The sequence below is a fragment of the Cryobacterium sp. TMS1-13-1 genome (assembly GCF_004403125.1).
GTDB lineage: Bacteria > Actinomycetota > Actinomycetes > Actinomycetales > Microbacteriaceae > Cryobacterium > Cryobacterium levicorallinum.
On the sequence record NZ_SOGX01000006.1, the window covers coordinates 114,392 to 229,734 of the forward strand.

At 63.7% G+C, this 115,343-nt stretch carries 96 protein-coding genes, 1 tRNA gene and 6 pseudogenes (1 of these 103 cut by a window edge); 41 read left to right on the top strand and 62 right to left on the bottom strand.

Annotation, left to right across the window (positions count from 1 at the left end; all coding sequences use genetic code 11):
• From E3T31_RS05195 to pxpA, 3 genes are all read right to left on the bottom strand, one after another.
• A protein-coding gene (locus E3T31_RS05195; RefSeq protein WP_134467790.1) for an acetyl/propionyl/methylcrotonyl-CoA carboxylase subunit alpha crosses the window boundary here: on the bottom strand, positions 1-68 show its beginning. 1,288 nt of this gene lie to the left of the window's left edge; 68 of the gene's 1,356 nt are visible here — the first part of the coding sequence; its start codon is at positions 66-68; its stop codon lies off the left edge, out of view.
• 70 nt (positions 69-138) lie between these two features.
• Positions 139-375: an acetyl-CoA carboxylase gene (locus tag E3T31_RS05200; RefSeq protein ID WP_134467791.1), complete on the bottom strand. Its 237-nt coding sequence runs from the start codon at positions 373-375 to the stop codon at positions 139-141.
• 74 nt (positions 376-449) lie between these two features.
• The gene (gene pxpA, locus E3T31_RS05205) at positions 450-1,178 is read right to left on the bottom strand and encodes a 5-oxoprolinase subunit PxpA (RefSeq protein WP_255454026.1); all 729 of its coding nucleotides are present in this window, start codon (positions 1,176-1,178) and stop codon (positions 450-452) included.
• Positions 1,179-1,285: 107 nt separating this feature from the next.
• Here pxpA and E3T31_RS05210 point away from each other — a divergent pair, with 107 nt between their 5' ends.
• Positions 1,286-2,752, top strand: a complete 1,467-nt coding sequence (locus E3T31_RS05210) for a PucR family transcriptional regulator (protein WP_134467793.1) — start codon at positions 1,286-1,288, stop codon at positions 2,750-2,752.
• Here the strand turns inward: E3T31_RS05210 and E3T31_RS05215 are convergent.
• Both E3T31_RS05215 and E3T31_RS18635 read right to left on the bottom strand, forming a co-directional pair.
• A complete protein-coding gene (locus tag E3T31_RS05215) occupies positions 2,636-3,751 on the bottom strand; it encodes a cytosine permease (RefSeq protein WP_241977663.1) in 1,116 nt (371 codons plus the stop codon). The two genes, E3T31_RS05210 and E3T31_RS05215, sit on opposite strands and share 117 nt — an antisense overlap.
• Positions 3,752-4,137: 386 nt before the next feature.
• A pseudogene (locus E3T31_RS18635) lies at positions 4,138-6,733 on the bottom strand (hydantoinase/oxoprolinase family protein); the annotation flags it as partial.
• A 44-nt stretch (positions 6,734-6,777) separates the two neighbouring features.
• On the opposite strand from E3T31_RS18635, the gene E3T31_RS05235 reads away from it, so the two are divergent.
• Positions 6,778-7,371 (top strand): CdaR family transcriptional regulator, encoded by a 594-nt coding sequence (locus E3T31_RS05235; protein ID WP_134467796.1) that lies wholly within the window; start codon positions 6,778-6,780, stop codon positions 7,369-7,371.
• 10 nt (positions 7,372-7,381) lie between these two features.
• Here the strand turns inward: E3T31_RS05235 and E3T31_RS05240 are convergent, their stop codons facing one another.
• The gene (locus E3T31_RS05240; protein ID WP_241977665.1) at positions 7,382-7,618 is read right to left on the bottom strand and encodes a cupin domain-containing protein; all 237 of its coding nucleotides are present in this window, start codon (positions 7,616-7,618) and stop codon (positions 7,382-7,384) included.
• A 230-nt stretch (positions 7,619-7,848) separates the two neighbouring features.
• Here E3T31_RS05240 and E3T31_RS05245 point away from each other — a divergent pair, with 230 nt between their 5' ends.
• Positions 7,849-8,340 (top strand): FBP domain-containing protein, encoded by a 492-nt coding sequence (locus E3T31_RS05245; protein WP_134467798.1) that lies wholly within the window; start codon positions 7,849-7,851, stop codon positions 8,338-8,340.
• Here E3T31_RS05245 and E3T31_RS05250 read toward each other — a convergent pair.
• Positions 8,337-9,605, bottom strand: coding sequence for an MFS transporter (locus tag E3T31_RS05250; protein WP_134467881.1), 1,269 nt, complete (start codon positions 9,603-9,605; stop codon positions 8,337-8,339). The genes E3T31_RS05245 and E3T31_RS05250 overlap by 4 nt on opposite strands.
• Before the next feature lie 525 nt (positions 9,606-10,130).
• Between E3T31_RS05250 and E3T31_RS05255 the strand changes: the two genes are divergently transcribed.
• Positions 10,131-12,002 (top strand): FAD-binding monooxygenase, encoded by a 1,872-nt coding sequence (locus E3T31_RS05255; protein ID WP_134467799.1) that lies wholly within the window; start codon positions 10,131-10,133, stop codon positions 12,000-12,002.
• Between the two features lie 195 nt (positions 12,003-12,197).
• On the opposite strand, the gene E3T31_RS05260 is transcribed toward E3T31_RS05255, so the two are convergent.
• The 6 genes from E3T31_RS05260 to benA are packed head-to-tail and all read right to left on the bottom strand — an operon-like array spanning position 12,198 to position 20,144.
• On the bottom strand, positions 12,198-14,921 hold the full coding sequence (locus tag E3T31_RS05260) for a LuxR family transcriptional regulator (protein WP_134467800.1): 2,724 nt from the start codon (positions 14,919-14,921) through the stop codon (positions 12,198-12,200).
• Positions 14,908-16,296, bottom strand: coding sequence for an aromatic acid/H+ symport family MFS transporter (locus tag E3T31_RS05265; RefSeq protein ID WP_134467801.1), 1,389 nt, complete (start codon positions 16,294-16,296; stop codon positions 14,908-14,910). The genes E3T31_RS05260 and E3T31_RS05265 overlap by 14 nt, the downstream gene beginning before the upstream one ends.
• Before the next feature lie 50 nt (positions 16,297-16,346).
• On the bottom strand, positions 16,347-17,141 hold the full coding sequence (locus E3T31_RS05270) for a 1,6-dihydroxycyclohexa-2,4-diene-1-carboxylate dehydrogenase (protein ID WP_134467802.1): 795 nt from the start codon (positions 17,139-17,141) through the stop codon (positions 16,347-16,349).
• The gene (gene benC, locus E3T31_RS05275) at positions 17,138-18,166 is read right to left on the bottom strand and encodes a benzoate 1,2-dioxygenase electron transfer component BenC (protein WP_134467803.1); all 1,029 of its coding nucleotides are present in this window, start codon (positions 18,164-18,166) and stop codon (positions 17,138-17,140) included. The genes E3T31_RS05270 and benC overlap by 4 nt, the downstream gene beginning before the upstream one ends.
• Positions 18,167-18,213: 47 nt before the next feature.
• Positions 18,214-18,732, bottom strand: coding sequence for a benzoate 1,2-dioxygenase small subunit (gene benB, locus E3T31_RS05280; RefSeq protein ID WP_134467804.1), 519 nt, complete (start codon positions 18,730-18,732; stop codon positions 18,214-18,216).
• The gene (gene benA / locus E3T31_RS05285) at positions 18,729-20,144 is read right to left on the bottom strand and encodes a benzoate 1,2-dioxygenase large subunit (protein WP_134467805.1); all 1,416 of its coding nucleotides are present in this window, start codon (positions 20,142-20,144) and stop codon (positions 18,729-18,731) included. Before benA ends, benB begins: the two co-directional genes overlap by 4 nt.
• Before the next feature lie 201 nt (positions 20,145-20,345).
• Between benA and E3T31_RS05290 the strand changes: the two genes are divergently transcribed.
• The 3 genes from E3T31_RS05290 (at position 20,346) to E3T31_RS05300 (ending at position 22,710) form a co-directional block, all read left to right on the top strand.
• Positions 20,346-21,452 (top strand): mandelate racemase/muconate lactonizing enzyme family protein, encoded by a 1,107-nt coding sequence (locus E3T31_RS05290; RefSeq protein WP_370304305.1) that lies wholly within the window; start codon positions 20,346-20,348, stop codon positions 21,450-21,452.
• A gap of 69 nt (positions 21,453-21,521) precedes the next feature.
• A complete protein-coding gene (catA, locus tag E3T31_RS05295) occupies positions 21,522-22,397 on the top strand; it encodes a catechol 1,2-dioxygenase (RefSeq protein ID WP_241977667.1) in 876 nt (291 codons plus the stop codon).
• A 25-nt stretch (positions 22,398-22,422) separates the two neighbouring features.
• Positions 22,423-22,710, top strand: a complete 288-nt coding sequence (locus E3T31_RS05300) for a muconolactone Delta-isomerase (protein WP_134467807.1) — start codon at positions 22,423-22,425, stop codon at positions 22,708-22,710.
• Positions 22,711-22,909: 199 nt separating this feature from the next.
• Here E3T31_RS05300 and arfB read toward each other — a convergent pair whose 3' ends face one another.
• The 11 genes from arfB to E3T31_RS05355 form a co-directional block, all read right to left on the bottom strand.
• Positions 22,910-23,332, bottom strand: coding sequence for an alternative ribosome rescue aminoacyl-tRNA hydrolase ArfB (gene arfB / locus E3T31_RS05305; RefSeq protein WP_134467808.1), 423 nt, complete (start codon positions 23,330-23,332; stop codon positions 22,910-22,912).
• A 23-nt stretch (positions 23,333-23,355) separates the two neighbouring features.
• Positions 23,356-24,123 carry an SCO1664 family protein gene (locus E3T31_RS05310; RefSeq protein ID WP_134467809.1) on the bottom strand — a complete coding sequence of 256 codons (768 nt, stop codon included), beginning with the start codon at positions 24,121-24,123 and terminating at the stop codon, positions 23,356-23,358.
• Entirely contained in the window at positions 24,123-24,662 is a 540-nt protein-coding gene (locus E3T31_RS05315; RefSeq protein ID WP_104132738.1) for a DUF3090 domain-containing protein, read from the bottom strand. Before E3T31_RS05315 ends, E3T31_RS05310 begins: the two co-directional genes overlap by 1 nt.
• 9 nt (positions 24,663-24,671) lie before the next feature.
• Positions 24,672-25,379: a histidine phosphatase family protein gene (locus tag E3T31_RS05320; RefSeq protein ID WP_134467810.1), complete on the bottom strand. Its 708-nt coding sequence runs from the start codon at positions 25,377-25,379 to the stop codon at positions 24,672-24,674.
• Positions 25,380-25,515: 136 nt separating this feature from the next.
• Entirely contained in the window at positions 25,516-26,436 is a 921-nt protein-coding gene (locus E3T31_RS05325) for a pseudouridine synthase (protein WP_134467811.1), read from the bottom strand.
• A 257-nt stretch (positions 26,437-26,693) separates the two neighbouring features.
• Complete coding sequence (locus E3T31_RS05330) at positions 26,694-26,894, bottom strand: helix-turn-helix transcriptional regulator (RefSeq protein ID WP_198416978.1); 201 nt, start codon at positions 26,892-26,894, stop codon at positions 26,694-26,696.
• Positions 26,872-27,966 carry an XRE family transcriptional regulator gene (locus E3T31_RS05335; protein ID WP_134467812.1) on the bottom strand — a complete coding sequence of 365 codons (1,095 nt, stop codon included), beginning with the start codon at positions 27,964-27,966 and terminating at the stop codon, positions 26,872-26,874. The genes E3T31_RS05330 and E3T31_RS05335 overlap by 23 nt, the downstream gene beginning before the upstream one ends.
• A 79-nt stretch (positions 27,967-28,045) precedes the next feature.
• Complete coding sequence (locus tag E3T31_RS05340) at positions 28,046-31,243, bottom strand: type I restriction endonuclease subunit R (protein WP_134467813.1); 3,198 nt, start codon at positions 31,241-31,243, stop codon at positions 28,046-28,048.
• A 58-nt stretch (positions 31,244-31,301) separates the two neighbouring features.
• A complete protein-coding gene (locus E3T31_RS05345; protein ID WP_134467814.1) occupies positions 31,302-32,258 on the bottom strand; it encodes a restriction endonuclease subunit S in 957 nt (318 codons plus the stop codon).
• Between the two features lie 266 nt (positions 32,259-32,524).
• Entirely contained in the window at positions 32,525-34,102 is a 1,578-nt protein-coding gene (locus E3T31_RS05350) for a class I SAM-dependent DNA methyltransferase (RefSeq protein ID WP_134467884.1), read from the bottom strand.
• A 38-nt stretch (positions 34,103-34,140) separates the two neighbouring features.
• Complete coding sequence (locus E3T31_RS05355; protein ID WP_134467815.1) at positions 34,141-36,141, bottom strand: hypothetical protein; 2,001 nt, start codon at positions 36,139-36,141, stop codon at positions 34,141-34,143.
• A gap of 253 nt (positions 36,142-36,394) precedes the next feature.
• Here E3T31_RS05355 and E3T31_RS05360 point away from each other — a divergent pair, with 253 nt between their 5' ends.
• The gene (locus tag E3T31_RS05360) at positions 36,395-37,456 is read left to right on the top strand and encodes a TM2 domain-containing protein (protein WP_241977669.1); all 1,062 of its coding nucleotides are present in this window, start codon (positions 36,395-36,397) and stop codon (positions 37,454-37,456) included.
• A gap of 104 nt (positions 37,457-37,560) precedes the next feature.
• On the opposite strand, the gene E3T31_RS05365 is transcribed toward E3T31_RS05360, so the two are convergent.
• Positions 37,561-38,226, bottom strand: a complete 666-nt coding sequence (locus E3T31_RS05365; protein WP_134467816.1) for an SDR family oxidoreductase — start codon at positions 38,224-38,226, stop codon at positions 37,561-37,563.
• A gap of 219 nt (positions 38,227-38,445) precedes the next feature.
• Here E3T31_RS05365 and E3T31_RS05370 point away from each other — a divergent pair, with 219 nt between their 5' ends.
• Both E3T31_RS05370 and E3T31_RS05375 read left to right on the top strand, forming a co-directional pair.
• On the top strand, positions 38,446-39,513 hold the full coding sequence (locus tag E3T31_RS05370) for an NAD(P)-dependent alcohol dehydrogenase (RefSeq protein WP_134467817.1): 1,068 nt from the start codon (positions 38,446-38,448) through the stop codon (positions 39,511-39,513).
• A 113-nt stretch (positions 39,514-39,626) separates the two neighbouring features.
• Positions 39,627-40,604, top strand: coding sequence for an aldo/keto reductase (locus E3T31_RS05375; RefSeq protein ID WP_134467818.1), 978 nt, complete (start codon positions 39,627-39,629; stop codon positions 40,602-40,604).
• 4 nt (positions 40,605-40,608) lie between these two features.
• Here the strand turns inward: E3T31_RS05375 and E3T31_RS05380 are convergent, their stop codons facing one another.
• Positions 40,609-41,487, bottom strand: coding sequence for a helix-turn-helix transcriptional regulator (locus tag E3T31_RS05380; protein WP_134467819.1), 879 nt, complete (start codon positions 41,485-41,487; stop codon positions 40,609-40,611).
• 335 nt (positions 41,488-41,822) lie between these two features.
• A complete protein-coding gene (locus tag E3T31_RS05385; protein WP_134467820.1) occupies positions 41,823-42,647 on the bottom strand; it encodes an SDR family oxidoreductase in 825 nt (274 codons plus the stop codon).
• Positions 42,648-42,835: 188 nt separating this feature from the next.
• Between E3T31_RS05385 and E3T31_RS05390 the strand changes: the two genes are divergently transcribed.
• Positions 42,836-43,567, top strand: coding sequence for an SDR family oxidoreductase (locus E3T31_RS05390; RefSeq protein WP_134467821.1), 732 nt, complete (start codon positions 42,836-42,838; stop codon positions 43,565-43,567).
• A gap of 81 nt (positions 43,568-43,648) precedes the next feature.
• On the opposite strand, the gene E3T31_RS05395 is transcribed toward E3T31_RS05390, so the two are convergent.
• Positions 43,649-44,410, bottom strand: a complete 762-nt coding sequence (locus E3T31_RS05395) for an MOSC domain-containing protein (RefSeq protein WP_134467822.1) — start codon at positions 44,408-44,410, stop codon at positions 43,649-43,651.
• A 171-nt stretch (positions 44,411-44,581) separates the two neighbouring features.
• Positions 44,582-45,265, bottom strand: a complete 684-nt coding sequence (locus tag E3T31_RS05400; RefSeq protein WP_134467823.1) for a bifunctional 2-polyprenyl-6-hydroxyphenol methylase/3-demethylubiquinol 3-O-methyltransferase UbiG — start codon at positions 45,263-45,265, stop codon at positions 44,582-44,584.
• A gap of 199 nt (positions 45,266-45,464) precedes the next feature.
• On the opposite strand from E3T31_RS05400, the gene E3T31_RS05405 reads away from it, so the two are divergent.
• The 4 genes from E3T31_RS05405 (at position 45,465) to E3T31_RS05420 (ending at position 48,621) form a co-directional block, all read left to right on the top strand.
• Positions 45,465-46,466, top strand: a complete 1,002-nt coding sequence (locus E3T31_RS05405) for an NYN domain-containing protein (RefSeq protein WP_134467824.1) — start codon at positions 45,465-45,467, stop codon at positions 46,464-46,466.
• 183 nt (positions 46,467-46,649) lie between these two features.
• Positions 46,650-47,549: a hypothetical protein gene (locus tag E3T31_RS05410; RefSeq protein ID WP_134467825.1), complete on the top strand. Its 900-nt coding sequence runs from the start codon at positions 46,650-46,652 to the stop codon at positions 47,547-47,549.
• An 85-nt stretch (positions 47,550-47,634) separates the two neighbouring features.
• Positions 47,635-48,225 (top strand): class F sortase, encoded by a 591-nt coding sequence (locus E3T31_RS05415; protein WP_206750307.1) that lies wholly within the window; start codon positions 47,635-47,637, stop codon positions 48,223-48,225.
• 322 nt (positions 48,226-48,547) lie between these two features.
• Positions 48,548-48,621, top strand: a tRNA-Pro gene (locus E3T31_RS05420).
• A 293-nt stretch (positions 48,622-48,914) separates the two neighbouring features.
• On the opposite strand, the pseudogene E3T31_RS05425 reads toward E3T31_RS05420, so the two are convergent.
• Positions 48,915-49,388 (bottom strand): annotated as a pseudogene (locus E3T31_RS05425) (helix-turn-helix domain-containing protein); the annotation flags it as partial.
• 387 nt (positions 49,389-49,775) lie between these two features.
• Entirely contained in the window at positions 49,776-50,786 is a 1,011-nt protein-coding gene (locus E3T31_RS05430; RefSeq protein WP_134467828.1) for a LacI family DNA-binding transcriptional regulator, read from the bottom strand.
• Positions 50,787-51,016: 230 nt separating this feature from the next.
• On the opposite strand from E3T31_RS05430, the gene E3T31_RS05435 reads away from it, so the two are divergent.
• The 10 genes and pseudogenes from E3T31_RS05435 to E3T31_RS05480 all read left to right on the top strand — a co-directional run bounded on the left by E3T31_RS05435 (position 51,017) and on the right by E3T31_RS05480 (position 64,084).
• Positions 51,017-52,552, top strand: a complete 1,536-nt coding sequence (locus E3T31_RS05435) for a sugar ABC transporter ATP-binding protein (protein WP_134467829.1) — start codon at positions 51,017-51,019, stop codon at positions 52,550-52,552.
• On the top strand, positions 52,549-53,592 hold the full coding sequence (locus E3T31_RS05440) for an ABC transporter permease (RefSeq protein WP_198416979.1): 1,044 nt from the start codon (positions 52,549-52,551) through the stop codon (positions 53,590-53,592). Before E3T31_RS05435 ends, E3T31_RS05440 begins: the two co-directional genes overlap by 4 nt.
• On the top strand, positions 53,585-54,712 hold the full coding sequence (locus tag E3T31_RS05445; protein ID WP_134467830.1) for an ABC transporter permease: 1,128 nt from the start codon (positions 53,585-53,587) through the stop codon (positions 54,710-54,712). The genes E3T31_RS05440 and E3T31_RS05445 overlap by 8 nt, the downstream gene beginning before the upstream one ends.
• Before the next feature lie 2 nt (positions 54,713-54,714).
• Positions 54,715-55,773, top strand: a complete 1,059-nt coding sequence (rhaS, locus tag E3T31_RS05450) for a rhamnose ABC transporter substrate-binding protein (RefSeq protein ID WP_134467831.1) — start codon at positions 54,715-54,717, stop codon at positions 55,771-55,773.
• Between the two features lie 102 nt (positions 55,774-55,875).
• Positions 55,876-57,360, top strand: coding sequence for an L-fucose/L-arabinose isomerase family protein (locus E3T31_RS05455; protein ID WP_134467832.1), 1,485 nt, complete (start codon positions 55,876-55,878; stop codon positions 57,358-57,360).
• A 106-nt stretch (positions 57,361-57,466) separates the two neighbouring features.
• Entirely contained in the window at positions 57,467-57,847 is a 381-nt protein-coding gene (locus E3T31_RS05460) for an L-rhamnose mutarotase (RefSeq protein WP_134467833.1), read from the top strand.
• The gene (rhaI, locus tag E3T31_RS05465) at positions 57,844-59,010 is read left to right on the top strand and encodes an L-rhamnose isomerase (RefSeq protein WP_166788393.1); all 1,167 of its coding nucleotides are present in this window, start codon (positions 57,844-57,846) and stop codon (positions 59,008-59,010) included. Before E3T31_RS05460 ends, rhaI begins: the two co-directional genes overlap by 4 nt.
• Before the next feature lie 115 nt (positions 59,011-59,125).
• On the top strand, positions 59,126-61,162 hold the full coding sequence (locus E3T31_RS05470; RefSeq protein WP_134467834.1) for a bifunctional aldolase/short-chain dehydrogenase: 2,037 nt from the start codon (positions 59,126-59,128) through the stop codon (positions 61,160-61,162).
• A gap of 106 nt (positions 61,163-61,268) precedes the next feature.
• On the top strand, positions 61,269-62,690 hold the full coding sequence (locus E3T31_RS05475) for a rhamnulokinase family protein (protein ID WP_134467835.1): 1,422 nt from the start codon (positions 61,269-61,271) through the stop codon (positions 62,688-62,690).
• Positions 62,691-63,489: 799 nt separating this feature from the next.
• Positions 63,490-64,084 (top strand): annotated as a pseudogene (locus E3T31_RS05480) (hypothetical protein).
• Between the two features lie 270 nt (positions 64,085-64,354).
• Here E3T31_RS05480 and E3T31_RS05485 read toward each other — a convergent pair.
• From E3T31_RS05485 to E3T31_RS05500, 4 genes are read right to left on the bottom strand one after another with little or no spacing between them, the layout of a single operon-like run.
• On the bottom strand, positions 64,355-65,611 hold the full coding sequence (locus E3T31_RS05485; RefSeq protein ID WP_134467836.1) for a Zn-dependent hydrolase: 1,257 nt from the start codon (positions 65,609-65,611) through the stop codon (positions 64,355-64,357).
• Positions 65,608-66,846, bottom strand: a complete 1,239-nt coding sequence (locus E3T31_RS05490) for an amidohydrolase (protein WP_134467837.1) — start codon at positions 66,844-66,846, stop codon at positions 65,608-65,610. Before E3T31_RS05490 ends, E3T31_RS05485 begins: the two co-directional genes overlap by 4 nt.
• Positions 66,843-67,568: a hypothetical protein gene (locus E3T31_RS05495; protein ID WP_092451418.1), complete on the bottom strand. Its 726-nt coding sequence runs from the start codon at positions 67,566-67,568 to the stop codon at positions 66,843-66,845. The genes E3T31_RS05490 and E3T31_RS05495 overlap by 4 nt, the downstream gene beginning before the upstream one ends.
• Positions 67,569-67,590: 22 nt before the next feature.
• Positions 67,591-68,346: a DUF5058 family protein gene (locus tag E3T31_RS05500; RefSeq protein ID WP_134467838.1), complete on the bottom strand. Its 756-nt coding sequence runs from the start codon at positions 68,344-68,346 to the stop codon at positions 67,591-67,593.
• Between the two features lie 39 nt (positions 68,347-68,385).
• Here E3T31_RS05500 and E3T31_RS05505 point away from each other — a divergent pair, with 39 nt between their 5' ends.
• On the top strand, positions 68,386-69,411 hold the full coding sequence (locus E3T31_RS05505; protein ID WP_370304309.1) for an Lrp/AsnC family transcriptional regulator: 1,026 nt from the start codon (positions 68,386-68,388) through the stop codon (positions 69,409-69,411).
• A 16-nt stretch (positions 69,412-69,427) separates the two neighbouring features.
• On the opposite strand, the gene E3T31_RS05510 is transcribed toward E3T31_RS05505, so the two are convergent.
• Complete coding sequence (locus E3T31_RS05510) at positions 69,428-70,855, bottom strand: amidase (RefSeq protein WP_134347047.1); 1,428 nt, start codon at positions 70,853-70,855, stop codon at positions 69,428-69,430.
• A 421-nt stretch (positions 70,856-71,276) separates the two neighbouring features.
• Complete coding sequence (locus E3T31_RS05515; protein ID WP_241977671.1) at positions 71,277-71,981, bottom strand: TetR/AcrR family transcriptional regulator; 705 nt, start codon at positions 71,979-71,981, stop codon at positions 71,277-71,279.
• Between the two features lie 255 nt (positions 71,982-72,236).
• Between E3T31_RS05515 and E3T31_RS05520 the strand changes: the two genes are divergently transcribed.
• From E3T31_RS05520 to E3T31_RS05550, 7 genes are read left to right on the top strand one after another with little or no spacing between them, the layout of a single operon-like run.
• The gene (locus E3T31_RS05520; protein WP_134467839.1) at positions 72,237-73,880 is read left to right on the top strand and encodes a class I adenylate-forming enzyme family protein; all 1,644 of its coding nucleotides are present in this window, start codon (positions 72,237-72,239) and stop codon (positions 73,878-73,880) included.
• Positions 73,877-74,659 (top strand): SDR family oxidoreductase, encoded by a 783-nt coding sequence (locus E3T31_RS05525; RefSeq protein WP_134467840.1) that lies wholly within the window; start codon positions 73,877-73,879, stop codon positions 74,657-74,659. The genes E3T31_RS05520 and E3T31_RS05525 overlap by 4 nt, the downstream gene beginning before the upstream one ends.
• 43 nt (positions 74,660-74,702) lie before the next feature.
• Positions 74,703-75,986: an acyl-CoA dehydrogenase family protein gene (locus E3T31_RS05530; protein ID WP_134467841.1), complete on the top strand. Its 1,284-nt coding sequence runs from the start codon at positions 74,703-74,705 to the stop codon at positions 75,984-75,986.
• Positions 75,986-77,086 (top strand): phosphotransferase family protein, encoded by a 1,101-nt coding sequence (locus tag E3T31_RS05535; RefSeq protein WP_198416980.1) that lies wholly within the window; start codon positions 75,986-75,988, stop codon positions 77,084-77,086. Before E3T31_RS05530 ends, E3T31_RS05535 begins: the two co-directional genes overlap by 1 nt.
• Positions 77,087-77,131: 45 nt before the next feature.
• Positions 77,132-78,316, top strand: coding sequence for a thiolase family protein (locus E3T31_RS05540; protein WP_134467843.1), 1,185 nt, complete (start codon positions 77,132-77,134; stop codon positions 78,314-78,316).
• The gene (locus E3T31_RS05545; protein WP_134467844.1) at positions 78,313-79,227 is read left to right on the top strand and encodes a 3-hydroxyacyl-CoA dehydrogenase family protein; all 915 of its coding nucleotides are present in this window, start codon (positions 78,313-78,315) and stop codon (positions 79,225-79,227) included. The genes E3T31_RS05540 and E3T31_RS05545 overlap by 4 nt, the downstream gene beginning before the upstream one ends.
• A gap of 33 nt (positions 79,228-79,260) precedes the next feature.
• Entirely contained in the window at positions 79,261-80,571 is a 1,311-nt protein-coding gene (locus tag E3T31_RS05550) for an MFS transporter (protein ID WP_134467845.1), read from the top strand.
• A 749-nt stretch (positions 80,572-81,320) separates the two neighbouring features.
• On the opposite strand, the gene E3T31_RS05555 is transcribed toward E3T31_RS05550, so the two are convergent.
• From E3T31_RS05555 to E3T31_RS05565, 4 genes and pseudogenes are all read right to left on the bottom strand, one after another.
• Entirely contained in the window at positions 81,321-81,929 is a 609-nt protein-coding gene (locus E3T31_RS05555) for a hypothetical protein (protein ID WP_134467846.1), read from the bottom strand.
• Complete coding sequence (locus E3T31_RS05560) at positions 81,916-82,485, bottom strand: RNA polymerase sigma factor (RefSeq protein ID WP_134467889.1); 570 nt, start codon at positions 82,483-82,485, stop codon at positions 81,916-81,918. The genes E3T31_RS05555 and E3T31_RS05560 overlap by 14 nt, the downstream gene beginning before the upstream one ends.
• 454 nt (positions 82,486-82,939) lie before the next feature.
• A pseudogene (locus E3T31_RS18640) lies at positions 82,940-83,092 on the bottom strand (ISL3 family transposase); the annotation flags it as partial.
• Positions 83,093-83,466: 374 nt separating this feature from the next.
• Positions 83,467-84,162, bottom strand: a complete 696-nt coding sequence (locus tag E3T31_RS05565) for a hypothetical protein (RefSeq protein ID WP_134467847.1) — start codon at positions 84,160-84,162, stop codon at positions 83,467-83,469.
• A 982-nt stretch (positions 84,163-85,144) separates the two neighbouring features.
• Between E3T31_RS05565 and E3T31_RS05570 the strand changes: the two genes are divergently transcribed.
• The 6 genes and pseudogenes from E3T31_RS05570 to E3T31_RS05595 all read left to right on the top strand — a co-directional run.
• Positions 85,145-85,588, top strand: a complete 444-nt coding sequence (locus E3T31_RS05570; RefSeq protein WP_134467848.1) for a hypothetical protein — start codon at positions 85,145-85,147, stop codon at positions 85,586-85,588.
• A 93-nt stretch (positions 85,589-85,681) separates the two neighbouring features.
• Positions 85,682-86,266 carry a DUF305 domain-containing protein gene (locus tag E3T31_RS05575; protein ID WP_134467849.1) on the top strand — a complete coding sequence of 195 codons (585 nt, stop codon included), beginning with the start codon at positions 85,682-85,684 and terminating at the stop codon, positions 86,264-86,266.
• Between the two features lie 330 nt (positions 86,267-86,596).
• Entirely contained in the window at positions 86,597-87,256 is a 660-nt protein-coding gene (locus E3T31_RS05580; RefSeq protein ID WP_166788394.1) for a M23 family metallopeptidase, read from the top strand.
• Positions 87,249-88,508 (top strand): M23 family metallopeptidase, encoded by a 1,260-nt coding sequence (locus E3T31_RS05585; protein WP_134467851.1) that lies wholly within the window; start codon positions 87,249-87,251, stop codon positions 88,506-88,508. The genes E3T31_RS05580 and E3T31_RS05585 overlap by 8 nt, the downstream gene beginning before the upstream one ends.
• 22 nt (positions 88,509-88,530) lie before the next feature.
• Positions 88,531-89,457, top strand: a complete 927-nt coding sequence (locus E3T31_RS05590) for an exo-alpha-sialidase (protein WP_134467852.1) — start codon at positions 88,531-88,533, stop codon at positions 89,455-89,457.
• Between the two features lie 17 nt (positions 89,458-89,474).
• Positions 89,475-89,567, top strand: a pseudogene (locus E3T31_RS05595) (multicopper oxidase domain-containing protein); the annotation flags it as partial.
• A gap of 157 nt (positions 89,568-89,724) precedes the next feature.
• Here the strand turns inward: E3T31_RS05595 and E3T31_RS05600 are convergent.
• Positions 89,725-90,231: an alpha/beta fold hydrolase gene (locus tag E3T31_RS05600; protein ID WP_134467853.1), complete on the bottom strand. Its 507-nt coding sequence runs from the start codon at positions 90,229-90,231 to the stop codon at positions 89,725-89,727.
• Positions 90,232-90,520: 289 nt separating this feature from the next.
• On the opposite strand from E3T31_RS05600, the gene E3T31_RS05605 reads away from it, so the two are divergent.
• Together E3T31_RS05605 and E3T31_RS05610 are read left to right on the top strand one after the other, a co-directional pair.
• Entirely contained in the window at positions 90,521-91,432 is a 912-nt protein-coding gene (locus tag E3T31_RS05605; RefSeq protein WP_134467854.1) for a DUF808 domain-containing protein, read from the top strand.
• A 148-nt stretch (positions 91,433-91,580) separates the two neighbouring features.
• Entirely contained in the window at positions 91,581-92,675 is a 1,095-nt protein-coding gene (locus tag E3T31_RS05610) for an SDR family oxidoreductase (RefSeq protein WP_134467855.1), read from the top strand.
• Between the two features lie 447 nt (positions 92,676-93,122).
• Here the strand turns inward: E3T31_RS05610 and E3T31_RS17955 are convergent, their stop codons facing one another.
• From E3T31_RS17955 to E3T31_RS17965, 20 genes and pseudogenes are all read right to left on the bottom strand, one after another.
• Positions 93,123-94,592 carry a hypothetical protein gene (locus tag E3T31_RS17955; RefSeq protein ID WP_174844846.1) on the bottom strand — a complete coding sequence of 490 codons (1,470 nt, stop codon included), beginning with the start codon at positions 94,590-94,592 and terminating at the stop codon, positions 93,123-93,125.
• 211 nt (positions 94,593-94,803) lie between these two features.
• A pseudogene (locus E3T31_RS18210) lies at positions 94,804-94,990 on the bottom strand (ribosome biogenesis GTPase Der); the annotation flags it as partial.
• Between the two features lie 235 nt (positions 94,991-95,225).
• Entirely contained in the window at positions 95,226-96,620 is a 1,395-nt protein-coding gene (locus E3T31_RS17960) for a hypothetical protein (RefSeq protein ID WP_134467856.1), read from the bottom strand.
• A gap of 230 nt (positions 96,621-96,850) precedes the next feature.
• A complete protein-coding gene (locus tag E3T31_RS18015) occupies positions 96,851-98,284 on the bottom strand; it encodes a hypothetical protein (protein WP_206750308.1) in 1,434 nt (477 codons plus the stop codon).
• A 214-nt stretch (positions 98,285-98,498) separates the two neighbouring features.
• Positions 98,499-100,010, bottom strand: coding sequence for a ribosome biogenesis GTPase Der (gene der, locus E3T31_RS05635; protein WP_134467858.1), 1,512 nt, complete (start codon positions 100,008-100,010; stop codon positions 98,499-98,501).
• Positions 100,003-100,695: a (d)CMP kinase gene (cmk, locus tag E3T31_RS05640; protein ID WP_134467859.1), complete on the bottom strand. Its 693-nt coding sequence runs from the start codon at positions 100,693-100,695 to the stop codon at positions 100,003-100,005. Before cmk ends, der begins: the two co-directional genes overlap by 8 nt.
• 3 nt (positions 100,696-100,698) lie before the next feature.
• A complete protein-coding gene (locus E3T31_RS05645; protein ID WP_134467860.1) occupies positions 100,699-101,781 on the bottom strand; it encodes a prephenate dehydrogenase in 1,083 nt (360 codons plus the stop codon).
• A 27-nt stretch (positions 101,782-101,808) separates the two neighbouring features.
• Complete coding sequence (locus E3T31_RS05650) at positions 101,809-102,618, bottom strand: pseudouridine synthase (RefSeq protein ID WP_134467890.1); 810 nt, start codon at positions 102,616-102,618, stop codon at positions 101,809-101,811.
• An 8-nt stretch (positions 102,619-102,626) separates the two neighbouring features.
• On the bottom strand, positions 102,627-103,304 hold the full coding sequence (locus E3T31_RS05655; RefSeq protein WP_134467861.1) for an SMC-Scp complex subunit ScpB: 678 nt from the start codon (positions 103,302-103,304) through the stop codon (positions 102,627-102,629).
• Positions 103,294-104,103 carry a ScpA family protein gene (locus E3T31_RS05660; protein WP_134467862.1) on the bottom strand — a complete coding sequence of 270 codons (810 nt, stop codon included), beginning with the start codon at positions 104,101-104,103 and terminating at the stop codon, positions 103,294-103,296. Before E3T31_RS05660 ends, E3T31_RS05655 begins: the two co-directional genes overlap by 11 nt.
• A complete protein-coding gene (locus E3T31_RS05665) occupies positions 104,087-104,974 on the bottom strand; it encodes a ParA family protein (RefSeq protein ID WP_233195351.1) in 888 nt (295 codons plus the stop codon). The genes E3T31_RS05660 and E3T31_RS05665 overlap by 17 nt, the downstream gene beginning before the upstream one ends.
• Before the next feature lie 167 nt (positions 104,975-105,141).
• Positions 105,142-106,086 (bottom strand): site-specific tyrosine recombinase XerD, encoded by a 945-nt coding sequence (locus E3T31_RS05670; protein WP_134467863.1) that lies wholly within the window; start codon positions 106,084-106,086, stop codon positions 105,142-105,144.
• Between the two features lie 2 nt (positions 106,087-106,088).
• A complete protein-coding gene (locus tag E3T31_RS05675; protein ID WP_134467864.1) occupies positions 106,089-106,721 on the bottom strand; it encodes an NUDIX hydrolase in 633 nt (210 codons plus the stop codon).
• Positions 106,714-108,411 (bottom strand): CTP synthase, encoded by a 1,698-nt coding sequence (locus E3T31_RS05680; RefSeq protein WP_174844851.1) that lies wholly within the window; start codon positions 108,409-108,411, stop codon positions 106,714-106,716. The genes E3T31_RS05675 and E3T31_RS05680 overlap by 8 nt, the downstream gene beginning before the upstream one ends.
• Before the next feature lie 29 nt (positions 108,412-108,440).
• Entirely contained in the window at positions 108,441-110,162 is a 1,722-nt protein-coding gene (gene recN, locus E3T31_RS05685; protein WP_134467865.1) for a DNA repair protein RecN, read from the bottom strand.
• A gap of 4 nt (positions 110,163-110,166) precedes the next feature.
• Complete coding sequence (locus E3T31_RS05690) at positions 110,167-111,087, bottom strand: NAD kinase (protein ID WP_134467866.1); 921 nt, start codon at positions 111,085-111,087, stop codon at positions 110,167-110,169.
• 4 nt (positions 111,088-111,091) lie between these two features.
• Complete coding sequence (locus tag E3T31_RS05695) at positions 111,092-111,892, bottom strand: TlyA family RNA methyltransferase (RefSeq protein ID WP_134467892.1); 801 nt, start codon at positions 111,890-111,892, stop codon at positions 111,092-111,094.
• A gap of 104 nt (positions 111,893-111,996) precedes the next feature.
• On the bottom strand, positions 111,997-112,146 hold the full coding sequence (locus E3T31_RS17685; protein ID WP_166788395.1) for a hypothetical protein: 150 nt from the start codon (positions 112,144-112,146) through the stop codon (positions 111,997-111,999).
• A 9-nt stretch (positions 112,147-112,155) separates the two neighbouring features.
• Positions 112,156-113,184 (bottom strand): HAD-IIA family hydrolase, encoded by a 1,029-nt coding sequence (locus tag E3T31_RS05700; protein ID WP_134467867.1) that lies wholly within the window; start codon positions 113,182-113,184, stop codon positions 112,156-112,158.
• Positions 113,162-114,244, bottom strand: a complete 1,083-nt coding sequence (locus E3T31_RS17965; protein WP_174844849.1) for a hypothetical protein — start codon at positions 114,242-114,244, stop codon at positions 113,162-113,164. The genes E3T31_RS05700 and E3T31_RS17965 overlap by 23 nt, the downstream gene beginning before the upstream one ends.
• Positions 114,245-115,343: the final 1,099 nt, after the last annotated feature.

Here is a 115,343-nt window from a genome sequence, read left to right on the forward strand (position 1 = left end):
ATTTCTCGAGCGGTGCGAATGATTCGAACGGCAATTTCGCCGCGATTGGCTATGAGAAGTTTCTTCATTGGCTCTTCCAGTGAGTCGAGGGAAACGTTGAACGGCGGGGAGGGTACCTGGGGTGCCACCCGGGAAGGATCAGAACGTTATGGCGATGACGTCACCGGGGTTGACGACTCCGAAGTCTTCAATTTCGAATTTTTCGAGGACACCGTCGAATTCGGCGCGAACCTCACTGAATTGCTTCATGATCTCAACGAGGCCGATGGTCTGCCCGGCCGAGACAGTGTCGCCCTCGTTGATGTACGGTTCCTTGCCCGGGCCGGGCTTGCGGTAGAAGATTCCAGGGAGGGGGGAGATGATCTGGTGGCTCATGGGTTCACTTTCGTCGAGCTTGAGTGTGTTGGGACGCCTGCCGGTGCCGCGTGGGGTAACAGCCAGCGCCGGCATTAGTTTCCGAGCGCCTCGCGCACGGCCTGGGCTACGGCCGGAGAATTCGGGGTGTCCGAATGAACACAGACGGTGCCGAAGGGAATGTCCAGGACCGTGCCGTCGTTGGCGAGGACCTTTCCGTCCTCGAGTACCCGGCGCACGCGGGTTGACGCCTTCTGCGGATCGGTATTCTCCGGGCGCCGGAGAATGATGAGGCCTCCCTCAGCGTTGTAATCGAGATCCACGTACAGTTCCCCGACGAATTCGACGCCCTCGCGCTCGGCGACGATCTGATGGGCGCTTCCGGCCAGACCGAAGATGGGAACGCCATACGACTTGGCCACTTTGGCAGCTCCCTGCATCAAAGCTTCATCCCTGGCGAGCATTCCATACAGGGAACCGTGCGGCTTGATGTGGTTGAGGGGCAGATCGTACTTGTGCAAGAAGCCGACGAGCGCGCCCACCTGATACCGAATGATTGACTCGACCTCGTCGGGCGTCAGCTTCATCTCGCGCCGACCGAACCCGACCAGGTCCGGCAGCCCCGGGTGGGCACCCACGCGCACACCGTGCTCCCGGGCGAGCGCTGCCGTGGCATCCATCGCGTCGGGGTCTCCCGAGTGAAAACCGCAGGCAACGTTCGCAACGTCGATCAGCCGCATGAGTGCCTCGTCATTGCCAAAGCTGTGGATTCCGAGGGATTCCCCCATATCGGAATTCACGGTGATGTTCGAGTTTCTGTTCACGTCGTCCATCCCTCCACGCTACGGTGCCGTGACAGCACGGCCCAGTAGGCATCTGCACTAAGCTTGCGAACAACTTTGTGCAAACTGCCGAAAGAACGGGATTCAAGATGCGCGTGGTGGACCTGCTGTTGGAACGATCCTTGCAACTGTTGCTGCAGACGCCGTCGTCGGAAACGCGTCTTGCGACGGAGCTCAGCGGATGCGCACCCACCGAACTCATGGATCCCACGCCGTTCCTGGACCCACATTCGTTGCTGCTGACCAGTGGAATCGGCATGAACTTTTCCGACGAACGCACCTGGGACGCGTTCGTTGAACGCCTCGCCGAAGTACCTGTCTCGGCCATCGTCTTCGCGACGGGAATGGCTCACCGCGCCCTGCCACCCGGCCTCATTACCGCCTGCACCGAGCATGACGTTCCCCTACTGGAGGTACCCGCGGCCGTTCCGCCGCTGCAAGTGAACCGCTTCATCGAAAGCGTCATGCAGGCTGAGCGCCTGGCCGTGGTGAACCGGGGTTGGACACTGGCCGACGAGTGTGCGCGGTTGGCCAACCAGGATGCCGAGGTCGTCACCCTGCTGGCCACGGTCTTCAACGTGATCCAATCCCCGTTGGCCGTGTACGACGCCTATGGCACGGTGATCGCCCAGTACCCGGCTCTGGCGACTTGGACGGCCGGACTCAGAACGAAGCCGGAGGTAGGGGTACTCAGCATTCCCCTGCCTATGGGGCTTAACAATCCCTGCCGCCTGGCCATCAGGGAGACGGACAGCGAGACTTCGCTGTCTTCTCTCCTGGGGCCAGTTGCTTCCATCATCGCCCTGCAGCTCAACCGATCCGTCATCGTTGATGCCAGCCGTCAGCACGAGATTAAGAATTTCGTGATCGCGTGCGAGTCGTGGGAGGAAGCGACCCATCTCGACGTGCGGCGAGCGTTTCAGGACATCGGTCTGGATGCGCGAGTGGAAACATCCGTTCTGGTGGCGGATATGAGCGGGGAGTTGGCGTCGACCTCCTGGCAGTTGCGCGTGGCGCTGCACGAGAAGTTTCAGACCGTTCGGGTCACCGAGTTCGGCGACAGACTGGTCGCTTTTGCGCAAAACCCGCGCGTGGACTTTGACAAGGTCGCCGAGCGGCTGCTGCAAATCCACGACCGGCAACCCCTCGTATTGAAGAGTCCGACGCTCAGCCTGTTTGAACTTCGGCTGTCGGTCGTGCACTCACTCCAACTCGTGCAACGGATCGAACGACCCCAGCTCGCCCCGGAGTTGGGCCTCAGCGCGATCGTCACGGCCACCGCAGGGCGCGGGGCGAAGGAATCAGCACGCAAGTTTCTGGCCCCGCTTTGGGAACACGATGCGAAACGCGCCGGCCCGCTGGTCGAAACGTTGCGGGCGTACCTCGACAATGACGCGCAGCCGTCGAAGACGTGCAGTGTCTTGTTCATTCACCGCAACTCACTCAACTATCGACTGCGCAAGATCGAGACGTTGTTGCGCCTCAATTTGGGCTCCGTCGAGGGCCAGGCCACCTGCCTCATCGCCCTTCGGCTGGTTGACCTCAGCGACAAATAGGCCGGCGTTGGAGTGCCTGATGGCAACCCACGCTGTAACGAGCACGCCCTGCCAGGCCAACGCCAGCAGGATGTACTTCACGATCGGCAGGAGCATCAGGAGAAAGATGATCACCGATGAGGTCAGTACCCACACCAGGTTGGGCAGCTTGATACGAAAGACCCGTTCGCCAAACGATTTGAGGTTTGCGGCGCCCAGGTAGTAATTGGCGGTGTTGATGCGGGTCTGGGATACGAAAACGACAATGAGGCCCAGAATGCCCATCATGGAGACGATTCCGCCGGCGATTCCCGTCTCCGAGGTCTCGAGGCCCGGGATGGTGAAGGTCAGAAAGATGCCGACGCAGGCGCTGAAACCGTAGGCGATGATGTAGAAGACCCAACCGAATCTCCAGCGCTGGTGAAACTTGATGTCCTTGCGCTTGCCGAGGGCGGCGTAGTCAATGGTGAACATCATCATGATCCAGACGCCCATGTAGGCGGCAAAGGTGGCGAGCCAGCCCGGCCCACCCATCGTCAAGGCCAGTCCCGATTCGGGCTGTTGGGTGAGCCAGGTGCTGCTGAATCCGTACTGAACGCCGGCCCACACCACGGCCGCGACGAGTCCGCCGACATAGATCGGCAGGAGCCATCCGTTGAGTTTGTCCAGGAACCGGCGAGCTCCGCCGAGGATGAGCGGCGTGGAATACGCCACCACGATGAGGTACCACATCCACATCTCGCCCCCGAAAGCGACCTGAAACGCGTAGGCGACGATGGAGCCTTCGAACACGGCGTAGTAGATCGCGACGAGGGCGAAGATGATGGTCGCGATCGCCGACCCGGCCGTGCCAAGAATGGTGCGCGAGAAGAGGGCTACCGTCGTGCGATTGTTAATGGCGTACTTGGCCAGAACGCGGTTGATCAGGCCATACGCCACGATCGTGAGAGCCAGTCCGATCAGGGAATCTTTGGTGCCGTAGGCCATGGCCAGTGCGGCACCGATGTACACAAAGAACATGGCGCTGGCGACGCCTTACCATGCCATTGAGAGCTAACCCCTGGTCATCTGGTCTTCGTCATGGCCTTCGCGGCGGAGGGCATCCGTCGCCTCAACAGTATTGTTACTGCCGGTCAAATTCACATTCACTAGGTACCTCCATTAGGGCCGGTGGCGACCGGCAAAATGTTTCGTGATTGGTGATGCACAGTGCGAGAATTCAGGTGAAACGGATGATTGAACGCCGGGGTTGTCGGGCCAAGCGAAGCCCAGCGCTGAATAACCTTCTGCAAGTATGTAAATGCCCTGTGCATCCAAACCAGTAGGCAAGTGCAATATCGATCAGGCTCTGCCTGTGCAAATGCACAACGACGGATTGTGGCGTACGGTTCTACCCCCGGCGGGAGCTAGACCGTCACGATCGGCCAGTGCGATGAGGATCGGCGCTCCATCAGTGCCCGGTGCTCCTGCGTGGTCGTGGCGAAGAGCTCCCCGGTGCCCCAGTCGAGAATGACGCCGTACCGGCGAATCACGTCGAGCATGTCGAGGTCACCGCTCACGAAACGAGCGGAGACGAGCGCGGGATCTTCCTTGAGCCACCCGATTCGGTGGGCAGCGATGTCGTGTCGCAGTGCAACGCTTGCCGCCTCGTCGACCACGTAATCGTCCAGATCGGGATCGATTGCCGTGATAACCACGCCATAGTCTTTGGCTGCCCGTCCGATGGAAACGTAGCCGTCGATGACGTCATTGAGAACCTCGGGGTAGGTACGTTCGAGCGGATCACCGTAGCCACCACCACCGGCCGACGGCCGCACGAAGGAGTCCCCCGATTGCACCGGAACCGAGGAGAAGTTGGAACCGAGAAAGCGTTCTCCCTCGGTGCCCTTGTTCAGCCAGACTCCGTGCGGAATGGACGGAAGGCCGCCTTCGATCCCCCAGGTGATGGACCGCGCGCGGTCACAGCAATAGCTCATGACCGCGTTCTGTGCGTCGGTGAGCATCCCGCCCTTCTCGCTGCCCACGCCGCCCCGAAAGCGCCCCGGACCGCTGGAGTCCATGCCGATCTAATGCATGGAGGTCAGCACCGGCGAGAGCCGTTCCTGGCCCTCGACCGGCTGCACGGCCAGGCCAGCGCCAAAGGCCGGTGCCGTAGCGCCGCTGCCGTCCTTGCTCGCACGGCCGCCCCAGCCGCCGGCCATCCAGTCGTACCACATGAAGTACAGACTCTCCTCTGACCGGCCGTCCTTGCCGCCGACGAGCAGGTAGTCCAGGTTGAAGGCGCAGGCCATCGCTCGTTCCGGCATGATCTTGGACCAAATCTCGAAGATGCCGTTCATGAGCTTCTCGTATGGTCCGGAACAGAAGCCGGTGACGGCGTTCGGCCAGCCGGCGTTGACGACGGTTCCCTCCGTGCCGATGTCAGCGGTGACCGCGGCGTAAAACCCAGAGTTCAGCGGAACATCCGGAAAGACGGTCTTGGTGCCGGCGTAGATTGCCGAGTATGTCGTGCCGTAGCCGGAGTTCAGGAACGTGGCCACGACCGGCGCCGATCCGGCCAAATCCTAGTGGATGCCGGTGCCGTCGAGGGTCAGCTTGATCTTGATCGGTACGAGCCCTTCGTCCTTGCCCGGGTCGTTGTCCCTGTAGTCGGTGGTTTCCCAGACGCCGTGCGGAAGGCCTTCCAACCGTAGTCGAACGGTGTGTTCGACATAGTCCTGGGTTTCCTGCATCGCGTGCTGCACGGTTGCCTGTGAATATCGGTCGACGAGACGCAGAACTTCGCGCTCACACATGGCCGTGGCTTCGGCCAGGGCATCCGGCCCCGATCCGATGCTGACCGACAACGAACGCCACTGGCCCAGGTAGCGCATGGAGATTTGCCGCTGCAGCAGTGCGTTCTCGTCTGCGACGCATTCCTGGCGCAACCGTGCCATCGCCTCTGACTCCAACGAGGTGTACATGCCCTCAAGCGCTTCGGTGTCGGCATCGGCCGCAATTCCGGTGAACATGCTCGACAAATCGTGACGAATGTCCACGAGCAGACTGCCCAGAGCGGATGCTACGCCCGGGTTCGGCGGGATAATGACCGTTGGTATGTTCAGTTCACGGGCCACCTCGGCCCCGTGCAGCGCGCCGGCGCCGCCAAAGGCCACGAGTACGAAATCGCGGGGGTCGTGCCCTCTGCGGATGGAGACCAGTCGGACGGCGTCAGCCATGTTGGCGTTGGCCACCTGGATCACCGCGTGTGCGGCTTCAGCGATCGGCATATTGAGCGGATCGCTGATGAACTTCTTGATCGCCTAGGTCGCGAGCGCCTTGTTCAAATTCTTCGCCTCCCGCGAGCGAGGCGCCCAGGCGGTTCAGCACGACGTTGGCGTCGGAGTTCGTCGGCTGGTCGCCGCCGGTGTCGCAGCACGCGGGACCTGGATCGGCGCCGGCGGACTGCGGCCCGTTCCGAAGGGATCCGGCGATGTCGATGTAGGCGAGCGAGCCACCACCAGCCCCAATCGTCAGCACATCGATGCTCGGGAAAATGATTGGGTGGCCGTACTCGACCTGCCATTCCTTGGTGATGCGCAGTTCACCGCCGCTGACCAACGCGATGTCCGTTGACGTTCCTCCCATGTCGAGGCCGACGGCGTTTTCGTAGCCACACTGCTGGGCCACATGCTTGGCCGCGATAGCACCCGCAGCGATCCCCGACGAGGCCAGGCGCACCGGGAAGCGTTCGACCATGCGGGGGGTCATCGACCCTCCGCCCGAGTGCAGCACCAGAAGGTCTCCCTTGTACCCGCCGGCCTTGAGCTGATCGGACAGCCAATTGACGTAGCCCGACACGAGCGGGGCGAGAACGGCATTGGCCACTGTCGTGTTGAACCGATCATGCTCGAAGATTTCCAGAAGAATTTCGGCCGACGTCGACACCGTCGCATTGGGCAGTTCTTCCTCAAGTATTTCCCGCATGCGGATTTCGTTCTGCGGGTTCGCGTAGGAATTCATGAGCCGCGAAGCATCTCATCGAGGGCCTACTGCAGGAAGCGGCTTTGGGCGGCCTGGGGCTGCTGCTCGATGAGAACGGCGGCGGGTCCCGCACGATGGCCAGCATCCATGCGTTGGTTGCAGACTCCGCCGTTGTGGCCGATTGGCTCACCCTGGCCGGGACCGAACTCGTCGTCGGCACGTCGGAGCCGTTCAGCGAACTGGCCAGTACCCCGATGGCGTTTCGCGAGGCCGAGACGGCCCTGGAAATAGCACGGCGGCGCACGACGCAGGCGGGCCGGCACCGCGGGGCCCAGCGCACCGTGGTGCGGTTGGACGAGGTTGACCTGGCCAGCTGGCTACTGGCGAGACGCGAGGCGCCGCAGCTGGAAGACAAATTGCGCAAATTTGTCGCGACCCTCAACCTCGACGACGACCTGATCGAAGCCCTGATCGTGTATCTGGCGTTGGATCAGGATGTTGGGAGAAGCGCCCGGCATCTGTATGTTCATGCCAATACGGTTCGGTATCGGCTGCGCAAATGCGAGGAGTTGCTGGGAACCCCGATGAGCAGCACCGCCACGATCGCGAATCTGTACCTGGCTTTTCAGGATGACGTGCTGGCGCTGCAAGACCAGATTGAATTTCTAGCCCGGTAAGGCCAGGGAGCTAGGCGAGTTTTTCGACCTCGACGAATTCGATGGTGCGGGTCCCCCGGTTCTCGACGGTGTGTTCGGCGCCGGAGGGGCGTGTGTAGCTCTGGCCATTGCGAATTTCAGCGACAATTTCCGAACCGTCGGCGTTGATCACGTGCATTGTTTCAGTGACGAGGGGCACCACGGCATACTCGTAATCATGAACGTGCATGGGAATGGCATCTCCCGGTTCAATCGTCCATTTGGTCACGCGAAAAATCCCATTGTCGATTTGAGTCTCGCTGGTCGCCAACTTTTTCCTTCGCTCTCTTCACCGATATGACAGTGATCATACTCACCCATCGAAAAATGACGCGGCAAGTGGCAGTCAGGCGCCGCGCGATCGACGCGGGAATTGCGAATCTGAGGGAGGGCGACCGCACGCGTAGTTTGGAGAACGCATACAGTGCTCCAACGCACCCAGACAGACAAGGCTCCCCCATGCTCCAGCTCACCGAAACGGATATCCGGGCGGCGTTCATCAATGCGTCCCTGAGTGAGCGCAAGGCCGTGACCCTGCCGTCGAACGTGGCCACGCTCGCCGGGGCCAAGCTCGACTATCTAGGCTGGCGTGACCCGAAGATTCCGGGCCTCGGTTATGTCATCGCGCAGCTCGATGAGGGCCCGGTCGGGCTGCTGTTGTGCGAACGCAAGGGCAAGATGGTCACCCGGCCGCAGTGCTCGTGGTGCATTGACGTGCAGCTGCCCAACGACGTTGCGTTCTTCAGCACCAAACGCGCCGGGCAGGCCGGGCGAAACGGCGACACGATCGGCATTCTCGCCTGCTCCAACTTCGAGTGTTCTTCGAACGTGCGTAAGCTCCCCTCGGTCGCCTACATCGGCTTCGACGTTGAGGCGGCACGCCAGAAGCGCATCGGCGCCCTGGGCGAGCACCTGCGCAGCTTTCTGCGGGACGTGCGCGACGGGAGCTAAGCGCCGGCGGGCGGCGCAGCATCCGCTTGGATGGTGCGGGCGTCAGCTGGATCCTGCTGGCGGCGGCTGGCCAGAAGGAACGGCAGACCGATGAGCTCGACGACGGCGCCGATCACAAGCGAGGTGCCGTAGCCCTGCAGGTCGGCCGCGCGACCGAGGGCCGGCTGGATGAACACGCCACCGAGGCTGCCGAACAGCGAGTCGAACGACAGCACGGTTGCGCGCTGTTTCGACGGGATCATGTCGTTGAGGTAGGCCTGCCGTACCGGCCCGGCGACGGCGAACACGAAGCCCCAGACGACCAATAGCAAGACGGCCAGCCAGAACAGGCTGTTCAGGCCGAGCGCCACGAGCGTGCCGATACTGATAATTCCCGCCACCAACACCATGCTGGTGCGTTTTCTAAACAGTGAGCGGATGCGCGGCGCCAGCAGTCCGCCGCACACCTGCGCCAGGGACAGCACGGCCGCGGCCAGCCCGGCAATGGAGTACGCGGTCGGGTCGCCGTACAGCTCGAGTAGATAGGGCTGCAGCGCGTAGAACGCATAGATTCCAACCCCGCCGGCGAAGGGCGCCGAAAAGATCACGTAGCGCACCGAGCGCTTTTTCAGGCCGTGCTCGATCGATTGGGTCAGCACGTTGCGGGTCGCTTTCAGCGGGCCGGCGGAGCGATCCGGGGTGAAGCCGAGGTCTTTCATAACGATGTACGCGAAGACGAACATCAGCATGAGCACCCCGGCGCGCACCAGGAACGGCACCCCGAGGTCAGTGACCTGAGCGATCACCCCGCCGAGTACTGAGCCGGTGAACATGGCAATTCCGGTGACGATGAGGCCACGGCCGAACACGGCTTCGAGGCTGCCGGTGTAGCCGGTCGCGGCCAGGGCATCGACCAGCCAGGCTTCGACGGCGCCGGAGAAGAAGGTGAAGCCGAGTCCGAGCAGCACCGACACGATCGCCCACCAGACGAATGGCGCGTGCCAGAGCCAGAGCATCCAGTACAGCCCGGTCGTGACCGCCAGTGTGACGGTGCCGAGCAGATAGGACGCCTTACGCCCGACGGTGTCGGCGACTACCCCGGTCGGAATCTCGAAGATCACCATGCCCACGGTGAAGAACGCGTTGGCGGCGAAGGCCTCGAAGTTCGACAGTCCAGCGTCGAGCAGAAACAGGGTGTTGATGCCCCAGATGAACGACGCCGCGAGCGTGTTCCCAAGCATCAGGGTCAGGTAGACGCGCTGCACCCGCCGAGCCGCCGGGTTCACGACCCGCACCCAACGCTGCATGTATGCACAGAGTAATCATCGACCTACGAAGAGCGGATGGCTAGCCAGCTATTCGTTGCAGGCCCCTGGTCACAATATCGGGCGCGCGATCTGGCTTGGACGCGTCTACCATGGCAGGCGTGCACCAGCCCGTGTGTCCTTTCTAACGGCGAGCCAGCACCATTACTTCCCATCTGCCGCAACCAATTATTTGACGGATGCCCGGAAGCTCGAGTTTGACGTCGGTTTAGCGCCGCGGCACCGAGTCGCGAATGATGAGTAGCGCCCACCACTCGCGCCTGGCTCAAGGTCGGTTGACCGTGGTGGCGCGCGTTCTACCAGACTCAGGCGCTTGTGGGATGCTCGGCCAGATACGCCGCCGGCCCCTGTGGATCACCCAATGTCGTATATGATTCAGAAAACGATAATAGAACACGGTGTTCTATTATAGAACGGTGACTGATCGCCGTGCGAGACCACACCGAGGAACCACACCTAGGAACCACACAGAGAAGTGAGGAAGCCGTGCAGTTTCACCACCACGGATACGTGTCCACCGATCCCCGCGTTCAGGACGCCGCCGGGGTCGGCATCGATCGCCCCGACGAACTTCCCGACACCGTCGACGTTCTCATCGTCGGCACGGGCCCGGCCGGCATGATCACGGCCGCCCAGCTCTCCCAGTTTCCCGACATCACGACCCGCATCGTCGAACGCCGCGGCGACCGCCTGGCGATCGGGCAGGCCGACGGCATCCAGGCCCGCAGCGTCGAAACCTTTCAGGCCTTCGGTTTCGCCGAACGCATCATCGCCGAGGCCTACCGCATCACCGAGATGGCGTTCTGGAAGCCCGACCCCACCAACCCGGCCAACATCATCCGCACCGCCCGCGCCATCGACGACCCGACCGGCATCAGCGAGTTTCCGCACCTCATCGTCAATCAGGCCCGCGTCCTGGATTATTTCGCCGAGGTGATGGCCAATGCGCCCACCCGCATGACCCCGGATTTTGGTTTCGAATTTCACAGCCTCGTGAACACGAATGAGGGCGAGCACCCCGTCACGGTGACGCTCGTGCACACCACCGGCGCCCACAAGGGCCAGGAACGCATCGTGCACGCCAAATACGTCGTCGGCGCCGACGGTGCCCGCAGCGCTGTGCGCGACTCGATCGGCTGCACCCTCGCCGGTGACGCGGCCTTCCACGCCTGGGGCGTCATGGACGTTCTCGCCGTCACCGATTTTCCCGACATTCGCACCAAGTGCGCCATCCAGTCCGGGACCGGCGGAAGCATCCTGCACATTCCGCGCGAGGGCGGCTACCTGTTTCGCATGTACGTCGACCTCGGCGAAGTCGCTCCCGACGACAATGGCGCGGTGCGCCAGACCTCGATGGAGCAGATCATCGCGAAGGCGAACGCCATTCTGCACCCGTACACCCTCGACGTGAAAAACGTCGCCTGGCACAGCGTGTACGAGGTTGCTCACCGGCTCACCGACCGCTTCGACGATGTGCTGCCGGCGGAGATCGGCATCCGCTCGCCGCGTGTTTTCATTCTCGGTGACGCCTGCCACACGCACAGCGCCAAGGCCGGCCAGGGCATGAACGTCTCGATGCAGGACGGCTTCAACCTGGGCTGGAAGCTCGCCTACGTGCTCGACGGGCGCAGCCCCGACAGCCTGCTCGGCACCTACTCGGCCGAACGCCAGGTCATCGCCAAGAACCTGATCGACTTCGACAAGGAGTGGTCGTCACTCATGGCCGCCAAGCCGGAAGACCTCAAGGTGCCACTCGAGGAGTTCTACACGCAGACGGCGGAGTTTCCGGCCGGCTTCATGACCCAGTATCCGCCGTCGATACTGATCGGCGAGGCGACCCACCAGTCGCTCGCGACCGGGTTCCCGATCGGTAAGCGCTTCAAATCGGCCCCGGTGGTGCGGGTCGGTGACGCCAACCCGATCGAACTCGGCCACCACCACCGCGCCGACGGCCGCTGGCGCGTCTACGCGTTTGCCGACGCCGCATCCGTTGAACTGGCCACCTGGGCAGAGTGGATGCGCACCTCTCCCGACTCGCCGCTGCTCGCCCACACCCCGGCCAGGAGCGACATCGACAGCATCTTCGACGTCAAGGTGGTCTACCAGCAGGCCCACGTCGAGGTCGATATCAGCCGGGTCTCCGAGGTATTCCTGCCTAAAACCGGCCCGTTCGGGTTGATCGACTACGAGAAGCTTTACGCCACCGACCCCAAGCACGACATCTTCTCCCTGCGCGGAATCAGCCGCGACGGTGCCATCGTGGTCGTGCGACCCGACCAGTACGTCGCGAACGTGCTGCCGCTGACGGCGACCGACGAGCTCGCGACGTATTTTCGGCAGATGCTGCTCGTGCGGTAGCCGCTTCAAGCGGATGCCGACCGGTCAAGTGGCACCGTCCCGGAAGGCCGTTGCTTTCTCGGCGAGCGGATGCCGGTGGGCCGCCGCCCCTAATCGGCCGACGGCCGCGGCGGTCGCGGGCAGTTCACCGTGCGGCGGGCGAAGAACTCTGGCCGGTGGCTGCGAAATATACGCACCACGCGACCGGGATGCTGACTAGTCTGCAGCCCCCTCACCAAACCGGGCCGCCAGTTCACTTCGTGAGCTGATGCTCATCTTCGAGTAGATGTTCGTGAGATGGTACTGCACCGTCTTTCCGGTGACGTTGAGTTCGGCAGCCGTCTGTTTGTTGGTCTTGCCACTCGCGACCAGGCCTGTCACGGCCTGTTCCTGTGCGGTAAGCGCCGCAAGGTCGCCCCCCTCCCGCCGTGCCACGTTCAGCCCGCCAGCGAGCAGCTCCCGATCGCACCTTCGTACATACGGTATCGCCCCCAGCGAGGAAAATATGTCGCGCGCTGTGCTGAGCTGCGGCGCGGCGTCGCGGCGTTTGCCGGCGCGACGCAGGGACTGACCATAGGCGAAGTGCACTCGCGCCCGGAGAAAGGGCATGGGTAGGCCTTCGAGGGCGACCAGACCCTGTTCGAAAACGCCCCTGGCCTCCTCGATCTCGTCCTTGGCGCTCAAGATTCGGCCACGAACATAAGCGAGCCGGGCAATGGTGGAACGGTGGCGGCGCTTGTCGGCAAGTCGTTCAAGTGGGCGAAGAAAATCCCCGGCTTCGTCCACTCGATTCACCATCACAAGCGCGTTCGCATAGACGTCCTGCCACGGCCAGAAGCCCGGCTCGTCGATTCCGTGGGATCGGTCGAGCCTCAGCATTGGAGTGAGGGCCCGAATGACGCCGTCGTAATCGGCCTGAATTTCGGCCACCTGAGCAACCGCCAGACACGAGGGTATTTGCATCACCGGGTAGTCCTCGGCCGTTGCGGCCGCCAACCGCCGGTGAGCGGATGCCCGTTCCAGGTCGCCTCGCAGGGCGAATACCTGGGAAGCTGTCCAGTGCAGAAGCGGGCGAGTGAGATCGATGTGCGAGCTCTCCTGGTCAATGCTCGCGCGCGCAACGGTTCGCAGAGCATCGTCCCAACTGCCCAGCGTGAACTCGGCCCGCGCCTTCCATGCCTGCGCCCAGAGGGAAATACGCAGCGAACCATAGTTGTAGGCCGTGGGTACGGCGATGGTGAGCTCGTCTCGCGCCAGCTCGGGCTCATCCATGGCCAGTTGCAGCCAGCCCTTACCGAGCCGCATCCGTTGCGACTGGGCCCCCACAGCGTTACCGACGGTCATCTGGTGATAGAACGCGGTCGCTTCGGCGGTCTTGCCCAAGGCTGCCAGTCCGAGGCCAATCATGGCGCGTGATTCGACCGCCGCCGGGATATCTTCCTCCACGAGGTTGGTCGAACGTTGCGCCCACTCCACCAAATCCGGACCGTGCCATTTTGCGAGGGAATGCAGCACGAGTCGTTGTGCGACCGTCGCCGTGGTGCTCGCATCGGCCTGCGGGTCGCACTGATCCCAGGCTTCAACCAACAGTCGTTCGGCCTGCACCTGGCGCCCGCGCAGTACAGCCAGGTACCCCTGAACCGAGTCTCGAAGGGGTCCACGGCTGAAACTTTCGATTTCGTCGATATAGCTCAGCGCCCGCGGCACATCACCGGCGCCGACCAGGGCATCGATGCCGCATAGGAGGCGTCTTTCCCGCTCCGCCCTCGTCGGCCAGAGACGGGCCGCCTGCAGAAAATTCTCAGCCGCCGGTTCCCAAGCCCCCACCTCCGTTTGACTTACCGCGAACTGTTCGATTTCGGCAGCGAGCGCAGCATCAGGCACCGCCGTCGATGCCGCTCGATGCGTCAGCCGGTCTCCGTGACCCGGGACAAGTCGGGAAGCGGCCCGATGCAGCGCTGTACGACGTACCGGGCCAAGGGATTCGTATACCGCCGCGCGCATAAGAGCGCTCGAGAATGAGATGCGAAAAAAGGTATCGTCGCCAGAGGTCTTGAGAAACCCCGCCGTGCGGGCCTGATCCAAAGCCTCCATCGGCACCCGCGTCCCTGCCAGGGCGACCGCCGAGGCAAAGACCGCATCTACGCCGAGCACGGCTGCAGCCTCGACGAGGGCACGAGCATCGGCGCTGGCACGCGTGAGCCGCTCCAGCGTCTCCCCGGCGAATTGCCGCGGCGCCGGGAGCACATGCTGCCATTCGGACCAGAACCGTGGCGGGTGTTCGGTCAGCAGCTGCAGAATATGACGCGGATTTCCAGCCGTGTGCAGGCCCAGCCGGTGGGCCGTTGACGTGGGCAGGTCGATCCGGCCCGAAGCCAGGGCCAACCGTTGGATATCAGCGGTGTCCAGCGGGCCGAGTATCGTCTGCGTGCATCCCGATAGCTGCACCAGCCGCGTAGTTACGGGCGACAACGGATGCCCAACCTCGACCGTGAGGATTATCAGCACTCGATCGCGCCGCAGTCGCCTCACCAGGTAGAGAAGTGCCTGCACGGATTCGTCATCGGCATAGTCGACATCGTCGACGAAGAGAACGACGTCCCGGTCTTCCGCGCAGGTGCCCAGAGCGGAGAGCACGGCTTCACCGGCCGTATCGGGTGTCGAAGCCGCCTCCCCCTCGCTCCACGCCCTTCCCCCCAACAGTTGGTCAAGAATGCCCCAGGGGATGTTCTGCTCCCAGGAAACACCGCTTGCCCGGAAGAGCGATGCCCCGCTCTGGCGGATGAACTCGTCAACCAGGGCCGACCGGCCACTCCCACGCGGTCCCGTCATTACGGCCAGGGGTACACGTGCGTCGTCGGCCGACCTCAGGAGTCGTGCGAGCTGCGCGAGCTCGGTGCTCCGACCAAAGATCCGAGGTACAACATCATCGTCGTTCATTACCCTGAAGCGTAACCGACGCCGATACGGCCGGGACCAGCTGCGGTTCTGGCACCGTCGATTCTTCGGCGTCAACGTGGCGGGGAACAAAGGCCGTCACGAGCGCACCGAAGAGAGCGACGCCGGCGAAGACGAAGAATGCCACCTGGCTCGCGGCTCCCGCGGCGATCAGAAAACCGCCCAGGAGCGGGCCGAAAATGCCACCCAGGCGTCCGAATCCCGCGCACCACGCCACTCCCGCGGCTCGAACCGGTGTCGTGTAGTAGTTCGAAACGAAGCCGTAAATGAGAACCTGCGTGCCGAGGGTGCCGACCCCCGCAACGGCCACGGCGCTGAGCAACACCCCGAGCGGCAGGTGCAGCGTGATCAGGATCAACGACAGGGTGGCCAGACCGAACGTGGACGATACGATCCGCCGGGGGCCGAACCTGTCAGCCGCACGGGATGCGACGAGCCCACCAATGACGGCGCCGGCGTTGAGCGTCACAAGAAAGAGGAGTGAGTAGTTCTTGCCATAGCCGTACTGCAGCATAATCTCAGGCAGCCAGGTGTTCAGTCCATAGGTGAGCAGCAGCCCGGAGAAGCTCATGAGGCCGAGCAAGACCGTGGGAAGGAGAAAACGCTTGCTGGCCAGGCCTGGGAAGCCAGAACGCTGACCGACATGGTCCGACGGCACCGCTGCCATGGTGACGCCATCGGCCAGCATGGGGATCCCGGTTCGGGCCGAGAGGACCTCAGCTTCGAATATGCGGCCGCGGGAATATAGCCATTTGGGTGACTCGGGAAGTTTGACCAGGGCAATGGGCAAGAGAACCGCTATGGGAAGCGCACCAATCAGAAACATACCGCGCCAACCGATGGAATCGGAGAGCATCATGGCCAACAGGGAGGCGATTAGTGCCCCTGCGGGAACGCCGGAGTAGACGAGCGCGTTGTAAAAGTTGCGACGACCGGCGGGAGCGAATTCCGCGATCATGGCGCCGGCCGTGGCGATGAGCGCCCCCACGCCGATCCCGGTGAGAAAGCGCATCAGTCCGAACGCCGTGACGCTCGTGGTCATGGCGGTGGCTGCCATGCCGATCGAGAACCACACAATGTTGATGAGCATGATCTTGCGGCGGCCGAAGTAATCTCCGACCGCCCCGGCGGCTAAGGCGCCCACCATGACACCCATGAGCGCGTAGCTGCCGAGCAGACCAGCCTGCACGGGATCCAGTGCGCCGATCTGACTGGGATCGCGAAGAAGTGTCGAGACCACGGTTCCATATACGACCAGGTCGTAGCCGTCGAAGATGAGCGCGAACGCGGTAATGGCCACGACCCAGCGGAGCGTTTTTCGCTGGCGGGCGTCGGTCGAGTCGTCAATGCTTTTCATGGTGCAACTCCTTTGTCACAGGGATGAATGTACGGGTGGAAAAATGCGCGTCAGCCTAGGTCTCCGCCGGCAACGGGAAGCACCATGCCGGTGAGATACGAGGCCTCGTCGGAGGCGAGGAAGACGATGGGAGCTGTCTGCTCGTCGAGTGTGCCGTAGCGCTTCAGCAGCGTCGAGTCGATGGTCTGGTCCACAATCTCCTGATACCAGGCGATCTCGCGCTCGCCATCTGGGGAGGGGCCGCGCTGCACCAGACGGGCGGGGGCATCGGTTCCGCCGGGTGCCGTTGCCACGACTCGAATACCGTACCGAGCCGTCTCCATGGCCAGTGCAGCGGTGATGGCGCCTACGCCCCCCTTGGCTGCGGCATAGGGAACCCGATTGATGCCACGGGTGGCAACGGAGGCAACATTCACAATCACGCCGGCCTGTTGTTCGATGAGATACGGCAAGACCGCGCGGCAGGCCCAGAGCGTCGGGAACAGCGAACGTTGGATTTCCTTTTGGATCTCCTCTGGACCGTAGTGTTCGAAGGGTCGGGCCCAGATCGTGCCGCCGACGTTGTTGATCAAAACGTCGATGCGACCGCGCCAGGACTGTGCGGCGGCCATCGCCGACAACGTGTCGTCGTACCGCTCGAGATCGCCGATGACGCTGAGCGCCTCGCCGCCGGAGCCGCGAATCTGGCGAGCGACCTCGTGCACCAGTTCGGCACGGTCGATCAGCACAACGAGGCCGGACTCCGCGGCGACCCTCCGCGCCACGGCCAGCCCGATGCCCTGAGCAGCACCGGTGACGACCACGATCTTGCCGGCGAACCGGCCCGGGTGCATCCACTCCGTCATCGAACACCCTGAGCCACGGGTGCCACGAGAGCGAATTTCTCATAGTAAAAGTGTGCCGGCTCGATGTCACGTTCTCGAAGATGGCCTCGTACCGCTTCCACCATGGCTGGCGGCCCGCACAGGTAGACGTCGACATCCCCGCCGTTGATGTGCTCGGGGCCGACCAAACTGGTGACGTACCCCTTATTAATGGCGGTGCTGGCGGCATCCGCTACGCAGTGGTCAAAGGTGAACTGCGGGATGCGATCGGAATAGAACTGGAGCCGGTCAAGTTCCACGAGGTCGGCGTCCGTGCTCACACCATAAATCAGATGCACCGGATGCTGCAGCTCAAGCCGTGTCATGGACTCGAGCATCGACAGAATCGGTGCCAGGCCGGTGCCACCGGCCATGAGCAGGGCTGGCCGCTTCGCCTCCCGCAGAAAGAAGCTTCCCATCGGCCCGGTGACCTGGAGCCGGTCACCTACGCACGCCGTATCCCGCAGGTAACTCGACATGAGGCCGTCATCTGTAATGCGGATTAGGAAGGTGGCGGTCGCCGCCGTCGGTCCCGAACTGAACGAGTAGGAGCGAGTCTGGTCGGTACCGGGAACGCCGACATTCACGTATTGGCCGGGAAGAAAAGCGAGAGAATCCCGGTCGTCGAGTTCGAGCGAGAAGCCGTAGGTGCCCGGGGAAATCCGCCGGATGTCGGTGAGTGTCGTGTCGAAGGCAATGGCCTGGGTCTTGGCGAGGTCCGATGTGGTGGCGATCTGCAGCACGAGGTCGCTCTGGGGCGTCATCTGGCACGGCAGACAATAGCCTGCCGTCGCTTCATCATCGGTGAGGGCATCCTCGATGTAATCTCCGCCGTCGTACGACCCCGATTCGCACAGGGACTTGCAGGTGCCACAGGCACCGTCTCGGCAATCCAGCGGGATATTGATGCGGGCTCGGTAGGACGCGTCGGCGACGGTCTCTCGGGGTCCACATTTCACGAAACGGGTGACCCCGTCCTCGAAGCTCAATGCAACCTGATACGTCATTTCAACTCAATTCCCTTGGGCGATGGTGCCGGGTCAGATGTGGTCGGTCAGATGTGGTAAATATCCACGACGTGGTGGATGTAGTCGTTCTTCAGCACGACTTTCTTCTTGAGGATGACCGGCTGGGTACCCGAGAAATCGATGGTGTAGAACGAGGTTCCGAAGTACTGGTCGATGTTCTGGTATCGGTAGTACAACGTGAGCCAGTTGAACCGCACGTCAACCAGATCTCCGCGCTGCTCGACGACCTCGACATTGCTGACGTTGTGGCCGGTGCGCGGTTCGGGCAGGCTGGTCGCGCTCGAGCGGTCCGTTTTGATGCGAAACACCCGGTCCTCGATGCCACCGCGGTTCGCGTAGTAGATCAGCGAGATCTCGCGCTGCGGGTCGTCCACCAGCGTGTCGTCGTCGGCCCAGGCCGGCATCCAGAATTCAGAATTGGGGTGGTAGCAGTCGATCCACCGTTCGAATTCCCGGTCGTCCAGGAATCGGGCCTCGCGATAGAGAAACTGCTGAATCGCTTCGATCGTGATGACGCTCTCGCGGGTGTCGAGTGTGATGGTCATTTGCTCTGGTTCTCACTGTCGCATGTCACTGTGGTGCCGGTCTTGCGCACCGATGTGCGCTGCCGGGTCGATTCCGTGTCAAGGGCATCCCGCATGGTCTCCAACCAGTACCCGTGCTGGATGGGGTACAGCCCCTCGTCTTCGGTGCGCGCACCACTCGAGATAGGTTTGAGCTCGATCTTGTCGGCATTCTCGTCTGGGCCGGTGATCTGGTGGGCGGTGCCACGACTCAGGTCATTCCATTTGGCGGCCGTGGCCCGGTAGGTCTTCTGGCAGGACCGGAATTCTTCGAGGTCGTCAGGGGTCGCCATGCCGGAGGCGTTGAAGAAATCTTCATATTGACGGATGCGCTTTGCCCGGTTCGAGTCGCTCTCACCCTTGGGTGCTATGCAGTAGATCGTGACCTCGGTCTTGTCGACGGCGATAGGACGCAAATGACGGATCTGGGATCCGAACTGGTCCATCAGGTACACATTGGGGTACAGGCACAGATTGCGGGAGATGTTGATCATCCAGTCAGCTCTGGCCTCGCCGAATCGCTCAACCAGTTCGTCTCGTCGATCGAACAGCGGTCGGTTGCTCGGGTCGAGCCACTCCGTCCAGAGCAGAAGGTGGCCGTGCTCGAAAGAGTAGTAGCCACCCTTCTGCTTGTCCCAGCCGCCGGCATCCATTGCCTTGGTTTCATTGAGCGACTCGCCGCTCGTGCGCCTAGCGGTTGTGGCCGCATAGTTCCAATGAGTGGCGGTGACGTGGTAACCGTCGGCGCCGTTTTCGGCCTGTAGCTTCCAGTTGCCGTCGTAGGTATAGGTGGACGCGCCACGCAGAACTTCGAGGCCATCGGGAGACTGGTCCACGATCATGTCGATGATCTTGGTGGATTCGCCGAGGTGCTCTTCGAGAGACTTGACATCGGCGTTGAGACTGCCGAAGAGGAAGCCACGGTAGCTTTCGAATCGCGCGACCTTGGTGAGGTCGTGGGAACCATCCTGGTTGAACTGGTCGGGGTAGCCGGCGTCGCGGGAGTCCTTCACTTTGAGCAGCTTGCCGGAGTTGTTGAAGGTCCACCCGTGGAACGGGCAGGTGAAGGTTGTGCGGTTGTCGGTTTTGCGACGACAGAGCATGGCACCACGGTGGCTGCAGGCATTGATCAGCGCGTTGAGCTCGCCTTGCTTATTGCGTGAGATCACGATGGGCTGGCGCCCGATATTGGTCGTGAAGTAGTCGCCGACATTCGGGATCTGGCTTTCGTGGGCGAGGTAGATCCAATTGCCCTCGAAGATGTGCGTCATCTCGAGCTCGAAGATTTGCTCGTCGGTGAAAACACTCCGCTTCACCCGATGGATCCCGTTCTCCGCATCCTCGACCAGTGCATCGTCGAGGAAGGTTGAGATGTTAGCTCGCGCGTCAGTCATTGCCGCTCCAATCAGGTGTGGGCTGCGTTGCCCGGGGCCAACCGACACTGGATGGCCGAAAATTTGTTGTAATGACGACCATTCCAGCGCGCGGAACGAGTCGCACTAGACATTTGCCTAGGGTCACTCTGGGGGGTCTGTTGGCACCGGCCGAAGGGTGAATAACGTGATGGCAGGCGCCACCGCCACTAATCGAGGTTCATGTTGAAGATCACCAGAATCGAAGCGATCCCCTTCGCCATTCCGTACAACAAACCGCTGCGTTTCGCCAGCGGCGAGGTACGGGTGGCGTCGCACATCCTGGTGCGCGTACACACCGAGGACGGCCTGGTCGGCGTCGCCGAAGCGCCCCCGCGCCCCTTCACCTATGGGGAAACGCAGGAATCCATCGCGACGATCATCGAGAAGACGTTCGCGCCAGAGCTGGTGGGGATTTCCTGCCTCAGCCGCGAACGCATCCACGCGGTCATGAACCGTACGATCGGCAATCCCACGGCGAAGTCGGCCGTCGACATGGCCGTCTGGGACGTGATCGGAAAGTCGCTCAATCTGCCGGTGACCACGCTGCTGGGTGGCTACACCGACCGAATGCGCGTCTCGCACATGCTGGGATTCTGCCAGCCGGAGATGATGGTGGCCGAGGCCGAGCGGATGCGCGACAGCTACGGCATCACCACCTTCAAGGTGAAGGTGGGCCGCCGGCCGTTCCGGCTCGACGTTGACGTGTGCCGGGCCCTGCGTGCGGGGCTCGGCGACGACGTCGAGCTGTACATCGATGGCAACCGCGGCTGGACGGCGTCGGAGTCCCTGCGGGCCCTCGCCGCAATGAGCGATCTCGACCTCACTTTGGCCGAGGAGCTCTGCCCGGCCGACGACGTATTGGGGCGCAAATGGCTGACCGAGCGCAGCCCCATCCCGGTGGTGGCCGACGAGAGCGCCACCACACCCGGCGAGGTCACCCGTGAGCTGCTGAGCGGGGCATCCACTGCCATTAGCATCAAGACGGCCCGCACCGGCTTTACCTACTCGCAGCGAGTGCTCTACCAGTGCGAAGGCCTCGGGGTTGAAGTCATCATGGGCAACCAGATCGACGGCCAGATCGGCACGATGTGCACTGCCGTCTTTGGTTCCGCCTTCAAGGCCACGACGATGCGGCCGGGCGAACTGTCGAACTTTCTGGACATGTCGGATGACCTCCTCACAGAGCCCCTCAAGATTTCGGACGGCGTCCTTGCCGTTCGCAACGTACCTGGACTGGGGATCGACGTCGATCCCCAGAAACTGGCGAAATATCGCCAGGACCAGTGACGAGAAACATAAACATTCCCTGCCTCGGCACGACGTCGTCTGAGGCACGAACACGAGATGGAGTCCACCATGACCGCACAGACCACAGCCGAGAGCCGCACCGAATTCGACGCCAAAGCCGCCGAGTCGGGCCAGCAGGCCACCGATCGTTATTTTGAGAATCACCGGGTTGATGTTGCCGTGAGCAAAGAACGCGTGAACGTGCTGGCTGCAGAGGTTATCAATGGGGTGGCCGACACCATTCGTCGGCACAAGGTGACCTACGACGAGTTCCAGGCGGTGAAGGGCTGGCTCATCCAAGTGGGCCTCGACGGTGAGTGGCCGTTGTTCATGGACGTGTGGGTTGAGCACGCGGTCGAAGAGGTTGCGACTGAAAACCGGAAGGGCAATAAGGGTGCCATCGAGGGCCCGTACTACGTGGTCAATGCCCCAGAACTGGCAACCCCCGCAACGCTTCCGATGCGCGACAACGAGCCGGGTACCCCGCTGCTCTTCCAGGGAACGATCACGAGCGTCGACGGCGCCCCTCTGCCCGGTGCCAGAGTAGAAATCTGGCACGCCGACAGCCTCGGCTACTACTCGCAGTACAGCCCCGGCCTGCCGAAATGGAACCTGCGTGGCACCGTCGTGGCCGACGAGTCCGGGCGGTTTCAGATCAACACCATCGAGCCGGCTCCCTACCAGATTCCCACCGATGGCGCCTGCGGCAAGCTCATCGCTGTGGCGGGGTGGCACGCCTGGCGCCCTGCTCACCTGCACCTTAAGGTCTCGGCTCCGGGACAGCAGCTGCTCACCGCACAGCTCTATTTCATTGGAGATGCACACCTGACCGACGACATCGCGTCGGCCGTGAAACCGGAGCTCGTACTGACCCCGACGGCCGTGGCGGGTGGACACGGCGAAGAAGTGACCTACGACTTCGTGCTCGACCCGCTCGACGCCTAACCGACTATCGCTGGAGGACAAGCAAATGCTCTATGCCGTCACGATGACCGTCAGCATTCCCCCGGGCCAGGATCCAGCAGTGACGGCCGACACCCTCGCCAGGGAAAAGAGCTACTCCCAAGACCTGCAGCGCACGGGGGAATGGGCGCATATCTGGCGCACCGTGGGGCACTACTCCAATCTGAGTATTTTCGATGTGGCAAGCAATGAGCGCCTGCACGAGATCTTGTGGGGGCTGCCGCTCTTTCCGTTTATGGAGGTCGACGTGGCGCCGCTTTGCGTGCATCCGTCGAGCATCAACCGGGCGGGATAGTTGTGGTCTTCCTCAGGCGGTAGTTCTCTCGCCCCAGCGGTGGCACCCCAGGGTCAGCATGGTACATGGTTCAACAAACGATAATAGAACACGGCGTTCGTTTATAGAACACAGCTGATAGTGCTGCACCGATGCTTCAGGCATTCGGCTTCGCCGAGCGCAGTCGCCGCTGCGAGCGGATGCCGCCGCGTCGCCGCCCCTACTCGGCCGCGGGACGCTGGCGGTTCTGTTTCGTGGCTGAGCGCTGCTGTTTAACGGCGAGGTGCCGCCGCCCCGAGCCCTTGGTGGGTTTGGTGGCGCGGCGGGCGGGCGGCTCAGCCGCCAGCCCGGCGCTCACCAGATCGCCGAGTTTGCGCAGCGCGATCTCGCGATTGCGCAGCTGGGAACGCTGCTCGCTCGCGGCGATGGTGACCACCCCGGAAACGAGACGGTGCCCGAGGCGGGTGAGCAGCAGCATCCGCTCATCATCGGAGAGAACCGTCGACTCGGCGACGTTCCAGGACAGCTCGACCCGGCTGTCTGAGGTGTTGACGTGCTGGCCGCCGGGCCCGGACGAACGCGAAAAACGCCAGCCGAGTTCGCGCTCGGGAATGATCAGCGCCGGCGATACCTCAAGATCCATGCATCAAGCGTGGCACAGATGGCTCAGAACAGGGGCCAGGGCACCGCGGGCATGTCGCCGCTCGGGGCGGGGAACTCCCCCTCGGACCGCAACCGACCGCAGCGTTCGGCGAGCGCGGCGACTTCTTCGGTACTGAGAAGGCCAGCAAGGGTCGCGCCCAGCGCACCATTCAGGTCGGCCTGCACCCGGTCGATGCCCTCGAGTTCCTCGTCGGTGAGCGTGTCGCCGAGCCAGCCCCACAGCACGGTGCGCAGCTTGTGCTCGATATGAAAGGTGAGCCCATGGTCGACGCCGTGCCGGTGACCGTCGGGCATGGCGAGAATGTGGTCGCCCTTGCGATCGGCATTGTTCACGACGATGTCGAACACGGCCATGCGGCGTAGCGCCACGCTGTCTTCGTGGATGAGGGTGACCATCCGTTCGTGCTCGTCTCGCCCGTCGAGAACGTGTCGCCACCCGGTTGCCGGCACGGCGTCGGAGGCCACGAGATCGACGGCGGCCTGCGCGGGGTCAGACTCCTGCCACAACTGCACCATGCCTTCGCCCATCGGGCCCTCGCGCAGCCAGGTGCGCGGCACGACGTTCCAGCCGAAGACCTGCGAGACCAAGTAGGCCGCCACCTCGCGATTGGCCAGGTGGCCGCCCGGAAAATCCCACAGCGGATGTTCCCCCGCCACCGGTTTGTAGACGACCACCGCGCCGTCGATGCTCCCCAGGAACGTTGCATTCGAGGCCGTCGTGATGCGGCCGGTGAGCTTCAGCTCACCGTTGATCAGGTCGGGAATCGGCATCAGGCTTCGGGCAGGGTGCAGGTGTGCCCGTCGGCGTCGACAGGGTAACCGCAGAGGGGGCACATGGGCCTGCCGGCGCCGACGACCTCGCGCGTGCGTTTCGCGAATGCTCGCGCCGTGCCGACGGGGATGCGCACCAGCATCATTTCAGCCACGTCTGCCGGATCGAGCAATTCCTCGTCATCGTCGGTGATCGGGTAGGCCTCGATCACGACCTGCACCGTCGACGGGTCCCAGCCCAGACTCATCGCCCCGGTGCGAAATTCCTCGGCGACGGGCTGTTCGAGCGGGTCGTTGTCGACGAGCTCGATGGGGGTCGTGGTCGGAATGCTGAAGGGATTGCCCTCTAAAGTGATCAACTGGTCGAGGATCTCGTCGATCTTTTCGCCGAGAAGCGCCGACTGCTGTTTCTCCAGCGCGATGCTCACGATGCGGGTGCCGCTGCGCACCTGCAAGTAAAATGTGCGCGACCCGGGCAGGCCGACGGTGCCGACGACTACCCGGTCGGGCCAGTCGAACTCATGGACGATTGTGGGCATGTGAATATTTTACCCGTTCGAGGTGCGCGCTGGCTGATGACCGGCCCCACCGCCGACCGGCGCATCCGTTGAGTGGATGCTGCCAGCCAGCCAGGACAGATCGCCGCCGTCGGTGTTGGTCGCGTGCACGCTCGGCCTTTTGGGGCCGTATTGCACGATCGATACCGACGCGGGCCCGACGTTGATACGTTGGAACAGGTCGAGGTGCATGCCGAGCGCGTCAGCCAAAATGGACTTGATAACGTCGCCGTGGCTGACCGCGACCCACACAGCACCGGGCCCGTGCTGCGCCTCGAAGGCGGCGTCGTGGCGTCGAATCGCGGCCACCGACCGCGCCTGCATCGCCGCCATCGACTCGCCGCCGGGAAAAACCACGGCTGAGGGTTGCGTCTGCACCACCGACCAGAGGTCTTCTGTGGCCAGGTCGCTGATGGTCCGGCCCTGCCACTGGCCGTAATCACACTCCGTGAGATAGTCGTCAATCGGCATGACCGGGGAACCACTCTGGTGGTCGAGAATGAGCTGCGCGGTCTGCTGGCAGCGTTCCAGGGGGCTGGAGACCACGGCGACCAGGGGCACCACCGCGAGGCGTTTTCCGGTCAGCGCCGCCTGGTCCTGCCCGATCTGGTCGAGTCGCACGCCGGCGGCCCGCCCGGCGAGTATTCCGGCGGTGTTTGCGGTGGTGCGGCCGTGCCGCACGAGAATGACTGTGGCCATGGGTCTAGCCTAGGCATCCGTTTGGCGAGCTTTGGACGCGCACCATCAAGGCTCGCGGCACGTGTTGGGGAAGTCCGCGCTGGTTTGAACACGTGTCAGCTTCTCAATCGCGTGTCGCGACGCACGACACCCAGGCTCAGCCGACCTCACTGCGCAACGGGAGCGTTCGCACGCTGGCAAACTGCCGCAGGCGACCGTCGATCGGGTCGGTGAAGCGCACCTCGTTCGCCAGCAGCTGCAGGGGGTGGCTGAAATCGTCGATCGCGATCTCTCGCACGACCGGATAGATCGGGTCCTCAGTGATCGGAATCCCAAGGCCGAGCATGTGCATGCGCAATTGGTGGGTGCGGCCGGTGCGCGGCGTCAGTCTGTAGACGCCCTGGCCGTCGATCACCGAGTCGAGTTCGATCAACGACTCAGCGTTGGCCGGCGCGTCCGGCAGTACCTCGGCCTGCCACTGACCACGGCGGGTCGTGAGGTGGTTGCGCACCGTCACGGGCAGGTCGAGGCCCGGCAGCAGCGGCGCCAGCGCCCAATAGGTCTTGACGACCTCCTGGCGTTGGAACATCGACTGATACGCCCCGCGCCATCGCCGTTCGGTTGCCAGCACCACCAGCCCCGACGTCACCCGATCCAGCCGATGCAGCGGCGAGAGCTCCGGAAGCCCGAGTTCGGCGCGCAGCCGCACCACCACGCTCTGCACGACGTGGCGCCCGCGGGGAATGGTCGAGAGAAAAGCGGGCTTGTCGATCACGACGATGCGATCGTCGCGATAGATCAGGTGGATGCGCCCCGGAACGAATGTCTCCGCGGCCAGATCGCGGTGGAACCAGACAAAGGTGTTCGGCCGGTATGGGTCGAGACCGGCCACCGCGGTGCCCGACTCGTAGACCAAACGCCCCTGAGCCAGAAAGCCGGCTACGTCCACGAACTCCGATAGGCGCTCATCCAGCCAGGCGCCCATCGTGTCCCACAGCGGATGCTGCACCCGTTCCGGGGTGCAGACCCACGCGGCCTCGAGGCCGTGACGTTGCGGAAGTGGCGAGCGCGGCGGCATCCACTGATCGTACGTCTCGTCACCCTGTCACCGTGCGACGTACCTTCGGGATTTTTCGTTGACATCATCGCGAGAGTTTAATAGCGTTCCTTTCGCGGCACCACATCTCGAATATAACGCCCCATCAGCACATACTCAGGCAACCCACATAGGAGAAAAACTCCGAAATTCGCAACCCCTTCAAGCCGTCGTTCCTTTGGCCTTCCGAGCGAACTGGCCGACATGCTTGCCCTCGAGGTAGGCATCAAGTCCGCTCGTCATCGAACACCTGGAACGGGGATAGCCGAGGGTTCGATGTCCAGGGCGCGCAGCACTCGACGAATCGCAGCGATGCTCTCGACCGGTTTGCCGCGCTCGATGGCCGACAGCACGACCAGTTCCACTCCGGCGGCCGCAGCAAGGTCGGCACGGGTCAGGCCGCGAATCGCGCGCTCATCACTGACACTTCGCCGGGACAAATCCGAATGCCGTCGCCATCGTATCCAGGTTGATTTGAGCCTCCACTTCGTCGGAAGCTTCGTCGACCTCAACACCCAACATCCACGCCAGGGAACGCCGTGTTGTTTCAAATTTCTCGTGCGCGACAAGGATTCTGACAGGAAACCGTCGGCGGCCGGCGGCAACCCACCGCTGACTAATCGGGTCGTCGAAGACCCCGACGTCCATTGGTGGATACTTGCGAATCAGCTGCCCGGTGCGCAGCGTCACCTCGGGACGATCAATTTTGAGACTTTCCAAGCGCACGCCGAGCGCCCCGATCGAAACACCGCTCCCCCAGAGAAACTTTGCTAGCTCTGGACCGCGAGTGGCGGACCAGTCGATCTTTCGCATTTCCTCCTCGGGCAGCAGCAGTTGCGCCGCGAATGCATTCGCCGCCGACTCGTCCGATATCGAAGCTGGCTCGTCAATCGGCGTGAACTCCGCTCGAGAAATGTGCCCAAGCTCATGAGCTATTGTCCAATTCTGTCGACCCCAGAAGTTCTCAGTCGGGACAACAATGACAGTTGCGTTCGGCAACTGCATCGAATAGCCGGCGGCGTCGGGCATGGCTAGTTTGACGACGTCGATGCCGAAAACGCGCTCAACGGCTTCCGCAAAGTGAAGTGTCGAATCCGAGCCAAATGCGTCGAGCAGCATCTCGCGGGCCTCGGATGGATCGGTCGGGACCGCGCGCCGAGCCAGGGGCTGCAGGTCGTCTACTGCCTGGCGGAACACCAGAGCAACATCGTCCAGAATTGTTCGCTCTCCCGCCGCCGCTCGTGACAGTTGGTAGCCGTTAATCTGCGAAAAGTTGTGGCGGGCAGCGATACGGATCGAAAATGGGTCTTCCCCCGTCAGTATCCAGTCGACCGACATCCGAAGTTCCCGTGCCAAGCTCACGAGCTCGTCACCCGTGAGTCCACGTGTTTCATTGAGCGCACGCGACAGAGCGCTCGGCGCCATCCCGATGCGCCTCGCGAGTTCCTTCTGAGACGTGCCGGGCGCCATCTGCTCCAGGCACGTCAGAACGCGGTCTCGAAGGGTTTCCATCTCCCCAGACTCCCCCTCGTTGCGAAAATCACATCGGTCGGTGTGCTCTGGTTTGCAGACCGCGAGAAGGTCGCCGGTATTAGCGCTCCGCCGCAAACCGCAGCGCCATCGACTCCATTTGCTCCATCACCAATTTGATCGCGGCGGGCTGCTGGTCAGGCGGGTAGCCGTTCACAACGAGCAACCGCTTGATCGACGAGCGCAGCTTGGCACGCACATCGTCGCGCACGGTCCAGTCGGTGCGCACGTCGCGGCGCATCACCTGCACCAGCCCGCGCGCGATGTCGGCCAGCTTTCCCTCACCCTGCAGATCTACGGCGGACTCGTTCTGCGCCACCGCGTCATAGAACGCCAGCTCATCACTGGTCAGCGCCGGCGTGAAGTGCATACCACGCTGCGACTCGGCCGCGACCTCCCGCGACATCTCCACGAGCGCGGCAATGACCTCGGCCGAGGTCAGCTGCTGGTTGGTGTACTTGTTCATCAGCTCGGTGATGCGCTCTGAAAACGCGCGCTGCCGCACCATATTGTTGCGAGTGGATGCGACAGCCTCCTCGGTCAGCAACTTGCGCAACGCTTCAATCGCCAAATGCGGGTTGCGCGCCTGCTGCGTCTTCGCCACGAACTCCGGCGTCAGATCGCTCAGCGACGGCTTCGGCATGCCAGCGGCTTCGTAGATGTCGAGCACCTCACCCGATGACGTCGCGGACGCGATCAGCTCCCCCAGCAACCGCTGGATCTCCTCGGGGATTGGCTCGTTGCGGGACTGCCGATCATTGGCATCGCCCTTGGCCATCCACACCCGAATCTCCTCGTAGATCTGCACCTCGGGACGCAGCGCCGCCAGGTTCTGCGACCCCGAGCACAAGGCCCAGGCCCGTGAGAGCTGCCCGGAATACCGGCGGTATTTCACGCCGAGGGTCTCTTCACCCTCGACGATCTGGTTGCCCGGCGTGCCGGGGGCCCGCAGATAGTTCACGGCACCGGTCACCGAATTCAGGTACGCCTTCGGTCCAGCCTTATGCAGCACGGCTTTCCAGTCGTACCCGGCCAGGATGCCGCGCAGGGTCTCGACGAGCGTCTCGGTGAGGGCGACCACCTCGTCGATGTTGCGGCCGATCGGCTTGCCGGTCTGGTCATCCGCTGTGTATTCGGCGAGCGCCTTGGCCAGGTTCTCGGCGAGCGGCGCGTAGGCCACGAGCAATCCGTCTTCCTTGCCGCGAAACGTGCGATTCACCCGCGCGAGGGTCTGCATGAGCAGCGCGCCCTTCAGCGGTCGGTCGAGGTAGAGCGTGTGAAGCGGCGGCGAGTCGAAGCCGGTGAGCATCATGTCTTTCACGATCACGAGCTCGAGCGGGTCGTCGACGTTCTTCAACCGCGCCTTGATCACATCGTTCTGCGAGGTGCGCCGCACGTGCTTTGAAACCGGCGGCTGGTCCGTCGCAACCCCGGAATACACCACCTTGATGATGCCCTGGTCGAGCGCCGCCGAGTGCCAGTCGGGCCGCAAAGCGATGATCGCCTCATACAGTAGCGCGCAAATCTCGCGGGTACCGCCGACGATCATGGCCTTGCCCGGCGCCGCGATGAACTTCTGCATGCGGCTGCGCCGATTCTCCCAGTGCGCGACGATGTCCTCCGCAAGCGCGGCGATACGCTCGGGAGCGCCATAGACCGCGTTGACCACGGCCACACTCTGCTCGATGCGCGCCCGCTCGGTCTCGTCGAGCCCCTGGGTGGCGTCGTCGGCCGCGTCGTCGAGCATCTCTTGCGTGACATCCGCTGCGAGGGACACCTTGATCAGCCGGGGCTCGAAGTACACCGGTACGGTCGCGCCGTCCTCGACCGCGCGAGAGAGGTCGTAGACGTCGATGTAGTCGCCGAACACGTCTTGCGTGTTGCGATCGTCGAACGAGATGGGCGTGCCGGTGAACGCGATCAGCGTTGCGTGCGGCAGGGCATCGCGCAGGTGGCGGGCATACCCGTCGAGGTCGTCGTAGTGGCTGCGATGCGCCTCATCGACGATCACGATGATATTGCGCCGGTCCGACAGAAGCGGATGCTCCATCCCGGCATCCTTCTCGGCCTTGCTGATTCCGAATTTCTGCAGTGTGGTGAAGAAGATGCCGCCGGTGTTGCGCTCGCGCAGCTTCTGCCGCAGGTCGGAACGCCGGAGGATCTGCTCCGGCTTGCCCGGCAGCAGCAGGCTGCGATCGAACGAGCTGAACAGCTGCCCGTCGAGCTCCTTGCGATCGGTGATCACGACCACGGTGGGGTTCTTTAGCTTGGGATGTAGCGTTACCAGGTTGGTGTAGAACTCCATCTCCATGGACTTGCCCGACCCCTGCGTGTGCCAGACCACCCCCGCCTTGCCGTTGCTGGCGACGGCCTGCACGGTGCTCGCGACCGCCTTGTTCACCGCGAAGAACTGGTGCGGCTTGGCGATGCGCTTGGTGAGGCCGTCATCGCCCTCATCGAAAGCGGTGAAATAGGTGAGCAGCTGCAGAAAGTTGTGCTGGTTGTAGAGGCCGGCCAGCGCGGTGTCGAGTCCGGTGACCGCGTCGCCGTCGACCGTGGTCGTGCCCGGCGGAACCGGCCTGCCGTCGTCGTCGACGTTCCAGGGTGAAAAGTGGTTGAGCGGGGTGAATGGCGTGCCGTACGAAGCCGATTGCCCGTCGGAGGCGAGCGTGAACACGCAGAACCGAAACGCCAGCGGAAACTCGCGCAGGTAGGTCTGCAGCTGGGCGTGCGCGGCCGACACGGTGGCCCGCTCGCTGCCGGCCTTCTTCAGCTCGATGATGCTCACCGGCATGCCGTTGCAATACAGCACAATGTCGAAGCGGCGCTTCACGTCAGGCTTCACGAGCTTGACCTGGTTCACGGCCAGCCAGTCGTTCTGCGCCGGGTCAGAACTGATCAAGCGGATGCGGGGACTCACCTCGGCCCCGCTGGCATCGAGGTAGCTGAACGGAAACCCATGCACGAAGTACTCGTGCATGCGCTGGTTCTCGGTGATCGCGTCCATCGATTTGGGCGACGTCAGCTCGGCGAGCGCCTGCCGCAGGTACTCCACCGGAACGCTCGGGTTGAGGTTGCGCAGCGCCTCGAGCAGCCGAGGACGGATGAGCAGCTCACTCCACGACTCACGCTCCCCCGTTCCCGGCGCGATCTTCTCACCAGCCAGCGGCCGCCAGCCGAGCGGCTCGCCCAGCTGGTCGAGCGCGAAGTTCTCCCACGCCGCTTCGGAGAGCCCCACTGGTGGATTCGTGATCGTCATTGCCTATCCCCTCAATACTTTGACGCTGGTGAAAGCTAGTTGCGCAGTGCGTCGGGCATCAGAGCACGCCCGCGAGCGACCTCTCGGCGTCTTTGACGCGCAGCTGGCCCGACATTAGCTGTGGGAGGAGGGCGTCGCGGGTCGCGGCGAGCGTGTCATTCTCGGCCAGATAGGCATTCTGAGTGCTTGAGATTTGATGCAATTGCTCGCCAAGCTGGTCTTGGATTTCGCGATTGGGAAGGAGAATTCGAAGTTTGCCGAGGTCGACCCGTGAGAGCTCCGTTTGGCCCGTGCTGCCCTCCCCCAACTCTTCGATTGCCGACTGCATCCTTAAGAGGCCGTAGCCAGCCGTGATCGGGTTTGTCAGGTTGGCGTCAAACCGGACAATCGAGATGTGTGAATCCGTTGTAACGCGTTCTATGCGGGTCCAACGAGCAACGCGTCCCAGCGTTCCTTGACCGGTCGAATTCACCAGAACGTCATTGACCACGAGAACCTTGTCCTCCCGCACTCTTGAATCCACCGTCCGACGCGAGGGGGCAAGTAAGACTCTTTGATCGCGCACGCACTTTTGATTCAAGATCTTCGTCGTCCCGGCCGCCTCATCCGAGTATGACGGAGTGATCCCCCGCGAAATGAGAGTGGTCACGGTGGTCAGCGATGTTTCGACAGAACCACTCTCGAGTGCCCGCTCAAACAACGATCTGGAAATATCCGCAGATGCAGTGGCGATCCGAGTGTTCGTGGAAATTTTATCGTCAAGAGCGCCGAGTACTTCAGCAATGGCGGTCTGCTCACTGCGATCAATATTTGGAAGAGTATATTTCTTTCGAAAGACCTCAAACTGAAAGTTAGAGATACCCGTGGACTGATTCTGAAACTCCCACGTACCTCCAGCGGCGTAGAGGTCTTGGAGTGCGTAGTAGACAAACTCAGGAGAACATTTCGTTTCGTCGACGCGTATGAGCCTGCAGAAACTTGCCGGAATCAGAATGGCCGAGGCATTCTCGATCATCTCTGCAGTAATTAAGACCGTCCGCCCAGTTGGTCGACTTGAAGTCCCGCCGGAGGTCTCGAGAACGATATCTCCGGGGCGTAAAGCGCGGCTCAACACCTTTGAAGACGGTTCGTACCGGAGCGGTAAATTCGACAAATTGCGCAAATGGACTTGAGGAAAGTCGGCCCCACGAATAACTAGAACTGGGAGGTCGCCGCTGTCACTTGTCGCCGAACCCCAACCACCCCCGATGGTGTGATGGATGACGCTATCAATATGAACTGTCACGAGAGGCGCCCCAATTGCTCGCGCACGACCGCCGCCAGGCGCTCGGACTCGTCGAACTCGGCGAACAGCTCGGCACTCAGCCGGGCGATCTTCTCCTCGATCGGCTCGGCATCTTCCTCGGCCTCAGCCGCGCCGACAAAACGTCCCGGCGTCAACGCATAGTCTGCGGCTTTGATCTCGGCGAGCGACGCGGAGTAGGCGAAGCCGGGCTCGTCTGCGTAGACGAGCGAAGCATCCGCTGCGGAGGGCGTTCCGCGCCAAGCGTGGTAGGTGCCGGTGATTTTGGCGATGTCCTCGTCGGTGAGGGCGCGCTCGGCCCGGTCGACCATGGTGCCGAGATTGCGGGCGTCGATGAAGAGCACCTGGCCGGTGCGGTCGATCGAGCCCTTCTCCCCCGCGGTCTTGTCTTTGGCGAAGAACCAGGTGCAGACCGGAATTGTGGTACTTCGAAAGAGGTTTGTGGGTAGGGCGACCATGCACGTGACGAGATCGGCCTCCACGAGTTGGGCGCGAATCTCACCCTCGCCGCCCGAGTTGGACGACATCGACCCGTTGGCCATGACGACACCGGCGCTGCCGCCGGGGTTGAGCTTGGAGATGATGTGCTGAATCCAGGCGTAGTTGGCATTACCGGCGGGCGGCACGCCGTAACGCCAACGGGGATCCTGCTCGTTGCGCGCCCAGTCCTTGATATTGAAGGGCGGGTTGGCGAGGATGTAATCGGCCTGCATGTCGGGGTGCTGGTCGCGGGCGAAGGTGTCGCCCCAGCGGCTGGCGAGGTTGCCGTTGAGTCCGTGGATGGCGAGGTTCATCTTGGCCATGCGCCAGGTGCGCTCGTTGAGCTCTTGGCCGAAGACCGAGAGCTCGGAGCCCTCCTTGTGGTGGTTCTCGAGAAACTTCTCGGCCTGCACGAACATACCGCCCGAGCCGCAGCACGGGTCGTAGACACGGCCGCGGGTGGGCTCGAGCATCTCGACCAGCACGCGCACAACGCCGGCGGGGGTGTAGAACTCGCCGCCGCGCTTGCCCTCAGCCTTGGCGAACTTCTCCAGAAAGTACTCGTAGACCTCGCCGAGCAGGTCGCGGGCCTTGGTCGACCCTTCGCCGGTGAACCGGGCGGAGTTGAACAGGTCGAGCAGCTCACCGAGACGGCGCTGGTCGACGCCATCACGGTTGTAGATGCGCGGCAGCGTGGCCGCGAGGGTGGGATTGGCCACCATGATGAGGTCCATGGCCTCGTCGATCAGCTGACCCACCTGCTTGAACGGCTCGCCGACCGCGCCGGCGATGCCCTTGGCGTTTTCGGCGATGTAGGTCCAGCGTGCGGTGGCTGGCACCCAGAACACCCTACGGCCGGTGTATTCATCGACGTCGTCGATGAGCTGGCCGATCTGGTCGTCGTCGAGGCCGTCGGCGGCGAGCTCGGTGCGAATCTGCTCACGCCGCTCGTCGAAGGAGTCACTGACGTACTTGAGAAACACCAGGCCGAGAATGACGTCTTTGTACTGCGAGGCGTCCATGGATCCGCGCAGCTTGTCGGCGGCCTTCCACAGCGTGTCCTTCAGTTCTTTCATGGTCGACGGCAGTGCGGCGGCTTTGGTCTTCGGTGCCACTAGGTGGTTCCTTTCGAGAGTGCGCCAGAAGCGATGGTGATGGTGCCGGCGGTGACGCCGGCCATGAGCAAATCGGTGAGCTCGTCGAGCTGCCCGAGCCGATCAAGCGCAAGCTTCTGTTCCCACCGTAGCGAGGTGAGAGCGTCGGCGAGCGCCGCGCGTTGGTTCAGGGCAACCTGACGCACCGGCCAGGCGCGCCAACGGCGATGCCCGGCCGGCATTGACTGGATGTCGGCGGCGAGTACCGCATCGAGCAGACCATTCGGGTCGGCTTGCTCGATGCGAAGAATGCGGGCGGGAAAGAGCACAACGGAGGTGCCTTCCGTGTCGACCAGGGCGGCCGGCCGGGGCGAGGTGGCGAACACCACGTCGCCCGGCTCGGTGACGCGGCCGGCGGGGTAGGCGGCCGCGAATCTCAGTCGGTCGATGCGCCGGCGGCCGAGCGCTGTTGTGCCCGCGACTTCGGCCGGTCCTATTAAGCGGATGCCGGCGGCATCCGTTGCCCCCTCGATCACATCGTCGGCGGCGATGCGATTGCCCGGAATATAGTGCAGGTGCCCGGCGGTGAGGAGCTCGTGCACGGTCGAGGAGACAGCCTTGTCGCTGGCGGGTTCAACCACCAGGTCGGCGTCGAGCAAGGCTGCCAGCCGGTCAATGGTCACGGCGAGCGCCGCTGCCGGCTGATCGGCGGCCGAGGGAACCGTGTGCACTCCGGCCACGAGTGGCCGGCGACTGGCGAGCAGGCTGCGGGTGAGCACGAGTCGGGCAAAGCGAAAGGCGTGGGCGCGCACGGTGCTCTGGCTGCCGAGTGACGCGGCGAGGTCGCTGACGAGGTCGTCGATGGCGGCGTCACCCAGCGGCGTCGCAACGAGGTCGGCGACCATGGCGTAGCGATCGGCAAGGGCGACCCCGGCGTGGGCGGCACCGAGCACCCAGAGCGCCTGCAACTGCTGCGGTTTGCGGGTCAGCAGCCCGGCGGGCAGACGCACGATGGCGCGCACTCGGCCGGAACGCAATAGAGACGAGCGCAGCTCGTCGGCTTCGCGGCTGAGGCCGGTGTCGCTGAGCACCGCTGACGGAGCCAGAACCACGGCCAGCTGCTCATCGGTCATCTGCAGCACGATCTGCTCGATGTTCGAGAGAATCTGCACCGGCGTCATGGTCGGCCGAGCCGCCGAGGGGTATTGCGCGACGTGCACGGCGGCGCCGGTCACGCTGAAGGCACCGGAGGGCAGAATCTGCAGCTCGGTGCGCACGATACCGTGCACCATCAGGCGGCGGCGTTGCAGCCGGGCGGTGGGGCCGGCGACGTTCGCGGTCTTCACCGGCCACTCGCCCTGGTGGATGGCGATGAGTAGATCGCTCGCGCTGCCCGTGGGGTCGACGAGCACAGAATCAGCGGGCTGAGTGAGTCGCAGCGCGGTGACGGTCTCGGCCATGAGGTCAAGGGCGGCACGGCTGAGTGTGAGGTCGCCCTCGTCGGCGAGGTTGCGCTTGAACCGGTCGGTGAGCATCCGTTCGAAGGCGGGCACCGGACCAAACGCGGCCTCGACCAGGGCGTCGACGTAGGCGGCCAGGGTGGGCAGGGTATCGCCGAGGGCTTCGATCTCGCGTAACAGCAGGTCGTCGTCGGGGTCGTGCTCATCGGCCAGGTCGACCAGTTCGGCGGCGGTGAGGGTGCTGAGCGCGTGATCGCACGCCGCGCGCAGGGTGAGCAGAGCCGTGACGCCACGGAAGGTTTGTTCGTCGTGCGCGTCGGATACAGCGTAGGCGGCGGCATCCGCTGCGGCGTCACGGTTGTTGCCGCGGCCGGTTGCGCTGAGCCAGCTGCCCACCTGGTCGGCGTTGAAGAGGTCGACGCCGCGCTGTCGGCTGACCGGCGTGGGAAAGGGTGTGTTGGTGGCTGCGGAGCGGCTGCGCCAGACGGAGACGACCGGGCGTTGCACGTGGGCGAGACCGGCGATGTCGGACATGGTCATCAGCAGTGCGGTGTCAGTCATTGCGTTCCTTTCTCGTGGGTTCAGGTTAGGGCAGATTCATGACATTGATGTTGCTTTGCTGATAACCCCTGTTATCGGTGTTCTCTGCGTACTAAACGTGGCGCTGCAATAACTTGTTCCTGTGCCCGCCGCAGTCGGCCGGCACCAGCAGGTGAGGATCGGCCGTTGTCATTGGGGGGAATGGCCGCTCCTCACTTGCCCCTCCCAAGCACCATCACCAGCACAGGCACCATCACCAGCAAAGGACGTCAGAATGACTACCAGCCAGCGCCCCGCTCCGACCGGCGTACCGACCACCCAGCAGGAACAATTTCTGCTTCCCGCTCCCCCGATTCAGGCGGTCACCATGCCCAACCCGCCCATCTCGCAGAAATCGTTTATGGCCACCTGGCTGTTTTCTTGGCTGCTCGGCATCTTCGCCGTTGACCGTTTCTACCTCGGCAAGAGCGGTACCGGCCTCTTGAAGCTGGTGACCTTCGGCGGGTTGGGGATCTGGTGGCTCGTCGACCTCATCCTCGTGCTGGTCGGTGCCCAGCGCGACAAGCACGGCCTCACACTCGCCGGCTACGGCCAGTTCAAGAAGGTCGCCTGGATTGTCACCGGCGCGGTGACCGTGCTGTCGATGATCGTGTCCGGTATCAACGCGGGTAATGGACCGAGTGAGAGTCCGGCCGCTGTGGCGCCGGCCGCCGCAGTCGCCGATGCGGCGGACGAGCCGGTCGTTGACGAGCCGGTCGTTGAAGCGGCGCCCGTCGACACCGTGCAGTCCTGGGCCGACGACGCCTTCGGCACGTTCGAGGTCGTCTCGCAGACCGGCTTCGGCGATAACCTCGTCACCCTGCCCGCCGGTGCCACCGCGGGGATCGTCACCGCGACCCACGACGGGAGCAGTAATTTCTCGATTTCCGTTCTCGACGCTGCGAATGCATCCACTGGGCAGCTGCTCGTGAATACGATTGGCGCCTACAACGGCACGACCGAGTACGGCTTCAGTTCTTTCGGTGAGGACGCGACGCTGCAGATCACCGCCGATGGCAACTGGAGTCTGACCATCGCGCCGATCTCTGCGGCACCCGGGCTCGCGGCATCCGGTGCCGGCGACGGCGTGTTTCTCTACGACGGCTCAACCGGCAAGCTCACGGCGACCCACGACGGCTCGAGCAACTTTGCCATCATCGAGGAAACCGACGAGCTCTTCAGCATGGGGCTGCTCGTGAACGAGATCGGGCCCTACTCGGGAACCGTGCCGCTTGGCTCCGGCCCATCGGCCATCGTCGTCAGCGCCGACGGCAACTGGACGCTGCTGGCCGAATAGCTGACGGCCGTCGCGTGGCACGTGTTTGAGAAGTTGGCACTGGTTTGAACACGTGCCGGCTTCTCAAACACGTGCCGCGGTCGTTTACGTCAAACTGACCCAGATCAGTCGGCGCTAATCTGTAGGCGGAACTGGTCGCGCTTGATGTGCAGGTTCCAGAGGTGCTCGGCCAGTTTTGCCGGGTCCTTCTCGGGGTGGCCAGCAATGATTCCACCGCCGATGATGAGTTGGGAAACCTGGATGCCCTCCTCGCCAAGAACCTCATTGAGTAGCTGCGCGTACGCGGCCTGTCCGGCAAAGGCAATCGACGTACCGGTCAGGCTACGCACCGGAGTCACGGCCGTTCCGCCGTTAACGAACAGGATGGTGCCCCGGTTCTTGCCCAGAAAACGCATGCCGGGAACGACCTGGTGCACGGCCGCGACGGGGCCGTAGACGGAGAATTCGATCGGTCCAACGAGATCAGCGGGTGTCGTTTCGAGCACGGGACGCATGAAGTCCTTCTGCGGCAGGGGGCTGTACTGCAGCACCTCGATCGCGCCGAGGGTCTCCGCAACCTGCTCAAGCGCTCGCGTGATCGACGACTGGTCCCGCACGTCGGCGACAAAACCCTTCGCTGTAATTCCTTCTGTGACCAGTTCGTCCGCCAGAGCATCCACTCGCCCCTGGTTGCGCGAGATCAACGCAACGGTAAATCCTTCTGCTCCAAAACGACGCGCTACTGCTGCCCCGAGTCCTGTACCTGCACCGATGATTGCGATAGTTGTCATGCGGGTTGCAAGACCCGTCGATGGCGAGATATTCCCGGCCGGTGCACGGTGAAGGCGTCGCGAAAGCGGATGCCCTGGGTAGGTCAGACAGTGCCATGCTGCGGCCTCGACGGTGTCGGTGGAATCACGTAACGTTGTACGAGCGGATGTCACCGTCGACACGTGCCACGGCACGGGGTTTCCTCGCATCTCATCATCGGCACTGAAAGACTTTTTTTTATGACGACCACCGTTCCTGCACTCGCCGCCCCCGCGGCCAACCAGCCCCTCGTTCGCACCACGATCGAGTTGCGCACCCCCGGCGCTCACGACGTGGCGATCGACATCAAGTTCGCCGGCATCTGCCACTCCGACATCCACCAGGCTCGCGACGAGTGGGACACGGGACTGTTCCCGATGGTTCCCGGCCACGAGATCGCCGGCATCGTCTCGGCCGTCGGCAGCGGCGTCACCCGCTACCAGGTGGGCGACCGCGTCGGCGTTGGCTGCTTCGTCGATTCCTGCCGCGAGTGCGCCAACTGCCTCGCCGGCGAGGAGCAGTACTGCCTGAAAGGCGAGGTCGGCACGTACAACGACCGCAACCACGACGGCACCCCCACCAACGGTGGTTACAGCACCGCGATCGTCGTCGACGAGAACTACGTGCTCGGCATCCCCGATGGCATCGAGCTCTCCGAGGCCGCTCCCCTGCTCTGCGCCGGCATCACGCTCTACTCCCCCCTCACGAACTGGAAGGCCGGCCCCGGCAAGAAGGTCGCCATCCTCGGCATGGGCGGCCTCGGACACATGGGTGTGAAGATCGCCCACGCGCTCGGCGCCGAGGTCACCGTGCTCAGCCAGACCCTGAGCAAGAAGGAAGACGGCCTGCGTTTCGGCGCAGATCACTACTACGCCACCAGTGACCCGACCACCTTCACCGAGCTCGAGAACCACTTCGACCTCATCGTGAACACCGTCGCCGCGAACCTCGACCTGGAGGGCTACCTGAAGCTGCTCGCCCTCGATGGCACGCTCGTGCACGTCGGAATCCCCACCGAGCCTGACAGCGTGAAGATGTTCTGGCTCGCCGCCCAGCGTCGCTCCATCGCCGCCTCCAAGATCGGCGGCATCCGCCAGACCCAGGAAATGCTCGACTTCTGTGCCGCCCACAAAATCGGCGCCGACATTGAGATCATCTCGGTCGATCAGGTGAACGAAGCCTACGAGCGTGTTATCCGCAGCGACGTGCGCTACCGTTTTGTTATCGACGTGGCCACGTTTGCGAACGAGACCCGCGTCGACGCGTAGGCGCCCCGACCAGCGCGGCATCAGCCTCGCCGGTCGATAAAAAACCCAGGCACGAACCGCCCCGGGCCGCAGATTTCAACGTGGTCCGGGGCATCCGTCATTAAAGGAGTCCCATGAAGTACGTCAAGCTCGGGACCACCGGTTTGGATGTTTCAGCGCTCGCCCTCGGATGCATGAGCTATGGCGAGCCGGAGCGCGGAAACCACGCCTGGACGCTGACCGAGGCGACCAGTCGCCCCTTCATTCGGCAAGCCGTTGAGTCGGGCATCAACTTCTTCGACACCGCAAATGCTTACTCGGCCGGGTCGAGCGAGGAAATCCTCGGGCGCGCCCTCGCGGAGTATGCCAGCCGCGACGAGATCGTTGTGGCCACCAAGGTCTATTCGCCGGTCGGTGAAGGTCCCAACCAGCGCGGCCTGTCACGCAAGGCGGTGCTGCAGGAGATCGACAACAGCCTGCGTCGCCTCAACCTCGACTACGTGGACCTCTATATTGTGCACCGCTTCGACCCCTTCACTCCCCTCGAGGAGACGCTTGAAGCCCTGCACGACGTGGTGCGCTCGGGTAAGGCGCGCTACCTGGGCGCCTCCTCAATGTTTGCCTGGCAGTTTGCGAAAGCCCTGCGCCTGCAGTACGTCAACGGCTGGACGCCGTTCGTGTCAATGCAGAGCCAGTACAACCTGATCAGCCGAGAGGAGGAGCGTGAAATGTTCCCCCTCGCCGCCGACGCTGGCATCGGTCTCACCCCGTGGAGCCCCCTCGCGCGTGGAAAGCTGACCCGCGACTGGGACCAGACGACCGCCCGCACCGAAACGGATCTGATCAGCCAGGCCTTGTATGCCCAGGCAGAGGTCGGCGATCGCGCCGTTGCTTCCGTCGTCGCTGACATTGCGGCTGAACGCGGAGTACCGCGGGCTCAGGTAGCCCTGGCCTGGGTATCGGGTAACCCTGCTGTGACGGCGCCGATCGTTGGCGCCACGAAGCCGCAGCACCTCGACGATGCGATCGCCTCGCTCGATCTCCAGCTCAGCGCCGACGAGCGGGCGCGCCTTGAGGCATCGTACGTTCCACGTCTGCCCGAAGGGTTCTAAAGCATCAGCGACTGGACTCGAGCGCGGGGGCATCCGTCTGATCTGTGCGCCAGGAGGCCAGGATGCGCAGCGCGTCGCTTGAGGAGGACGCCGGCTGGGTGCTGTAGACGAAGAGTTGCTGGTCTGGTTCACCCGGAACCGGGAAGGTCTCGTAGTCCACGTCCACCCGGCCGACGATCGGGTGCTCGAAGCGCTTCACGCCGAACGTGCACTCCCACACGCGGTGCTGGCTCCACCAGGCGCGAAATTCGCCGCTCTTGACGGACAACTCACCGATCAGTTCGTTGAGGGCCCGGTCGTTGGGGTGGGACCGCGCGTCATGACGGAGCATAGCCGCCACATCGCACGCCACAATCTCCCAGTCCAGGTACAGCGTGCGCGCTGACGGGTCGAGGAATGTCCATCGGGCCATGCTGCGCCCCAGCCCCGAGTCCTTCGTGAAGTCCTTGAGCAGCAGCTTGGCGAGGTCGTTCATGGCCAGCACATCCATGCCAACGCCAAGCACGAATGCCGGCTGCGTGGTGAAAGAGTCCATGATGGTGCGCACCGACGTCCGCACTGTGTGGGTGCGCCGCCGCTGCTGGATGCGGCCGCCGGTCGAGGCGGATAACAGCGAGAACAGGTAGCTGCGCTCCGCCTCATTCAGGTGCAGCACCCCGGCGAGCGCGTTGACAACGGCATCGGATGCCTGCGTCACCCGGCCTTGTTCCATGCGCGCGTAGTAGTCAACGCTCACGCCGGCCAACCCGGCTACTTCGTCACGGCGCAGTCCGGGTACCCGCCGGGCGGACGCGTGAGGGTTTACCGGAACGCCGACGTCGGCTGGCGTGAGTCGGGCCCGGGCCGAGCGCAGAAAATCAGCAAGGGTATCTTTGTCGTCCATCCCTCCAGTATCTCAAACCGACGCACGTCGAAGTTGAGCTATAGCCCGACTGGTGACTTCGACTCGGTGCGCGGGGCGGCTGCTCATTCTCGAGGCGCAGTCGGGTGATCCGGTCCATGCCCACCGCCATGATCGCTCTCATCCCGGGCTGGGCAACCGGCGGCGCGCACTCTATCGACTCCCGACTCGCTCCCCTTCCACCGACAGGGAACGACGGCAGAAGCGCGGTTGCTGGATAGTTCCGGTACAGCGAGTACAGCTTCTGGTGGCAGAACGTGGCTATCGACCTGACGACAGACACCGGCTCGCTGGTATAGCCCGCAGGTCTCTGACCCCTAGCCCTGGGCTTCGATAGATAAAGCGTTCCATTTTTCCCAGGTGGCCAGTCGTGACGCGTAATCCGCCTTCGCCATTGCCAACGGGGCCGCCCCGAAGAAGATGCGCAGGGGCGGCTCGTCGGCGTCCACAATCTTCAATAGAACGGCTCCAGATGCGACCGGGTCGCCCGAAACACTCACGCGCGACTTGCGGGCGGTATCGGCGAGTTCCTTCACCCCGTCATAATCCGACAGCGCGTTCGCGTGAACTCCGGATGACCCGCCCCAGTCGGTCGAGAATCCGCCAGGCTCGATCAGGGTCACCTTGATGCCGAAAGGGGCGACCTCCTGCGCGAGGGATTGAGAGAATCCCTCCAGCGCCCATTTCGACGCCGCATAGAGGCCTGTTCCCATAAACGCGCTGATCCCAGCGATGGACGATACTTGCAGGATGTGGCCATTTTTCTGCGCCCGCATGTGGGGAAGGGCCGCCTGAGTAACCCAAAGGGCCCCGAAAAAGTTCGTCTCAATCTGGGCGCGAGCCTCGGCATCGCTGACCTCTTCGATCATGCCGAATAGTCCATAGCCCGCGTTATTGATCACGACGTCGAGACGCCCAAAATGTGCGTGAGCAGCATCGACTGCTGCGGTCGCCGCGGCGTGGTCCGTGACGTCAAGAGCCAGGGAAAGGATCAGGTCGCCGTATTTATCTGTGAGATCGGTGAGAGCATCGATGTCTCGGGCGGTTGCGGCTACCTTGTCACCTCGATCGAGCGCGGCAATTGCCCACTCCCGACCGAAACCACGGGACGTTCCGGTGATGAACCATACTTTTTCAGACATAACAAATTTCCATTTCTCGGGCGGATGAACCGGCCGGTGTCATCAACTGTATAATTGGTATTCGCGCAAGTCTGGGTTCTCCAGCGTCTGTCGGGTGTAAAGCTGCACAGTGTCTTCTGTTTCCACCACCTGATGGATCAGCGCCGGGTCGCCTTTCTTGCCTCCTCACGAACAAGAGAGCCAGACACATGAAAATGCAGGATCTGACCGCAAAAATCGCTGTTATCACGGGTGCCTCGAGCGGAATTGGAGCAGCCGCAGCGCGTCTTCTCGTCGAAGAGGGTGCACACGTCATCCTGGTCGCCCGGCGCGTGGAACGGTTGCAGGAGCTGGCCGCCGAACTCGGAGACTCCGCCACGGTTATGCAGCTCGATGTCGCGGATGCCGCCGCAGTCACATCAATGTTCGCCACGATCAAGAGCCGTTTCGGTGGGGTGGATCTGCTCTTCAACAACGCCGGCCTGGGCATCAATTCGCCATTTGAGAGCAGCGACCCCGCTGACTGGAAGTCAATGATCGATGCAAACCTGTATGGCGTGCTGAACTGCACCCAGGCGGCTATCCCCCTCATGCGCGGTCGGGCCGGCGCAATGATCTGCTCCGTTTCGAGCGTCGGTGGCCGCTACGGCGCAGCCACCTGGTCGGTCTACAGCGCGACGAAGTATGCCGTCGTCGGTTTTCACGATGCCCTGCGCAAAGAACTTGGCGAGGAGGGAATCCGCGTCTCAGTTCTCGAACCGGGCGCTGTTTGGACCGAGTTCGGCGAGAACGTCAGCGATGCGCTCCTGACCCGCCGCACCCAGCTGGAAGCGATGCAGTCCGAAGACGTAGCCCAGGCCCTCGTCTTCGCTTTTGCGCAGCCGGCCAATGTGCTCATCCAGGAGATTCTCATGCGCCCGGTCAAGCAGATCGCTCCCTGACCTGCCGCCGCTTGGCGGCCGGCACCGACCAGACCCGTCGCTGCCCACCACGGGCAGAGTCAATGTACGCCCGGCCTTTCGTCAGCTCTCGGGGAGAACCCGCACCTGGTCGCCGCAGCCGACAATCCCCGGGCGAATGACCTGGGCGTAGACGCCGAATGGAATGTCGCTTCCGCTCAGTCGGTAGCGGGCGAGGGTCTTCAGCAGGTTGGTGCCGGAAGCGCCGGTGTCGGGCTCCAGGTCGATGACCGCGCAGCGCGGGATACCGGCGCCCACGAGCAGGCGCGCTCTCCCCAGGTCCATTTCACGGCCAGCCCAGGAATCTTCCACGTGTGCAGCCGCGTCGCCCGTGTCAATTGTGAACGTCGCTCGAAACTGGCGAGCGTCAACGGTCGCGGCCGCCTCATCGGCGAGTCGACGAAGCGAACTCGTCGTCACGATGGTGATGGAGTCGCCATAGACCAGGCCTCCCGGGGCGTTGATCTGTGCCAAAGCCACATCCTTCCCGAGCAAACGAGAAAACGCCCGGGCCCACGGCCCGCCGACCACGTGCATGCAAACGGCGCGACCCCAATAGTCGAGTGTGAGATTCTGACCGTTCAACTCGGGTGTCGCGGCGACCTGCCGCCCGCCGAGGCCAACCGACAGCACGCCGTCATCCCATCGGGCTCTGCAGGTGAGCAGTAACGGATGCTCGACGGTCTTCAACACACGACCGTCTGCGAGGTCGACGACCGCGAACAGTCGGTCCCCGGCCGGGCCGTGTACTTCAAGCAGCACGTTTTCGCGCGTCGTGTGACGGCCGCCCTTAAGCACCGACAGGCCAATGTCGCGAATCTGCATAATAGTGATCACCCTATAGGCAGACCGCTCGCAGCCCGGGTCTCCCGGCACGAGGTCAAGAAGGTTAGACAGCTGCCAGCTTCTCTAGCGCACACCGCGAGCGCTGCGCGAGGTACAATGACCCTTGCGGCAGCGGAGCGCCGGTTACAATAACGGTCTGAATGCGGCCGGTCAGCGCAGGCGCCGGGCTCGCAGGACAACGTCGTGGGTGTGATGCGACCCGGCGCCGGTCGCTACATGGCGTGGCCGGGTCTCGTCGACCTTAATCTGCCAGCTGTCATCCAGCAGGGTAGCAACCTGGGCCGGGCCCACGTAGTCGTCGGCATGAAAACCGTGGGCCGCGGCCTCCTCCGCCGTCGGAGCGGGGTGATGCACGAAGAGCAGCACACCATTGGGGGCGACCGCTGCAAGCAGCGCGCGCTCGGCAACGTTCTCGTCGGTGCGCAACAGCGCTGGGTACTGCGCAGAGACGAGATCAAAGGACGCCTGCGGTAGTGCCGCCTCGACCAGGCCGGCGTGGAGCCAGTTCACCGTCACTCCGCGAACGTCGGCCTCAGCGGCCGCGCGGTCGAGCGCCACCCGCGACACGTCCAGCGCGGTGACGCGCCACCCGTGTTCCGCCAGATAGAGGGCATCCGCTCCCTCGCCGCACCCGACGTCCAGAGCGCGCCCGGCCGGTAAATCCTGCATCTCGGTCAGGAGTGTCCCGTTCGGATGCCCGCTCCACAGCTGTGCCATGTCGGCGTAGCGCGCGTTCCAGAACTCCTCCTCCGCGCCGGGATCGCGAGGGGCGCGACTAGCGGATGCCGCCTCCGCGTGGGCGTGATCGGGTGAAGTGTCGTTCGTGTGCTCCATGGTTCAGGCCTCCGACTTTGACGGGTGCACGACAAATTCTGATGTCCCCGGGGGCGATCATGACCAGGTACACATGACGCCCGCCGCAGTCGATTGCGGGTGCAAGTTACCACCCGAGTTGCCCTGCCCCCGCCGCTCGGCGCAGACTGGAGGCACCGGATCGCAACTGAGTCTTCCGCCTGTGGCTAAGGAGCTCACTATGACTGAACCGAACGATGCGCGCGTCGGCCTCTACATCGACTTCGACAACATCGTCATCTCGCGCTATCAGCAGCTGCACGGGCGCAATGCCTTTCAGCGCGACGGCATCCGTGATTTCAACAAGTCTTCAGCGGATGCCGACCCCGAGATCGCCGCACGGCTCGCCGCCGCGACCGTTGACTTCAACGCCATCATCGACTTTGCCGCATCTTTTGGCACCCTGGTCGTCAATCGTGCCTACGCCGACTGGTCGGTGCCGGTCAATGCCAGTTACCAGCGCCAGCTCATGTCTCGAGCGGTGGACCTGACGCAGCTGTTCACTACGACCACCCGCGGAACCAAGAACGGTGCCGACATCCGTTTGGCCGTCGACGTGGTCGAAGACCTCTTTCGACTGCCCGACCTGACCCACGTGATCATCATCGCCGGCGACTCCGATTACATCGCCCTCGCCCAGAAGTCGAAGCGGCTGGGTCGGTTTGTGGTGGGCATCGGCGTTGCGGGCTCGACGAGTACATCACTTGCGGCTGCGTGCGATGAGTTCGAGGACTACGACTCGCTGCCCGGAATCGGCAAAGCCACCGCGACAGCTGTGGAGAGGCCCAAGTCCAGCAGACGGGCGCCCGAACCCGCCGAAATTGCACCCGACCCGACCCCCATCGAGGCCCGCAAGTTCACCACGATTCCCATGTTCTCGCACACCGATGACGCACAATTCGACGAGCCCGAAGCCGAAGACATCGACCCGCAGACCCTGGCCACCGAGCTCCTCGTGCGTGCGCTGCAGATCGGTCACGCCAAGGGCGACGACGACGAATGGCTTAACACGGGCACCGTCAAGAACCAGATGCGCCGCATGGACCCGTCCTTCAACGAGAAGCCGCTCGGCTTTCGTTCCTTCACCGATTTTCTCTCGTCGCGCAGCGACCTGGCCGAGCTGAAAGAGGATGGCCCGCAGCGGCTGATCCGGCTGCGTCCCGACGCAGAAATTAGGCGCTAAGCCTAGTTCTCAGCGATCGTCAAGTTGGCACGCAAGGGCATCGACCGTCATTTGGGATTCGAGAGCCAGCCGAAATCTCTGGGCGGTCGCTTCCGGAGGGTCAACCGCAATGAGCACTGCGCTCGCACTCAATTTCATTCCATCAGATGGCGTGTTATTCTCTGAACCTATGTGAGGAGCGCTTTGAGTACAGCTATTTTTATTCCCGGTCCCGCCAACGCAACTCGTCTCGGTAAGTCGTTCACGAGAGTTGTCGTGCTCGCTGCGGTGGCACTCCTTGCCGTTTTTGGCTTGACGTTCGCTCCTTCCGGTTCGTCCGCATCAGCCGCGCAGACAATCACCCAGTGCAACAACGTTGCGAACACCGGCGGTTTGGGTCTGAATTGTGATGTCATCGTCGTTAATAATCTCGATGTCAGCACCGGAGTGGCCAGTTCAACGGTGACCGTCAAGGAATGTCACGCGGCTGCGAACACTGCTCCCACCTGCACAACCGCGACCACGTCGTACGACTCGCTCACCACATCGGTGAACCAGTGCAACGATGCAGCGAATGGCGGAGGGTCCAGCGTCGTCTGCAACGTGATGGTGACGAATAACGTGACCGGGTCGACATCCACTGACGTGACCGATGCGACGGTCAATCAATGCAACGGATCCGGTGCGGAAGGCACCGGGCCGACTTTGAATTGCGACCCGTTCCCCGCCAGCACCACCGGCGCCACCATAACGCAGTGCAACGGATCAACCAACGGCGGCGGCGCCTCCGACCGGGTCACCTGCACGGTGACTCCGTCCACGACCAGCGCGCTTCTGCCGGTGTCGATCAACCAGTGCAACGGCACGGCCAACGGCGGTGGATCCGTCGTCACCTGCGCCGCCTCGCTGACCAACATCACTCTCGCCTCGGCGACGACACCAACACCGATCGCGAAAAACACTTTGCACGATTCCAAGACCGACGGGTTCGTTCCCGCCACCGATGACGGCGGCTCGCCTCTCCTTCTCGGGGTCGGGGCACTGCTGCTGGCCGCGCTGGTAGCTGCAGCCATCGGTGCACGCCGCATCAGTGCCCGTCACTAAAAAAGCGCTGCTCGTCGGCGCGGGCGCGCTCGTTTGCGCGATGTCGGTCGGGTGGTTGTTTCTCCATCCGACCGGCTCGAAGTCGATGCCGACCTCCACTATCGCAGCGACGGCCACGCCGACGCCGAAGATTCACCGGGCGGTACCGGCGACGCCCGCTCCGCCCGCGGCGGTACCTGCGGCTGAGGTCACGATCACCGCTGCAGCGCCGCTGCGACTTCGAGTACCCTCCATCGCCCTCGATGGTGCCGTTTCGGAATACACGCAGGCCATGATCGACGCAAACGACGGCTTCGATCCGCCCGAACTCACCACCATCGCCTGGGACACGACCATTGCCGGCGGGACCGCCGGCACAGACTCGACCAACACCGTCTACCTGTATGGGCATTCTGCGGTCGAATCCGCAGTTTTCAATGACCTCAAGGACATGGCACCTGGTGCCGTCGCGAGCATTGACACGGCGAACGGCAGGCTGTGTTACGTCGAGCAGAAGGCGCTTCAGCTGAACAAATCGGAGTACAAGAACAACGACGAGCTCACCAACGCCATCCCCAACCGCCTGGTGCTCGTTAGCTGCTACCGCCCTGTTGACTACAATCCAAACGAGGCGACTGTGCAGAACATCGCTGTCGTCATGCAGTTGGACCAGGCGCAGACCAACGCTGGCTGTTAAACCCGGTCAGGTGGGGAACAAGCCGGCCGCCGACATCCGCTCATTGGGATGAGCGGTCGGGGCGGGCCGAGCGCGGGATCACGATCCATACCGCAATGACGGCTAAACGGGTTGCATCGCCGGCAATCAGGCCAGCTTGCAGCGTTGACGACCGCCGTCGACAGTGAGCTTGGGTCATGTCCCGATGCTACGCCGACCGGCAACGTGGCGACGGCATTAGCTGGTGTGGCGGCGGCGTGTTCATAGGCCCACTTAGAAAGCGGTAAGCTCTTACAGTTGTCTTCCGCAGGTTTTGCTCGTTGAAATCGCATTGTGGAAGCAGCGGGCTGTGGCGCAGCTTGGTAGCGCACTTGACTGGGGGTCAAGGGGTCGCAGGTTCGAATCCTGTCAGCCCGACAGAACGAAAAAGTCCTGGTAAATCGCAAGATTTGTCAGGACTTTTTGGTGTGCATTTGATTTGCCGATTGACTTGCCCATTTCTCGGGCGTGACGTAACACTGAGCCTCAATCCGACAGCCGCCACACTGAATCGCCCGGCGGCTGCCCTGCGCCAGAAAAATACACTGGCGAGAGACGACGGATGAGAGTACCCGAAACGATCGTCGTCAACAATATTTGTACGTTCGCCGGCCGGGGCGCGGTTGTGAAGTTGCCGGTCCTGCCTCATTGCGCGTGCCACGCCGCGCAGTGATCCGGTTCAGGTCCGCGAACTGATCGACCTGCTTCTCGGTATCAGCCCAGACCCGGGTAATGATCGCCCCGACGGCGCGCCACGCGATGCGCATCAACACAGTGATCGCCGTCTTGGAAGTCTGCGTGGCCAACCACGCGATCTGGTCGTCAAAGAACAGCGTGTGCCCGGTTTGATGCCGAGCCCACGGGACGGCAGTGACGGTGACGCCGTGCTCACCACAACTCACCCGCGGTGCCGCGGCTTCTAACTGGATTCGCACCAAGCCAGCGTCCAGCGACCGCCAGTGGCAGCGACCGTCACCAGCGTCGTAGAGGGGGCAGCGTTTTTGGCAGGACCCACAGCGGTTCCGCATCGAAGCCGTTGGTCGCACCGGCGCGACCAGAATGCCGGTGTCCACGTCGAGATTGACCGCTTCGACGATGGTCTTGTCGACTCCGAGAAGAGTTCGCCATAGTGTTGAGTTTTGCACGCCGTTTTCTCGTCCCTGTGTTTCTTGCCTTTGTCAGTTAGAAACCTAGACGGAGAGCGGCGTGCACTCGTTAAGGCGCTCGGAAACTACCCACGGTTACGTCAAGAGAGCCCAAATCTCTGGTGCTCTCTCCAGTCCAATTGGGGACCTGTACCTAGCCACGGACATGGCGATTCTAAAGAGCCGATTTAATCGCAGAGCCCCGTGTGCTCGCACGCACAAAGATGCCAGGCGCAAGCACGACGGTCCGATGCTTTTTGCGAGCTTAGAGCTCGTGTTTGCTCAAGTCGGCAGCAGAGAAATCGCACGTCGCAAGGAGTATCCCTACGTTTTTCGAGGTCCTTCCGCTCCAATATTGGGCATAACGATTCCGCCCCGATGCAGACCTCAAGCCCCGGTGGACTCGCGAACGACCAGTTCGGGCTGAAACACGATATGTTCGTGCTCAAACGTGTCGCCGACCTCGGCCTCGCGCAGCAGCAGGTCGACTGCGGTGTAGCCGATCAGCACGCTCGGCTGACGGATCGACGACAGCGGCACCACGGCCGCAGCGGCGAAAGCGATATCGTCGTAGCCGATCAGGGCAATATCGCGCGGCACGTGCAGCTCGCCGCGCATGTTGAGCGCCTGCAGCACACCGATGGCGAGCAGATCGTTGGCGGCAAAGATGGCATCGGGGCGGTCACCGGGTGCCCGCTCCAGCACCAGCTCGCCGGCGGCACGGCCGGCCAGCACCGAGAGGGCATCGGTTTCGATGACTTCCAGAGACACCGACGGATGTTTAGCAACGGCTTCCCGCGCACCCTCCAGCCGATCGACCACCTGCCGAATGCTGATTGGTCCGCCAACGAAAGCGATACGAGTCTTGCCGATGGACACCAGGTGATGCGCAGCGAGGCGCCCGCCCGCAACGTCGTCGACGGCGACGGAGGAAAAGCTACGGTCCTCCGTCTGGCGATCGACCAATACGGTCGGTGTACCGCGAGCGCGCAATCGGGTGAGTCGGTCGCCGACGTCACCAAGCGGTGAGATCAATACCCCGTGCACGCGCTGTTCCTCGAACAGGTCGAGGTAAGCGTCCTCACGGGCGAGACTGTCGTCGGTGTTGCCGAGTAGAACTGCGAGCCCCTCTTCGGCCGCTCGATCTTCGGCACCACGGGCGACATCGGTGAAGAATGGGTTCGCGACGTCGAGCACGATGAGCCCTAGGCTGCGGCTCCGACCGGCCCGCAACTGACGGGCGGCGTCGTTGCGAACGAAGCCGAGGTCGGCAATGGCAGCTTGAACTCGCGCGACCGTGCCCGGCGACACTTTTTCGGGTCGGTTCAACACGTTCGACACCGTACCCACCGATACGCCGGCGGCGGCGGCGACGTCGTTGACGCTGATCGATGCCACGCTGACTCCCTTTTCGCTGGGACGCCTCCGGCGGCCCAGCCCTCAGCCTATTGGCCATAGGCGCCCACAATGAATCGAATCAACACAGGTGGCCGGGTTTCATGTCAATTGGGAAACGATGATGGAAAGTGCTGTTGACGATCAGGTGGCCGCCACCCTAGTATTCACTGAGTAGCCGAAATGAAACGATTCATTCAGGCATTTCCTCGACGCGGAGGCACGACCTCGAAATGATCAACAGTCCCGAACCGACCATCGGACGGTCGATTACACCGCTCCTGTCATTGCGCGGGGCGGCCAAAGCATTCGGCCCGGTCATCGCCCTCGCCGACGGCGTGGTCGAGATACTCCCCGGTGAGATTCACGCCTTGGTCGGCGAGAACGGAGCGGGCAAGTCCACCCTGGTCAAGATTCTGGCGGGGCTTTACAGCCTGGACGCCGGCGAATTTCTGGTTCAGGGGAAGCCGGTGACCTTTCGCACTGTGGCCGACAGCAAGGCTGCCGGCATCTCCGTTATCTATCAGGAGCCGACGCTCTTTCCTGATCTCACAGTCGCGGAAAACATCTTTATCGGGCGACAGCCCAAGAACGCACTCGGCCTGATCAACCGGTCGGCAATGCGCAAAGAGGCTCGTGCCCTGTTCGAGCAACTCGGCGTGCGCATCGATCCGGACCGCGTCGCCGAAGGACTCTCGATCGCGGACCAACAGATCATCGAGATCGCCAAAGCGATCTCCCTCGATGCGAACGTGCTAATCATGGACGAACCGACGGCGGCACTCTCCGGCCTCGAGGTGGAACGACTCTTTCAAGTCGCACGGGCCCTGCGCGCGAACGGCGCGGGCATTCTGTTCATCTCGCACCGGTTCGACGAGGTATTCGCGCTGTGCGACCGCATCACGGTCATGCGCGATGGCGAATACATCACGACCCACCAAACCAACGAGGTGACCTCGCCCCAGATCGTGCGTGAGATGGTCGGTCGGGACATTGGCGCCCTATTCCCCAAGGTGGTCGCCGAGGTCGGAGAGACCGTGCTGAAAGTGTCTGACCTTTCGCGCACCGGAGTCTTTGCTGATATCAGCTTCGAGGTCAAGGCCGGCGAGATCGTGGCACTGGCCGGCCTGGTGGGTGCCGGTCGCACGGAGGTGGCTCGCGCCATTTTCGGTATCGACCCCTACGATCACGGCTCAGTAGAACTGCACGGCGTTCTCGTCAAACCGAACAACCCGCAGGCGGCGATCGACGCCGGCATGGGTTTTGTTCCCGAGGACCGCCGGAAGCAGGGACTCGTCATGGACCTCTCGGTGGCACGCAACGCCGCCCTCACGCTGCGCAACCGCCTGTCGCGTTTCGGCCTCATCAACGCTGCAACCGAGCGCCGCGCGGCGGAGGATTGGACGACCCGCCTGCAGGTGAAGACGAGGTCCCAGGAGTACAAGGTCTCCACCCTTTCCGGCGGCAACCAGCAGAAGGTCGTGTTGGCCAAATGGCTGGCCACCGAGCCGACGTTCCTCATCGTCGACGAACCCACGCGTGGCATCGATGTCGGCACCAAGAGTGAAGTGCACCGTCTACTGTCAGATCTCGCCGGGCGAGGCATTGCCATCCTGATGATTTCCAGCGAACTGCCCGAAGTCCTGGGCATGGCCGACCGAGTACTGGTCATGCACGAGGGTCGTCTCACCGCCCAACTCGACCGAGCGGATGCGACAGCCGAGTCGATCATGCACGCGGCAACCGCAAAACTGGAGCGCTCACTATGACCATCGGTACCTCGCCACCCGACACGGCCGGCAACGCGATGCGGCGCACCTCGAGCGGACTGGCCTCCGTGCTGCGCCTCCGGGAGCTTCCGGTCACGCTGGCCCTCATCGCCCTGGTCGCCCTGACCTATCTGGCTAATCCGCTCTTCCTCGGCCAGCAGGGCATGAAAGACCTGCTTCTGAACGCGACGATCGTCATCATCCTCGCCGTCGGGCAGGCGATGGTCATCATCACCCGCAACGTCGACTTGTCGGTGGGGTCGATCCTCGGCATCGTTGCCTTCAGCACCGGAACCCTGTTCGTGGCCGTTCCGGGTATTCCGATCGTGCTGATTTTTCTCGCGGGAATGGCTCTCGGTGCCCTGCTCGGCAGTGTCAACGGTTTTCTCGTCACCGTCGCCAAAGTACCGTCGCTCGTCATCACCCTCGGTACCCTGTACATTTACCGCGGTCTCAACAATGCGTGGGCCGGTGGTACGCAATACTTCGCCGGAGACCGGCCCGACAGCTTCGGCGCCCTGTCCGTCGACACCATCGCCGGCTTTCCCCTGATCACCCTGATCGCAATCGTCGTCGTCATCATCGTCGCAATTTTCATGGCGTCCACGCGACCCGGTCGTGATTTGTACGCCATCGGCTCCGACCCGGAAGCGGCCAAACTGTTCGGTATCCCGGTCACTCGCCGCGTGCTCCTCGCCTTTCTCAGCAACGGCGTATTAGCCGGTCTCGCCGGCGTGCTCTACGCCAGCCGGTTCAACTCGGTTGGAGCGACGACCGGAACCGGCCTCGAATTCGACATCATCGCCGCTGCCGTCGTCGGCGGCGTTGCGATCTTCGGCGGCAGCGGCACCGTTGTCGGAGCCGCCATCGGCGCGCTGCTGCTGACCACCATCACAAGCGCCCTGACCGCTATTCGTGTCGACAAATTCTGGCAGCAGGCCATTGTCGGCCTGCTCATCCTGGCCGCGATAGTCATTGATCGAATCGCGCGCATTCGAACAGCGAAGAATCTCCGACACAGTGAGGCACGCGATGTCTAATCCCCCGACCGAACTGCTCCCGACCGCGACGAACAAATCCGGAACCCGCTCGGCCGGGGCACCGACCGCCCGCGGTCGCACCGGAATCGCCCGCATTCTGCTTGGCCGCGACACGGTCATGATCTACGCGCTCGTCGTGTTCATCATCTACGCCGCGCTGTTCATTCCGCGGTTCTACAGTCCTGTCTCGACCGGCTTTCTACTCCTGGACGTAATTCCAGCCCTGCTGATCGCCCTACCGATGACGCTCATCATCATCACCGGCGAGATCGACCTTTCAGTGGCTAGCATCGCCGGTCTCACAAGCGCACTGATGGGGGTACTTTGGGCAGCTGGCTTCGATATCGGCCTTGTGCTCATCATCAGCCTGCTCGCCGGAGTGCTCGCCGGGGCTTTCAACGGTCTGCTCGTAGCGGTTCTCGGGCTGCCCTCCCTCGCTGTGACCATCGGCACCTTAGCGCTGTTTCGCGGCCTGGCGCTCGTCGTCATCGGCGACAACGCGGTGGCCAATTTTCCGCCGGCACTCACGAGCTTCTTCACCTCTAAATTGGGCGGCACCGGAATACCGACGGTCATGATCGGCGTGGTTCTGGTCGCGATCATCTTCGGCGTGGTGCTGCACCTCACTCCTTTTGGTCGTGGCCTGTTCGCCCTCGGGTGCAGCAAGGAAGCGGCCATCTTCGTGGGCATCAAGGTGGTGCGGGCCAAGTTCTGGCTTTATGTCGCGTCTGGCTCCGTCTCGGCCCTGGCCGGAATCTATTGGACCCTGCGCTATTCTAGCGCCCGCAGCGACAACGCCAGCGGCCTCGAACTCACGGTGATCGCTGCCGTGCTGCTCGGCGGAGTCTCCATCTTCGGCGGCAAGGGATCGATCCCCGGTGCCATCGCCGGAGTACTGCTGATCGGAACGATCAACTTCACGTTACGGCTGGGCCGCACCTCCGACGTGGTGCTCATCATCGTTACCGGTACCCTGCTCATCGCCTCCGTGGTGGCCCCCAGCATTATCGACGGCATCACGAAATGGCTACATACCCGGCGACACCGCCGCACTCTTCCCCAGGCATCGGCCTCGGGAGCAACCCGCGCCACAGCATCCGGCGTTCAGGAAGGGAAATGACCATGCAGTTTATTCGCCACACCAAGACGAGGCGCACTCGCCGCTTCCTCACCCTCGCAGCAGTCGCCGCGTCCGTTGCCCTCGTCGCGAGCGGCTGCGCCGCAGGCAATGATGCCGGAACCGGCACCGCCGCCGAGGGAGATCTCAGCATCACCTTCATTCCCAAGCAGCTCAACAACCCGTACACCGACGTCGTTCTCGGCGGCGGAAAGGACGGCGCGACCGCCGCCGGCTTCGCCGCGACCGAGATCGTCGGCCCGCTCGAAGCGAGTGCGAGCAGCCAGGTGTCGTTCATCAATGCTGAAACCCAAGCCGGAACCAGCGTCATCGTGATCGCTGCCAACGACCCGGATGCCGTCGGTCCGGCCCTCGAGGAAGCCCGCGCCGCCGGCGCCAAGATCGTGGCGTTCGACTCGGACACCAATCCGGACTACCGTGACGTGTTCATCAGCCAAGTCGTCGCCAAGGACGTCGCACTGATTCAGATCGAGCTACTCGCCGAGCAGATCGGCGGATCGGGAGAAATCGCGATTCTCTCGGCCACGGCCAATGCGACCAACCAGAACGAGTGGATCAAGTTCATCGAGGAGGAGCTCGCTTCCAACCCGGAGTACGCGGAAATCTCCCTCGTTGCCAAGGTCTACGGTGATGACGACGACACCAAGTCGTTCCAGGAGGCTCAGGGTCTGCTGCAGGCCTACCCGAACCTCAAGGGCATCATCTCACCGACCACGGTCGGCATCGCGGCCACGGCACGCTATCTCTCCACCTCGAACTACAAGGGCACCGTCGCGTTGACCGGGCTCGGGCTACCCAATGAAATGCGCCCGTTCGTCAAGGACGGCACCGTCACCGCGTTCGCCCTCTGGGACCCGGCACAGCTCGGTTACGTCGCCGCGTTCGCCGGCAAGGCTCTCGCCGACGGAACCATCACCGGAGCCGAGGGCGACACCTTCAAAGCCGGCGACCTCGGTGAGCGCGAGGTGGGTGCCGACGGGATCGTCATCGTCGGCCCGCCGACCACGTTCAACGCCGACAACATTGATGACTACGACTTCTAAGTAGTCCTCGCAGGCAGCGGATGCTGTGGGACGGATGCTGCGGCATCCGTTCCACAGCCCTCGACCGCCCAACTTCACGAATTTCAGAGGCAGGAGTGCTACATGACGAACACGACGACGTCGAACGCCGCTACGGTGACCGGTGGGCGCGCCCTGCCGACCGGCCTACTCGAGCCCAAAACACGTCGCAGCACCCGAATCGGCCTGGTCTCCGGCGGACTTGGCGCCTACTGGCCGCAATTCCCCGACCTTCTCCCCCTGTTACAGAACTCCGCGCGGTATGTCACCGATCGGTTCAAGGCTCTCGACGCCGACGTGATCGATGCCGGATTCATCTCCGACGCCCAAGATGCTAAGATGGCCGCCGAGAAGTTGCGGGTCGCGGACTGCGACCTCATCGTGGTCTTTCTTGCCACCTACCTCACCTCGTCGATGGTGCTGCCGATTGCTCAGAAGTCGCACACCCCGGTGCTGGTCATCGATCTGCAGCCGACCGAAGCGATGGACCATGCCACCTTCGATACCGGCCAGTGGCTCGCGTACTGCGGCCAATGTCCTGTTCCCGAGGTCGCCAACGTATTTCGGCGGGCCGGGATTCCGTTTCGTTCGGTATCGGGATACCTGCGGCAGGAGCGCGCCTGGGATCGCATTATTCAATGGGTGCACGCGGCCGGTGTCCGAGCGACGCTGCGCACTGCCCGCCACGGTCTCATGGGTCACGTCTACCCCGGCATGCTCGATGTCTCGACCGATCTCACCAGCGTTTCGACCACGTTCGGCTCCCACGTCGAGGTGCTCGAGTTCGACGATCTGCGTGTGCGGGTCGACGAGGTGACGGATGCCGCGGTGCGGGAACGCATGCACCTCGCGTCGCAACTGTTTCAGGTCGACGATTCGGTCCAACAGGAGGACTTCGCCTGGGGCGCCAAGGTTTCGGTCGGGCTGGACCGGTTGGTGGCAGACTTCGACCTCGATTCGGTCGCCTACTACCATCGAGGCCTGGCCGGCGAACAGCACGAACGGCTCGGCGCCGGCATGATTCTTGGATCGTCGCTGCTCACCGCCCGCGGAATTCCGATGGCGGGTGAATACGAGCTGCGCACCTCGATCGCGATGCTGGCCAGCCAAGCCATCGGAGCCGGCGGGTCATTTACCGAAATTCAGGCGCTCAACTTCTTCGACAATGTCGTGGAGATGGGGCACGACGGACCCGCCCACCTCGCCGTGAGCGCACGGGAGCCCCTACTGCGCGGGCTCGGCGTCTACCACGGCAAACGCGGCTGGGGCGTGTCGGTAGAGTTCGATGTGCAGCCCGGACCGGTAACGACCTTCGGTGTCGGACAAAACCCCGATGGGCGCTACGTCTTCGTTACCTCGGAGGGCACGGTCGTGCCCGGTCCGCTGCTCGCGATCGGCAACACGACCTCCCGTGTCGACTTCGGCGGCGATCCGGGTCGCTGGGTTGACGAGTGGAGCCAAACCGGCATCGGCCACCACTGGGCACTTAGCCTCGGCCACCGGGCCGCCGACATCAAGGCTGCCGCGAGCCTGCTGGGAATCGAGCACCGCCATGTCGCGCTCGTCTAGCGCCTGAACCGCGCGCCGGAAGCGGGCTCCGCTCGATCCGGTCTTGCCATCCGGCATCTTACGCTCCATTATTGAAACGATTCATTTACTCCTGGAGGAGTCACCGATGACGAACACCGCCGCACGCCGCGTGTGCTTTGCGTTACAGGTCAAGCCGGAACGCATCGACGAGTATCGCAAGCGCCACGCGGCAGTCTGGCCCGAAATGCTCCGGGCGCTCAAAACCACCGGCTGGAAGAACTACTCGCTGTTTCTTCGGCAGGACGGACTACTGATCGGCTATTTCGAAACGGCGGATCTGGCATCCGCTCAGGCTGGCATGGCGGCAACCGCCGTCAACGCGCGCTGGCAGGCCGAGATGAGTGAATTTTTCGTCGCACTCAACGGCTCCCCCGACACCGGGTTTCAGCAAGTGACCGAAGTCTTTCACCTCGAAGACCAGCTCGACGCCCTCACCACAACCGTTACAGAAAGAAGTACCTCGTGACCATCAGTGCTGCCGTAATCACCCAACTCGAGGCGCAGGCCATCGAGCTGCCCTCCTGGGCGTTCGGTAATTCCGGAACCAGGTTCAAGGTGTTCGGAACGCCCGGTACCCCGCGCACCATCCAGGAGAAGATCTGCGACGCGGCGCAGGTCAATGCATACACCGGCCTGGCGCCAAAGGTGGCGCTGCACATTCCCTGGGACAAGGTCGACGATTACGCCGCCCTGCGCGCGTTCGCGGCCGACCAGGGTCTCGTGCTCGGCACCGTCAACTCGAACACGTTTCAGGACGATGCCTACAAGTTCGGCAGCCTGACCCACACCGACGCGGCGACACGACAGAAGGCCATCGACCACCACTTCGAGTGCATCGAGATTATGCACCAGACCGGCGGGACCGACCTTAAGATCTGGCTCGCCGACGGCACCAACTACCCCGGCCAGGGCGATATTCGCGGCCGCCAGGACCGCCTCGCCGAGTCCCTCGCCGCCATCTACGCCCGCCTCGGCGATGAGCACCGGCTTGTGCTCGAGTACAAATTCTTCGAGCCCGCTTTCTACCACACCGACGTTCCTGACTGGGGAACCAGCTACGCGCAGGTCGCCGCGCTCGGCGATAAGGCCAGCGTCTGCCTCGACACCGGTCACCACGCTCCCGGCACCAACATCGAATTCATCGTCGCCCAGCTGCTGCGCCTCGGCAAGCTCGGCTCCTTCGACTTCAACTCGCGGTTCTACGCCGACGACGACCTCATCGTCGGCGCGGCCGACCCGTTCCAGCTGTTCCGCATTCTGTACGAGGTCATTCGGGGCGGCGGCTACGGCCCGGAGTCGACGGTGGCGTTCATGCTCGACCAATGCCACAACGTAGAAGACAAGATTCCCGGGCAGATTCGCTCAGTGCTGAACGTGCAGGAGATGACCGCCCGCGCGCTGCTCGTCGACCGGGACGCGCTCACCCTCGCGCAGAACAGCGGCGACGTGCTCGGCGCCAACGGCATTCTGATGGACGCCTTCTACACCGACGTGCGCCCCGGCCTCGCTGCCTGGCGGGAGAGCCGGGGACTGGCCGGCGACCCGATTACCGCCTACGCCGCCTCCGCCTACCAGGCGAAAATCGCCGCCGAACGGGTCGGCGGCAGCCAGGCCGGCTGGGGCGCGTAGCCCGCCCCGGTCTCCGGGCAATAGTTGCGGCTGTCTGCACGAGCAACAGTTGCCGGCAGCTGCAGGATCTACCCGACCGTTTCGCATCCGTTTGACCGTAGTTAGGAAGAATGCCATGACCAACCCCCACGCAGCAGCACTGATCGCCCGGTCGAATCGCCTCGGCGCCGATCCAAAGAACACGAACTACGCCGGCGGCAACACCTCGGCCAAGGGCACGGAGACCGACCCGGTCACCGGTAAGGCCGTGGAACTGTTGTGGGTGAAAGGCTCCGGCGGAGACCTCGGCACGCTCACCGAGAAGGGACTCGCGGTACTCCGCCTGGACCGGCTGCTGGCGCTGAAGAACGTCTACCCCGGCCTCGACCGTGAAGACGAGATGGTCGCCGCGTTCGACTACACCCTGCACGGCAAGGGCGGCGCTGCGCCGTCGATCGACACCGCCATGCACGCCCTCGTCGACGCGGCGCACGTCGACCACCTGCACCCCGACAGCGGCATCGCCATTGCGACCTCCGCCGACGGCGAAGCGCTCACGCAGACGATCTTCGGCGACAGAGTGGCCTGGGTCGACTGGCGTCGCCCCGGCTTTCAGCTCGGACTCGACATTTCCGCGATCAAGGAGGCCAATCCGCAGGCCGTCGGCTGCATTCTCGGCGGTCACGGCATCACGGCCTGGGGAGACACGAGCGAGGCTACCGAGGCGAACTCGCTCTGGATCATCGACACCGCCGCCTCTTATATAGAGGAGCACTCGCGGCCGGAGCCGTTCGGGCCGCTACTCGACGGATTTTCCGCGTTGGAGCCGGCCGAGCGCCGCTCGCGCGCTGCCGCTCTCGCGCCGACGATTCGCGGGCTGGTCTCCACCGACACCCCCAAGGTCGGGCACTTCACCGATGCCCCCGAGGTGCTCGACTTTCTCGCCCGCGCCGAGCACCCGCGGCTGGCCGCCCTCGGAACCAGCTGCCCGGACCATTTCCTCCGCACCAAAGTTAAGCCGATGCTGCTGGACCTGCCGAGCGGGGCATCCGTTGAAGAATCGCTCGCTCGCCTGGTGACCCTGCACGAGGAATATCGCGCAGATTATCAGGCCTACTACGACCGCAACAAGACGGCCGAGTCACCCGCGATTCGCGGCGCCGACCCGCTCGTCGTGCTTATTCCCGGCGTTGGCATGTTCAGCTATGGCGCGAACATGCAAACCGCCCGCGTCGCGAGCGAGTTCTACATCAACGCCATCAATGTGATGCGGGGCGCAGAGGGACTCTCCAGCTACGCCCCGATCAATGAGGCCGAGAAGTTCCGCATCGAGTACTGGGCGCTCGAAGAAGCCAAATTGCAGCGGATGCCCGCCGCCAAGCCGCTCGCCACCCGCGTCGCGCTCGTCACCGGCGCTTCCTCCGGCATCGGCAAGGCTATCGCCACCCGCCTGGCCGCCGAGGGCGCCTGCGTCGTCATCGCCGACCTCGACCTGGCCAAGGCGCGGGCCGTGGCCGCCGAGATCGGCAGCACGGACGTCGCCATCGGCGTGCAGGCCAACGTCACCGACGAAGAGCAGGTGCAGGCCGGCGTCGACGCCGCCGTACTCGCCTTCGGCGGGCTCGACCTGGTTGTGAACAATGCTGGGCTATCGCTGTCGAAGTCGCTGCTCGAGACCACCGTCGCCGACTGGGACCTGCAGCACAATGTGATGGCCAAGGGCTCCTTTCTGGTGTCGCGCGCGGCGGCCCGGGTACTGATCGACCAGAAGCTCGGCGGTGACATCATCTACATCTCCTCGAAGAACTCGGTCTTCGCCGGCCCAAACAACATCGCCTACTCGGCGACGAAGGCCGACCAAGCCCACCAAGTGCGGCTGCTCGCGGCCGAGCTCGGTGAATACGGCGTGAAGGTCAACGGCATCAACCCCGACGGCGTCGTGCGCGGCTCGGGCATCTTCGCCGGCGGCTGGGGCGCCAAGCGCGCCGCGGTATACGGTGTCGACGAGCAGGACCTCGGCAAGTACTACGCCCAGCGCACGCTGCTCAAGCGTGAGGTGCTGCCGGAGAACGTCGCCAACGCCGTGTTCGTGCTTTGCACGAGCGACCTGAGCCACACAACCGGGCTGCATATTCCCGTCGACGCCGGTGTGGCCGCCGCGTTCTTGCGCTGATGGAAATGGCCATGTTCGCCGGGAACTGCGCCCGATATAAACAAGAGCGGTCGTTCTGCAAGGCAATCATGTTCCTTGCGACCGCTCTCGGTAAGGAACGTGGCGCATGAACGCCGGCACGGTCGCGGCGATTGACCTCGGCGCGTCAAGCGGGCGGGTCATTCTCGGTCATGTCGGACACAACGAACTGAACATCCGCTCGGTGGCGAGGTTCGTGAACACCCCTGTGCGCACGATCGACGGGCTGCACTGGAGCATTCTCGACCTTTATCGCGGCGCCGTCAGCGGCCTGCGTTCGGCCGTACGCGATGAACCAGAGTTGCTCGGTGTAGCCGTGGATTCATGGGCGGTCGACTACGCGCTGCTGCGCGGGCAGCGGATGCTCGGCAACCCATTTCACTACCGCGACACCCGCACCGCGGCAGGGGTGACCACCGTGCATGCGATCGCCCCACCGACTGAGCTCTACGGACGCAACGGCTTGCAATTCCTCCCCTTTAATACGCTGTACCAGCTGGCCGCCGACCAACTCGACGGCGCGGTCGACGACGCCGATTCGATGCTTCTTATTCCAGATTTGATCACGTATTGGCTGAGCGGTGAGAAGATCGCGGAGCGCACGAACGCCTCGACGACGGGGCTGGTCGATGTTGCGGGCGGAGAATGGGACGACGAGCTGATCGACCGGCTCGGGCTGCCGCGCGGGCTGTTTCCGCGGTTGGTCGATGCGGGAAACCGGGTGGGTTCGGTGCTTCCCGAGGTACTGGCCGAGATCGGAACCGGCCACAGCATCGACGTGATGACCGTCGGGTCGCACGATACGGCATCCGCTGTGGTGGCTGTGCCGATGATCTCGGGTAATGCCGCCTATATTTCGTCGGGGACCTGGTCGCTCGTCGGTGTTGAACTAGCCGGACCGGTGCTCACCGAGACGAGCCGGGCGGCGAATTTCACCAACGAGGGCGGTGTCGACGAACGGGTGCGCTACCTGCGCAACGTCATGGGTTTGTGGTTGCTGAGCGAATCGCTGCGCACCTGGGAGCTGGCCGGGCAGACCTTCGATCTGCCCGGCCTGCTGGCCCAGGCCAGCGCGTGGAGGGGGCCGGTCATCGTGTTCGATGTGGATGATCCGCGCTTTCTCCCGCCGGGCGACATGCCGAGCCGCATTCGCGACTATTGCCGGGAGCACGACTTGCGCGAGCCGGCGACGCCCGTCGAGCTCGTGCGCAGCATCGTCGAAAGCCTCGCGGATGCCTACGCGCACACGCTGCGGGTCGCCGCCGAACTCTCGGGAACCAGCATCGACACCGTGCACATCGTCGGCGGCGGCTCTCAAAACGAACTGCTTTGCCAGCTCACCGCCGATCGCACGGGGCTGCCCGTGCTGGCCGGTCCGGTTGAGGCGACGGCGATTGGCAACGTGTTGGTGCAGGCGCGCGCGCAGGGCCTGGTCACCGGAAGCCTCGAAAGCCTGCGCGCCCTCGTCGCCCGGGCGTTCGCGCCGAGGCGCTACGTCCCGCGCGCCTGAAAAACACACGCTACGGACACGAATTGGTACACGATCTGAGAGCCTGGGCAGTCCGCCGACTCCAAGAGGCCAGACAACGTTGTGCAACGCTAGCGGCCATCATTAACCCACCTGAATCAACCGTGACCGACCGAACATAGACGCGTACACTCGGAAGCAGTGAACCACCCGGTTCCCTGCAAACACAAGGGAATCCACGAGTTCCCGAGACTTTCGTTGACACCCAGAACCGCCCTGATTCTGCAAGGGGTCGCGTGTTCGAATCACGTCAGCCCGACAGAACGAAAAAGTCCTGGTAGATCGCAAGATTTGCCAGGACTTTTTGGTGTCCATTTGATTTGCCGGTTGACTTGCCCATTTCTCGGGCGTGACGTAACACTGAGCCTCAATCCGACATCGACAGTCCGACAACCGACACGCTGAATCGACCGGCGCCTGCCCTGCGCCAGAAAAATCTATTTGCGAGAGACAACGGGTGAGAGTACCCGAAACGATCGTCGTAAACGATACCCGTACGGTCGCCCGCCGGGTGCGGTTGTGAAGCTGCCAGTCCTGCCTCACTGCGCGTGCCACGCCGCGCGCACTGAGCCTCGGCCCCGCGCGCTGGCGTGAGGATCAACCAGGGACAACCTATCGTCGCCAAGAAGATCGGCCACGACCTAGCACGTACGAACTACGAAGTTGACCGAGCCCAGCGCTCAGTTCCCAGCGCCGAACCAGGTGTCGCACAGAATGCCATTGCCCGCGAGGTGGAAGCTGCTCGCGCCGGCGCATCCGTCCTCGGGTTGTGAGATCGGCGATGGCAGAGTCCTTGGTCCAGTGGGCGTCTGGCGATCACGATGAGTCGCTCGGACAGAATTCATTGGACGACCTCGACGGGCCGCTCACCGCGGAGCCGCCGCATCCGATCAATTAAAACCTCCTCAGCGCCGACGAAGCCGAGGCCGAAAGGATCGAACTCAACCGCTGGGTGAACTGGCTGCGGCGCACCTACGGGCTGCCGGCATCCGTCGTGCCGCCGTTCTGGCATCGGCACCCCGAACTCGTCTCGGAACTCTCCGCACTGCACCTGCACTGGCTCGGCGCCTACGACCCCGATCAGCACGGCTCGGCCCCGTTCGGATGGCATCGTGACTTCGCGGATGCCCGCCAGTGGTTTCGCGACTGGGTGGACGCGGCTGGAGCGTGATCGGCCGACGCGCCAGACGGCTTGGCCGGCCGAACCGCCTGCGAAGGCAGTCGATGACGACGTCAGCGACCGCGACGAGAACGTGGCGCGGAGGCGGGATTCCGAGGCTGCGTTCTATACTTGCGGGAAATATCAATGGTCACCGGAATGCCTAACCAAACGTGATGGCGAATCGTGGCTTGCCCCTCGGTATCTAATCATGTGACTCCCCGCAATGTCACGAACATGTATGGTCGGCTAGCATTCTGATCGGTCCTGCGTAGGCACGTTCCAGCGAAAAACATCATCTCGAAAAGAGGCATCACCCATTTCTTCTCCGGAACGCGTGAATCCTGTTTGACTGCCTTTTTTTATTGAACCGCGGAAATGTACTCCTGGGGTGCGTCGCGCTGGGTCAGCTCGAGAACCACATGTTGGCCTATAGAATCCCGGGAGCACTTCTCGCTGGCCACCTTGAAGGCGCGGGGCGGGACCGTCAGTCGCGGGCGAGGCTCAGCAGGGTGTCGAGCAGCACATTCGCGCCGTTCTCCACGTCGATCCACGCAGTGTTCTCCTCGGGGCAGTGGCTGCGTCCGTCGATACTCGGCACGAAGATCATGCCCGTCGGCGCCAGCTGAGCCATGTTTTGCGAGTCATGGCCAGCCCCGGACGGCAGCGAGCTGTACAACAACTCACGCGCGGCGGCCGCGGCCTCGATGGTCGCCTGAATGCTGGCGTCGAGCCGAACCGGCGGGATCGTGACCTCAAAATCGAACTCCACTTGCACCCCGTAGCGCAGCGCAATCTCCCGGGCCACATCCACGATGGTCGTTTGCAGGGCGTCAACCAGATCCGTCTCCGCTTCCCGAAAATCCACCGTAACCCGGGCCAGCCCTGGGATCACGTTGGCGCTTCCCGGCTCGACCGTCACGATTCCCGAGGTGACGACGGCACGCTCGCTAACGCTTGAGGCCACTTCGGGCAACGCCACGAGCAGCGCGCCGGCGGCAGTGAGGGCGTCGCGGCGCTGGTTCATCGGGGTGGTGCCGGCATGGTCGGCCCGGCCTCGGAACGACACCACACCGCCGCCGAGCGCCACGATGCCGGTGACCACGCCGATGTCGTGCCCGAGCTGCTCGAGCGTCGGTCCCTGCTCGATGTGCAACTCCACCGTGGCGTGCAGCGTAGCGGGGTCCAGCTTGGTCGCCGTGGCCGCATCGAGGTCTCCGCCGGTGGCCGCGAAGGTGTCAGCGAACCGGTCGCCGTCTCGACCGGTGAGCGACTCCAGCTCGGTGCGGGAAAATCCTCGTGCGAGTGCGCTCGACCCGAACAGATGGGCGTAGTTGCCCTCCTCGTCGGTGAACATGACCGCCCGCACCGGCCGGTCTAGGGCTGGGCGTTCCTCTTGAATGCGGCGCAGGCATTCCAGCGCGGCGAGCACACCGAGCGCCCCGTCGAATGCGCCCCCGTTTGGCACGGTGTCGATGTGCGACCCGGACCACACAGCGGGCTGGGCCGCAGTCCGGGCATCGTAGTCGGGCGATACGACGATGTTCCCGATGCCGTCCACTTCCGCCCTGAGACCGGCTTCGGCGCAGCGCCCGAGCAGCCATGCGCGAGCCTTGCCATCCGCTGCCGAGAAGGAAGTGCGATCCAGGCCGCCGCCCGGCCCGCATCCGATGCTGCCGAGTGCTTTGAGGTCAGCGACCAGTCGGGGTCCGTTGACCGAGAGTCGGGCTGTTGCGGTGCTCATGCGGTGCCGCCCGGCGTGCCGACCCGCGACAGTATGGCGGTGAGGGCGGCGGTGAGCCCGGCTGCCAAGGCCGGCTCGGAGTCGGGGGCGAAATGTGGGGAGTGGTTGCCGGCGACGGATTCGGTTGCGTCGATGGTTTGCTGGGAATAGCCGCCGAACATCCAATACACCGAGGGTACGCCGATGGCCTCGGCAAGCAGTCCGAAGTCCTCACTTCCCATCACTGGCGGAACCTCTTTTACGCCGTTCGCTCCGAGGGCGCCGCTGAGCGCAGCAATCAGTTGTTGGGTTGCCGCCGGGTCGTTGTAGCAGCGGGGGAATGTGGAGAGCACCTCGATCATCGGATCGGGGGCTCCGGATGCTTGTGCTTCGGCCGCGATGATGCGGCGCAGCGAATCCAGTACGCGGGTCCGCACTTCGACGTCAAAAGTGCGCACGTTTACAGTGAACTCGGCAGTGGCGGGGATGATGTTTTCCTTGAGTCCGCCGTGGAAGGTGCCGACCGTGACCACAGCGGCCTTCATCGGGTGCACCTCTCGCGACACGACGGTCTGTAGACGCACGACCATGTGAGCGCCGATCACGATCGGGTCGATCGACTGATCGGGCTGGGAGCCGTGGGCCTGACGGCCGTGCACGGTCACCTTCCAGGAATCAGCCATCGCCATCGCCACGCCGCTGCTGATGTCCACGGTGCCAGCGAGGCCGGGCCATACGTGCTGGCCGAAGACGATCTCGGGGCGGGGGGCGCGGTCCCACAGCCCGTCGGCGAGCATGGCTACCGCTCCCGCCCCGGTCTCTTCCCCGGGTTGGAAGATGAACACCACGGTGCCTGCCCAAGCGGACGGGTGGGTGACGAGGTGCTCGGCCAGTGTCAACGCGACTGTCATGTGAGTGTCGTGGCCACACCCGTGCATCGCAGGCACGTCGGTGCCGTCGGCCAGGGTGCCGCGGGCGGTGCTCGCGTAGTCGAGTTCGGTCTCTTCCTGGATAGGCAGGCCGTCGATGTCGGCGCGGTAGGCGACCGTGGGACCGGCGCCGTTGCGCAGGATACCGACGACGCCGGTCCCGCCGCAGCGGAAGGTCTCGAGCCCGAGATCATCAAGGCGCCGGGTGAGGAACGCACAGGTCTCGGTCTCCTGCATGGACAGTTCCGGATGCGCGTGCAGGTGCCGGTACAGCTCCTGCATCGTGCGGGTCGTGGTGTCATCAGTCGGAAGTAGGGTCACGGTCATGAGATCTCTTTCGTGGAGTCGGAACGGGGCTTGCTGCGAAGGAACCAGGCCAGCACGGCGGTGGTGACGACGGTAATTCCGGTGGCGAGGTTTGCGACGCTGGGGACGGCGGGCACGAGCACGAAGAAGACGAACGCGGCTGTGCCGATGGCGATAAGCGTGACGCGAGGTTGTTTCAATGACACCACGAGCTGCACGATGACCCCGCCGATGATGCTGGGGAAGATGTACAGGCGCGCGACGTCGGTGACGTCGGCTGGCACGATGTTGACCAGCCAGGAGCCGAATAGACCGACGAACACCAGCATGAAGAACACGTGCACCATCGCGGCGCCGCAGATGGCCATCAGGGCTGAGAATTCGCCGCGCTTGGTGCCAGCCTTAGCGCCGATGGCCGCTTGGGCGACCAGTGCAGAGGGGAGCAGCTTGTTGGCGATGTTGCCGATCATGAACGCCTGGTACATTGCCGCGGGACCAAGGATCGGGTAGTAGGTGATCGGTTCGACCACCCACAGCACCGAGAACACGGCGGCAACGGCGAGGAACGCGATCCAGACCTGTGTCTGCGTGATGCCAAGGTCGGCGAAAAGCACCAGGTAGAGCGGCGCGGCGAGTGACATGACCAGTGCGGCGATCATGGTGGACCGACCCCAGCGGCTCGTTGTGCGGTCGAAGGTCGCCAAATCGGCGGACGGCGTGGTGATCACTGTTGTGGAGGACATGCTGGCCTTTCTCGATGTTGGTTCAGGCGACCGGTGCGAGGCCGGTGGTGTGGGCGGTGTATGCGACGATGAGGCCGATCACGATGGAGAAGCCGAGCCCCCATTCGCGTAGCCAGCCCAAGTTGAAGCGGCGTGCCAGGAACAGGCAGGCGCCCATCACCGCGGCCGAGGTGACAACGGTCAGGATGTGCACGGGGGTTTTGCCGAGCTCGCCGATGCCGAGGCTCGCGAACGCTCCGAGGAGCGCGGCAGCGGGGATGATGGCCATCAGGGTGGGGTTCACGCTGCGCAGCCGAGAGTCGCCGCGTTTAAGCAGCGGGGTCAACACCAGGGTGGCGATCATCCACATGGCGCCGGAGAGGCTCATCGCCATAAATGCGACGGCGAACACGCTCTGGGTGTAGCTCGCGTCGCCAAGGGCTGCTCCCATGGTACTGGCGGCAATACTGGCCGAAGCAGTCTCGGTGGCAGCCGACCCGACCAGACCGACGCGCACCAGCACAGCCGGGGTTCCGAACAGGCTGAGCAGGGCCACACTGACGAGCACTACCGCCAGGGAGGGGCCAATTGCGGCCACGGCGCCGGCGCGGAACGAGGTTTTCAGTTCGGCCGAGCTGATGCCGGCCGCCGGCGCGGCGATCCGGGCCGCATGTATGTACACGACCGTTTGCAGGATGATGGCGGCGAACACGCCGACAGCCAAAATCCACAGGATTGGCAGGTTGGCAATGGCAAGGATGTCGGTTGAGTCAGGGTCACCGGGTAGGGACGTAATCATAAGTGCTCCAGTGCTGGAATGCGGGTGGGGCAGTGAGTGATGATAAGTTCGGCGCTAAGGAAATCCTTGTATTTTCAAGGAACGGCGTACGAGCAAGGATGGATTGTGCGGCTACTGGATCCCTTGGAGCGGCGGATTGCGGCCGCGCTGCAGTTCGACGGGCGCAGCTCTTGGAGCCAAATCGCCGTCGTGCTCGGCGAACCGGAGCGCACTGTCGCCCGCCGGGGCAGTGAACTGATCGAAGCCCGGCTGGTGCAGGTGGCCGGACTCCGCCCACAATCCACCTCGGTGATCATCCGCGTTCAGACCGCGCCGGGCACCACGCGCGCGACCGCGAACGCACTGGCGCAGCGTCGCGATTCGACCTTCTCGTACACGATGACCGGCGGCGTGGACTGTGTCGTCGAAGTGCTGACCGAGGCCGAGCTGATGCCGGCACTGCTCACGGACGAGATCCCCGGTACGGTCGGTTTGGTGCGCGCAGTCAGCTACCCCGTGATGCGCTACTTCCGCACCATCCGCGGCTGGCAGCCTGACTTGCTGACGGAGGTCGAAGCTGATGCCCTGCGGGCCGGTGTAACGACGGACACGTGGAGTCTGCAGGAGCCGCAGCGGCTGAGCCGGGTCGACAACGAGATCGTGGAGGCGCTTTGCCGAGACGGGCGGGTGTCCTGCGAACGGTTGGCCCGCCTGACTGGGGTGTCCAACGCTACGGCCCGCCGCCGCACGGAATGGCTGCTGCAGAACAACCATGTTTACATTCGGGCGGTCGTTGAACCGGCGAGTGTCGGCCTTCCCGTCGAAGCGTTTTTGTGGATCCGCAGCGACCCGAAGAACGTCGAGGCGGTCGGGCGAGAGCTCGCGGCCTCGCCGCTGGTGAGGTACGCAGCCGCGGTCGCCGGCGACTACCAGATCGTAGCGAATGTCACGGCGAAGGACCAAGCTGCCCTCTATGCCTGCGTGACGTCCGCGCCTTGGGTTGCTCACACCAAATCGATTGATGTCAGTCTGCTGCTCGAGGCTTTCAAACGAGGCGGACGAGTGCTGCAGCCCGCGCGAATTTGAACGTCGACGACGCATCTCAGCTACCTATGTCGCGCAGATCGGGAGCCTGCCACGCATAGCGGGTGGCCTGTTCGAAGCTGTACCCCACCTGCAGCAGCTCGACATCCTGCCCGTGGTCCATGACCAGCTGTAATCCGACCGGCAGACCGGACTCGCTGAAGCCCGCTGGCACGCAAAGCGCGGGAAGCCCGGTCGCAGAAACGACGCAGGCGGAACGCATCCACTCAAGGTAGTTCTCAAACGGCACGCCGTCGATCTCGGTCGGATACCGCAGGGCGGCATCGAAGGGAAGCAGCTGGGCGGCCGGACTCGCGAAAACGTCGTAGCGGGCGAAGAAGATACGAGTCTTTTGCGCTAACCGGGTGCGGGCCAGCGCGGCCGAGACGACGTCGGCTCCGTTCAGAGCAAGGCCGCGCTCCACATTCCAGCGCACCTCGGGTTTAATCTTGTCGCCGTGCCGGGCCACAAGATCGCCGTAGGACAAGGCAAAGTCGAACGCGCGCACTGTGCTGAACACCTCATCGGCGTCACGCAGATCAGGGGCCGCCTGCTCCACTGTCGCACCGAGGTCTTCGAACACCTGCAGCTGCTGATGCAGCACGCGCAGCACCTCTTTCTGCACCGGAATTCCCAGACCGAAATCGTCGGACCAGCCGATGACGAGCCCTGTGAGATCGCGCTGCAGCGGCTCAAGAAACCGGCGTGCCGGCACCGGGTTGAAATACGGTGTAGCGGCGTCTGGTCCCGCAATCACCGACATAGCCAGGGCAATATCGGTCACTTCCCGGGCCAAGGGACCGCTGCGAGAGAGCCAGCTCCAGGCGTTACGGCTCGGCTGCAGGGGGACCACGCCGAGCGACGGCCGGAATCCCACCACGTTGCAAAAAGAGGCGGGAATGCGCAGCGAGCCGCCCATGTCGCTGCCGTCGCTAATGGCCTGGATGCGTGCGGCCAGAGCTGCGGCGGCCCCTCCGCTACTGCCGCCCGCGCTGAGAGAGGGGTCATACGGGTTGGTGGTCGTTCCGAAGACCTCGTTGAAGGTGTGCGACCCGGCCGCGAACTCCGGCACGTTGGATTTACCGGTGGTGACGACACCGGCGGCCTTGAACCGCTCGATGATCAGATCGTCGTGATCGGGCACGTGGTCAGCGAACACTGGTGACCCGAAGGTCGTGCGCAGGCCGGCGGTGGAATGCGTGTCCTTATGCGTGATCGGAACGCCGTGCAGTGGAGGCAGATCGTCGCCGCTCAGGGTGCGGGTGTCGGCGGCCACCGCAAGGTCGCGGGCCGCTTCACGATCTTGGGTGACGATGGCGTTGATGCGAGGGTTCACCCGGTCGATCTGGGCGAGGTGCGCGTCGAGGGCTTCGTTGGCCGAGATCTCGCGTCGGCGAATGGCTAGAGCGAGCGCGGATGCTGACAACTCGGTGATCTGGTCGCTCACGGTTCATCTCCTGCTTGGGCGGTAGACCGGATGTCTCCGGTGGGTAGAAGTCTCGTGGTCGGCAGGCGCGACAGTGAGCGGAGGCCCGTGAAAACGTCCGTTTGAATGGTTATAGCCACGATTTTGGCCGATTTCGTCTTGGAGGGGCGGCTTGTGAAAAAAGTGAAATATGCGGCGGTTGCGGTCATTTTCACTGGATGCAGGTGGCTAGCCGGGTTCGTAGGGCACCAAAGAAACCCTGACAGTAGGGACCTTTGGGAATGACGTATCGCTCAGAGTCGCATTCATCGCCTTGGTGCCTGCACGGTGTCGAGAAACCACACAGCGGGACGTGACCCGAATCCTCGAACCTAAGGGCAGTCTGGCCGCTCCGTGCAGCGGCCAGACGAGATAGCCAAAATTCACTGGTCGCTGCTCACGGTCAGCCGCGGTCCGGCCTGCCTCGCGCATCTGTTCGTAAAGGCGTGGGCGCCGTGAGGACACTCCGTCTTTGAGAGCCTGAGCCAACCCCTAAAGTCATTCGAGCGATGTTGGCATATCTGATGGCCAGCTCTTCGGGCGAAAGCTCACCGTCATGGCGGTACCACTGCGCAATACCGGTACACATAGTCACGATGGCTCGGCTGGTGTCTTTGGGGTGCTCAGCGTCAAAGATCCCCTCCCGCATACCCTGATTGATGATGTTGTCCACCATCTGCTGCTGCTTATCGCGGGATTTGATGTGCGCCGTTCGCGACTCGCCTTCCAGACTTCGGATCTCACTAGCAGCGATGAAGGCGAGCTCACTGCGGTGAGCGTGAAAGAGCGCCAGACATTCGATCAGCAGGCGAAACTGTTCCTCCACTGAGGAACCTGCCTCCGCTATAGCGTCTTCGCTCCTGACCAATAAATCCTCCATCGCAAACTGTACGATCGCCACCAGCAGCGCCTGCTTGGAGGCGTAGTGGTGATATAGGCCCGGTACGGAGAGCTTGGCCCGAGCGGCCACAGTGCGAATTGTCGTGCCGTGATAGCCGTGCTCCACAAAACTATCCAAAGCGGCTTGGAGCAGGGGTGGCAGAATATTTTCAGAATATTTGCGCCACACGCACGCATCCCCGACTCTTTTCGCAGTCTCAACTTTCACGAATACTCCTTCACCTGTAAACGCCTGCTTGCTATTGTCTGCCTTGACAGATGATGGCGTCTACTCCAGACTAACTCCTACCGAGCGATCGCTCGGTAGGAGTTAGTAAGTCAATTTCGGCGAAGATGCCGGAGGGGGGCGGCTGTCGTGACTCGTTCAACTGTGACCAACCGTTGTGAGATCGGCTCTTCGGTAGAGAGTCGTTTTGGGATCAACGCCGTAGAGGATTCTCAGACCGCACCAGACGTTCTTAGCATGGATGTACGTGCAGAGATGCGGTACGAGTCCACCGTAGAGGCGTGGAAGGCCCGCGTCGCCGCCAATCCGGATCGCGTCGCAATTCGCTATTTCGATGGCAGGATGACTGCCGCCGAAGTCGACCGTGCCTCCGACGCTCTCGCTATCGCGCTCAAGGCCCGCGGCACAATTCGCGGTGCCCGGGTAGGTATCTACCTCCAGAACACGCCCCATTATGCGCTCGCCCTGCTGGCCCTCTGGAAATTGGGGGCGACGGCACTATTGCTGAACCCCATGTACAAACGTAGAGAGCTGCGCCGTCTCGTTGACGACTCGGGTGCCATCGGTGTTATTTGTGCCGATACGGCTGTGTCGGAAACTCGTCAAACGCTTGCCGGAGGCACCGCTTGCTGGCTCATCAGTACCTCTGCACGTGACTTTCAGACGCGGAACGATCCGCGCAGCTGTGACATGACAACACGCCCGGCAGCTTCGGCTGACGGGGACGTCGCGGCTCTGATTCGCGAATTCGACGGCTTGCGACCCCCTGACATTGAGCTGAACCGCGACGACGTGGCGCTCTTGACCTATACCTCTGGAACGACCGGGCCGCCTAAGGGCGCCATGAACACCCACGAAAACGTCCTGGCCGTCGCCACGACGTTTGGCCGCTTTGCACGGCTGGCCCCCGGTGACGTCGTCATGGCCGTGGCCCCACTATTTCATATCACTGGCGCCGTAATTAACGCTGCGATCTCGCTGTTCACCGACACAACCTTGGTTTTTACGGGCCGCTTTGACCCCAATGTCGTGTTGGAGGCCTTCGCCGAACATAGGGTCAGCTTTACCATCGGCTCGATTACTGTGTTCAACGCGATTTTGGCGCTTCCGCATGCCAGCGCCAGCCATTTTGCCGCCGTCAAGACTCTGTATTCCGGCGGGGCGCCAATCCCGCCGGCCACCGTGGAACGCTTCAAAAAACGCTTCGGCGTCTACATCCACAATGCCTATGGATTAACCGAAAGCACGTCCGGTGTAATTGCCGTCCCGCCCTGTGCCGAGGCGCCGGTCGACGCCTCCAGCGGCACTCTTTCCATCGGCATTCCGCTACCACACGTTGTAGCCAGAGTCATCGACCAGAACGGTCAACCCGTTCCGCCGGGTACCCAGGGCGAGCTGGAATTATCTGGACCCCAAATTATCCCGGGTTACTGGAATAATCCGGACGCTACCACCCACGCAATGCCCGGAGGCAGGTTTCGCACCGGCGACGTGGCCATCATCGACACCCAAGGCTGGGTTTATCTGGTCGACCGGCTTAAAGACCAGATCAACGTCTCCGGGTATAAGGTCTGGCCCCGCGAGGTCGAGGACACGCTATACGAACATCCCGCAGTCCATGAGGCCGCTGTGATCGGCCAGTCGGATGAGTACCGCGGCGAAACCGTCGTCGCTTTCGTGTCCCTGAAATCAGGTGCATCGGCCACTCCAGCAGAACTCATCGCATTCACCAAAGAGCGCCTCGCAGCTTACAAGTACCCCCGCATCGTGCACATCATCGACGACCTACCCAAGACACAGACCGGAAAAATTCGCCGCCAGGCGCTCCGTGATGAAAACACGGCAGCCCAGGGCGTACCGTCCCAGAAGGACAAATTATGAGCGAGCACCCCGTCCAAGCGCACCGCCTTGAGGGCAAGACGGCCATCGTCACGGGTGCCAGTCGCGGTATCGGACTGGCCATCGCCTTGCGGCTGGTGGCGGAGGGCGCCCAGGTCTGTATCACCGCCCGTAACGCCGAGGCGTTAGACGATGCGGCCGCCCAGTTCCCGAAAGGATCCGTGATCGCGCTTGCCGGCAAAGCCCACGATCCGGACCACCGCCTCGAGGTTCTCAATGCCGTCGCCGAAACCTTCGGCCAGCTGGACATCCTCGTCAACAATGCGGGCATCAACCCCGTCTACGGATCGGTGATGGATCTAGATCTGTCCGCCGCGCGCAAAATTACCGAGGTGAACGTCTTCGGTACCCTGGCCTGGATTCAGGATGCCTACCACCACGCTGCCCTGGATTTCGCCGGCCGCGGCGGCACCGTGATTAACGTGTCTTCGGTCACCGGGCAGACACCGGCACCCGGCATCGGTTTCTATGGCGTGACCAAGGCGGCCATCGCGCATCTGACCCGCACTCTCGCCGTCGAAATGGGGCCGAAGATACGAGTGAACGCGGTTGCACCGGCGGTTGTCAAGACGCAATTCGCCCAGGCCCTGTACGAAGGTAAGGAGGCAGAAGTCGCCGCGAGATATCCTCTGGGCCGTCTCGGCAATCCAGAGGATGTCGCCGCCACCGTTGCTTTTCTCGCGTCCTCAGATTCGGCCTGGATCACCGGTCAGGTCATCAACCTTGACGGCGGCCTGCTTGCGGCCGGCGGCACCGCTTAACATCCCCACTCATCGGCCCCCACCCGCGAAAGGAAATAGAACAATGAGCACCGAGTCACTGCCCGTCGACATCGAAGATTTGCGAATCCGCACCCGCGAATTCATCCGCAGCACGGTCATTCCCGCCGAGCCGAGGCCGGGCGAGCGCCTGGGCCAGGCCACCCGGGACCGGCTACAAGCGGCGGCGAAGGCCGCCAATGTCTTTGCCCCGCACGTCCCTAAGGAATTCGGCGGCCAGGGCGTCCCCATTCAGCACTGGTCCGCAATCTTTCAAGAGGCCGGATATTCCCCGATCGGCCCGTCCGCGCTCAACTGCATGGCGCCGGACGAAGGCAATATGCACATGCTAAATCTGATCGCTACGGAGGCGCAGAAACAGCGATACCTTGTACCCCTGGCCGCCGGCACGTCGCGGTCCTGCTTCGGAATGACCGAGCCGCACCCTGGTGCCGGTTCAGATCCGGCCGCCCTGCTCACCGTGGCGACAAAGGTCGACGGTGGATGGTCCATTAATGGTCACAAACGATTCACAAGCGGCGCCGACGGCGCAGCCTTCTGCATCGTGATGGCCCGCACCGAGGCCGTCGGAGACGCCCCGACCGGTGCCACCATGTTCCTGGTCGATCTCGACAACCAAGGCATCCGGCTCGGCGAAAGCATCCACACCATGGACCGTGCCATAGCTGGCGGTCATCCCCACATTTATCTCGATGACTGCTTTGTGGCGGATGACGCGGTACTGGGGGCCGTCGGACTCGGCTTCAGATATGCCCAAGTGCGCCTCGGCCCCGCCCGGCTCACGCACTGCATGCGCTGGCTTGGCCTGGCGCGGCGCTCGCTGGACATCGCCCTCGACCGGATCGAGCGCCGTGAGCTGTTCGGCTCTCCGATGAAGAACCTGGGCCTTGCCCAGGAATTGATTGCCCAATCGGTGATCGATATTGAAACCTCTGACGCCATCATCACTAAGACCGCCGCGCTGCTCGACACGGATCCACGGGCCGGATCCGCGATGTCCTCCATTGCCAAGGTGCACTGCTCGGAAGCGATCTTCCGGGTGGTCGACCGCGCCATCCAGCTCTGCGGTGGCGACGGCGTTTCCGACGCGCTTCCCTTGGCCGCGTACCTGAACGAGGTTCGTCCGTTTCGAATTTACGACGGCGCTAACGAGACCCATAAATGGGCCATCTCCCGGCGCGCCTCGGCGATGCGGAAGCGGGCCGTCGATGCGGGCGAGCCGTACCTGGCCGATGTGCACGGCTTTACTACGGACCGTGGTAATTTGCACGCCGCTAATCTCAACACCGAGCTGGCAGGAATCCACTGATGCGAACCGCTCCCGACGGCGTCGAAGTCGTCACCAGCCGCGCCGATGCGACGCGGCTGGGCTCGCCGCCGCTTCTCATTCTCGACGCCGTCGAAGAGTTCATGGATGCCAAGGGGCTCGGTGCCGGACCGCTGTCCTGGAGCCGGATTGGCGATGGGCAGTCCAATGTCACTTATCGTCTCCAGCGTGGCGGCCAGGTGTTTGTGTTGCGCCGCGGCCCGCGTCCGCCCCTGCCGCGATCCACCCATGACATGGTCCGTGAGGCCCGGATCCAACAGCTGGTCAGAAAGCAAGGAGTGCCGGTTCCGGAAATCCTCGCCGTCTGCGACGACGAGTCGGTTCTCGGTGTTCCCTTTTACATTATGTCCTTCCTGGGCGGCACCATCATCACCGATCGAATCCCCGGGTACCTCGGCACCATGGTGCAGCGCGAGGCGACCAGCGCCGCCGTTGTCGACGCCCTGGTGCAGCTCCACCAGGTGGATGTTTCCGCCGGCGAACTGGCCGCGTTCGGGCGCCCGGAAGGCTACCTGAAGCGGCAGGTTCAGCGCTTTTCCGCCCTGTGGGAGGTGAACACCACCCGGAATCTGCCCGAGGTCGCCAGCATCGGCGGCTGGCTGGAGCGCAATATTCCCACCAGTCAGGCCGCCACCGTGATCCACGGTGACTTCCGGGTCGGCAACCTGATGTTCGAGCCCTCGTCCCCGGCACGCGTGATGGCCATCCTGGACTGGGAAATGGCCACGGTGGGTGACCCGCTGGCGGATCTTGGCTATCTCACGGCAACGTATTCGGAACCCGGCAGTTTTCTGACACCGCTCGAGTTGACCAGTGTGACCCGCGAACCCGGGTATCTCACCCGCGATCAGCTCATTGCGCGGTACCGCGAGCGGATGCACGTGGATCTGGATGCGCTGCCCTGGTACCAGACGCTGGCACTGTGGAAGGCATCCATCTTCTGCGAAGCCATTTACACCCGCTGGCTCAAGGGTGAACGACCGGGCGATACCGGCTTCGGTCCCTCGCTGGAAGCAGGCATTCCGAGGTTGCTGGACGGAGCCCGGCAGTTTGCCGGCGCCGGCTCTACCGTCGCGTTCTGAACCCATTCACGCCAAGCACATTCACGTCATAGAAGCGAGATCGCAGTGTCAGAGCAGAAAATAGTCATCGTCGACGGAGCCAGAACGCCCGTTGGGAAATACGGCGGGGCCCTGGCGGCCGTACCGGCACACGAGCTGGGGGCCATTGCCGCAGTCGCGGCAATTGAGCGGAGCGGCATTACCACGGACGACATCGACGAGGTCATCATGGGCTGCGTCGGCCAGGCCGGTGCGGATGCCTACAACGCCCGCCGCGTCGCTCTGGCAGCCGGCGTGCCCGAGCGTACCCCCGCCTTTACCGTGAATAGGCTCTGCGGCAGCGGTCTGCAGGCCATCTGGTCGGCTGCGCAGCAGCTGCGCTGGGGCGGAGCCGAGTTCATCCTGGCCGGCGGCGATGAATCGATGTCTCGGATGCCCTTCCTGGATTACAACGCCCGCGGCAATGCCCGGCTGGGGGACCGCACCCAAGTCGACGGCACACTGGCCATGCTCACCGACCCGTTCAGCGAAAAACACATGGGTGTCACGGCCGAAAACGTGGCAAAAAAATACGGGGTGTCTCGTCGGGAGCAGGATGAGTTTGCCTGGGAGAGCCAACGCAGAGCGGGCACCGCGGAAGCTCAGGCGGCTTTTCTAGAGGAAATCACGCCGGTTCTGGTGCCCGGGAAGCAGCCAGTGACGGTGACCGTCGATGAGGCACCGCGCCCGGACACCACCCTCGAGACCCTTCAGGGGCTGCGCCCGGCGTTCCAGACGGGGGGCAGCGTGACCGCTGGCAACTCATCGGGAATCAACGATGGCGGCGCGGCCGTGATTCTGACGAAGGAGAGAACGGCCCGCGATCGCGGACTCGGCGGCCTGGCCACCCTGGAATACGTCGCGACGGCGGGAATCGATCCGGCGCTGATGGGCTACGCGCCCGCCCTGGCGCTGCGGAAACTTTTTGACGAAACAGGGCTCAGCCCGGCAGACATTGGGATCGTCGAGCTCAACGAAGCCTTTGCCGCCCAGTCCGTCGCCGTCATCCGCGACCTGAAGCTTGATCCGGAGAAAACCAACCCCTACGGCGGGGCCATCGCCCTGGGCCACCCGATTGGAGCGACCGGCGCCATCCTCACCATTCGTGCCGCCCGGCATTTGCAGCGCAGCGGCACGGAATATGGCATCGTCACGCTGTGCATCGGCGGAGGCCAGGCACTGGCCGCTCTGATCAGGAGGTACGACGTATGAATACCGGAATAGTGAGCGTTGAAACGGTCGGTGTTGTCGGCTCGGGTGCCATGGGCCGCGGAATCGCCGAAAGCTGCCTCCGCGCGGGCAGGACAGTGCTGCTGCACGATACTTCAACGGATGCGCTGCGGGCTGCCCGAACGCACATTGAGGCGGCGCTACAACGTTCGGTCGACAAGCATCAGAGCAGCGGTCAGGACACCGAGTCCTGGTTGTCCGCACTGCACACGGTGGAGGACCTGTCACAATTCGCGGTGTGTGACCTGGCCATCGAGGCCGTGCCGGAAATCCTCGAGATTAAGCTTTCCGTGCTGGGACGGCTGGAGAAATGCGTTCCTGTCGAGACCATCATTGCCACCAACACTTCCTCGATTCCCATTACCAAACTCGCCGGAGCCCTGACCCGGAGGGGTAGGTTCCTTGGGCTGCATTTCTTCAATCCAGTTCCCAGGATGAACCTCGTGGAGGTCATCCCGACCGTCCTGACCGACCCCCACACCGTGACGGCCGTCGAACATTTTGTGCGCGCGAGCCTGCACAAAACACCGCTGACCATTGATGACAGACCGGGTTTCGCGGTCAACGGGCTCTTGATCCCCTACCTGCTCTCGGCGGCTCGCATGCTGGACGCCGGCTATGCCTCCGCGAAAGACATTGACGACGGTATGAAACTCGGTTGTGGGCATCCCATCGGGCCGCTGGAGCTGTCGGATTTCATTGGTCTTGACGTGGTCTGCGACGTGGCCGACTCCATTTATGCCGAGTCCAGAGACCCGGCCACCATCGTTCCGAACAACCTACGTCGACTGGTCGAGGCCGGACAGCTCGGACGAAAGACCGGGGCCGGATTCTACCCGCACGACAAAGTGTCCGACCTGCGACCCATCGACATCCTGCTTGGGGCGCACTGACGTGAATACCTTAAGGCAAAGGAGCCTTTTCTGATGACCCAGATCGACGAGACCAACAACGATACGGCCAGACCAACCAGCGGCGTGACCGAACGGTCGAAGCGGCGGGATCTAATCGCCAGCACTCTCGGCAACGTTCTCGAATGGTATGAGTGGAGCGCCTACGCGGTCTTTGCGCCGTTCATCGCCGCTGCCATGTTCAATCCCGACGATCCCATCTCCGGACTCCTCTCGACCCTGGGAGTATTCGCCGTCGGCTTCCTGATGCGACCACTCGGCGGCATCGTCTTCGGCATGGTCGCCGACCGGCGCGGGCGCAAATTCGTCCTGGTCACCACAATGCTCATGATGGCTGGCGGAAGTCTGGCCATGGCTCTGATGCCGACGTATCAGAATGCCGGCGCCTGGGCGTCACTCCTGCTGCTCATGGTCAGGGTCATCCAGGGGTTTGCTCACGGCGGAGAAACCGCGACCGCCTATACCTACGTGGCGGAAATTGCGCCTCGGCGGCATCGCGGACTCTGGGGCAGTGCCGTGTTCATCGCCATCTTCGGCGGATCTGTACTCGCCTACGGTGTCGCCGGCGGTGTGACCAGTATTATGCCCGACGACAGTGTGGCCGCGTGGGGATGGCGCATCCCGTTCATCCTCGGTGCTTTCCTCGCCCTGGCTGCTCTCTATATGCGACGCAACATGGGCGAAAGTGAAGTCTTCGACGAGCACACGGCCGGCACCGAAAAGCCGGCACCGCTCCCAAAGGCCCAGGTTACGCGCGCAATCGTGCTGATGATCGCCATGACCTCCGGGGTGACAGCCGCTCACTACACCTGGACCTCGTACGCCTCCACCTACGCGATCACCCAGAAAGGCATGGACTCGGGCACCGCCTTCTGGATGACCCTGCTGGCCCAGTTGATCGCTCTGGCAACCCTGCCGCTCTGGGGATGGATTTCCGACCGAGTCGGACGGCGCCCGATGATGCTGATCTTCGCCGTTCTTATGATCGCGCTGTCCGTCCCCCTGACCGCCATGATTGGTTCTGCGGGGTGGACGCTCCTGCTCGCCTCGGCGATCGCCCTGGTGATCGTCGCTATCCCCGGCGCTTTGCTCTCGGCGATCCTCTCCGAGAATTTTCCGACCAGAATCCGCACCAGGGCCATCGGATTCGCCTATTCCATTTCGGTGGCCGTGTTCGGCGGCACCGCCCCCTATCTAAACGCTCTCTTCAACTCCCTAGATATTGGCTGGCTGTCCAGTGTCTATATCGTCATTCTCTGCGCGTGTACCGGTGTGGCCTGTTTCATCATGAAGGAAACCAAGGGCATCGATTTAAAGGACGCCTAAAATGGGCGGTCGGCGGCGCGGCGCAGTGTCCCACCGTCGACACTTTCTCTAACGGCCACAGTAATTTCCCGCCCCGAGAAGATCGATTTTCGGCTCATTTATTTAGCCGTGAACGACGCCGGTTACTTTATTTCGAAGTCACGTCTTTCGCGCCACTTCGCATCAGCTTTTCACATTTATCCTGGCTGAATGCCCACTATTAACCCACCTAAATCAACCGTGGCCGACCCAACCTGAACGCGTACACTCAGATCAAGCGAACCGCCCGGTTCCCTGCAAATTCAAGGGAATCCGCGAGTTTCGAAGACATTCGGTCGAGTTCAGAATCGCCTCCGATTCTGCAAGGGGTCGCAGGTTCGAATCCTGTCAGCCCGACCAAAGGGCCGTTCGTAAAACGGCCCGGTCGGAACAAAAAGAAATCGCTCCTGAGGATTCTCAGGAGCGATCTCTTTTATGAGGGGATGCTGCGCGATCGTCCGCCAGTTATTTGAGGCGGTGGGCTGCCGGGCCGGTGATTCTGGGTCAGACACGCCTCACTTGCCGGCGAGAGAATGAAAAATGTAGCCTCCATTGTCGTCCTTTGTCAGCGCCGCAACTCCAACGACCAGCCGCTGTGCCCAGTTACACTCCGCCGGATTAGTGGTGGTTCTGGGGAACGTCACAGCGGTCGCACTGACCGCCGTGACGTTCCGATATGAGATGGGACGATTCCACGCACTGTTCCCGCCAGCCGCTCTCGCGGGCCTAGATCAGCCAGGGAACGCTGCGTCGTAGACCGCGCGAAGCTCGGCACTGTCGGCCCCGGTCACGCCGCATCCCGTGATCGTTCCATCGACTGCGCCGACGAGGTAGCTCTGGCCGACCGCGAAGGGCACACCCGAGAAGTCGGAGGTCATCGCGTCGACCTGCGCCACCTCCACGCGATCGGCGACCTCGCCGACAAAGCGCTCCGTGACCTCCAGCACAACGGTGTTGCCCTGGATCTGCAGCACCGTCGCGGCGAACGCCTGCTCCTGCGCCGCGACGGTCGCCGGCTCGAGCACGAGGCAGCTACCGCTCGCGAGACCTCCACCCATTGGAGGCTGCAGCGCCTCGATGGTGGGTTCCGGACTACCGAGAACGAGGGGCACGACGATAGCGGCGGCGATGGCGAGGCCCGCGGCGACGCCGGCCACCGGCATCCACCGCCGGAACGCGCGTCGCGGCGTCTCGGGGGTGACAGCCGGGGTGGTAACGGACTGGTCGGTCATGATCTGCTCCATTCTGTGGTCGAGCCACGTCGGCGAGGCAGGGGGCAGCGCGCGGGCCGGATCGGCGGCGCGCAGCTGATCGCGCAGCGCACGGTCATCGTCGTGCATCTTCGCTCCCTTCGTCGTAAGGTACATGTCCGGTCGGGTGGCCCGATTTCAGTAGCTCCTGCTTGCGGCGCGCCTTCGCGCGGTGCAGCCGGATCGCCGCTGCGTTCGCGCTGACGCCGAGCACAACGGCAATCTGCGGGCTCGTCAACTCGTCCCACGCCCACAGCCGCAGGATCTCGGCATCGTCTCGACGCAGGCCGGCGAGGGCTGCGGTCACGCGGGCTGCCACGGCAGTGCCTTCATCGACGGTGGATGCTGCCGGGTTCTCGTCCGCAACGGCCGGCGGCGGGTCGATCGCGATGATGCGGCCGATGAGACGGGTGCGGCGACGCTCGGCGCGTTGGGCGTTGCTGAGGCACTGTCGAGCGACGACGATCGCCCAAGGGAGGGCATCGTCGGGCACCTCGTCAAGGCGGCGCCAGCACACGAGCAGCGTGTCGCCGATCACATCGTCGGCCGTCGCGGCGTCGGTGCGGCGGTGCAGGTAGCGGCGCACAGGGTCGCCGACGAGCGCGACGAGGTTGCGCATCCGCTTTTCGCGCTGGGTGTCGGTCACAACTCTCATACTGAGGCATGTCCGGCAGAGGCGCGAGGATTTCATGCGAGGCAATCTCGCACCGTTTCACCCCGTCGGTTCCCGGCCTGGGCCACATCTATGCCCCTCTACGTGGGCCTTGCGGCCGGGAAAGGCCTGGATGCTCGATGCGGTGTCGACGGCCGCATCATCGAGAATCTGCTGCCACCGCTCAATGACAATCCGTGCACAGCGAGGTGATTATTGGCGGTTCATGAGGGCGTGCAGGGCTGCGCTGCGGTCATCCGAATACCCGCGAAGCGGTGCGTGCTGATTTCTGCGAACTGGAGAAAAATCGCGCGCCGTGCGGAGGAAAATCATTCCCCGATTCCCCCGCGATCCGCGCCCTGCTGGGTTTCCCGAACGGCCCACCAAAAGTCCCGGTAGACCGCAAGATTTACCGGGACTTTTCGGGCTCTTCTGACTCTTCCGTGGGTTAATTCCGGCAGGGAAGTGCCGGTTTGTGCCCGCCGAGGCTGAGCATGGCGAGGGCGATGCGGGTCATGAGACGGATCTTGGTGTTCATAGATTCGCGGCCATTGGAGAGGCAGATCGAGCTCAGCCGATGGGACAACTGACTGCGGCGCACCTACCGGCTACCGGCATCCATTGTGCCAATGGTGCTCTTTACTAGTTCGTCGGGGATTGTCTTCTGACCCCGCGTTGGCACAGAGACTGCCAACAGCGGGGAGGGCAGCTTCGGAGGCTTGTACAGCGGCGCAGTCTGGATAGTAGGGGACGTCGTGGCTGGCGCAATTTGGAGCGAACGCCAACGAACGCGACCGCATCCGACGGAGGCTTTCTCTCCGCGGCGACCCAGGTGAACCACACCGACCCCCGCTTGAGCGCGCTCGAGCCGGCCTCGGAAAGTTGACACAGTGTCGAAGGATGAAGCCCAGGACCGTGCGGCACTCTGCGCGCCCGCACGGCGCCTGGACCTCAGCCTTCACCGGACGTTCACAGCTAGTGCAGGACTCCGCAGGCAGCCGGGTCGGTTGCCTCGGCGGGGAGGGTGGGGTCCAGCTCGCTTACACCCTCGGGATCGCTGACGTTGTACGTTCCGTTGCCGTCGTGGTCGATTCCGTGGATCACGACAACACCTTCACCGTCACGGATGGCCTCGGCAATCTGCGCGGCGGTGCCGAGCCCTTCGGCTCCCGGGTAACCGGTTCCGGCCACGTCTGTAAATCTGATGTTGGTCCGGAGGTAGTTATAGGAGCCGTTTTTCGAGACGGGGAACCGCGAAACATCCAGAAAACTGGCCGGCGTAGTGTCTCCGCTGGTGTTGAGGGACACCACAACGGGTCCGTACGCCGGAACACCCTCGACGGTGTTCAGTCGTCCGTCGGCGTTGCTGTCCAACGCGAGCGTGGGACACTCATTCATGGCCTGTTCGCCGTAGTGGATGTGCTGTGCGTGGGGAGCATCGGGCGTCAAACCCCGCGCGCGAATTCCGATCGCCCGAATTGTCTCCCCGCGAACGACGGCGTACGCGCTACCCGACGCTCCGGAGTCGTTCAACTCCGTGAGGTGGGCAGTCAGCACCACGTTGCCGCGCACCGATTTCGGGACATGCGCTGACGCCGGCGCGGCGCCCAACGACAGGGCGATTAGCGCAGCTGCACTCGCGCCCAGCACCAGTTTAATGTTCTTCTTCACGTTTCACTCCTTTGTGACCTCGCCCATCGGGACGATCCCGAGGGTTAGATGAGACAACGTCAGTTCGTAGCTCTCGGCCAATTGGATTGGCATCACTCGCACGCACGCACGTCTGCGGCGAAGGGTATCCGCAAATCGAGATTCCTGACAGTGGTCGTTGCCGACTTTGTCCGCAGCTTACGAATGTCCTTTTCATCGTCATGGTGGTCTGGCGAACCGATCGATGAGACCGTCGTTGTGCGAGACCTGGTGGAATACAGTTCTGAAAGATTGGACTTCTGCTCGCCTGATCGTCTTCCACTGCCGAAATCGCTGGGGCGGACGACGGGATGCGCAGCCGCATCATACGACCGGCACCCCGGACATTGACGGCCGTCAGCCGGCTTCTTCGCACGCGCTCAAGGTGCTCCTGCATAAAATACTGAACCAGCGTTGCGACGGGCGCACGCGGTATCCCCAATAAGCTCTCGCGCTATCTCCACTTCAGCGAGCGCTCCGCCCTGAGCACACATGGCGTCGTTACTGGTCAGGGCCACGTCGAATTCTCCCTGCGGAAGGAGTGCCCGTTCGAGTGGATCATGCAGGTGATAGTGCGCGGCCAGCCCTGAATAGTCATTCAGCGCGGTGTTATGCAAGGAATGATCGTGGTGCCACACAGCGCGAGCCGGTCGAAAATTGGGGCAACGACAGTCCTAACGAAAGCCCGGATTAGTCACGTCACTCGCATAGCCATCAAATTGTGGAAGGGATGCCGAACCGTGGAAGTGGGTGGATGTGTCAAGCAGATCCCCGCCAATGCGACACTCCGGGAACGCATGGCGCGGAATCTGAAGACGAAGAAGGCCGTACTGCTTCCTCGTAGGTGGTGTGCAGGTCATTGTCATCTCCCGCTGGCATTCAGGATTCACAGCGTGCCGTGGGGTATTCTGCGAGGGAAGACATTGGCAGTTCAATCTTGGCTGTAGGTAAAGAAGTAGGTGAAATGACACTGGATCGCGCGGCACAACGGTTCTTTGCACCCGTCTCTTTGTCGCCTTTCGTCGCCTTGCTCGCTCTCGCCGCGCTGCTTTTCGCCGTTTTCGCCATTCATTCCGAGGCCACCGGGCATGCCATGCATACGCCGCCCGCTGCTTCATCGACTGTGTCTGAGCAACAATCTTCGGTGATGGGAATGGGTGCTGTCATGGCTGCTCCCGTCGTTGCTGCGATCTCGTCCGGGAGCCTGGACGGGATGCTCGATTGCGCCCTGCTCGCGATGACTTGTGTTCTGCTCCTCACGCTCGTCGCCCTGGTGTTCCTGACTCGGCTTCCGGCCACCTATCGGCGCCTGCTCGACGCCGGCAGCATCCTCCTGAACTCCTGGCGCACCATCGACCTACCGGTTCAGCGACCCAGCCTCACTCTTCTCTCCATCTGTCGCGTTTAGACCGTGATGTAGTTCCGAGCCAGCACGTGGCTTCGGAGCTTGGCCGTGCTTGCGGCCACTCGGTTTCTACTGCCTACAACGAATGGATGAACAATGTTTAAACCACGAACTTTTCTGTATGCTGCTGTGGCCCTCGCGACCACTCTCACCCTCAGCTCATGCGCTGGTGGCAATCCCGCCACCGATTCAGCAGCCCCCTCCGCCAGCCAAACCACAGCGGCGTTCAATTCCGCCGACGTGACCTTTGCGCAGATGATGATCCCCCATCACGAGCAGGCCGTTCAAATGAGCGATGACCTCCTTGCCAAGGACGGTATTGATGAAAGCGTGATCGACCTCGCTACGGAGATCAAGGCCGCTCAGGAACCGGAGATCACGCAGCTGAAAGACTGGTTGACGGCATGGGGCGAGGATGAAAACGGCATGTCGGGCATGGGCGGCGGCTCTGACGGGATGATGTCCGACGACGACATGATGGCGCTGCAGGATACCTCTGGGGTAGAGGCCAGCACCCTGTTCCTGGAACAAATGACGGTGCATCATGAGGGTGCTGTCGCGATGGCGCAGCTCGAAATTGATGATGGGGAGAATGCGGATGCGCAGGCGATGGCCGCCAACATCGTCAAGACGCAGACGGCCGAAATCGACGAGATGGCCGCGCTCCTCGCCTCGCTCTAGAGCGGCACGTCCGGCGGGTCCTTCTCTGGAGGACCCGCCGGTGGAACCCACCGTTCGTTTTCTGAATGACCTGCAAGGACACAAGTATGCATTGCCGTCAAATTCTTTCTCTGCTGCGCGTCGCGGGGGCGGTACTACGTGGATAACACCGGTCACGTCGCCACAGCGCCCCGCCTTCCCGGCGCCATTCCACCAATGTCACGACGCGATTTGCGCGCCATGGAGAGCATGCTGCGCACGGGTCGCTCGGACCCCTCGAAAACTGCGCCAGCGGCGAAAGTTGTACCCCGTTCGATCTCGCTGCGCCAGCGAGCTGCGGCCGGAAGCGCCATGGCGATGATCGCGCTCTTCGCAATAAGCACGTCCCTGCCCGCGCTGGCGGTCAACACAGAATCACAGCAAGCCGCTGCTGCGAGCGCCGCCCCGGCGGACGAGCTACAAAGCCTCAGCGCAGAAGGGACGGCATCCGTTCTCATTGAACGCGACGGATACACCATCACGGAAGCACCCGAACCGGCCTCGTACACCGAAGTCGCCAGCAATGGGAAATGGGCCAGCTTAAGTCCGGGCCAGCTCAGCGACCAAGGCTGGGCTCTACCAGTTCTGGGCCGAATATCGAGCCCCTTCGGTTCTCGCCCGAACAAACCCGTTGATGGTGTCGGCGACTTCCACAACGGAACCGACATAGCCGCACCCTGCGGCCAGCCCGTCTTCGCGGCCACCGGAGGCAAAGTTGTCACCTCGGGCTATCAGGGTTCCTATGGCAACTGGATTCTCATCGACCACGGCAACGGCGTCGAGACGGGATATGCCCACAACAGTCAGCTCCTCGTCGACGCCGGTCAACTGGTCGTGGCCGGTGAAATCATCGCCGTAGTGGGATCAACAGGTGCATCCAGCGGCTGCCACGTGCACTTCGAAACCCGCGTCGACGGTGAACGCATCGACGCGGAAATATTCATGAGCACCCGAGGGGTGTCACTTGACTAGGCGCGGGGCTGGCGCTCGGTTCGCTCTCGTAGCAGTAACGGTTCTGTTGCTCCTCGGGATCGCGGTGCCGGCCGGCGCAGCCGAGTACCCGAGCTGGTCCGATGTGGAAACCGCGCGCTCGTCCGAAGCTGGTAAACAAGCGCAGGTCACGGAGTTGACCGGGCTGATCGCAGGCCTCACCGCCGAAGTGGATGCTGCGCGTGCCGAAGCATCTCGTCGCGCGGCCACCTACGAGGCCGCGCAAAACGCATTCGACGATGCGACCTTGCGAGCAACGAATTTGCGGGACCAGGCCGACGCGGCTTCGGCCGCCGCCGCCATTTCGGGCGAACAGGCCGGCCGGCTGGCGGCCATGCTCGCTCGGTCGGGAAACAGCGACCTGTCGTTGTCGCTGTTTTTAGACGGGCCTAGCGCCAGCGACCTTTTGAATCAGCTTGGCTCCATGAGCAAGCTGACCGAGCGGATGAGCGTGGTCTATGAGTCCGCCGCCGCTGATGCAAACTCCGCCAGATCGCTCACGGATCAGGCCCAGGTCGCACAGCAGACGCTCGGCGCGCTAGCCGAGACGGCTGAAACCGCGTTGGCCGACGCGATGGCCGCGAGCATCCGGGTGGAGACGGCACTGGCCGACCAGCAGGAAATTGCCGCAACCCTACAGGCGCAGCTAGCAGTTCTGACCGAGGATCGCGCAGCGACGGAAGCCGACTACGCTGCGGGCGAAGAAATCCGACGGGCAGCCGAAGCTGCCGCCGCGAAAGCGCGCGCGGCCCAGGCTGCTGCGGCCGCCGCTTCGGCGGCCGCCGCCGCGAGCAGGCCTGCGGGCGGCAGCAGCACGCCCAACGGACAGGGCTGGACCTTGCCCGTGTCAGGCTGGATTAGCTCAGCGTATGGGGCTCGACCCAATAAACCGGTGGCGGGAGTCGGTGCGTTCCACTATGGAACCGACATAGCCGCGGGCTGCGGGCAGAACGTGTCGGCAGCATCAGCTGGAACAGTCAGCTACGCCGGCTGGCTGGGCTCCTACGGCAACTGGGTCCTCATCGACCACGGTGACGGTACCCAAACCGGTTACGCGCACAACAGCTCTCTGCTCGTGAGCACCGGGCAACAGGTTTCCGCAGGCGCCACCATCGCTCTCGTGGGAACGACGGGTGCGTCCAGCGGCTGTCACGTGCACTTTGAAACACGCGTCAATGGTGCCCGCGTCAATCCACAACCCTTCATGAGCACTCGCGGAGTCACTCTTGGTTAAATTCGACCGATCACAATGCCGAATGCCGGCCCTATCGGTATCGCTCGTCGGCCTCATCATCCTTACGGGGTGTTCCGCCAATAATCTGGATTCGACGCCCAGCACCAACTCGACGGCGAACGCTGTCGAGCACGTGCATGGCCTCGGCGCCGATCCCCTGACCGGAGACACCTACGCGGCCACCCACCAGGGGGTGTGGCTCATCCCGACCGGCATGCTGCCCGACACTTATCTGGCCGGAGCGCCGCGAGCCGACACGACCCAGCCGATACAGATCGCCGGCCTTGCGCAGGACACGATGGGTTTCACCGTGGCCGCGCCCGGGCAGTTGTTGGCGTCTGGTCACCCAGATCCGAGCGAACCCAGCGACCTGGCGCTCCCCAACCTGGGGCTCATCTCCAGCACCGACGGCGCCTCGTCTTGGACGGTGCTATCGCTGGCGGGCAAGACTGATTTTCACGATCTGGATGCCGTCCCCCTCGACGACGGCACCCTGCGCGTCTACGGGTACGACGCGGGCGCCGGGAACATTTCGGTCAGTGACGACTCCGGCCTCACCTGGACAGCGGCAGCGAACCTTGCACTCCGCGACCTGAGCGCGGATCCGTCTCAGGCCGAACGGCTCTACGCCACGACCGCCGAAGGCGTCATGCTGAGCACCGACGTGGGTCGCACCTTCAGCGCGATGCCTGGCGCCCCCGTGCTGCTCCTGCTGGACACCGTCGACGCCAACGATGGCGGAGGATTGGTCGGTCTGGATCCCAGCGGCGCAGTTTGGCGCCTGGACGCCGAGACGTGGACGCAAACCGGAACGACCGGACGTGCCCCCGAAGCGTTCGCCGTCGTCGGCGGCTCCTCGCCCTGGATCCTCGTCGCAGACGTCACCGGCATCGCCGCCAGCGACGACTTCGGTAAGACCTGGACCGCGCTGGTATCGCTGTCCAGTTAGCATGCGCAGCACCATGCGCATTCGACGTTTTCAACGGACGAACCGTCTGCCACTGCCACATCCTCGACCATGAGGACGCCGGAATGATGGGCGTCATTCAAGCGCTGTGATCACCAGTGGGCGTCTTGCCGAAGGCGGGGGCCGAAACGGAGGTTGCTGCAATGTGTCGAAGGGCCCGCCACTGATCAGCGACGGACCCTCTTTGAGTCGGCTACTTCGCGAGGAACGCGAGCACGTGCCGGTTCCACTCGGCCTTGTGCGAAACGGTCACTCCGTGCGGAGGAACTCGTGCAGGAATGCCGGTCGATCTGCGCTCAGGCCGTCGTGGAACCACTCGGCCAGGGCGGCGTCGACACCGCCATCAGGGTTGTCCTCCGACTTCCATAGGTACGGGGTCACCGCGCTGGCGAAGACGAGTTTCGCCACGCGGTCGGTGCCGTAGGTACTGACGTAACGGGCGAGCTCGCCGCCGCCCATCGAGAATCCGATGAGGGTAACATCCCGCAGGTCCAGGGTATCGAGAACGGTCTTTAGGTCGGCGGCGAACGTGTCGTAGTCGTACCCGTTCCACGGCTGGGATGACTGGCCGAACCCGCGGCGGTCATAGGTGATCACCCGGTAGCCGGCGTCAACCAGTGCGGGCACCTGGCCCTCCCAGGATCTGCCGCTGAGGGGCCAGCCGTGAATCAGCATGACGGGTTTGCCGGCGCCGACGTCTTCGTAGTGCAGTTCGATGTCGGAATCGTTCGACGCAGGAACGGTGATGACAGGCATTTTTTCTCCATAAACTCGGAATGGTGCCTTGACCGTATTCGGGACGGCGGATCGGCGTAATCGCGTTTTGCTGGGAGAAAGCTGAGTCTTGCAAGACGTCACTCTGGCATGTACCGCCGGGGCAGCCCAGTGTCGCGGATCGGCGACGATCTGAAAGGTCGCGGAAACAGCATCCGTATTTTAAGAGCGGATGCCGAATTGCCGCGGCTCGCACCCACATCCCCCCACGGTATTCTGGACCTCATCGCCGGTGCCCTTCACATGGGCGCCCCCAACCAAGGAGAACCAAATGTCGGTCGGCCTGCTTGCCGTCGTCGATGACATACTCACCGCCGCACTCAAAGCGAGCGCGAAGTCTGCCGGTGTCGTCATCGACGACGCAGCCGTCACCCCGCAATATGTTCAGGGGCTGTCGCCGGCGCGCGAGCTGCACGTCGTCTGGCGCATCGCCCTCGGCAGTCTGTTCAACAAGTTCGTCATCATCCCGCTCGCGTTGCTCCTGTCCGCGTTCGCGCCCTGGGTGTTGCCCTGGCTGCTCATCCTCGGCGGCACTTACCTGTGTTTCGAGGGCGCGGAGAAAGTCACCGAATGGTTCGGCGCGCATCACGCCACCGACGAGACCGAATCACGGGATGAGCGCAAACTCATTTTCGGCGCCATTCGCACCGACCTCATCCTCAGCACCGAGATCATGCTGATCGCGCTGGCCAGCCTCGACCCCGATTTTGGCATCTGGATGACGCTCGGCGCCTTGGTGGTGATCGGCCTCGGCATGACCGTGCTCGTCTACGGCGCGGTCGCGCTCTTAGTCAAGATCGACGACATCGGCCTGTCACTGATGAAAAACCCCGCACGGCGGGTGCGACGCACCGGCGCGCGCATCGTGGCCTCCATGCCCGCTGCGTTCCGAATGATCGGAATCATCGGTACGGTCGCAATGCTGTGGGTTGGCGGCCATTTGGTGATCGTCAACCTCGCCGAGACTTTCTGGCACGGCCCCTATGACGTCTTGCACACCGTCACGCAGGCCATCGAATCTGCCGGCGCCATCGTCGTCTGGGTCACCGACACCGCGATGTCGGCCGTGTTCGGCCTGATCCTCGGCCTGATCATCGTCGGGATCGTGTTCAAAATATCGGGCATGCTCAAGCGAAACAGGACAGACGTCGTCGCGGAGGAACACCCAGCGCCGCGTGTCTAGTTGACGCGTCGACGTAGTTGCCTGCCTCACCTCAGAAACGGATGCCCGCCGGCGGCGGTCGTGGCCCCGCCGGCCCGGCAACGTCGTCCCCAAACTGGGCTGCCATGGCGTGAGGAATACCTCCCACACCACGCGGTTACACAAAATAATGACTATTTCACCCGAGCTCCACACCCGCACCGCCCTCGTCGTCGGAGCTTCCGGCATCACCGGATCCGCCGTCGTCGACCAGCTCTCCGCCCAGGGCTGGCAGGTTCTCGCCCTGGCCCGCCGCAGCGGCCGCGACCTACCCGGGGTGCGCTGGATCCAGGCGGACCTGCGCTCCGCCGCCGACCTGAAGCGCGCACTGGCCGACGAGAACCCCGAACAGGTCTTCTTCACCGCCTGGTCACGTCAGGACACCGAGGAACTCAACATCGAGGTGAACGCCGGCATGGTGCGGGACCTCCTCGCCGCACTCGCCCACGCGCCGGTGCGCCACGTCGCCCTCGTCACCGGGCTCAAGCACTACCTCGGCCCGTTCGAGGCCTACGGACAGGGCAATATGCCCGACACCCCCTTTCATGAAGACGAACCGCGCCTCAATGTGGCGAACTTCTACTACGCGCAGGAAGACGAGCTGTTCGCGGCATCCGCTCGCCAAGGGTTTACCTGGTCGGTGCACCGCTCGCACACCGTGATCGGCCATGCCGTCGGCAACCTCATGAACATGGGACTCACCCTCGCCGCGCAGGCGTCCCTGTGCAAGCACCTCAGCATTCCCTTTGTGTTCCCCGGCAGCGAGACCCAGTGGAACGGCGTCACCGACATGACCGACGCGACCATCCTCGCCGAGCAGATGGTGTGGGCCGCGACAACGGATGCCGGGGCAAACGAAGCATTCAATGTCGTCAACGGCGATGTCTTTCGCTGGCGCGCGATGTGGCCGAAGATCGCCGCCTACTTTGACGTCGATCCGGAAGGTTTCGTGAACGAGCCGCGTCCCCTCGAGGTGCAGATGGCCGGCATGGAGCCGGTCTGGGTCGACGTCGCCACCGCACACGGCCTCGTCGAGTCCGATCTGGGGCGCATCGCGTCCTGGTGGCACACCGACGCCGACCTCGGCCGCACCATCGAAGTGTTCACCGACATCACCAAGAGCCGCCTCGCAGGCTTCACCCCGCACCACCGCACGATCGACTCCTTCACGTCCCTATTCGACCGCTATCGTGCCGAGAAGCTCATACCTGGCTCCGCAGCCTGACCTCTCGCGGGGAATAGAATGCATCCGTTTGGGCGGTCACTTGCTTTGTGGTGCGGGTCGGGGACCGGCGGCGCGGAATTGGCGGTGCACTGGAGCGTGGGGCCGTGGAGCAGGCACGATCACTGGGGGCCCGCGTGCTCGAAGGCTACCCGGTGGATGTGACGACGAAGGCCACGGTGTCGGCGGCAGAGCTCTACCAAGGGTCACTCTCGCGGTTCGAGGCGGCCGGGTTCGAGGTGGTGTCGCGTTTGTCAGCGGGGCGCACAGTAGTGCGGCTTGCCTGCGGTGATCGGGCGGGACCAGGACCGGGTCCGCCGCGGCGCGGCGCCTGACTCGGCGCGCTGGACATGCAAAAAAGCGGGCCCCGCGTGCTGCGCACGTGGGGCCCGCCTGGTTTCCTGCAAGAGAATTCTTGGTGGGAGCTAGCCGGGTGGGGAATACTGCGGCCTAGGCACCCTTGCGGATGGTGACGGCGGTGCCGTCGGTGAAGAAGTTGCGAGCATCGTCGATGGTGGTCGCGGTCGACGAGATAATGCCGCAGTTGAAGTTGTCGGTGTCACGGCCGAACGTGTTGTCCTTGATGACGGTGCCGACCAGGGGGCCGTAGGTCTTCTGGGCGATGTTCACCGTGCAGTGTCCGCCGTCGGCGTAGTTGTTGGTGAAGCTGAAGTTGGAGACCTTTCCACGGTCCTGCGTGACCTGCACGGCGGCGCTGTAGCTGCCGGTGAGGCGGTTGCCGTCGATTTTGATGTTGTTGCCGACCTGAACCTGGATGCCGTCATCGTGGCTGGGCGTTCCACCGTGGTTCGGGTCCTGCGCGTAGTGTGCGTGGTCATGGATCCAGGAGTTCTGCACGGTCACATTGCTGCCGGTGATGTGGACACCGTCGATCACGTTGTGAATGTTCAGACGGGTCGCGGTGAAGTTATAGCCGTAGATCCCGTGGTTATCGTTCGACATGACGGTGGGAAAAATTTCGGTGTCGGTCACGACCAGGTTACTGAAGCCACCCAGGTTGTTGATGAGCACGCCGGGCTTGTCGGCACGACCACGAATGATCGAGTTCTTAATGGTGACGTTGGCGGCGCTGATCTTGACCAGACCGCGAATGTCAAGGCCGTTGAGCACTGTGCCGGGGGTGGTGACGTTGATGTCACCGGTGACGACCTTGAGCACTGTGCCGGCCGGAACGCCGGTGTTCGTCGCGATCGGCGTACCACTGGTGGGTGGGGTCACGACCGGCGCTGGAGTAGGAGTAGGAGTCGGAGTAGGAGTCGGCTCCGGAGTCGGAGTCGGAGTCGGAGTCGGAGTAGGAGTAGGCGTCGGCTCCGGAGTAGGAGTAGGAGTCGGCTCCGGAGTCGGAGTAGGAGCCGGCTCCGGAGTAGGAGTCGGCTCCGGAGTAGGAGCCGGTGGCGTGCTCGTTGCGACGCGCTCAAAACCGGCCACGGCCAAGTTCAGAGTGACGTCGGCGATGCTGCTGGACGCGGTGACCGTTCCATCCGTCTTCTTCGTCACGGGAACGGTAATGGTCTTGACCGCGCTGGTTCCCGGACGCACGGTAAACGAGTACGTTTTCGTGTCCTCCGGACCGACCGCAATTTTCACCTGAGTTCGGGCCGCGACGTCAGACGTGAAGAACGTCACATCGACGGATTTCAAGCCGGACGGCACTGTTCCCAACTTGGTGGTCATGCTCCGTCCAGCCGGGATGATAATCGAGGTGCTGGTCGTCTCAGCACCGCTGCTGGCGGCAGTGGCCGGAACAGCAGCGAGGCCGGAGATCGCGATTGCGGAAACCGCGAGTGTTGCGAGAATGGTCAATCGTGTGGTCTTGCGCGGGCTGCTATTGGCGACAGCCCGGGTGGTTTGAATTGGATTCTGATCGAGGTGGGACTTGCGGATGTTTCTAAATGCCATTGGCTAGTTCCGTATATTCCGGGTCATGCACAAGTTCGGGACGTGCAGGTGATCGGCCGTAGGGGGCCACAATGTACCTAATGAGCATTACCCACTACTGATGGGCACGCAAATCGAGTCGACACCTGTGCGCCGCATCCGGCGGGCGGTCGCACCACCAAAAAGAGGCCGGACCTGCAATAACAGGATCGACCGCTTCGAGTCTGCGAGTTTAGCATTTGCGCTTCTCGCGCCTGCTGAGGTTGATTGGCCTTCCTTCGAAGCCGTAGATCTGGCGCAGGCGAGGCTGAATGTAGCGAAGGTAGCCCAGGTCGAGAAACCTGGGTGGTGAACCCCACGAACGTCGGCGGGCGGCTCGCGGCTGGGGTGCCGAACAGGATGCGCCGCTGTTTGCCGCCCGGGGTATTCTTCATCTCTGTCTCGATGATGTCGAGCCCCTCGCGGTGCGAGCTCGACCGACGGAATGGGGCGTTGTCGAGATCGAGTCACGGGTGCGCATAGCGGTGTCGGGGGCAGATGCGCGTGGCCGGCACACACAATAAGGCGGGCCCCGCGTGCTGCGCATGTGGGGCCCGCCTGGTTTCCTGCAAGAGAATTCTTGGTGGGAGCTAGCCGGGTGGGGAATACTGCGGCCTAGGCACCCTTGCGGATGGTGACGGCGGTGCCGTCGGTGAAGAAGTTGCGAGCGTGGTCGATGATGGTCGTGGTCGACGAGATAATGCCGCAGTTGAAGTTGTCGGTGTCACGGCCGAACGTGTTGTCCTTGATGACGGTGCCGACCAGGGGGCCGTAGGTCTTCTGGGCGATGTTCACCGTGCAGTGTCCGCCGTCGGCGTAGTTGTTGGTGAAGCTGAAGTTGGAGACCTTTCCGCGGTCCTGCGTGACCTGCACGGCGGCGCTGTAAGCGCCCGTCAGACGGTTGCCGTTGACCTTGATGTTGTTGCCGACCTGAACCTGGATGCCGTCGTCGTGGCTGGGCGTTCCACCGTGGTTCGGGTCCTGCGCGTAGTGTGCGTGGTCGTGGATCCAGGAGTTCTGCACGGTCACGTTGCTGCCGGTGATGTGGATGCCGTCGATCACGTTGTGAATGTTCAGGCGGGTCGCGGTGAGGTTATAGCCGTAGATCCCGTGGTTATTGTTCGACATGACGGTGGGAAAAATTTCGGTGTCGGTCACGACCAGGTTACTGAAGCCACCCAGGTTGTTGATGAGCACGCCGGGCTTGTCGGCACGACCACGAATGATCGAGTTCTTGATCGTGACGTTGGCGGCGCTGATCTTGACCAGACCGCGAATATCGAGGCCGTTGAGCACGGTACCGGGGACGGTGACGTTGACGTCACCATTGACGACCTTGAGCACGGTACCGGCGGGAACACCGGTATTTGTGCCATTGAGCATAGTACCGGTGGGCACCGCGGTCGGAGCGAGTGCCGGAGCGGGTGCAGGAGCGGGTGCAGGAGCGGGTGCAGGGGCCGGGGCGGGTGCGGGGGCCGGGGCGGGTGCAGGAGCGGGTGCAGGGGCGGGTGCAGGGGCCGGGGCGGGTGCAGGGGCCGGGGCGGGTGCGGGTGCCGGAGCCGGGGTCGGTGCCGGAACGACCTTCTTGGTGTAGCCGACGACGGTCATCTCGACCTTGACGTTGGCGTCGCTGCTGGCGACGACAATGGTTCCGTCTGACTTGCTGGTGACCGGAACCGTGTAGGTGCGCTCGGGGCCATCGCCGACCGGAGCGGTGAAGTAGTAGCGCTGCGTGTACTCCGGGCCGACCAGAACCTTGATGTCTGTGCGGGCGGCAGCGGTGGTGTCGAACATGACGTCAACGGAAGCGGCGTCGGCCGGAATGGTGCCGAGGTCGCTCGAGACCTTGCTACCGGCCGGCACGGCGACCGTGACGGTGTTGACGGCGGCGCTGGCCGGCACAACGGCGAGGCCGCTGAACGCGACGGCGAAGGCGCCGGCCGCGGCGATGAGGGCGAGGCGGCGAGAAGGTCGAGGGGTAAAACGCGAAGCGAAAGCAGTGGAGGACATGGTTCACATTTCGTCTAGTGCACAGAATCGGGAGGTGCGAGTGAGGGGCTGTAGGAGGCCTTGGTGAGTAAGATGAGCATTACCCACAATGGGCAATGTCACAAGCGATCACATGACTTTCTCAGGTTCACCCCCGTTCAGGGGTAGACGATTTGCAAAATTTGGACAGAAAAAAGCGGCCGGACCTGCGTTAACAGGTCCGGCCGCATCCGTTCAAGAATTTTTGAGAATTACCCCTTGGAAATTTTCACCGGGCTGCCGTCGGTGAAGTAGTTACGAGCGAAATCGATCTTCGTCGAGGTCTGCGCGATGACAGCACAATTATTCAGGCTGGTGTCGCGGCCGAACTCGTTGTCGGTGATCGTCGTACCCTGGAGAGGCCCATAGTCCTTCTCGGCGATATTCACGGTGCAGTGCCCGCCGTCAGCGTAGTTGTCCGTGTACGAGAAGTTGGCGACCCGTCCACGGTCCTGCGTGATCTGCACCGCGGCACTGTACGCATCGGTCAGACGATTGCCGGTGACGCTGATATTGATGCCGACCTGGATTTGGATAGAGTCATCATGACTCGGCGTACCGCCGTGATTCGGGTCGTTCCGGTAGTGCAGGTTGTCGTGGATCCAGCTGTCCTTGATCACGACGTTGCTGCCGGTGACGTGGATTCCGTCGATGACATTGTTGATGTCCACCCGGGTCGCGGTGAAGTTGTAGCCGTAGATGCCCATGGCGTCGGGCGACGCGATGGAGGGGCGCAGCTCGGTATCGACAATGACGAGGTTGCTGAAGCCGCCGAGGTTATTGATCAGCGCCCCGATGCCGTTCAATTCGCGACCACGGATGATGGAGTTCTTAATGGTGACGTTCGCGGCCTCAATTTTGACCAGACCACGAATGTCGAGGCCATCGAGCACTGTGCCGGCCTTGGTGACAGTGATGTCATCGTTGTGCACGGTGAGCGCGGTACCGGCAGGAACGCCGGTGTTGGACTCACCGGGCATACCGCCACGCGACGGGGTGGGCTCGGGCGTCGGAGTCGGAGTGGGAGTCGGCTCGGGGGCCGGGGTGGGCTCGGGAGCCGGCGTGGGCGACGGCTTCGGAGCTGGTGCCAGCACGGGACTGGGCGTGGGCGCGCGATCAGCCTCGCCGCGTTCGAAGCCGACGAGGGCGAGATTCAGCGACACCGTCGAGACGCTACTGCTCGCGGTGATCGTGCCGTCGGTCTTATCCGTCACGGGAACCGTGATGGTGGCCGTAGCGCTCGTGCCGGTCGGAGCGGTGAATGAATAGGTTTGGGTGTTCTCGGGGCCGACAGAAATTTCGACCTGGGTGGGCACTCCATCGTTCGATGTGGAGTATTCCACCTCGATGGAGCTCAGGCCGCTAGGTACATTGCCCAATCGGGTGGTGACACTTTCGCCGGCCGGGACAACGATGGACGGGGTCATCGGGTCGGCAGCGCTCCGGTCGGCACCGCTTCGGTCGGAGCCGCCTACTTCGGCGATAGCCGGAACAGCCGCGAGCCCCGAGAGGGCGATCGTCGAGGCGGCGAGTGCCGCCCAAACAGCCAATCGTCGAGCCCGGGGCGAGCTACTTTCGGCGAGGTGTTGAGGGGCACGGGTTGAGTTGTGGTCGATTTTGGACGTGCGGGCTTCTTTATATGCCATGGGCTCGTTATGTATATTCCGGGTCGCGCACAAGTTCGGTACGTGCAGGTGGTCGGCTGTAGGGAGCCATTAGGGTAATACCTGAGCTTGGCTCAGAATATCCGAAGACACAAATCGACCCGTAATATTCCACCTTCATAACGATGCCCGCCGGATACGAAAAAATGCGGCCGGACCTGCGTAAACAGGCCCGGCCGCATCCGTTCAAAAGAAGTTAGCGTTTGCGCTTCTCGCGCACGCGCATGCTGAGGTTGATCGGGCTTCCCTCGAAGCCGTAGATCTCGCGCAGGCGACGCTGAATGTAGCGACGGTAGCCCGGGTCGAGGAACCCGGTGGTGAAGACCACGAACGTCGGCGGGCGGCTCGAGGCCTGGGTGCCGAACAGAATGCGGGGCTGCTTGCCGCTGCGCACGGGGTGCGGGTGGGCGGCGGCCAGCTCGGCCAGGAAGGCGTTGAACTTGCCGGTGGCGATGCGGGTGTCCCAGGATTCGAGCGCGAGCTCGAGGGCCGGAACCAGCTTCTCCATGTGGCGACCGGTCTTGGCGGAGATGTTCACGCGGGGGGCCCACGCCACGTGGGCCAGGTCCTGCTCGATTTCACGTTCGAGGTAGCGGCGACGGTCGTCGTCGATCTGGTCCCACTTATTGAAGGCGAGCACGAGCGCACGGCCCGACTCGATCACGAGGTCGATGACGCGCACGTCCTGCTCGCTGATGACCTCGGTCACGTCGAGCAGCACGACGGCAACCTCGGCCTTTTCGAGGGCGGCGCTGGTGCGCAGCGAGGCGTAGAAGTCGGCGCCCTGCGAGAGGTGAACACGGCGACGGATGCCGGCAGTATCGACGAAACGCCACACCTTACCGCCGAGTTCAACCTGCTCGTCCACCGGGTCACGGGTTGTGCCGGCGAGCTCGTTGACAACAACGCGCTCCTCCCCCACCACCTTGTTGAGCAGGCTGGACTTTCCGACGTTCGGGCGGCCGAGGATGGCCACGCGGCGCGGGCCGCCGACCTCCTGCTTGGCAACGTTGGAGATTTCGGGCAGAACGAGCAGGATCGCATCGAGCAGGTCGGCAACACCACGACCGTGCAGGGCGGAAACCGGCCAGGGCTGGCCGAGGCCGAGCGACCACAGGCTGGCCGCTTCGGGTTCCTGGCGCACGTCGTCGACCTTGTTGGCGATCAGGAAGACCGGCTTGCCGCTCTTGCGCAGCATGCGCACGACGGCCTCATCGGTCGAGGTCGGGCCCACGTTGGAGTCGACGACGAACATGACGAGGTCGGACAGGTCGATGGCGATCTCGGCCTGAGCGGCGACGGAAGCGTCGATACCCTTGGCGTCTGGCTCCCAGCCGCCGGTGTCGACGAGGCTGAACTTGCGTTCGTTCCAATCGCCCTTGTACGCAACGCGGTCACGCGTGACCCCGGGGGTGTCCTCCACAACGGCCTCACGGCGGCCGAGAATGCGGTTGACCAACGCCGACTTGCCCACGTTCGGGCGGCCGACGATAGCGATCACTGGAACGGCGGGAAGGTACTGGATGGCGTCGGGGTCGTCGGTGACGGCCTCCAGTACGTCGAGGTCTTCCTCGTCGAGGTCGTAGTTGTCGAGGTCCGTGCGCAGCGCGGCGGAACGCCGGGTGGCGAGTTCCTCATCGAGGTTGGCGAGTCGTTCCGCCAGCTCGGTGTCGAGCGCTGAGCTCGTGTCGTCGTATTCGTTACTCATTCAAAGCCCGCTTCGTGCGTGTGTGTATGACGTCGATGACCGCTTCAATGGTCTGCTCGAAGTCGAGATGGGTGGAGTCGACGGTTATCACACCGTCTGCGGCGCTCATGAAATCGACAACCTGTGAGTCAGCGCGATCTCGCGATCGCAGCTGTTCTGCCACGGTTTCAGCCGACTGGGTCGTTATTTCCGCAGAGCGTCTAGCCATTCTAGCCTCCTCGGATGCCGTGAGTAGAATGCGCACCTCCGCCTCGGGGGCCACGATGGTCGTAATGTCGCGTCCTTCGACCACGACACCGGGCCGATCCACGTTCGCGGCCAGGCTGCGAAAGAGCTCGGTGAGCGCAGCCCGCACCTCGGGAACGCGGGCGACAGCGCTCACCGCTGCACTGACTTCTGGCGAGCGGATGGCGTCGGTCACGTCGGTCTCCCCCACCGTCACGAAATACTCGTCGGGGTCGGTACCGATCGAGTAGTCGAAGTCTTTCAGGATCGCGGTGACGGCATCCGCTTGGCTGCTGTCGGTGTTGCGGTCGAGAACCAGCCAGGCCAGCGCCCGGTAAGCGGCGCCGGTGTCGAGGTAGGCGAAGCCGAGGCGGCGTGCGGCAGCACGGCTCACACTCGACTTGCCGCTGCCGGCCGGTCCGTCGATGGCGACGAGGGTGGGGAGGGCGTGACGTGCCATGCGTTAACCAGCAATCCGCCAGCCGCGGGCGGCCAGCTCTTCGGTGAGGCGAGTGACGGCCTCGGGCAGTACGGAGATTTCGGCGAGGCCGATTTGGGCGCCCGGCGAGTGTTCCAAGCGTAAGTCTTCGAGGTTAACTCCGAGGTCGCCGATGTCGTTGAGCAGGCGGGCGATCTGGCCCGGCTGGTCGTTGACCATGACCACCATCGAGGAGAAACGCCGGTCCTGGCCGTGTTTTCCGGGCAGTCGGGCCACTCCGGCGTTGCCCCCGCCGAGTTCTTCAGCGATCTGACGCTGCGCTCCCGGCTTGGCGGGGTCTTCTAGTGCATCGATGAACCGGTCGAGGTCGTCGCGGTAGGCCAGCAGCACATCGCGCACCGGGCCGGCATTGGCGCCGAGAATCTGCACCCACAAATCGGGGTCGCTCGCTGCGACGCGGGTCACGTCGCGCAGCCCCTGACCGGCGAGGTTCAGCGAGGAGTGCGCGGCACCGGTGAGGCGGCGGGCCATCAGGGTCGAGATGACCTGCGGGACGTGCGAGACCAGGGCGACGCCGAGATCATGTTCCTCGGGCGTCATCTCGACCAAAATAGCGCCGAGGTCGAGGATGAGGTCGTCAATGGCTCCCGCCTGCTGGTAGCTGATCGCGTCGTGTGCGGCAACGACCCAGGGGCGGCCGATGAACAGGTCGGCGCGGCCGGAGAGCGGGCCACCCTTCTCCCGACCGGCCAGCGGATGCGATCCGATGTAGCGGCTGATATCGGCGCCACGCTCGCGCAGCTCGGCCAGTGGGGCAAGCTTGACGCTTGCGACATCCGTCACGATCGCGCCGGGGTACGCCTCGAGTTCGCGGGCGACGATGTCGGCGGTGACGTCGGGCGGCACGCAGACCACGATCAGCTGCGGCTCGTCGTCTGGCTGGGCGGCCCGGCCGGCGCCGTAATCGATCGCGATGCGCAGGTTGGTCGGCGAGGCATCGCTAAGAATCGTTTCGATCTTGCGGTTACGCAGGCCGAGGCCGACGCTGGTTCCGAGCAGGCCGACGCCGACGATGCGCACCGGGCCGACGAGGCGGCTTTCAGCCATGGAGTTCAGTCCTTAGTTCGCGCGGAGTTAGTTAGCATCAGGGCGAGCGCTCGGCGCCTGGCGGGACACTGTGAGCAGCTGGCCCAGTTCTTCGCGGGTGAGTTCCCGCACGGCGCCCTGCTGCAGGGTTCCGAGGTTCAACGGCCCGAACTGGCGACGCACCAGATCGACCACGGGGTGACCGACGGCGTCGAGCATCCGTCGCACGATGCGGTTACGGCCGGAGTGCAGGGTCAGCTCGACCATGCTGTAGCCGCCGCCGGGAGGGCTCGTCAGAATGCGGGCCTTGTCGGCGTGAATGGGGCCGTCGTCGAGTTCGATGCCGCTCTGCAGCTGGCCGATGGTCTGCGGCGAGACGCGGCCCTCCACCTTGGCGATGTAGGTCTTGGAGACACCGAAGGAGGGGTGGGCGAGCACGTGGGCGAGGTCGCCGTCATTGGTAAGAATGAGCAGGCCGCTGGTCTGGGCATCGAGCCGGCCCACGTTGAACAGGCGTTCATCGAATTGGTCGGTGAACTCGCGCAGGTCGGGGCGGCCGCTCTCGTCCTGCATCGAGGAGACGACGCCGACCGGCTTGTTGAGCATGAGGTACCGGCGGGTGGTGTCGAGCTGCACGGCCACGTTGTCGACGGCGACCTGGTCGGTTTCAGGGTGCACGCGGCGACCGAGCTCGGTGACAACCTTGCCGTTCACCCGCACGCGACCGGAGGTGATGAGATCTTCGGAGACGCGGCGGCTGGCTACGCCGGCCGAGGCCAGTACCTTCTGCAGGCGGACGCCGTCGGCGGCGGCCTCCGGGTTGAAGTTGGGGTCGCGGGGCGTCTGGTCCTGGGGGATGTTGTCGGTCAAAGCAGATCCTCGAATCCGTCGGTTCCGCCGTCAAGCAACGGCGATAGGTGGGGTAACTCGTCGAGCGAGTTGATTCCGAGCTGGGTAAGCAGCAAGTCTGTGGTGGCGTAGTTGATCGCGCCGGTTTCACTGTCGGTGAATGCCTCGGTGACCAGGCCGCGCCCGAGCAGGGTGCGCACGACGGAGTCGACGTTGACCGCCCGAATGCTCGCAACCTGGCCGCGGCTGATCGGCTGCTTGTAGGCGATCACGGCGAGCGTCTCGAGGGCCGCCTGGCTGAGCCGGCTGGGATTCTGCGTGAGCACGAAGTCGGTCACGAGTTCGTCGTGGGTGGCGCGCACGTAGATGCGCCAGCCGCCGGCGACCTCGCGCAGCTCAAAGCCGCGACGCACCGTTTGGGTACCGTCGGCGTTGCGCAGGCCGTCGAAATCGGCGACCAGCCGGGCAACGGATGCCGCCACCGCGGCGATGGGCCGCCCGACGGCGGTCGCGAGGTGTACGAGCCCCTGCGGTTCGTCAGCGACCATGAGCACGGCTTCGAGCTGGCGGTCGAGGGAGTGGAATGCGGCGTTCTGGTTTTGGTCTTTTTCGCTGGCGGCCGGTGAAGCGGATGCTGCAGCATCCGTTTGCGGCGTGCGTGACCGGGTGTCGGTGGTCTGGTTTTCAATTGTCATAGTCGGCTCCGAGCGAGGCGAGGTTTTCGTCGGTCCAGGACTGGGTGCTCCAGCGCAGGGTGAGCTCACCGAGGGGCTCGATTTGGTCAAAGGAGACGGCACCATGGCGGTACAGCTCGAGCACCGCGAGAAAGCGGGCGATAATGACGCCCTTCTCGTCGGTGCCGGCGATGAGCGCACGAAACGAGACCGGCTCCCCCTGCTGCAGCATGGCGACGACGTAGGCGGCCTGCTCGCGGATGCTCACGAGCGGCGCGTGCAGGTGGTCGAGGCCCACACTGGGCAGCTCGCGCGGGGCGAGGGCGACGGCTGCCAGCGCGGCGAAGTCGGCGAGGGAGAGCGTCCAGACCAGCTCCGGGGTCTTCTGGCGGTACTTCTCTTCGAGGCGCACCGAGCGCACGTGTCGGCGGGTCTCGATCTCGAGCTGCTCGCTGAACCAGGTCGCAGCCTCCTTGAAGGCGCGGTACTGCAGCAAGCGGGCGAACAGCAGGTCGCGGGCTTCGAGCAGGGCGACGTCTTCGGCGTCGACGAGTTCGCCCTGCGGAAGCAGTCCGGCCACCTTGAGATCCAGCAGTGTCGCGGCGACGACCAGAAATTCGGTGGCCTGGTCGAGTTCTTCCGCCGCGTCAAGGCCGCGCAGATAGGAGATGAATTCGTCGGTGACCTGGCTGAGCGAGATCTCGGTGATGTCGAGTTCGTGCCGGGTGATCAGTTTCAACAGCAGGTCGAACGGACCCTCGAAAACGCCGAGGGCGACCGAAAACGCGGGCTTCTCGGCCGCGCTAGGCGACTGCGCCACGGTGGATCAATTCGCGGGCCACCTGCAGGTAGGCCTTGGCAGCCGCGTGCTCTGGCGCGAAGTCGGTGATGGGTACCCCGGCCACGCTCGCGTCGGGAAATTTGACGGTGCGGCCGATGACGGTTTCGAGCACACTGTGACCGAAGGCGTCGACGACTCGCTCGAGTACCTCGCGAGAGTGCAGGGTGCGGGAGTCGTACATGGTGGCGAGAATTCCGTCGAGTTCGATCGCCGGATTGAGGCGGTCGCGCACCTTGTCGATGGTTTCGATGAGCAGGGCGACACCGCGCAGGGCGAAGAATTCGCACTCCAGCGGAATCAGCACGCCGTGGCTTGCGGTGAGCGCGTTCACGGTGAGAATGCCGAGCGACGGCTGGCAGTCGATGAGAATGACGTCGTAGTCGCCGGACACCTTGCGCAGCACGCGGGACAGAATCTGCTCACGGGCGACCTCGTTGACCAGGTGCACCTCGGCGGCAGAGAGATCGATGTTGGCCGGGATGACGTCGAGTCCCTCGACCGAGGTCGGCTGAATAGCGTCTTTCGGGTCGACCTTGCCGTTGAGCAGCAGGTCGTAGATGGTGGTGACGTCGTGCGTGGGCACGCCGAGGCCGGCCGAGAGGGCGCCCTGCGGGTCGAAGTCAATCGCGAGCACTCGGCGGCCGTAGCGGGCCAGGGCGGCACCGAGGTTGATGGTTGTCGTGGTCTTGCCGACGCCACCCTTCTGGTTGCACAGGGAGATGATGCGGGCCGGACCGTGGCTTTTCAGCGGCTCCGGTTCGGCGAATTCGTGTTTTTCGCGTCCCGTCGGGCCCACCGGTATCTCGTCGAAACCGGGAAGCGAAATCCGCTCGCTCAACTTACGCGTCACTGGCCCGCCCTTGATTTGTCCTGCACCCATCACTTGGTCGATTCTAGCGATTAGATCGCCCGGTCTTCGCAAGGATCGCCGCGCACCCCCTGCCACTGCTCGCGAGAGCGCAAAAAGTGCCCATTTGGACTCGCCATACGGGCACTTTTTGCGCTCTCGCGCAATTATCAGCGGGCTCTCGGGTGGGAGAGGGTGTACATGTCGCGCAGGGTGTCCGCCGTCACCAGGGTGTAGATCTGGGTGGTGGCGACCGAGGAATGGCCGAGCAGTTCTTGCACGACGCGCACGTCGGCGCCGCCGGCGAGCAGGTGCGTCGCAAAGGAATGCCGCAGGGTGTGCGGGGATACGGGCACGGTCAGTCCGGCGCGTTCGGCAGCCGCGCGAATGATGAGCCAGGCGTTTTGCCGACTCACTCGCTGCCCGCGCAGCCCGAGAAACAGTGCCGGCGTCGACCGTCCGCGCGCCGACAACATCGGCCGTGCCCGAACCAGGTAGTCGGAGACGGCGGCGCGGGCGAAGCTGCCGACCGGAACGATGCGCTGCTTGTCGCCCTTGCCGGTGAGCCGCACGGAGTCGAAGTCTTCGAGGCGCACGTCGTCGACGTTGAGGTCGACCACCTCGCTCACCCGCGCGCCGGTCGCGTAGAGCAGTTCGAGCAGGGCCTTGTCGCGCAGGCGCTGCACATCGTCGCCGTCGGTCGCCGCGAGCAGCGCGGCCACCTGCTCGATCGAGATGGCCTTGGGCAGGCGCAGGGCGAGTTTGGGCGGCTTACTGTCGTGCGCGACATCCGTTTCGACCAGGCCCTCACCGAGCAGAAACCGGTGGAATCCACGCACGGTCGAGAGGATGCGCGCGATCGACGCGGCGGTCAGCGGCGACTCCGGACGCAGGCCGAGGTATTGCACAAATGCCGACACGTGGTGCGGGGTGATGGCACGCAGGTTCGTGATCGGGCGCGGCGGGGCGTCGGCGAGGTCCGCAACGGGCTGGCCGGCCAGCCACGCCGTGTACAGCCCGAGGTCACGGCGGTAAGCAGCGACGGTGTTCGCGGCGAGACCGCGCTCGACCGCCACGTGCCGCAGATACCCATCTACCGCCGTGGCGATCGTCATGCCTAGGCTGTGACGTGCCGGTTGAGTGGATGCCGCGGCCACGGCAGGTCGGCCGGCGCGAGCGTGCTCCACCCGCGTGACTTGGCCACGTGCGCGGCCAGAATACCCACGATCAGGATCGGGTTCTCGACCCGCCGCGCCAGTACGGCGTCGACGCAGTCGTCGAGGGACACCCAGCGCAACTCGATATCGGCTTCTTCTTCGGTGCGTGCGAAGGCGGGAACCGCCGAGACGCCGCGCGCCAGGTAGACCCGGATGGCTTCATTGCTGCCGCCGGGCGAGGTGTAGAACTCGGTGAGCAGCGCCCAGGCCGTGGCGACGACATCCGCTTCCTCGGCGAGCTCGCGCTGGGCACCGATCAGGGCATGTTCGCCGCTTACGTCGAGCAGCCCGGCTGGCAGCTCCCAGCCGCGCAGGCCGGTCGGGTGCCGGTACTGCTTGATCAGCAATACCCGGTCGTGCTCGTCGAGGGCGAGCACGGCCACCGCGCCGGGGTGGTCGAGGTATTCGCGGGTGATGCTCGCGCCGTTGCACTCGAAGCTGTCGCGGCGCACGTTCCAGATGGCGCCGTCGAAGACGACCTCGCTCGCGGTCACCGTGACCGGAGCCACGTCATCCTGCAGTGGTTCAGGCACTGAGCTCTTCCTTCACCTCGAACAACCGGCTGGCCTGCTGGCGGTCGAGGGCTGCGGCGACCAGGCCGCGAAACAGCGGATGCGCGTGGTTCGGCCTGGACCGCAGCTCCGGGTGAGCCTGGGTTCCGACGTAGAACGGGTGCTCGTCGCGCTTGAGCTCGACGTATTCGACCAGGTGGCGGTCCGGACTGGTTCCGGAGAACCACAGGCCGGCCAGGGCGATCTGGTCACGGAAGGCGTTGTTGACCTCGTAGCGGTGGCGGTGACGTTCGGAAGCCTCATTGGCGCCGTACAGCTCGGCGACGAGGGATCCCTCGGCGAGCGTTGCCGGGTAGAGGCCGAGGCGCATGGTGCCACCGAGGTCGCCGCCGGCGATGATTTCGACCTGTTCTTCCATGGTCGCGATGACCGGAAACTCTGTTTCCGGGTCGAACTCGCTGGAGGAGGCGCCGGGCAGGTCGGCCTTGTTGCGGGCGTATTCGATGACCATGCACTGCAGGCCGAGGCACAGTCCGAGCACCGGGATGCCGTTTTCGCGGGCGAATTTGAGGGCGCCGAGCTTGCCCTCGATCCCGCGAATGCCGAAGCCGCCGGGCACGCAAATGCCGTCAAGTTCGCCGAGCAGACGCGCGGCTCCCTCGTCGGTCTCGCAGTCGTCGGAGCCGATCCAGACGATTTTGACCCTGGTCTGGTTGGCGAACCCGCCGGCTCGCAGCGCCTCGGTGACCGAGAGGTAGGCATCCGGCAGGTCGATGTACTTGCCGACCAGGCCGATGGTGACCTCGTGCTTGGGGTGGCGCACGGCTTCGAGCAGGTTCTCCCAGCCGGTCCAGTCGACGCCGTCAGCGACGAGGCCGAGGGCGTTGACGATGTACTTGTCGAGGCCCTGGTCGTGCAACATGGTGGGGATCTCGTAGATCGACGCGACGTCGACGGCGTTGACCACGGCGTCTTCGTCAACGTCGCACATGAGCGCAATTTTGCGCTTGTTCGCCTCGGAGACGGGCCGGTCGCTGCGCAGCACGAGGGCGTCCGGCTGAATTCCAATGGAACGCAGTGTCGCGACGGAGTGCTGGGTGGGCTTGGTCTTCTGCTCGCCGGCCGCGCCGAGGAACGGAACGAGCGAGACATGCACGAAGAAGACGTTGCCGCGGCCGAGTTCGTGGCGCACCTGACGAGCAGCCTCGAGGAACGGCTGGGACTCGATGTCACCGACGGTGCCGCCGACCTCGGTGATGATGACGTCGGGGCGCACCTCATCGCTCGCCTGCAGGCGCATGCGGCGTTTGATCTCGTCGGTGATGTGCGGGATGACCTGCACGGTGTCGCCGAGGTACTCGCCACGGCGTTCCTTGGCGATCACCTGCGAGTAGATCTGCCCGGTCGTCACGTTGGCCGACTGGCCGAGGTTGATGTCAAGAAAACGTTCGTAGTGCCCGATATCGAGGTCGGTCTCCGCGCCGTCGTCGGTCACGAAGACCTCGCCGTGCTGGAACGGGTTCATCGTTCCCGGGTCGACGTTGAGATACGGGTCGAGCTTCTGCATGACGACCCGCAGGCCGCGTGCCGTGAGTAGGTTTCCGAGGCTGGCCGCCGTCAAGCCCTTACCGAGCGAGGAGACCACACCCCCGGTCACGAAGATGTGCTTGGTTGTGCCGTTTGACCTGCTCGGTCCTGATCTGTCCGCAATTATATTTTCCACCACGGGCTTCAATGCTATCACCTGATTTTTGTCGCTGGCTGGGACGGGGTGGACTGGGCGAGGTCGAGCAGTTCTCTGGCGTGTTCGAGGCCGCTCTTCGAGTCGGGCAGACCCGACAGCAGGCGGGCCATTTCGGCGGCCCGATCCTCGCCGCGCAACTGGCGCACGCTCGAGGCGGTGACGGATCCGTCGCTGTCCTTGACCACGCTGAGGTGGTTCACGGCGAACGCGGCGACCTGGGCGAGGTGGGTGACCACGATCACCTGGGCGGTTTCGGCCAGGCGAGCCAGTCGCCGTCCGATTTCAATCGCGGCGGCACCGCCGACGCCAGCGTCGATCTCGTCGAAGACGAAGGTGGGCACCGGGTCGGTCGCGTTGATGACGACCTCGATCGCGAGCATGACCCGAGACAGTTCGCCACCGGATGCCCCGCGTGCGAGCGATCGCGGCTCGGCCCCGGCGTGGGGCTGCAGCAGTAGGCGCACGAGGTCGCAGCCGGTGACGGTGAATTCGCTCCCCGGTTCGACCAGCACGTGGAGGACGGCGTCCGGCATTGCCAGTGCGCCGAGCTCGGCGGTGACCAGGGCACCGAGACGCACGGCTGCCGCTGCACGGAGCGCGGTGAGGACGGTGGCGAGATCGGTGACCAGCAGATGGTCGGAATCCGTTTCAGCGGTGAGGGTTTCGATGCGGTCGGAGTCGGAGTCGAGCTCGAGCAGACGGGTGCTGCCGGTGCCTCGAAATTCGATGGCCTCGTCGAGGCCGCCGGTGTATTTACGGGCGAGGATGCTCAGTTCGGCGCGGCGTTCCTGCACGATTTCGAGTTCGCGGGCACCGTCGGCGTCGAGGCCGGCGAGGTAGCTGGAGAGTTCGGCGGCGATATCCGCGACGACGAAACCGACGTTGGCGATCGCGGTGACGAGCGGTGGCAGCGCCACATCGTGGGTGGCGACCCGGTCGAGGGCGCGCCGGGCGGTTTCGAGCAGCGCGACAACGTCGGGCAAGTCGTCGGGGTTATCTTCGGCGGAGATGAGCTGGCGGGCCTGTTCGCTGGCCAGGCGCAGCTCTTCGAGGTTGCCGAGGCGTTCGGCACGTTCACCGAGCTCGGCGTCTTCGCCGCGTTGCGGGGCGACCGTTTCGATCTCAGCGATGGCGGCCCGGAGGTCGTCGGCTTCGCGGGAACGCAAATCCTGTTCGGTGACGAGCCGGTCCAGGTCGGTCTGGTTGGCCTGCCAGCGGCGGAAGGAATGCTGGTAGTCGGCGAGCACTGCGGAGAGGTCGGGCCCGGCGAAGCGGTCGAGGGCGTCGCGCTGGGCGGCGGCGGAGCGCAAGCGCACCTGGTCGCTTTGGCCGTGCACGACGACGAGGTCGTTGCGCAGGTCGCCGAGTACGCTCGCCGGAGCGCCGCGTCCGCCGACCGTCGCCCGGCTGCGCCCTTCGCTCGAGACGGAGCGTCCGAGAATGAGTTCGGGGCCGTCGAGGTCTCCCCCGGCGTCGCGCACGCGTTCGGCGACGGGACCGTCGGGGTCGATGACCCAGCGGCCCTGCACGAAACTTTGCGGCTGGCCCTGCCGCACGGTGCCGGCATCCGCTCGATCGCCGAGTAGCAGGCCGAGCGCGGTGACCACCATGGTTTTTCCGGCGCCGGTTTCACCGGTGACGGCGGTGAAACCAGGCCCAAGCGGCAGCGTCGCCTCGGCGATGACGCCGAGGTCGCGGATGAACAGCTCGTCGATCATCGGATTACTCGCGGCCGACCGGGCCGCGCCAGCCGGTGACCGGCAGGTTGAATTTGTTGACCAGGCGGTCCGTGAACGGGCCGATGTGCAGGCGGGCCAGGCGCACCGGTACGCTCGAGCGGCGCACGATCACGCGGGCGCCGCTCGGAAGGTCCTGGGTACGGCGGCCATCGGCGCAGAGCACGGCGCGGGCTCCGGTGCGGGAGAGCACCTCGACGGCCAGGGACGAATCGGGGCCGACGACGAGCGGCCGGGCGAACAGGGCGTGTGCGCTGAGCGGTACCAGCAGCAGCGCTTCGACGCCCGGCCAGACGATGGGGCCGCCGGCCGAGAACGAGTACGCGGTCGAGCCGGTCGGGGTGGAGAACACGACGCCATCGCAGCCAAATGACGATAGCGGACGGCCGTCAACCTCGACGACAACCTCGATCATGCGTTCACGGCTGGCCTTTTCAACGGTGACCTCGTTGAGCGCCCAGGTTTCGTAGACAACCTCGTTGGCGACCTTGACCCGCACCGACAGGGCGAGTCGTTCTTCGACCTCGTAGTCGCCCTTGAGGGCGCGGCGCACGGCCTCACCGAGGTCGTCCCGCTCGCTCTCGGCGAGAAAACCGACGTGGCCGAGATTGATCCCGAGCAGCGGGGCCGAACAACCACGCACGAGTTCGGCCGAACGCAGAATGGTGCCGTCACCGCCGAGCACGATGACCAGCTCGAGGTCGGCGGTTGTCACGGTCTCGCCGAGAATGGCGATGTGCCCGTTGAGCTCCGGGCAGGCGGCGAGCAGGTCGGCGCGTTCGTCGCTGGCCAGCACCGGCACGGCGCCCGCGGCGAGAAGCTGCTTGCAGACCGTCGAGGCGGCTTCGACCGAGTCGAGGCGACCGGTATGGGCAACGATGAGAAAGTACCGCGGGCTGTAGCTCAACTCGTCACGCCCCCACCACGGTTTCGATCCGTTCCATCCATTCTGTCGGATTTGAGCCGGCCGTGGCGCTCATCCAGCACAGATACTCGTGATTTCCGGCCGCCCCGATGATGGGCGAGGCGATCACGCCGCAGGTTTTCAGGCCGAGGTCCCAGCCGGCCCACAGCACGCCGGCGATCGAGTCGCTGCGCAGGCCTTTGTCGTGCACGATGCCCTCCCGAATGCCGCCGCGGCCCACCTCGAACTGCGGCTTGATCAGCAGTACAAAGTCGGCGCCCTGTGCTGCCGTGGCCGCGAGGGCCGGCAGCACGGTCGTGAGGGAGATGAACGACAGGTCGGCCACGACGAGGTCGGGTCGGGTGTCGATTCCGGATACCCCGGCGAGGGTTTCCGGTGTCGCATAGCGGATATTGTAGCCCTCGACCAGTTTCAGACGCGGCTCGGTCTTCAGTTGCGCAGCCAGCTGCCCATGGCCGACATCAGCCGCGAGCACCTGGGCGGCGCCGCGTTCGAGCAACACCTGGCTGAAACCGCCGGTGCTCGCGCCGGCATCGAGCACGGTGCGCCCGGTGACGCTCAGGTTGAACGCGTCGAGGGCGGCGATGAGCTTGTGGGCACCGCGGCTGACGTAGTGGTCGGTCGCGGCCACCTCGAGAACAGCATCCGCTGACACTTTAGTGCTGGCCTTCACGACCGGCAGTCCGTCTACCGTGACGAGGCCGTCGGCGATGAGTTTGGCCGCGACGGTTCGGGAGCGCACCAGCCCACGATCGGCGAGGGCGGCGTCGAGGCGGGAGGCTGGCATCCGTTCTGGAACGCTGTCAGTGTCGTTCAACTCGTCGGGAAGGTCGGCGTCGTTCTCAGGCATGGGTGCGTCTGGTTCCTGGTCGTTGGGTGTGCTGGTGCCGGTCATGCCTGGCCAGCCTGGTCGGCGTCTTCGAGCCGTTCGCGCAACTGCTCGTGCAGCTCCCCGAACGCTGCGGCGCGCGCCTCGAGCGGCTGGGTCTCGATCTTCGCCAGTTGCGCGGCGAGATCGACCGGTACGGGTTCGGGGTTCACAGCTCTAGGCTACTGCGCGAGATACAGTCGCTCCGGAACGTTGAGCCCGTAAATTGCCCGTCCCGACCGGTAGATCGCAGCGCAGGCGGCGCGAAGCAGATTGATTGCGCCGTCACCGTCTTTCAGAATCTGCACGTCATTGCCGTGCACGCGCACGCTGGCTCCGTTGACCGTCGCGGTCGATCCGTCCTTGGAGAACACGGTCTCCGGGTACGGTTCGTGCAGCTGCTGCAGGTTGTCAAGGATGAATGCGGGCTGCGAATCTTTGTCAGCGGCCAGGGCCTGCTTAGCCCGGTCGATGCCGGTCAGCACGAGCACGGCAGGAATGCCGGCCCGGTTCGCGCCGAGAATATCGGTATCGAGGCGGTCGCCGATGAAGAGCGCGTTCTGCGCGCCGAACCGCCGAGTAGCTTCCAAAAAAATGGCCGCTTCGGGCTTACCGGCCACGAGTGGCAGCCGCCCGACCGCGGTGTGCACGGCCGAAACCAGCGTGCCGTTACCCGGAGCGATGCCGCGGGCGACCGGAATGGTCCAGTCCGTGTTGGTCGCGATCCACGGAATGCCCGTGCCCACACCGTCGGCGTTGAGCGCGAAGGCCGCTTCGGCAAGGTGCACCCAGCCAACCTCGGGCGAGAAGCCCTGGATCACAGCGGCCGGCTTGTCGTCTGCAGAGCGGGTCACCACAAATCCAGCTTTGATGACCTCGTCGACCAGGCCGTCGCCACCGACCACGAGGATGGTCGCGCCGGGTGCGACCTGCTCGGCGAGCAGCCGAACGGCTGCCTGGGGGGAGGTGACGACATCCGCTGCCGCCACGCTCAGCCCGAGCTCGGTGAGGTGGTCGGCGACCGACTGATCGGTGCGCGAGGCGTTATTGGTGATGTAGCCAACGCGAATCGTCTCGGCGGCACGGTTCAGGCTCTCGACGGCGAAGGGAATCGCCGCCGGGCCCGCGTACACCACACCGTCCAGATCGGCCAGCAGAACGTCAACGCCGTCCAGCGGCGTCACCGGCTCAGGCTTTCGGCGATGCAGCATTCGGCTCCGTCTCGTCGTCTGAATCGGCAATTGAAACGGATGCCGCGGCGTCGGTTTCCGCCTCGTTGTCGATCTCAACGTCGGTTTCGGCGGTGTCCGCCGCTTCGTTGACGATGTCGTCGGCGTCGTCGTCGTCGGTAATCGGCGCAGCGACAGCGTCGAGCCCGGCTTCGGCAACGGCACGAGCCGCTTCGCCGGCGGCCACTGTGTCGTCTTCGTCGTCTTCGTCTCCGGCGTCGGCGGCTTCGGCGGCGAGGGCGGCGTCGTTGTCCTCTTCTATTTCTTCGATTTCGACGGTCTCGTCATCGTCACCGGAGGCCCCGATGGCAGCGTCGGCGCGGGAGGCCCGCTGGAGCCACTCGTCGGCTTCGTCCTCGCGACCGAGTTCGCTCAGCACCTCAGCGTAGGCGGCGAACAGCTCGGGGCTGTAGGAGAAAGCCGTGTTCGGGTTGAGCTGCGGAATTTCGAGCTCGACGAGCGCGGCATCCGTTTCACCGAGGTCCAGTCGTGCGCCGGACATGGCGATGGCCAGGCCAACCTGCACGGACGGGGACAGCGTGCTGCGATCGACCGAACGGCCGAGCTCGAGGGCACGGTCGGGGCGGCCGACGCCACGTTCACTGTCGACCATGAGGGGAAGCTGGTCGTTCGAGCCGGAGATGCGACGGTAGGTGCGCAGTTCGCGCAGGGCCAGCGCGAAGTCACCGGTGGCATACGCGGTGATCGCGAGGCTTTCACGCACAACACCGATGCGGCCGGCCCGACGGGCGGCGCTCATCACATGCTGGTGCGCCAGCTGCGGGTTCTCGTCGATGACGCGGGCGGCCATCGCCAGGTGACGGCCGACGGTCTCGGCGTTCTCCTTGGTGAGGGTCTTGAGCTCGTTGCGGGCGATGCGGTCAAGGTCATTGGCCGAAATGTCGTCGGGAAGTTCCGGGTCGTCGTGACGCGGACGCACCGAACGCAGCTCGCGCTGCATGCGCTGCTCTTCGGTCATCTCCTCTTCGACGACGCGGGCATCGCGGTCGTTACGGGCCGGCGCGCCGTCGCGGGTCCACAACTTCTTGCCGGCATCGACGCGCGGAGCGCCTGCACGGTTCGGCGAACCGCCGCGCTGGGTCCACGGCTTGCTGTCGTTGTCGCTTCTCGGCCGGTCATTGCTGGGACGGTCAGAGTTACCCCGGTACGGAGGACGCTCCCCCTGGCCCGGACGATCAGAGTTACCCCGGTACGGAGGACGCTCCCCCTGAGCCGGACGCTCAGAATTGCCACGGTACGGGGGACGCTCCCCCTGGGCAGGACGCTCAGAGTTACCCCGGTACGGAGCCCGGTCGTTGCCACCGGAAGTCCGCTCGGAATTGCCACGGAAGGGAGGTCGCTCCCCCTGGGCAGGACGCTCAGAGTTGCCCCGGTACGGAGCACGCTCCCCCTGAGCCGGACGCTCAGAGTTACCCCGGTACGGAGCACGCTCCCCCTGCCCGGGACGGTCAGAGTTACCCCGGTACGGGGGACGCTCCCCCTGGGCCGGACGCTCAGAGTTACCCCGGTACGGAGCACGCTCACCCTGCCCGGGACGGTCAGAGTTACCCCGGTACGGAGCACGCTCACCCTGCCCGGGACGGTCAGAGTTACCCCGGTACGGAGCACGCTCACCCTGAGCCGGACGATCCGAGTTACCACGGTACGGAGCACGCTCACCCTGAGCCGGACGATCAGAGTTACCACGGTACGGAGCACGGTCGTTGCCGCCGTATGCGGGGCGATCGGAATTGCCGCGATAAGGAGTTCGCTCTCCACCCTGCGCAGGACGGTCCGAGTTGCCACGGTAAGGAGGACGCTCGCCACCCTGCTGCGGGCGGTCGGAGTTACCGCGGTACGGTGGCTTCGCGCCATCGCGTCCGCCGGCAGGTCGCCCATTCGAGGGTCGGCCGCTCTGGTTCGAACGACGGTCGTCCTGACCGTTGTTACGGGAATCGCCGTCGCGGGGTCCTGAAGGGCTCACTGTATCTCCTGTGTAATTAGTCCGGCATTTCGACAGACTTACTAAGCCTAATCCCTCACGCAAAATCGCGCTGAGAACCCCACCCAAGTAGATGCTGTTCCCCACGTCAATCACGTGTCGGTCATGTGAGGGGTGTTGGGATTTTCGCGGGGTGACG

Coding starts and splice junctions, on each gene's coding strand:
- E3T31_RS05460 (WP_134467833.1), top strand. CDS start 57,467: ATGACGAACACCGCCGCACGCCGCGTGTGCTTTGCGTTACAGGTCAAG.
- E3T31_RS05380 (WP_134467819.1), bottom strand. CDS start 41,487: ATGGACGACAAAGATACCCTTGCTGATTTTCTGCGCTCGGCCCGGGCC.
- E3T31_RS05245 (WP_134467798.1), top strand. CDS start 7,849: ATGCTCCAGCTCACCGAAACGGATATCCGGGCGGCGTTCATCAATGCG.
- E3T31_RS05400 (WP_134467823.1), bottom strand. CDS start 45,265: ATGGAGCACACGAACGACACTTCACCCGATCACGCCCACGCGGAGGCG.
- E3T31_RS05530 (WP_134467841.1), top strand. CDS start 74,703: ATGAGCACCGAGTCACTGCCCGTCGACATCGAAGATTTGCGAATCCGC.
- E3T31_RS05550 (WP_134467845.1), top strand. CDS start 79,261: ATGACCCAGATCGACGAGACCAACAACGATACGGCCAGACCAACCAGC.
- der (WP_134467858.1), bottom strand. CDS start 100,010: ATGAGTAACGAATACGACGACACGAGCTCAGCGCTCGACACCGAGCTG.
- E3T31_RS05545 (WP_134467844.1), top strand. CDS start 78,313: ATGAATACCGGAATAGTGAGCGTTGAAACGGTCGGTGTTGTCGGCTCG.
- E3T31_RS05700 (WP_134467867.1), bottom strand. CDS start 113,184: ATGCTGCATCGCCGAAAGCCTGAGCCGGTGACGCCGCTGGACGGCGTT.
- E3T31_RS05360 (WP_241977669.1), top strand. CDS start 36,395: ATGACTACCAGCCAGCGCCCCGCTCCGACCGGCGTACCGACCACCCAG.
- E3T31_RS05520 (WP_134467839.1), top strand. CDS start 72,237: ATGGATGTACGTGCAGAGATGCGGTACGAGTCCACCGTAGAGGCGTGG.
- E3T31_RS05580 (WP_166788394.1), top strand. CDS start 86,597: ATGGCGATGATCGCGCTCTTCGCAATAAGCACGTCCCTGCCCGCGCTG.
- E3T31_RS05670 (WP_134467863.1), bottom strand. CDS start 106,086: ATGACGATCGCCACGGCGGTAGATGGGTATCTGCGGCACGTGGCGGTC.
- E3T31_RS05495 (WP_092451418.1), bottom strand. CDS start 67,568: ATGTCCTCCACAACAGTGATCACCACGCCGTCCGCCGATTTGGCGACC.
- E3T31_RS05415 (WP_206750307.1), top strand. CDS start 47,635: ATGCCGACCTCCACTATCGCAGCGACGGCCACGCCGACGCCGAAGATT.
- rhaS (WP_134467831.1), top strand. CDS start 54,715: ATGCAGTTTATTCGCCACACCAAGACGAGGCGCACTCGCCGCTTCCTC.
- E3T31_RS05355 (WP_134467815.1), bottom strand. CDS start 36,141: ATGACTGACACCGCACTGCTGATGACCATGTCCGACATCGCCGGTCTC.
- E3T31_RS05555 (WP_134467846.1), bottom strand. CDS start 81,929: ATGCACGACGATGACCGTGCGCTGCGCGATCAGCTGCGCGCCGCCGAT.
- E3T31_RS05370 (WP_134467817.1), top strand. CDS start 38,446: ATGACGACCACCGTTCCTGCACTCGCCGCCCCCGCGGCCAACCAGCCC.
- E3T31_RS05655 (WP_134467861.1), bottom strand. CDS start 103,304: ATGACAATTGAAAACCAGACCACCGACACCCGGTCACGCACGCCGCAA.
- E3T31_RS05315 (WP_104132738.1), bottom strand. CDS start 24,662: ATGCCCACAATCGTCCATGAGTTCGACTGGCCCGACCGGGTAGTCGTC.
- E3T31_RS05445 (WP_134467830.1), top strand. CDS start 53,585: ATGTCTAATCCCCCGACCGAACTGCTCCCGACCGCGACGAACAAATCC.
- E3T31_RS05570 (WP_134467848.1), top strand. CDS start 85,145: ATGACACTGGATCGCGCGGCACAACGGTTCTTTGCACCCGTCTCTTTG.
- E3T31_RS05590 (WP_134467852.1), top strand. CDS start 88,531: ATGCCGGCCCTATCGGTATCGCTCGTCGGCCTCATCATCCTTACGGGG.
- E3T31_RS05435 (WP_134467829.1), top strand. CDS start 51,017: ATGATCAACAGTCCCGAACCGACCATCGGACGGTCGATTACACCGCTC.
- E3T31_RS05395 (WP_134467822.1), bottom strand. CDS start 44,410: ATGCAGATTCGCGACATTGGCCTGTCGGTGCTTAAGGGCGGCCGTCAC.
- E3T31_RS05340 (WP_134467813.1), bottom strand. CDS start 31,243: ATGACGATCACGAATCCACCAGTGGGGCTCTCCGAAGCGGCGTGGGAG.
- E3T31_RS18015 (WP_206750308.1), bottom strand. CDS start 98,284: ATGGCATATAAAGAAGCCCGCACGTCCAAAATCGACCACAACTCAACC.
- E3T31_RS05485 (WP_134467836.1), bottom strand. CDS start 65,611: ATGAGCACCGCAACAGCCCGACTCTCGGTCAACGGACCCCGACTGGTC.
- catA (WP_241977667.1), top strand. CDS start 21,522: ATGACCGCACAGACCACAGCCGAGAGCCGCACCGAATTCGACGCCAAA.
- E3T31_RS05455 (WP_134467832.1), top strand. CDS start 55,876: ATGACGAACACGACGACGTCGAACGCCGCTACGGTGACCGGTGGGCGC.
- E3T31_RS05575 (WP_134467849.1), top strand. CDS start 85,682: ATGTTTAAACCACGAACTTTTCTGTATGCTGCTGTGGCCCTCGCGACC.
- E3T31_RS05475 (WP_134467835.1), top strand. CDS start 61,269: ATGAACGCCGGCACGGTCGCGGCGATTGACCTCGGCGCGTCAAGCGGG.
- E3T31_RS05695 (WP_134467892.1), bottom strand. CDS start 111,892: ATGCCAGCCTCCCGCCTCGACGCCGCCCTCGCCGATCGTGGGCTGGTG.
- E3T31_RS05310 (WP_134467809.1), bottom strand. CDS start 24,123: ATGCCGATTCCCGACCTGATCAACGGTGAGCTGAAGCTCACCGGCCGC.
- E3T31_RS05265 (WP_134467801.1), bottom strand. CDS start 16,296: ATGAAAAGCATTGACGACTCGACCGACGCCCGCCAGCGAAAAACGCTC.
- E3T31_RS05320 (WP_134467810.1), bottom strand. CDS start 25,379: ATGGCCACAGTCATTCTCGTGCGGCACGGCCGCACCACCGCAAACACC.
- E3T31_RS05505 (WP_370304309.1), top strand. CDS start 68,386: ATGATAAGTTCGGCGCTAAGGAAATCCTTGTATTTTCAAGGAACGGCG.
- E3T31_RS05385 (WP_134467820.1), bottom strand. CDS start 42,647: ATGTCTGAAAAAGTATGGTTCATCACCGGAACGTCCCGTGGTTTCGGT.
- E3T31_RS05350 (WP_134467884.1), bottom strand. CDS start 34,102: ATGAAAGAACTGAAGGACACGCTGTGGAAGGCCGCCGACAAGCTGCGC.
- E3T31_RS05645 (WP_134467860.1), bottom strand. CDS start 101,781: ATGGCTGAAAGCCGCCTCGTCGGCCCGGTGCGCATCGTCGGCGTCGGC.
- benA (WP_134467805.1), bottom strand. CDS start 20,144: ATGACTGACGCGCGAGCTAACATCTCAACCTTCCTCGACGATGCACTG.
- E3T31_RS05390 (WP_134467821.1), top strand. CDS start 42,836: ATGAAAATGCAGGATCTGACCGCAAAAATCGCTGTTATCACGGGTGCC.
- E3T31_RS05210 (WP_134467793.1), top strand. CDS start 1,286: ATGCGCGTGGTGGACCTGCTGTTGGAACGATCCTTGCAACTGTTGCTG.
- E3T31_RS05470 (WP_134467834.1), top strand. CDS start 59,126: ATGACCAACCCCCACGCAGCAGCACTGATCGCCCGGTCGAATCGCCTC.
- E3T31_RS05610 (WP_134467855.1), top strand. CDS start 91,581: ATGACTATTTCACCCGAGCTCCACACCCGCACCGCCCTCGTCGTCGGA.
- E3T31_RS05605 (WP_134467854.1), top strand. CDS start 90,521: ATGTCGGTCGGCCTGCTTGCCGTCGTCGATGACATACTCACCGCCGCA.
- recN (WP_134467865.1), bottom strand. CDS start 110,162: ATGATCGACGAGCTGTTCATCCGCGACCTCGGCGTCATCGCCGAGGCG.
- E3T31_RS05215 (WP_241977663.1), bottom strand. CDS start 3,751: ATGTTCTTTGTGTACATCGGTGCCGCACTGGCCATGGCCTACGGCACC.
- E3T31_RS05440 (WP_198416979.1), top strand. CDS start 52,549: ATGACCATCGGTACCTCGCCACCCGACACGGCCGGCAACGCGATGCGG.
- E3T31_RS05200 (WP_134467791.1), bottom strand. CDS start 375: ATGAGCCACCAGATCATCTCCCCCCTCCCTGGAATCTTCTACCGCAAG.
- E3T31_RS05335 (WP_134467812.1), bottom strand. CDS start 27,966: ATGGAAACCCTTCGAGACCGCGTTCTGACGTGCCTGGAGCAGATGGCG.
- E3T31_RS05600 (WP_134467853.1), bottom strand. CDS start 90,231: ATGCCTGTCATCACCGTTCCTGCGTCGAACGATTCCGACATCGAACTG.
- E3T31_RS05345 (WP_134467814.1), bottom strand. CDS start 32,258: ATGATCGAGAATGCCTCGGCCATTCTGATTCCGGCAAGTTTCTGCAGG.
- E3T31_RS17955 (WP_174844846.1), bottom strand. CDS start 94,592: ATGGCATTTAGAAACATCCGCAAGTCCCACCTCGATCAGAATCCAATT.
- arfB (WP_134467808.1), bottom strand. CDS start 23,332: ATGGATCTTGAGGTATCGCCGGCGCTGATCATTCCCGAGCGCGAACTC.
- E3T31_RS17960 (WP_134467856.1), bottom strand. CDS start 96,620: ATGTCCTCCACTGCTTTCGCTTCGCGTTTTACCCCTCGACCTTCTCGC.
- E3T31_RS05270 (WP_134467802.1), bottom strand. CDS start 17,141: ATGACGGAGTGGATGCACCCGGGCCGGTTCGCCGGCAAGATCGTGGTC.
- E3T31_RS05365 (WP_134467816.1), bottom strand. CDS start 38,226: ATGACAACTATCGCAATCATCGGTGCAGGTACAGGACTCGGGGCAGCA.
- cmk (WP_134467859.1), bottom strand. CDS start 100,695: ATGGCACGTCACGCCCTCCCCACCCTCGTCGCCATCGACGGACCGGCC.
- benB (WP_134467804.1), bottom strand. CDS start 18,732: ATGACCATCACACTCGACACCCGCGAGAGCGTCATCACGATCGAAGCG.
- E3T31_RS05290 (WP_370304305.1), top strand. CDS start 20,346: ATGTTGAAGATCACCAGAATCGAAGCGATCCCCTTCGCCATTCCGTAC.
- E3T31_RS05535 (WP_198416980.1), top strand. CDS start 75,986: ATGCGAACCGCTCCCGACGGCGTCGAAGTCGTCACCAGCCGCGCCGAT.
- E3T31_RS05325 (WP_134467811.1), bottom strand. CDS start 26,436: ATGCCGCCGCGCTCGCCACTTCCGCAACGTCACGGCCTCGAGGCCGCG.
- E3T31_RS05260 (WP_134467800.1), bottom strand. CDS start 14,921: ATGAACGACGATGATGTTGTACCTCGGATCTTTGGTCGGAGCACCGAG.
- E3T31_RS05490 (WP_134467837.1), bottom strand. CDS start 66,846: ATGACCGTGACCCTACTTCCGACTGATGACACCACGACCCGCACGATG.
- E3T31_RS05405 (WP_134467824.1), top strand. CDS start 45,465: ATGACTGAACCGAACGATGCGCGCGTCGGCCTCTACATCGACTTCGAC.
- E3T31_RS05375 (WP_134467818.1), top strand. CDS start 39,627: ATGAAGTACGTCAAGCTCGGGACCACCGGTTTGGATGTTTCAGCGCTC.
- E3T31_RS05300 (WP_134467807.1), top strand. CDS start 22,423: ATGCTCTATGCCGTCACGATGACCGTCAGCATTCCCCCGGGCCAGGAT.
- benC (WP_134467803.1), bottom strand. CDS start 18,166: ATGACGTATCAGGTTGCATTGAGCTTCGAGGACGGGGTCACCCGTTTC.
- E3T31_RS05525 (WP_134467840.1), top strand. CDS start 73,877: ATGAGCGAGCACCCCGTCCAAGCGCACCGCCTTGAGGGCAAGACGGCC.
- E3T31_RS05500 (WP_134467838.1), bottom strand. CDS start 68,346: ATGATTACGTCCCTACCCGGTGACCCTGACTCAACCGACATCCTTGCC.